Origin of the sequence: Kitasatospora sp. NPDC001261, from assembly GCF_042896795.1 — a bacterium.
In the GTDB taxonomy this organism is placed as follows: Bacteria; Actinomycetota; Actinomycetes; order Streptomycetales; family Streptomycetaceae; genus Kitasatospora.
Genome location: NZ_JBIAXP010000036.1, coordinates 1 through 113,361 on the forward strand (window position 1 = coordinate 1; position 113,361 = coordinate 113,361).

Here is a 113,361-nt window from a genome sequence, read left to right on the forward strand (position 1 = left end):
CTGCCCGTGGTCGGCGGCGACGCGGTCGTCCTCGCCGACGCCCAGGGCAAGGTCCGCGCCCTGCAGTCCGCCGCCACCGGCCCCGTCGGCGGCTCCACCGCCCCGCAGGTCAGCGCCGAGCACGCCGAGAAGACCGCCCGCACCAAGCTGGCCGCCGTCGACTCCGTCGAGTCCCGCCGCCTGGTCGTGCGCGTCAAGGACGGCACCGGCCGCCTGGCCTGGGAGACCGTCCTCACCGGCCACAAGGGCAGCGCCCCCAGCCGCCTGCACGTCTTCGTGGACGCCACCACCGGCGAGGTCGTCGACAGCTACGACGACGTGCGCGCCGGCACCATCAACAGCGAGTGGAACGGCCCCGCGCCCGTCACCATCAGCACCACCAACTCCGGCGGCTCGTACTCGCTGCGCGACCCGAACCGGCCCGGCCTGTCCTGTTCCGACTACAGCACCGGCCAGGTCTTCTCCAAGTCCAGCGACTCCTGGGGCACCGGCAGCGCCTCCAGCAAGGAGACCGGCTGCGGCGACGCGATGTTCGCGGCCCAGAAGGAATGGGACATGCTCCGCGACTGGCTCGGTCGCAACGGGCACAACGGCAACGGCGGCAGCTGGCCGGTCAAGGTCGGCCTCAACGACGTCAACGCCTACTGGGACGGCAGCACGATATCCATCGGCCACAGCCAGGCCAACAAGTGGATCGCCTCCATCGACGTCGTCGGCCACGAGTTCGGCCACGGCATCGACCAGTACACCCCCGGCGGCGCCAACAACGAGTCCGGCCTGGGCGAGGCCACCGGCGACATCATGGGCGCGCTGACCGAGTCGTACGCCAACGAGCCCGCCCCGTACGACTCCCCGGACTACACCGTCGGCGAGATGATCAACCTGGTCGGCAACGGCCCGATCCGCAACATGTACAACCCCTCCCTGGTGAGCAACAACCCCAACTGCTACTCCTCCTCCATCCCGCAGACCGAGGAGCACGCGGCGGCCGGCCCGCTCAACCACTGGTTCTACCTGCTCGCCGAGGGCTCCAACCCCGGCGGCGGCAAGCCCACCAGCCCCACCTGCAACAACTCCTCCGTCACCGGCATCGGCATCAAGGACGCCGGCCGGGTCTTCTACGGCGGCATGCTGCTCAAGACCAGCGGCATGACCTACAAGCGCTACCGCACCGCCACCCTGACCGCCGCCAAGAGCCTCGACCCGACCTGCACCTTCTTCAACCGGGCCAAGGCCGCCTGGGACGCCGTCAGCGTCCCCGCCCAGAGCGGCGACCCCACCTGCTCCAACAACGGCAGCAACGACTTCTCGCTCTCCCTCGGCCCGGCCTCCGGCTCCGCCCAGCCCGGCGCCTCCACCACCTCCACGGTGAGCACCGCCGTCACCTCCGGCACCGCCCAGACCGTGAGCCTCACCGCCTCCGGCCTCCCGGCGGGCGTCACCGCGAGCTTCAACCCCTCGTCGGTGCAGGCCGGTTCCTCCTCCACCCTGACCCTGTCCGCCGCCTCCAGCGCCGCGACCGGGACCTACCAGATCACCGTCACCGGCACCGCCGGCGCCACCACCCACACCGCCCAGTACAGCCTCACCGTCGGCGGCGGGGGCACCCCCAACCCCGGCGGCACCTGGACCGCCGGCACCACCTACCAGGCGGGCGACGTCGTGACCTACAACGGCGCCTCCTACCGCTGCCTCCAGGGCCACACCGCCATGGTCGGCTGGGAGCCGCCGAACGTCCCGGCGCTGTGGCAGGCCGTGTGACCCGCACGCGCTGACACCCCGTGAAGCCGCTGCGCCGCGGCCCGTCGAGGGGGACGGGCCGCGGCGCGGCCGTACGCGCGAAACGCCCCGGGGGCGGCCCGTTGTCCGGGCCGCCCCCGGGGCGTCGGTGCCGTGCGCGCGGCACGGCGGGCCGGTCAGGCGCCGCGGTCGAAGAGCTTGACGCGCAGCGGCTCCCGGGCCGGCACGTCGACCGGGTCCTGCGGGGAGAGGGTGAGGACGAACCCGCCGATCGCGATGACGGCCATGATGGCGACGGCGAGCGGGACGACGAACTGGGAGGCGGGCAGGCCGGCGGGCAGGAGCCGGTCGTCCAGCCGGACGGAGACGGAGGCCATCCCGGTGTAGTGCATGGCGGTGACCGCGACCCCGGCGATGAGGGAGGCGACCAGCGAGGCGGCGAAGCCGGTGATGTTGAGGGTCATCCACAGCGCCGCGGTGGCGGCGGCCACGGCGATGGCGATGGAGACGGCCACCAGGACGGGGTCGTAGGAGACCACGCCCTGGACCTGCATGGCGGCCATGCCGAGGTAGTGCATGGCCGCGACGCCGCAGCCGGTGACGGTGCCGCCGATCAGCAGGGAGGCGAGCGTCCTGCGGCGGTAGCCGACGTACAGGACGCCGGCGCCGACGACGACGATGGCCAGCAGGAGGCTGCCGAGGGTCTCGGGGACGCGGTAGACGACGGACGAGCCGGTGACGGCGAAGCCCATCATCGCCATGAAGTGCATGGTCCAGATGCCGCAGCCGAGTTCGACCGCGGACAGCAGCAGCCACCCCAGGCGGCGGGCCGGCGGCAGGGTCAGGGCCCGTACGGTGCAGCGCAGTCCGAGCGCCGCGCCGGTGCAGGCGATGAGGTAGGACAGGACCGGGTTGATCCAGCCGTAGTGGAACCCGTCGATGTGGGCGGTGTGGGGATGCATGGTCACCTGGAGTGCGTTCGTGCGGGGGGACGGGCGGAACGCGCTTCTGCCCGGGCCGGTGCGGCGACTGCGGGGTCTGCCGGTCCGGCCGGGGATCAGGATCCGATTCCTGAAGGATCGTATAGCGACGAACAGTTTCAGCGAAATCGACAACCGGGTGAACCGATGAGGATCGGTCAGGTGAATCCGCCGGCGTCCGGCATTTCCCGGCCCCTACGCCGGTCGCTAGGAAATCGGCGAAGTCCCTTATGGTTCACCGGAATTGACGCGAACCCTGGGCCCGGGCGGGGCTGCGCGAGGTGTCGGAATCCATGATCGACATTACGTCGAGTAATGCGGTTTTCGCAGCGGGTGCATCCTTTTCCCTTTCGGAAAACCCCTTGGATAATCCCGCCCGTCCGGCGGGGGAGCCCCCCCGCCGAACGGCAGGGAATACCGCGGAATGCCGCGGAATTCAGCGGCGGCCCGGGATGCCGCCCGGCCGACCGCGGCGGGCGGCGAAGACCCAGCGGTTGGCCGCCAGGGCGTCGTCCGGCTCCGGCGCCGGACCGCGGCCGTGCAGGGCGGTGAAGTCGTACGGGCTGCGCACGGCCACCGTCCAGCCCAGGCGGGTGAGTTCCGCGGCGGAGTCGGGGCGGGGGCCGGCGTCGAAGAGGGCGCGCAGGTCGATGCCGAGCCGCTCCCGGGCCGCGACGTACGCGGGGGCCGTGCGCACCGCCGGTGGTTCGGCGGCCACGTCCTTGAGCTCGTACGCCAGGGTGCTGCCGGGCGCGCTGAGCCGGTGCACGGTGGCCATCAGCCGTCGTTCGGCCTCGGCGGGGAGGTAGAGCAGCAGCCCCTCGGCGAGCCACGCGGTCGGCTCCGCCGGGTCGAAGCCGCCCTCCAGCAGCGGCCCGGCCCAGTCGCCGCGGAGGTCGGCGGCCAGCGGGCGGCGCTCGGTGGCGGGGGCCGCGCCCGCCGCGTCGAGGACCGCCCGTTTGAAGGCCAGCACCTGCTCGGTGTCGATCTCGTGGAGGACGCGGCCGGGCGGCCAGTCGAGCCGGTACGCCCGGGAGTCCAGGCCCGCGCCCAGGATGACGACCTGGCGCGTGCCGGCCCGCGCCGCGGCCAGCAGGTGGTCGTCCAGGACGCGGGTGCGCAGCCCGAAGTAGCGCCCGAGGCGCCCCCACAGCGGGTCGGCCTCCGCGTCGGGGACCTGGTCGGGGTGGAGGGGCCAGTGCGCCGAGGCGGGGGAGGCGCGCACGAAGTGCTCGGCGAGCGGGTCGCGGGCCAGGGCGTCGGGGCGGTGGGTCTCGATGGCGCGGGCGGCCGCCACCAGCAGGGCGGTACGGCCCACTCCGGAGGCGACGCCGTGCGCCGCGGCCGCGGCCGTCCCGTCCTCCGGTCCGGTCAGGGCGTGCACGGGTCCTCCTCGTGCACGGGCGCCGTCCACGCCGCGGGGTCGTCGCCGGTGGTGGTGCGGGCGCCGTACAGGACGCGCATGAACCGCAGGACCTCGTCGTGGGGCAGGTGCAGGGAGGTGGTGCAGTCCGTCAGGACGGTGATGTGGAAGCCCTTCTGGAAGGCGGTGCGGGCGGTGGAGTCCACGCAGACGTCGGCGTAGAGGCCGGCGAAGACGAGGTGCCCGGTGCCGCCGGCGCGCAGGTGCTCCTCCAGGCCGTCGCCGAGGAAGGCGTCGAAGCAGGCCCGTTTGGTGAAGACCCGCTCGCCCGGGGCCGGGGTCACCCCGTGGAACCGGGCTCCCCAGGTGCCCTCCAGGCACTTCGGCCGCTTGCCCAGCCGCCGGTCCCGCGCGCGCCAGGCCGCGCCCTGGTGGGCGGTGTCGCCGAGGAAGCGGACGAACACCACCTCCACGCCCGCGCGCCGGGCCAGGTCCACCGCCCGGACGCTGTTGGCGACCACGGCGTCCAGGACGGCGCCGTCGCCGCCGAACCGGGCCCTGGCCACCGGCCCGGTGCAGAAGTCGTTCTGCAGGTCCACCACCACCAGGGCCGTTCCCGTCCGGGCGCTCACGGCCCGCCCACCGGGGCGGTGGATCCGGTGGGCGCGTCGGGCAGGTCGAGGACGTCGACCAGCGCGTCGACCACCGCGGTGGTGGAGTGCCGGCCGCCGAGGTCCGGGGTGTGCACGCCCTTGTCGTCCAGGACGGCCAGGGCGGTCTCGACCGCCCCGACGGCGCCGGGCACCGCGGCGTGCCGCTCGGCGACGAGGGCCGCGGCGCGCAGGGTGGCCACCGGGTTGACCAGGTCGCGCCCGGCCAGGTCGTCGGCGGACCCGTGCACGGTCTGGTACTCCACCAGTCCGGCCGCGCCGGGGCCGAGGTACACGTTCTCCGTGCAGCGGCTCTCCTGCCGCTGGGCGCCGAAGCGGTCCAGCAGGACCACGTGCATGATGTCGGCCCACTCGTTCCCGGCGATCAGCAGGGTGCGGTCCGGCAGGCCGTGGGTGATGAGGTTGCGGTTCACGGTGTCGGGCTGGAACACCTCGATCCGTATGCCCAGCCGCTCGGCGATGTCGGCGACCCAGGCGTCGAACGCGCCGTCCAGGAGATGGAACTTGTAGGCCATGACGATGCGGTCGATCCGCCCGTCGGGCCATTCGCGCCGGGCCCGCTCCAGGGCGTGGCGGACGACGGCCTCGGTGGTCTCCCGGCTGAAGGCCATGGTGCGGACGACCTCTCCCGGGGTGTGCCGGTTCTCCCCGGTGTAGAAGCCCTGGGCCTGGTCGCGGACCAGGAGCAGTGACGTTTCTCCTTCCCGTAACAGGTCGACCTTGACGGCGCGCAGGCGGTGGCGCACCAGGTACAGGGACTGGGCGTTGATCGCGGTGCGGAAGACGGCCGTGGTGCCGGCGTCGGCGAGGTCTCGGCAGAACCGCTCGTAGTGCTCCGCGTCCTGCCCGGTCAGGTCCTGGATCCCGGCGGGGCCGGCCAGCGAGCGCAGCGAGACGTAGGAGTGGTAGAGGCGCGGGGAGCGGACGATCCGCACGCCCGTGGGGCGGGCGGCGGTGAGCACCCGCAGGACGCGTTCGAAGACGGCGGCGAGCTCGGGGCCGGTGCCCCGGCCCACCGCCAGCCCGATCGCGGGCTGCCCGGCGACGGGCACCGGCGCCGGGCCGGTGCCCTGGTGGGCGGCCGGGGTCACCGGGCCGTCCCGGGGACCAGGCGGTCGCCGGGGATGCCGGCCTTCTCGGGGCGGTAGTAGTCGCGGATGCCCTCCGCCCAGACGGCGACCGGGACGCGGTCGCCGTCCACCGGGCCGAACGCGTCGAACAGGGCCGTGGTGTTCCGGTGGTCGAACCCGATCGCGGTCATCAGGGCGAGGAAGTCGGGGCGGGTGACCAGGCCGTCGCCGTCCGGGTCGCCGAGCTCGGAGAGCGCCCGGGCGAACTCGTCGATGGTGGCGTCGAAGCGCTCCGGGTCGAGCACGACGGCGGTGAACTCCTCGGGGCTGATCCGTCCGTCGCCGTCGGCGTCCAGCTCGGTCACCAGCGTGCGCCAGTAGCGCTGCAGGGCGTCGAGCAGCCGGTCCCTGGCCTCCTCGTCGGCCTGGGGGAGCGCCGCGACGACACGGCTGCCCATCAGGTCGAAGTCGGCCGGTTCGATGGCGCCGTTCCCGTCGGCGTCGAACAGTGAGAACACGAGCCCGACACGGTCGGTGGCTGCGGTGGTGGGCATGGCGGTACACCTCGGTCTTCCGGACGAAGGGCGCCGGGCCCGTGCCTCGGCGACCGCTCCACTATCCGGTCCCGGCCCGGCCGTCGGCGCGCGAAGTACGGCCGGACCACCCGATCGTGGGCAATGCGCCCGCGCGCGCATGACGGGCCGGTCGGTTGGACAGATAGTCAGGCTGGCTCGTGCGACGGCCCGCAGCCGCCGCCGGGGTGCCGTCCGACCCCTCGCGCGTGGCGAGGGGCCGGACGGCGGGGCCTACGGCGTTGCCGCCCGGCCCGTGGGGCCCGGCGAGCGGCCGCCCGGCGGGGCGGAGCGGACGGAGTCGAAGGCCTGCCGCGCCTGGCGCACCGTCGGGTCGGAGGCCTGTCGCAGGCAGGCCGTCACCTCGACCACCGCGGCGGGGCCGTCGCGGTCGATGGCGCGCAGGCCGGTCAGTTCGCGGTCGCCGCCGAGCGCCGCGCACTCCTTGTCGAGGGCCGTGTCGCCCAGCCCGGACGGGTCCGGGCCGAGCTTCTCGGCCAGCCCCTGGCCGTCCACCAGCCGGAACGCGAGTACGGCGCCGTCCACGGCCAGCCGCCCGGCGAGCGGGCAGCGGGCCGCGACCGTCGCGCACGACGGGGACGCCCCCAGCGGCTGGGTGCCGAGGTAGCCGAACCGCTCCCGGGGGTCGGCGCTCGACGCGGCCAGGGCGTGCCAGTTCACCGGCGGGTCGAGGACCATCTCGGGCAGCCGGGGGAAGAAGACCGTCGCCCCGCTCCCGGCGGACGGTTCCCCCGGCACTGTCGGGGCGGGCGAGACCGACGGGGCCGGCGCCGCCGCCGGGGGCGACAGGACCGGGGCGGACACGGAGCCCGCGGGCCCCGTCGCGGCCCCCCGCACCGGTGCCGGCGCGAGAGCGGGCGCGGCGGCCAGCACGGCGGCGGTGAGTCCGGCGGTGAGGCCCGCGGCGAGCCCGGCCGCCCGCCGCCGGCGCCTGGACCGCTCGACCCGGGCGAGGACGCGCTCCATCCGGTCCTCCGGCGAACCGAGGGCCGGGACGGCCCGGTGGAGCAGGATCCGCAGCTCCTCCTCGTCGTCGGGCCCGCCGTCGCCCGGACCGTACGGGTCGAGCAGGTCAGCGCCGTTCACGGGGTCCCCCGTCCAGCAGGAGTTCCCGGGCCGGCAGCCGGCCGCGCAGGCCGGCCAGCGCCCGGTGCGTCTGGCTCTTGACGGTGCCCGTGCTGCAGCGCAGCACCTCGGCGGTCTCCTCGACGCTGAGGTCCTCGAAGAAGCGCAGCACCACCACGGCCCGCTGACGCGGCGGCAGCGACCGCACCGCCTCGGCGACCACCCGGCCGAGCACCACCCCGTCGTACGGGTCCGGGCCCGGCGGCGGCTCCGGCAGTTCGCCGTGCGGCAGCTCCCCGGTCCAGCGGCGCCGCCACCAGGAGACGTGGCAGTTCACCAGGACCTTCCGCAGGTACGCCTCGGGCCGGTCGGGGGCGATGCGCGTCCATCTGGGCCAGACCTTGGCGAGCGCCGTCTGCAGCAGGTCCTCGGCCTGGTGCGGGTCGCCGGTCAGCAGCCAGGCGGTGCGCAGGAGCTTGGGCCCGCAGGCGGCGACGAACTCCTCGAAGTCCGGCGGTGTCGCGTTCGTCATCCTGCCGTCGTCCCCGCCATGGTGTCCGTGCCGTACCCGTCTGCCGTGGCGGCCGCCCGGGCCGCGTGTTCGTTCTTGCTCTCACGGCAGCTCGACGCGTCGGGGGGCGGTTCGGGTTGCCTGCGGGCGCGGACCCGCGAGCCGGTCCGGGAGTCGGCCCGGTGCCCCGGGCGGTGCCGGGACCTGGACAGCGGCGCGGCACTCGTCCACGCTTCACCTCCATGACTCTCCCCCCGCACTCTCCCGGTGCCGCGCGCACCGCGCTCTTCGAAGAGGTCACCGCGGTCGGCGACGAGGCCGTCGCCCTGCTCGCCGGCTGCCGCGGCGACACCCGGATCCCCGGCGCCGAGTGGACGGTCGCCGAGGCGGCCGCCCACCTGGCGATGGCCAACGAGCTGATGGCCGCGCTGGCCGCCGGCGAGGAACGGCCGTACGGGGACGGCACCCCGGGCTCGCTGGCCGCGGCGAACGCGGCCTCGCTGGCCGAGCGGCCCGAACGGGACCCGGACGTGCTCGCCGGGGAGATCGCCCGGCGGGCACGGGAGTTCACCGTGGCGGCCGCGCCGCGCGCGGGCACCGAGCCGGTGTCGACCCCGCTCGGCCGGATGGACCTGGACACCCTCGGCGCCTACCTGCTGACCCACATGCTGGGCCACCTCTACGACATCGCCGTCGCCCTCGGCCGCCCGCACCCGATCGACCGGCGCCGGGTCGGGCTGGCGATGCCGTTCGTGCGCACGGTCATGCCGCGGGTGACGGACGCCCGCGCCGCGGCCGGCCACAGCGCCTGCTACCGGCTGCGCGGCCGGGGCCTGGACGGGTTCGCGGTGACCTTCACGGACGGCGCCGCCGCGGTGAGCCAGGACCCGCCCCGCCGCCCGGACTGCACGATCCTCGTCGAACCGGTGGCGTTCCTGCTCATCGCGCTGGGCCGGCGCAGCGCCCCCGGCGCCCTGCTGCGCGGCGAGGTGCTCGCCTGGGGCCGCCGCCCCTGGCTGGCCCCGTCCTTCCCCGGGCTGTTCGCCGCCCCCTGACCCCTGACCCCTGACCCCGCCGGGCGGCCCGCCCGGGCCGGGGCCGGGCCGGGCCCGGGTTACGCCGGACCGGGGGCGCGGGCCGCCGCGCCCCCCTCGGCGTCGCGGCACGCCCCGCAGGTGTTCCAGCGCGGCCGGCCGGGCCCGGGGGAGCGGTGCGGGGCGAGGGTCATCTCGGAGGTGCGCAGGCCGCACAGGGTGAGCGGCCCGCAGACGCCCGAGGCCTCCGCGGGGGCGGCGTGCGCCATCCGTACCGGGTTCTCGGGGTCCGCCGGCACGCGGCCGGGGCCGAGGATCCGCACGTTGGTCGGCGTATCGGGTTCGAGCACGATGACGGTGTCCACCTCCACAACCTCGCCGCAACGCCGCCCCCCTGCACCCGCACAGCGGCATCCGGCCCAGCCCCGGCGCCCCCGGACGTCAGGGGCGCCCCCGCTCCGGCTGGTTCACGGCGTCACAGCCGGTCGTAGACGGCGGACAGCCGCTGCAGCACCTCGGTGGCCCGGTCGAGGGCGTCGTCGTCGTAGTCGCCCAGGTCGCCGTGCAGGGCGTCGGCCAGCGCCCGCTGGCGCTGGTCGTGCAGGGCCCGGCCGGTGTCGGTGAGGGCGACCAGGACGGAGCGCTTGTCCTCGGGCTGGCGGGTGCGGGTGACGTAGCCGGCCGCGACCAGGCCGTTGACCAGCTGGGTGGTGGCGGCGCCGGTGGTCTCGGTGCCGGCGGCGAGCCCGCCGATGCTGAGGGGGCCCTGCTCGGCCAGGGTGCGCAGGGCCCGGGCGTGGGTGAGGGAGAGCGCGCCGGGGGTGCGGGTGGCGCGTCCGCGCAGCCGGGCGTCGGCGGCGCTGAGGCGGTAGGCGGCGCGGGCCAGGCGGTCGAGCGCCCGGGCGCGGTCGTCGGTGGGTGGCGGCTCGGCCATTGGTCGGTCCTCTTCGTCGGGTTGACAGCAGCCTAGCCTCGGGACTTAATAGCTAAGTACTTATTCATTAAGTGCTTAGCCAATCGGATCCCGCCGGGGGACCCGCAACCGGATCCCCCCGTCGGACCCCGTAGAGGAGACCGTCATGACCGTCCGTTCCACCGGCCAGAGCTGGGCCCTGGACATCGCCCTCGCCCAGGGCGGCTTCGACGCGCTGCACCCCGAGGCCGTCGGAACCATGGAGCAGCTGGGCCACGACCACACCGACTTCGCCAAGGTCTTCGCCCTCGTCAGGAGCGGCGCGATGCTGCCCAAGGCGTGGGCGACGGTGGCCGGCCAGGCCGAGGAGCGCGCCGCCCACCACGAGCGCGGCGGTTTCGCGCAGACCGCCGCCGACCTCTACCTGAGGGCGGCCGTGATGTGGGGCCGGGCGCAGTACTCGCTCTTCGACGCCGCCGACCCGCGCAAGGCGGCCATGCGCGAGCGCGCCAACCACTGCGTGGAGCGCCTGGGCGCGCTGCGCGAGGGCCGGGTGCGGCGGGTGGAGCTGGACTTCGAGGGCTCGCGGATCTTCGCCCTGCTGCACCTGCCGGCCGGGCCGGTCCGCAACGCGCCGGCCGTCATCCTCGGCCCCGGGATGGACATGATCAAGGAGGACTACATCTGGGCGGCCGAGCGCTACTACACCTCGCGCGGGATGGTCGCGCTGTCCATCGAGGGGCCGGGCCAGGGCGAGAGCCGCGCCGGCGGGCTGACCGTCGACCTCGGCAACTACGAGCGGGCGATCGGCCGCTACCTCGACCACCTGGCCGCGCTCCCGGAGGTCGACGCCGACCGGATCGGCATGTTCGGCATCTCGATGAGCGGCTACTGGGGCTCCCGGGCGGCCGCGGCCGATGGCCGCCTGGCCGCGCTCGCCGCCTTCGAGGCCGTCACCGGGGACTTCGCGACGATCTTCGAGCGCGCCCAGCCGACCTTCAAGAACAACTACATGTACATGGCCGGGTACACCGACGAGGAGGCCTTCGACCGCGACCTCGCCCACCGCATGCCGCTCGGCGACCTGGTGGCCGACATCGCCTGCCCGGTGCTCCACGGCATCGGCGAGTTCGACGAGCTCACCGACCTCGCCCAGGCCCTGGAGAGCTTCGAGCGCATCCGGGCGCCGAAGGAGCTGCGGGTCTACGAGGACGAGTTCCACCCGCTCGGGGGAGTGGCGGCCGAGGTCTTCCGGTTCGGGGCGGAGTGGCTGGAGCGGGCCCTGGCCGGCGAGTTCACCGACCCCGGACGGGACGTGCGCCACTACGTCCACCGCGACGGCCGCACCACCGACGGCAGCGCCGACCCGGCATGGTGGCTCGGCACCGCCCCCGCCCCGCTCACCGCGCTGCGCCGCGGCTGACCCGCGCGGACGGACGGCCGCGCCCCGGGGCACCTCCACGCCCCGGGGCGTTCCCCCGAGCCCTGCGGCGACCCCGTACACCTCGCTATACATGCCATGTATACATGGTGTGTATAGTCCTTGATCATGTCACTCGGACAGATGCTCCTCGGCTTCCTGGAAGCCCAGCCCCGCCACGGCTACGACATCAAACGCCTCTACGACGAGCACTTCGGCCGCGACCGCGCCCTGCACTACGGACAGGTGTACGCCACCCTCTCCCGCCTGCTGAAGAACGGCCACGTCGTCGTCGAGGGCGTGGAAGCCGGCGGCGGCCCGGACCGCAAGCGCTACGCCATCACCGACGCCGGCGTCACCGACCTCGCCGACTGGCTCGCCCACCCCGAGGACCCGCAGCCCTACCTGCAGAGCACCCTCTACCAGAAGGTCGTGCTCGCCATCCTCACCGGCCGCTCCGCCGCCGACGTCCTCGACACCCAACGCGCCGAACACCTGCGGACCATGCGCGAACTGACCCGCCGCAAACTCGCCGGCGACCTCGCCGACGAACTGATCTGCGACCACGCCCTGTTCCACCTCGAAGCCGACCTGCGCTGGCTCGAACTCACCGCCGCCCGCCTCGACGACCTCACCGCCCGCCTGACGGAGACCCAGCGTTGACCACCGCCGAACCCCTCCTCCACGCCCAGGACCTGCACAAGTCCTTCGGCCCCACCCCGGCCCTCGCCGGCGCCTCGCTCACCGTCGCCGCCGGCGAACTCGTCGCCGTCATGGGCCCCTCCGGCTCCGGCAAGTCCACCCTCCTGCACTGCCTCGCCGGCATCACCCGCCCCGACCAGGGCACCATCACCTACCAGGGCCGCTCCCTCACCACCAGCACCGACAGCGAACTCAGCGCCCTGCGCCGCACCCACTTCGGCTTCCTCTTCCAGTTCGGCCAACTCGTCCCCGAACTCTCCTGCCTGGAGAACGTCGCCCTCCCGCTGCGCCTGAACGGCACCCGCCGCAAAGCCGCCGAAGCCCGCGCCGCCGAATGGCTGGAACGCCTGGAAGTCGCCGACACCGCCGCCAAACGCCCCGGCGAGATCTCCGGCGGCCAGGGCCAACGCGTCGGCGCCGCCCGCGCCCTGATCACCGGCCCCCGAGCCGTCTTCGCCGACGAACCCACCGGCGCCCTCGACTCCCTCAACGGCGAACGCGTCATGAAACTGCTCACCCGCGCCGCCCGCGAGAGCGGCGCCGCCGTCGTCCTCGTCACCCACGACGTACGGGTCGCCGCCTACGCCGACCGCGAGATCGTCGTCCGCGACGGCCGCACCCGCGACCTGGCCACCACCCGGTGAGCGCCACCGACCCCCGGGTCCGCCGACCGCACCTGGACCAACTCGCCCTCGGCGCCCGGCTCGCCGTCACCAGCGGACGGGACGGCTGGGGACGCCTGCTGCTCACCGCCTGCGGCGTCGGCCTCGGCGTGGCCCTCCTGCTCTTCACCGCCTCCTTCCCCGGCCTCGTCCACCACCGCGACCAGCGCCTCTACACCCAGAACGACACCTTCCGGGACGAGGACCTGCCCACCCCCGGCGACCGCACCGTCCTCGTCGCCACCGCCGACACCACATTCCACGGCACCCCCGTCCGCGGCCGCGTCGTCCAACCCGAAGGCCCCGACGCCGCACTCCCGCCCGGCCTCGCCGCCTACCCGGCCCCCGGCACGATGGCCGTCTCCCCGGCCCTCGCCGACCTCCTCAAGGACCCCGCCAACCACCTGCTGCGCGAACGCCTGCCCTACCCCGTGACCGGCACCATCGGCCCCGCCGGACTGCTCGGACCCGGCCAGGCCGACTACGTCCTCGGCGGCGACCACCTCTCGGTCGACACCGGCGCCGTCCGGATCACCGAGTTCGGCCACTTCTCACCGCCCAAAGCCATGGACCCCAAACTGGTCCTGCTCAACGCCGTCGGCCTGACCGTGATGCTCGCCCCGGTCGGCGTCTTCCTCGCCGCCGCCGCCCGCTTCGGCGGCGAACGCCGCGACCGCCGGCTCGCCGCACTGCGCCTGGGCGGCGCCGACCGCCGGATGACCGCCCGGATCGCCGCGGGGGAGTCCCTGGTGGGAACGGTGCTGGGCCTGGCCGCGGGAACGGCGCTCTTCCTCCTCGGCCGGCAGCTCATCGGACGCGTCCGCCTCGCCGGATTCAGCTTCTACCCCGAGGACGTCGCACCCCAGCCCGCCATCGCCGCCGCGATCGCCGTCGTCGTCCCGCTCATGGCCGTCGGCGTCACCCTGCTCGCCATGCGCCGGGCCGCCCTCGACCCGCTCGGCACCGTCCGCCGCTCCGACCCCGGCCGGCGCCGCATCGGATGGCGCCTCATGCTGCCACTGGCCGGCCTGTCCCTGACGGTCTTCGCCCTCACCCTCTCCGACCCGGCCCAGGGCACCCGCGGCTCACTCCTCGTCGCGTTCGGCGTGCTGCTCACCCTCACCGGCGTCTGCACCCTCCTGCCCTGGCTCGTCGAAGCCGTCACCCGACGGGCCGGCGGCGGCCCCCTGTCCTGGCAACTCGCCACCCGCCGCCTGCAGACGGGCTCCGGACCGGCCGCCACCGCCGTCAGCGGCGTCGTCGTCGCCATCGCCGGCGCCATCGCCCTGCAGACGCTCTTCCTCGGCATCAGCACCCAGTACGAGCAGTACGCCCGGCCCCAGCCCACCACCGGCCCCTACCGGCAGTCGGTGACCTTCCCCGGCGGCGGCCCCACCGCCGACGCCCTCGCCGACCGCCTCGCCCGCAGCCCCGGGATCCAGGCCACCGCCGCCTACACCGAGTTCGCCCTGGAGAGCGCCACGGCCAAGTCCTGGGAACTGCCCTCGGTCCGCATCGCCTCCTGCGCCGTCCTGCGCGGATTCGCCACCCTGCCCCACTGCGAGGACGGCGACGCCTTCGCCCTCCAGGGTCCGACCGCCCGCCCCGGCACCGACCCCGTCCCGCCCGGAACGACCGTCCACGCCGCCTACTACCGCGGCACCGGCGAACCGGCCCCCTTCCCCCTGCCCGCCCCGACCGCCACCGTCACCCCCGTCCAGGACGCCGACCCCAACGGCCGCATCGGATCAGGTCTGCTCCTGCTCACCCCCGCCGCCGTCCCCGCCGACGCCCTGCGCGGACAGCCGGCCACCGTCCTGGTCTCACTCGCCGACGCCCTCCCGGACCCGAACGAACACCTCACCACCGCCGTCATGGCGATCGACCCCCAGGCCCGCACCGAATTCCCGCTCGACCCCGCCCCCGACGCCACCTACCTCGCCGTCAAACGCCTGCTGACCGCCGGATCGGCGATCACCCTCCTGCTGGTCGCCCTCAGCCTGCTGGTCGGCCAACTGGAACGCCTGCGCGAACAGCGCCGCGTCCTCGGCGTCCTGAACGCCGTCGGCACCCCCCGACGCGTCCTTGCCCTGTCCGTCCTGTGGCAGACCCTCCTCCCGGTGGCCCTCGGCCTGGCCCTGGCCACCGCCGCCGGCCTCCTGACCGGAACGGTCCTCCAGTACTCCTCCGGCGTCCCCCTGAACACCGACTGGGCCTCCCTGCTCGCCATGACCGCCACCGCCGCGGGCGCCGTCCTCCTCACCACCGCCCTCGGCCTGCCCCAACTCCTGCGCCTGATGCGCCCGGACGCCCTGCGCCACGAATAACCCCGCCCCCCGCCCGGACGGCGCCGCCCCCGGCGCCGTCCGGCGGATCCGCGTGGCGGAAGAGCGTGCCGCTGCCGGTGCAGGTCCCGACCATCGTCGCGCCCCGGATGCCATCCGCGGTGACCGGGCTCGGCACAGGCCTTCGCTGTCACAGACCGAGTTCCTCCGCTCCTGGGAGCGTCGTCGTTCCCGCTACGACGACGAATCCGTCGAGGGAGTCGACGATGGTCCGCAGCCCTGCTGCCTGGAGGATGGTGTCCAGAGCCTTGTCCATGGTGGAGGTGACCGCCTGGCACAGGACGTCGGCCGGGCTGCCGGGTTCGGCAGTGTCGATCATGGCGTCGAGGTCGGCGCCTTCCTGCCATGCGACGCGGAGCGAGCCGGCCGGGAAGGCGTCGTCGGCCGGGCCGGGGAAGACCCGGACACCAGGTACACCCGGTCCGGTGCTGATCGGCAGGCCGGCCAGGTCCAGGGCCCGCTTGAGGCGTGGCAGGATCCGCTCGGTGCGCAGGTCTCCGCGCAACTGCTCCGCCTGCTCCTCCAAGCCGAGGAACTCGGCGAACTCCAAGAGACTCCGCAGGCCGAGCCGGGGTCCGTTCCGGTCCTGGTCTTCATCGTCGGTGGGAGCCGACGGGGAGTGTCCGCTGTTCATGTACGCCTTTCTCATGGCAGGAGAGGAAGCCGGTCGTCCGCCGTCACGACGGATCGCCGTCACCACCGGCCAGGTCGAGAATCCGGCCGACCTCTTCGAAGATCTCTTCCCGGGTGTAGGCCTTGAGACTGATCAGCGAGGTCATCATGGTCGCCGTCAGCGCGGCGAGGTCCACGAGCAGGTCGTAGAACCTGTTCTCGCCTTCGGTCCAGACACGCGCCAGGATCACCGGAGCCTCGGTGATGGTGGAGGGGTCGAAGAACGCCCCGAGGAGGGCGGGCACCTGGTCCTGCCACGGGACGTCCCTGCCACGTCCTTCTCTCCGGTCCTCGGCCGCCTTGGCCAGAAGGTTCCGCATGAGCTTGTCCGGTTCGATGCCGTGGTGTTCGGCGAACAGGCCGGTGACGGCGGCGCCGGCGAAGGCGACGCCGGCGGCGAGGAACGAGATGTTCTCCATGCCGCCGGCGGCGACGTCCTTGCGGGCGGTGGCTGCCACGACACGGCACACCGGGTGCTCGGAGCGCACGGCAGCTGTTAGGCAGGCGGGGTCCAACGAGGCGCGCAGGAGCGCGAAGACCGGGTCGTCAGCAGCAGGCATGGCCTCATCCTGCTCCGTCGGCGGACTCCTGTCCGGCGATTCGGTAATCGTCTGCTGACATCCCGTGATGCCGACGAACTCCGAGGACACACGAGACGGGACGTGCCGACCGCGCCGGCGCGCGCGACGGCGGGACGGTCCTTCAGCCCGTGCGGCAGTGCCGTGATCTCCCCGGTCTCCGTACCCGTTCCAGCGCTCCTGGTATCCCGCCGCGGCGTTCCAGGCAGAGACGAACGCGCAGGTCAGGGCACATGTCGCCGTTCCAGCGTCCCGAACCGCCGGGCAGCGCTGGCGGGCGGGACGGAATCCGGGGCAGCCTGTGGTCCGGCGGTGATCGGCACGGCCACCCCGGCGTCGGCGCCGTACCCCGGTGCCGACGCCGACCGTGCCCGGTGCGGTCCGCCGCCAAGCGCGGCCGACCGCACCGAACGAACCCACCACGTACCACCCGACCCCAGAAGGAGCCCTCCCATGCGCACCCCGAACCGACGCCCGCTCGCCGTCCTGCTGGCCGCCGCCGGGCTGGTGGCCGTCGCGGCCACCCCCGCCGTCGCCGTCCACGGCGGATCGGACACCACGACCAGGTCCCACCCGTTCGTCGTGGCCCTGGAGACCGCCGCCGGCGAGCAGTGGTGCACCGGCGCGCTGATCGCGCCGACCAAGGTGCTCACCGCGGGCCACTGCGTCGCCGAGGCGGACGACCCGGGCACGCTGCGGGTGATCGCCGGGAGGACCGACCTGACCGGCACCGGCGGCCAGGTCCGCCGGGTGAAGGGCTACCGGGTGGACCCGCGCTACACCCCCGGCCTGGACCACGACTCCGCCGTCCTCACCCTGGACCGCCCGCTGCCGCAGAAGCCGGTCCGGGTGGCGCGGCAGGGCGACGAGGCGCTGTACCGCAACGGCCGCACGGCCACACTGCTGGGCTTCGGCCGCACCGGCTCGGACGGCCCCGGCACGCACCTCAAGCAGGCGGTGCTGACGCTGGCCCCGCCGGCCTCCTGCGACCCGTACACCGAGCCCGGCGACTCGCCCCTGCTCAAGGTCTGCGGCCTTCCGAAGGCCGGCACGACGGACAGCGTCTGCAAGGGGGACTCGGGCGGGCCGCTGGTGGCCGGCGGCGTGGTGATCGGCGTGGTCTCCACCGGTAACAAGTACTGCGACACCCAGTTCCCGGTCTCGGTGTTCACCCGGGCCACCGACGTCCCCGCGCAGCTGCTGTCCTAGACGTACCCGTGGCCGCGGGGGGCGAAGTGCTCGCGGCGGTCGGCCCCCCCGCGTTCAGGGTTCAGCGCAGGACGGCGAGTTCGGCCACCACGGCCCGGTGGTCGCTGCGCGGCAGGGCGTGCTCGGAGACGTCGACGGCGGTGAGCGCGGGCCCGTGCAGGACGTGGTCGATCTGGATCACGGCCGGGACGCGGTAGTCGGGGTGGTCCTGGGGCCAGGTGGGGAAGAGGCCCGCGCCGAGCTCCTTGTGGGTGTCGGTCAGGCCGGTGCCGATCAGGTCGCGCATCGGCTTGTGGTCGAGGGTGGCGTTGAAGTCGCCCAGCAGGACCGCGTTGTGGTTGCGTCCGGGCGCGGCGGCGCGCAGGCCGTGCAGGTCCTCGGCCCAGCGGCGGGCGTCGCCGAGCGGGTAGTAGGTGTGGACGGCGACGAGCTGCACCGGGCGGCCGCCGACGTCGACGGTCAGGTTGGTGGTCGGCCAGGCCGGGTCGGCGGCGGAGCCGACGGGCAGCCGGGTGTAGAGCGCGGTGTCGGTGCCGGCCGGCCGCTCCCGGTGGGGCAGCAGGGTGCGGATGCCGGCCGCGTCCAGGGCGTCGGCGGCGGAGTCGCTCTGCTCCTCGACCGCGAGCACGTCGATCCGCTGCTCGCGCACCAGGTCGACCAGGGACTTCGGCGAGACCTGCCCCATGAAGTTGTTGCTGGTCGCCACCCGCAGCCGGGGCGCGTCGGCGGGCGCGTGGGCCCCGTCCGGGACGAACCGGGGTACCAGCCACCACAGTTGCAGCACCACCAGCGCGGCCGCGACCCCGGTCAGCCACCGAGCGCGCAGCACCGCCACCACCGCCAGCAGCAGCACGCTGAGCAGCGCCGCGTACGGCAGCCCGGCCATCGGCAGGGCCAGCACCGTGCCGTCGTCCCACCCGAGCAGCCGCACCACCGCGAGCCCGGCCGGGCCCAGCAGCAGCACCCCGCACCCGACCAGCGCGGCGAGCCGCCAACGGCTCCGGCCGGCGGGCGACGCGCTCTTCGACGTACGGTCCGTCACGGTGCTCCTTCCAGGGCGGCGGCCGGCAGCCATGATCACCGGCCGCCGTCGAGAAGGACGGACGCCCGCGCCCGGGGCCCGGTTCCGCACCACCGGCCGAAGCCGGGCCCCGCGCCGATCTGTACGGCATCATCGGATCCGAACTTTCGTAGCAGGCCTCGCGGCACAGCCCTCCAGAAGGAAGACGGTGCAGATCAACGGATGTGAGCATGCTTCCGTCGCCATCTCCGGGGAGGAACGCTCCGACACGTGCCGGCGCCCGCATGGATGCCCCGGCTGTGTCACCGCCCGGACAGGTGTGCAGTGGGATAGCCGATGCTGCACGTGTCTGTGGGAAAGCGTCCGGGTGACGCGGCACCACATCTCTCACCAGCTCAGAATGCAAAGCGGATCGGTGATCATGCCTGTTCAAGTAACTGACTGCTCCTTCGGCTACCGCAAGGGCTCCCGGGTCCTGGACTCCTTCAGCCTCCGCCTGGGAGAAGGGTGCAGCGTGCTGCTCGGCCCGAACGGCGCCGGCAAGTCGACCCTGCTGGGCCTGATCGCCTCCGCTCTCAGGCCCGAGACCGGTCGCATCACCCTTGACGGGTTGGACACGAGCAGTTCCAAGGACCTCAAGGCCTACCGCCGGAAGGTCGGCTGGCTCCCTCAGCACGTGCGGCCGGTGCCCGGCCTGCGAGTGCGGGAACAGGCGGCCTACGCGGGCTGGCTCAAGGGCATGTCGCGGAGCGAGGCCTGGGAGCGGTCCCGGCAGGCCATCGAGAAGGTCGGGCTCACCTCGCTCGCGGACCGGCGCAGCGGGGAACTCTCCGGTGGACAGTTACGACGGTTGGGGATCGCCCAGACCCTGGTACACGACGCCCAGGTCGTGCTCCTGGACGAGCCCACGGCGGGACTCGACCCGGTCCAGCGCGGAGTCTTCCGGGAACTGATCGGCGAGCTGCGCCACCTCACGAGTTTCGTCGTCTCCACTCATCAGACCGAGGACCTGGCCGAGACCTACGACTCGGTCGTCGTCCTCGACCAGGGAAAGGTGCGTCATCAAGGGCCCATCGATTCCTTCCTGACGCTCGCGCCGCACGGTGTCCCCGCGGAACGCCGTGCCGAGACCGCCTATGCCGGCATCGTCACCGGGGAGGTCTGACCGTGCCCTGGCGCACCATCTTCCGGATCTCGTCAGCCGTGCGGGCCATGCCCGTCCTGCTCGTGTGGATCACGATGTACAGCGGCAGAATGACCGGCTGGATCACCGACGGCTACTGGCCTTCCGTCACCGCCCAGAGCAGCTTCCTGCTCAGCTTCACAGCGCCCGCCGTCGCGGCCTGCGGGGCCTGGGAAGGCCTCAAGGTGCGCCGGTCCGCGGTCCTCGGTACGGCACCCGCCCGTTCCGCCACCGCCATCGCCCTCCCCCTCCTGGCCCCCACCCTGGCCCTGGGCACCGTGTCCGTCCTGGCTGCCCTCGCCCTGTTCGTGCCGCAGGCCGGCGGCCTCCCGGGCTGGTCCACCCCCGTCGTCATCCTCCTGGAACTGCTGGTCGTCCTCGCGCACACCGTGGCCGGCTACGTACTCGGACATGTCCTGCCGCGGCTGCTCGCCGTGCCCCTGACCCTCGTCGCCAGCTTCCTCTGGATGGCCTACCCGTCGACCCTCGACGCCTTCTGGGTCCGTCAGCTCAACGGCCGCAACCTCACCGAGTGCTGCGCGCTGGACCAACTGCCGGCCACCCGGGCGGTCCTCGCGCCGACCGTCGTGGCTGTCGGGATGGTGGTCGCCGCCTGGATCTGGACGAGGCTGCGCGGGAACTACCGGCTGACCGCCGTCCTGGCACTGGTGGCCACGGCGACGGCAGGGGCGGGGATCGCGGCACCTCTCGGATACCGCGCAGCGCAAGCACGTCCGGAAAGCGAGCAGACCTGCACCACGGCGGCGCCACGGGTGTGCCTGTGGCCCGAGCAGCGGGCCGACGCCACCAGCATCACCGACTGGGCGGTCGAGGCCCACCAGCGTCTCCAAGCCGTTGGTCTGGCACAGCCCTTGACGGTGGCACCGTTATCCGCCCGGCCCGGTAAGGACGAGGTGCAATCACTCGTCGCGCTGGGGTACATCCCCAACGGGGCTCCCGACTGCGCCAAGGAGTCGTTCGCCCGCTGGCCCGGCGTGGAGGCGGTCGCCCCACTGTCGTCCTGGCTGAAGCTCACGGCCGGAGTCACCCCCAGGACGGTCGAAGGCAGCTACCGGCCACAGGAGGTGCAGATCGCCCGTCAGGTCATGACACTCCCGCAGGGTGAACAGCTCGCGTGGTTCCGGAAGAACGCGGACACATTGGGTCGCTGCGACGTCAAGCCGGTCCTGGACCCCGCGCAGTACCATCAGCCGGGCGCGCCCTCCTTCCAGGCGGCCCGATGATCTGGTGGCTGCGCATCAGGTACGTGCCCGCCGTCGCCGTCGGCCTGCTCTCCTGCATCCTGCTGGGCAGCGGCGCCGACTCCGTGACGGTCCCCATCCCGGTGGTGATCGGCGGGCTGACGTTCGACCTGCCCATGTCCTCGCTCCTTCCGCTGGTTCCCGTCTGCCTGATCCTGGAGGGCCAGGCCCGTGCCGACGCTGTCGCGGAGCGCGTCGCGGTCCGCGCCGTGGGCGGATGGGACGCGGTCTTCATGGCCGCATGTGTCGTGGTCTGCGCGCTGGCCGCCGTCGTGGCATCCACGGCGGGCGCGGGCAGCGCCGCCACCGCCCTGGCCCGCGACTTCGCCGGCTACCTCGGCCTCGCCCTCATCATCCGCTGGCTCGCGGGAGGGCGAGTCGCCACGGCGGCCACTGCGCTGTTCCCCTTCCTGTGCGCCTCCTTCGGTCTGGTGCACAACAGGCCCGGCATCTGGGCCTGGCCACTGCACGACGCCAGATCAGTTACCGCGTCGATACAAGCTCTGGTCCTGCTTGCCATCGGTGCTCTCTCGCTCGTCGTCCCCCCGTTGCGCCGGCGTGCCGGTGTCGATGGCGACTGACGTCTCGATCGCTGTCGGAGCGGGACCGTCGGATGAAGGGGGCCTCGGTCGTGGCCGCACCGATGACGTGCCCGCCCGAGTCGCGGCAGCGAGCGGTTGCCGCATGACGGGCTGCCGATCCGGCTCAGAGGAACAGGGCGACGATTCCGGCGAGCAGGCCGGCGGCGATGCCCAGGAGCATGACGGCCATCAACCCGACGCCGGCGCTGGTGAGCAGGATGCTGCCCTCCGGGGCGTGGCCGCGCCAGGCGGTCGTCAGCAGCCAGCCGGCCGACACGGTGCCCAGGACGAGGATCATGGCGGCGGCGATGCCGTACTTGATGACGGGTGACGCCGACGGTTCGTGGGCCACGCCCTTGGCCAGCCGTACCGGCAGCCGGGTGCCGGCCCGGTGTTTTCCGCTCGTGTCCTGTACCACGATGGGCCGGGCCTGGTCCGCGCCGCCGCCGGCGGGGGTGAAGCGGCCCTTGCAGTTGGTGCCGTCGTTGTAGCCCTCGCTGTCGGACACCTCGTAGCAGTCCTCCACCACGACGACGCCGTCCGGCGGGCCCAACCCCAGGGCCGCGCTCATCCGCTCCGCGGCCAGTGTCCAGGTCAGCGCCGCGGCTCCGGCCAGGAGCGCCACCGCCAGTACCGCCGCCGCGATCCGTGTTGCCGTCCGCACCCTCGCCGCCTCCCTCCCCGTATCCGCGCCCGCTCGGCGGACCGGTCCTGCATCGGCCAACTGATGGTGACAGCAGCGTAGTTGACGTTCAATGCCCGCACCCGCCCGAAAGGTCCCGGGGCCTACCGCCCGACCTGTGGGGCGTGGCGCGCACCCGGCGTGCCGCGAACGCCGACGCCCCCGGCCTGGACAGCCGGGGGCGTCAGCGCGTTCGGGCACGGGACGGGTGCGGCGCCGGCTACTTGACCGCGCGCAGCGCGTTGACGATGCCGAAGCCGTAGAAGCCGTTGACGCGCTTGCCGCCCGCGCAGACGGGGTCCGCGGCGGCGTCGCCGTTCGGGCCGGCCGGGCAGCCCGGGTTGTCCGCCTGGGCCTTGAGCAGTGCCTGCAGCTGGGCCGGGGTCGCCTCCGGGTGGGCGGACTTCAGTAGCGCGGCCACACCGGAGGCGTGGGGAGTGGCCATGGAGGTGCCCTGCTCGTAGCCGTACTGGTTGTCGGGCAGCGTCGACAGGATGCCGCCTTCCTTGGACGGTGTGTCCGAGGCCTGGTACTGGTCGCCGCCCGGCGCGGCGACGTCGATCACGCCGAGGCCGTAGTTGGAGTAGTACGCCTTCGCGCCCTTGGCGCCGGTCGCGCTGACCGTGACGACGCCCGGCAGTTGCGCGGGCAGGTCCCAGCATCGGTGCGGGTCGACCGTCCGGCTCGCCGGGGTGGAGTCGTTGGGGCTGCCGCCGTCGGTGAAGCCGTCGGAGGCCAGGTCGTGGTTGGCGTTGCCGGCCCCGGCGACGTTGAGGGTGCCCTTGCGCTGCGCGTAGAGCTGGGCGCGGTTGACCGCGTCGACGATGGCCTTCTGGTCGGGGTCGTCCAGGCAGTTGTACTGCCACGGGTCCACGTAGTAGCTGTTGTTGGTGATCTGCACACCGTGGTCGGCGGCGAACACGAAGGCGCAGACGACGCTCTCGGCGTAGATCAGCTGGCGCGGGGTGGGCTGGGAGACGGTGATGCCGGAGACCTTCACCCCGGGTGCCACGCCCGCGACGCCGACGCCGTTGCGGGCGGCGGCGATCGTGCCCGCCACGTGCGTGCCGTGGAAGTAGTTCGCGTCCACCGGCCGCCAGGAGCCGTACGTGGTGTCGGCCTTGCCGCTGGCGCAGTTCGCGGACTGCGAGGGGGAGAAGTTCGGGGCGAGGTCCGGGTGGGTGTCGTCGACGCCGGTGTCGATGACGGCGACCGTGACGTCCCTGCTGCCCGGGTTGATCTCCGCGGCCTTGTCCGCGCCGATCGCCCGCAGGGCCCACTGCTCGGCTTCGAGGGGTTCGGTGCCGCTGCCGGACGCCTTCGCGATCGTCGCCACCTCGGCCTCGGACAGGCGCCGCACGGCACCCGCCTCGGTGGTCCCCGCCGCGCTCAGCGGCGCGGTCCGCGTGGCACCCGCCGACTCCACTCCGCGCACCGCGCGCAGCCGCCCGCCGAAGCCGGGGTCCGCCGAGTGGGCGACGATGACGCCGATCCCGTCGTACGTGACGACGACGGTGCCGCCGGCCGCGGTGATGGCCCGCTGCACCTCGGCGATCGTGCGGTGGTCGGTCCTGGTGTTGACGACGTACGACAGGGTGTGCGCGTCCTCGGCCTGCGCGGCGGACGGTATTCGGGGTGCCGCCGAGGCCGAGGCGGGAAGGAAGCCGAGCGAGGCGGTCAGCGCCAGCGCGACCGGGACGGCCAGGCCGAGCCGGGGCAAGGAACGTCGTCGAGCCATGTGGTCTCCGCATCATCAGGGTGGGGGACCCGCCCGACAGCAGAGTGACGGCCGGGCAGGCACATGAGGGTGGTACGGGAGTAAAGCTGTCCACCACCTCGCCCCGATATGCCGACCGTGCCCAAGACGGCCCGCGCGACCGGGAGTTCCCGCACCGGGCACGCCCCCCCGGACGCCCGCCAAGGTGCGCGGCCCCGCGTCGAACCGGAGAGCAGGGATCGACAACTGCCCCCGGAACGCCACGGCTTGGTCGCCAGGGCGTACACCGTGACCGGGCCCGGGGCCCCGCCCCCAGCCGCACCGCCCGCGAACCCCCCCCGGCCCGGGGCCGCGTCCTCCATGGGGTGGAGGGGCGGCCCCGGGCCGGGCGCGGAGGTGGGGATCAGGCGCCGGGCGGGGTCACGTAGCCGGAGATCTTCCACTTCTTGACGCCGCCCTTGGCGGTGCGCGGGTCGATGTGGCGGTGGGCCACCTTGTTGCTGACGTTGCCCTCGACGGTGTCCAGGGTGCCGTCACGGTTCACCGAGACCACCACGCCCACGTGGCCGCCCTGCTCGTAGGCCGGCGGGCCGTAGACGACGAGGTCGCCGGGCTTCGGCGAGCCGGTGTGGAACAGGTGGTGCTCCTGCCCCCACTTGCCGACCCCGCGCCCGAGCAGGGTGGTCGGGACGCTCTTCACCCCGGCGTGCCGCCAGGTCCACTCGGCGAACGCCGCGCACCAGGAGGTGTTGCGGCAGGTCTGGCCCTTTCCGGTGAGGTACTTCTGGCAGGCCGAGCTGCTCTCGGTGACCCCGATCTGACCGCGCGCCGCCGCCGCGATCCGGTCCCGCAGGGTGGCTGCCGCCGGCGCCGCGGCACCCTCGCGCAGGGCGTCGGCGTCGGCAGTGGTCCCGCCGGTGACGGTGGCACCGCTGTCGGCGGTGGCGGTGGAGCCGGCGGCGGGCGGGGTCGCCGGGAGGGCGAGCGCGTCCGTCGCGCCGGTCCCGGTGAGCGCGGCCGCCGTCAGCACGGCGAGGGCGACGGCGCGGCCCGTGCGCTGCTTGAGGGTGGGGAGCGTGAGGTGACGGGTCGGGTGCATCGGTGACTCCTTCGAGTGCATCCCGTGCCCCGGGGCGGCATACGAATGCCCGGGTACGGGAGAGGGTGGGATTCGCCGGGGGTTTCACCGGCTGGTCGTCAGCGTTGCACGGCCGGGCCGCCGACTCCTACGCTGCGCGATCAGATGGTTACTCATTCGTATGCAGTCGGGTATGCGTGCGCTCCGAGCTGCGGATATGCACGGGCCGAAGGAGAGGGGAGCGGACGGATGCCGGACAGGGGAGTCACCGGGCCGGAGGCGGAGGGCGTCGGGGCCGGGCCGTCGGCGCGGGTGGAGCTGGCGCGGACGCTGCGCGAGTGGCGGGCCCGTGCGGGGGAACTGCCGCAGAAGACGGTGGCCCGGCGGCTCAACATCGCCCAGACCACCGTCTCCCGCTACGAGAGCCCGGACGGCCGGCACCCGGCGCCGGAGGCGGCAGTCCGCGCGCTCTGGTCCTGTTACCGGCTGGCGGAGGGGGACCTCGACCAGGCGCTCGCCCTGCGCGCGCGGGTGGACGAGGAACTGCGGGCGGGGGCGGCATCCGCCAAAGTGGCGGCCCCGGTGCCGGTGGCGGCGGTCGCGGTGGCGGCAGGAGCGGCCGTGGGTGAGGCGGTGGTGGTCACCGGGGCCGGGGAGCCGTCGGCGGCCCCGGCGGCGGGCCGGAGCCGGCACCGGGTCGCCTGGGTGGCGGTGGCGACGGCGGCCCTGGCCGGGGTGGTCGCGGGCGGGCTGCTGGTCCACCGCCTGCTCGCCCCGACGGCGACGACCGGCGGGGCGGACGAGGCCCGCCGGTCGTCGCCCGCCGCCGCGCCTCCTGCCGCCTTCCCGACCACCGACTTCGACATCATCTACGGAAACACCTCCACGAAGGGCACCCTGACCTGGTACAACCGCTCGGTCGGCCTGAGCGGGCAAGGCAAGTCCGAGGACTCGGCCGACTGCCGGGACACCATGGCGACGAGCTACTCCGCCTCCGGCAGCGAACTGGGCAGCATTCACACCGGCGTCGTCTGCGGCGCAAGCGAGAACTACAACGCCGCAATCCCCGCGGATGTTGCCGGCGGTGCCTCCACCGTCAGGATCTGCCTCGACGACGGCGCCACCCCGCCCGCCGTGCTCAAGTGCCAGGATTCCAGGCGCCCCTGAGACCGACGTCTTCGACATCTGCCGGCTCAACGGCGAGACCGTCCCGGGCCCCGCTTCCCGCGCTTCCACGACCTCGCCGGGCCGGCCCGGCTCACCGGCGGCCACCTGCCCGGTCGCCCGCTGCCGGAACGCGCCGCGACGCTACCCTATGTGGAGTTAGCCGACACCATGGGACTATGAGGGGGTTCACATGAGACTCGTCCTGGAGGACGTGTCCGAGGACCTGGCGCGTGAGCTCTTCGCGCTGCTGGGCAGGCACGGGGCGGCGCCGGTGCTCCAGGACGCGCAGTGGACCGTCACCAGGGCCGCGCAACTCCTGCGGGACCTGCCGGCCACCGCCGTGCAGATCATCCGCCTCGCCGCCGAAGGCGAGGGCTGGGTCGCCTCCGGCCACCTGCGCGGCCCCGACGGGTCGGAGTCCCTGCGCGGTCGGTCCGGTGCGATCACCAAGGCCGTCAACCGGGGTGCCGCCAAGAAGCGCTGGCCCGTCGGGATGCCGCAGCCCGTCGAGGCGCAGTACGACCCCGAGAACCCCTCCTACCAGCGCACGACGGGCTACGTCATGAACGAGGACCTGGTCCCCGTCTTCAAGGCCGCCCTGGCCCGCATCGACCGGGAGACGGCGGCGCTCGCCACCGCGACCGTCACCGCGGAAGGCGGCGCCTGATGGACCGCAAGACGTACACCGCCGAACTCGCCGGTCTGCGCGAGCTGCGCGCCGGGATCACGGCCGCCGAGAAGCAGGTCGCGGCCGCGCGGAAGGAGTTGGACAGGCTCGCCGCCCAGCGTTCGCGACGGGTGGCCGGGCTGGCGGGGTACGAGGGCGCGAAGGCCGACGCCATCGCGAAGGCCGCGGGCTTGTCGGTCGGCGACGTCGTGCGGATCGCCCCGCTGCTGGATCCGACCCCGGTCGCCGTCCGCGCGGCCGCGCCCGTCCCGGTGCCCGTCGCGGAAGTGGCGGAAGCGGAGGAAGCGGCAGAACCGGCGCCGGTTGCCGAGCCACCCGCCGCCGTCGCCCCGGCGCTGACCCGCCCCGTCGCCGTACTCGAGCAGCCGGCCCCGGTCGAGCAGCCGACCCCGGCCGTCGCCGCGCCGGTCGTCCCAGCGGCCTCGGTACGTCCGGCGGTCGAGGCCGGCCCGCGCGAGCTGCCCACCCTCCCCGAAGGCCCGGCAGGCGCCCGGTTCGAGGCCGTGACGACCGGCCTGCTCTCCAAGCGCCCGAACTTCACGCAGCAGGCCCGCTCCACGGTGTTCCTGGACGCGGCCGCCGGGATGCTCGCGGTCCGCGACCAGACCGTGCGCCTCGACCTCGGCGCCCGCACCCCCGGGGAGATCCTGGACGCCGTCCTGGCCACCGCGCCCGGCACCGAGCGCGTCTACATCACCGCCGGCGCCCCCTGGCACGACGGCGCTGAGCGCTACTCCACCCTCAAGGACGCCGTCGCCGCCTGGCTGAACACCCCGTCCGAGCGGTGGACCACCGCCGTCGGCTCCGGCCGCGACAAGCTCGCCGGCCACTTCGTCCACCAGCGCCAGCCCGTCGGCCGCTACGCCCCCACCGCGGCCCCGGACAGCGGCACCACCGAGATCCGCAGCATGGGGGAGTGGTTCGACCCGGACGGCGCCGACGTCGTCACCTGCCGTCAGGCGTTCACCCTGCTGTGGCAGGCGCTGCGCCGCCACTGGGACGACGCGGTCCTCATGGGCTCGCCGTCGCAGACCGGCCGGGACCTGTGGTCGCGCACCGTCCCGACCACCGGCAAGTGGGCCGGCGGCTACCCGGTCCTGTCCGAGGAGCTGCGCGGCCTGCTGCACGCGACCGGCGGCCAGGGCCGCACCGAGCTGGTCCTGCCCCCGCGCGTGCCGCAGCAGCTGCCCGCCCTGGTGGAGTACGACCGCACCTTCGCCTACGCCAAGCACCTGTGGAAGTCCCCGGTCGGCACCCCGCGCCGGATCACCGCCGCCGCGTTCGCCGCGATGACGGAGGCCGAGCAGACCAAGGCCCTGATGTCCTGCTCGCACTGGAACGTCAAGGTGACCGTCCCGCAGGGCTGGAACCACGTCGGCCTGCTGCCCGCCCCGGTCACCGGCGACCGCGCCTGGACCTACCCCTCGGCGCCCGGCGAGACCTTCACCACCTGGGCGGGCGGCGCCGAGGTCCACCTCGCCCTGGCCAACCACCTCGCACCGTGGCGGATCGAGGTCCTCGGCGGCCTGCTCTGGGAGGACGGCAAGCCGCTCGACGAGTGGGGCAAGCGCCTCAAGTCGGCGTGGGCGGACCTGACCAACCTCTCCCGCATGCACGGCGACGACCGCCAGCGCACCGCCGCCTACCTCGCCTCCCGCGCCGTCCGCGCGGTGCTGCTGTTCGGCCTCGGCGGCTTCGCCCAGCGCCCGCGCCTGGTCTCCGGCACCACCCCGGTCGGCGAGACCCTGCCCGCCGGGGTCGAGATCCTCGGCCGGGACGACCAGGTGGTGACCTGGCAGCGGCAGGCCGGCTTCTCCCGCGACCCGTACGCCCACCCCGAGTGGGCCGCCTACGTGTGGTCCGGGGCGCGGGCGGCGCTGCTGGACATGAGGTACCGCCAGGGCAAGGAGGTCATCGGCCACGCCGGCGCCCTGCACGCGAAGCCCGGCACCGTCGTCTACTTCGGCACCGACGGCATCGCCCTGACCGAGCGCCAGCCCTGGCCCTACCGCGGCGAGCCCGGCGACTACCTCCTCAAGGGCCACCTCACCGGCCCCGTCGAGCACCCCACCAGCCAGGAGCAGTACCTGAAGCTGCGCGGCCTGGGCCGCGCCGAACTCGCCGCAGAGGAGACCCGGTGAGCCCGGCCGACCCGAACCAGCCCAACGAGGCCGCGCGGCTGACCCAGCAGCTCATCGACCACGGCTACACCAAGCGCCAGGTCGCCGGGATGCTCGGCCGCGACGCCTCGCTCGTCTCCCAGTTCTTCACCAAGGGCAAGGGTGCCAGCATGGTCGGCGCGCTGCGCCAGCTGGTCCGGGCGGTCCGCGGCGGCGAGCGCGACGAGGAGACCCTGTCCGGGATCGCGGAGGCGAACACCAGCCGCCGCCGCACCAGGACCGGACAGAAGGCCCGGGTCCGGGGCAAGGACACCGTCGGCGAGGCCGGCGGGTCGATGGCCGGCCGCGCCGGGAAGCAGGCCATCAGGTCCGGCGCCGGCCACCTCGCGCCCGTGGTGCACGAGACCGGCCGGGCCGGCGGCCGCCTTGCCTTCACCGTCCGGATGAAGGCTGACCAGTACGTGTACTCGGCGGGCTCGGAGCAGGACTCCGGCGGCATCCGGCGCGGGTTCGTCCCCCGCGCGGACGGCACCGAGGAGCGCACCTACGGCTCCGCCTCCACCGGAGGCTTCGACGCCGCCGAGTGGTCCCGGCGCGTCGCCGACCACCACGGCGACGTCACCGAGGCCATGAAGACGTGGCTGGTGGAGACCGGCCGCGCCATCGCCGACGCCGACATCCAGTACCTCGAAGTCCGCGGCTGGATCCCCGGGGAGAACCGGTGAGCGCAGGACATCCGGACCGGCACACCGCACCGGACCCCGACCGCCCCGCATGGTTCGCCGGCTCCGACGAGAAGCTCACCGTGCTGCGCCGCGCCGCCGAGGCCCGCGGCGTGGCCCTCGACCCGGCCACCCCGCCGAGCGAGGAGGACGCCCAGGAGCTGACCGACCGACTCGCCGACATCCTCCTGGCCGAGGGCGGCTTCGACGGCGACTGGCGGACCACGCCGTTCGGCGACCTGGTCGAAGGCCTGATCGACGCCCTCCACCGCTACGCCTACCCCGACGAGCACTGACCCCCCGGCACCCAGTACGCGAAGGAGACACCCGCGTCGTGGAGAGCACCACCGCCACCGCCGAGCAGGACGCGCCGGCCCGGCCGCCGCTCCCGGCGCAGCCGCTCGGTATCGCCGTGGCGAACCCGCTGCCGCTGCACCGGTTCCAGAAGGACGCGGTGGCCGCAGCGGTGCGCGAGGTGAAGGACGGCGGCCGCGCGACGGTCGTCGCGGCGACCGGCTCCGGGAAGACCCTGATCGCCGCCGGCTGCGCCCGGCGCCTGGCGGCGAGGGGCCGGGTCCTGGTGCTGGTGCCGACGATCGAGCTGCTGGAGCAGACCGCCGAGGCCTGGTCCCTGAGAGGCGGACGCCGCGGCCTGGCGGTGGCGGCCTGTTCACGGGAGGAGGCGCTGGAGAGCGCGGAGGCCGGCGGCCGCGTCCACGCCCGGGTGACCACCCAGGCCCCGCGGATCGCCGACCTCGTCGCCGGCGCCCCCGACGACCAGCCGGTCACCGTGTACGCGACCTACGCCTCGCTGGAGCGGATCGTCCAGGCCCACCGCGAGTTCGGCCTGCCCGCCTGGGACCTGGTCGTCATCGACGAGGCGCACCGGACCGCCGGCGCCGGGAGCAAGGCGTGGGCGGCCGTCCACGACGACGCCCAGGTCCCCGCCGCCCGGCGGCTCTACTTCACCGCGACCCCGCGCATCGCCGACGACCGGCGCACGAAGGACGGCCTGGCCGACCTCGCCGACGCCGACGCGGACGGCGAGGGCGCGGAGAAACTGCCCGCGCTCTGCTCCATGGACGACGAGAGCATCTACGGCACAACCGTCTTCACCTGGACCCTCGGCCAGGGCATCGAGCACGGCTACCTCGCCGACTACCGCGTCCTGGTCCCCGTCGTCACCGACGAGGACCTGCGCGAACTGCTCCGCCTCCCCGCCGTCGCCGACCTGCGCACCCAGCGCTCCAACGAGGAACTGCTGCGCCTGGCCCTGCAGATCGCCGTGCTGCGCGCCGTCGCCGACCTCGACCTGCGGCGGGTCATCACCTTCCACTCCCGGGTCAGCGCGGCACGGGAGTTCGCGGACACCCTGCCGGACGCCTCCCGGCTGCTGGAGGACGCGGAGCGCCCGGAGCGGATCTGGGCGAAGGCGGTGGCCGGCACCGACCGCCTCCGCGACCGCCGGGCCGCGTTCGCCGACTTCAAGGCCCACACCGGCGAGGACGGCGAGGAGTGCGGCATCCTCTGCAACAGCCGGCTGCTGACCGAGGGCATCGACGTCGCCGCGGTGGACGCCGTCTGCTTCGCCGACCCCAAGAGCTCGGTCATCGACATCGTCCAGGCCGTGGGCCGCGCCCTGCGCCAGTCCTACCGGCAGGGCAAGGTCTCGTGGATCGTCATCCCGGTCTACCTGCCGACGCCTCAGGCCGACGACGACACCGCCGCCGCGCACCCGTCCGAGGTCCACGACGCCGACGAGGCCGTGAAGGCCGAGGCCGATACCGAGATCGAGGCGTCCAGCTTCCGTACGATCTGGCGGGTCCTGCGCGCCCTCGCGGCGCACGACGCCCGGGTGGTCGGCCGGATCACCGAGCTGCGCGCCCACCGCTCGCAGCCCGCCGCGCACACCACCGCGGCCAAGACCCCAGAGGGCGATCAGCAGCCGGCGGCCCCGGTCGAGTGGCTGAAGATCGACGCCCGCCGGCACGCCGCGCGCATCCTCCAGACCGTCAAGCTGCGCGCGTTCAACCCGCGCGCGGTCGAGTGGCAGCGGATGCACGCCGTCGCGGCGCTCTTCCATCTCCAGCACGGCCACCTCGACCCCACCGACAAGGCGAAGCACGCCGAGCTGATCTCCTGGCTCGCCCGCCAGCGCCACCTCCACGGCCAGGGCCTGCTCGATGCCGCCCGGGTCAGCGAGCTGGACGCGCTCGGCATGATCTGGTCGAAGAACGCCAACGCCTGGGAACGCGGCGCCGCGTACGCCGCCGCGTTCCACCGCCGGCACGGCCACCTCGCCATCCCCGCCACCGCGAAGCTGGACGACTACGCGGTGGGCGCGTGGATGCGCCGCCAGCGCAAGGCCGACAGCCTCGACCCCGGCCAGGTGGCGAGGCTGGACGCGCTGGACGAGCTGTGGCGCCTGGAGCCGGACTGGAACCGCTCCTACCGCCGCCTGCTCGCCTACCTCGCCGCCGGCGGAGCCCTCGACGGCCCGGTGAACCGCACCGGCGGCGAGGCCGACCCGGCCTTCCGCCCCGGCACCTGGCTGCGCAAACAGGACAAGGCCCGCACCGACGGGAAGCTGACCGACCATCAGATCACGCTCCTGGACGCCCTCACCCGGCACGCCGAGACCCCCACCGGCGGCCGGACCGGGTGATGCTCCACCGAAGGGCGGCCCGCGGAGCCGCCCTTCGGCGAGCGCACGTCCGACGTGCGCCGTGAGTCCCCCGACGGTCCGGGGAGCCGACCGCCCCCGGGCGCCGGCGGTACTGCTACTTCTGCCAGCCGACGGTCTCGGGCAGCGGGCTGTAGAAGATGGCGGCGCCGACGTTGGCGAGGCCCTTGCGGATGCCGTAGGTGGAGGGGCCGCTGTAGAGCGGCAGCAGGGAGTACTGCTGGAGGGCCTTCTGCTCGACCTCGTTGACGGCCGCGATCTGCTGGCCGAGGTCGGCGATCTCTCCGGTGGCGCGGATCTCCTTGTCCAGTTCGGGGGTGCCGGCTCCGGTGATGTTGGAGTCGCGGTCGGAGCAGTAGAAGTCGCACAGGTACCGGGCGCCGAAGGGGTCCGTCGAGCGGTTGCCGGAGATGAACAGGTCGAAGCGGCGGTCGCTGAGGACCTTGGAGAAGTCGTTCTCGGAGACCTTGTTGACGTCCACCTTCACGCCGACGGTCTTGAGCATCGCGGTGAACGCACTGGCGGTGGCCTTCTCGATGGGGCCGTCGCCGAGCAGGGTGTAGCCGATCGCGAGCTGCTTGCCGTCCTTGGCGCGGATGCCGTCGGCCCCGGGCTGCCAGCCGGCCGCGTCCAGGGTCCTGCGCGCCTGCTCCGGGTCGTACTTCAGCACGGAGGCGACGTTGTCGCGGTAGCCCTGCTGGAAGCTGTAGAGCACCGACGAGCCGGGCAGCGGCTCGGTGTAGTCGAGGCCCTGGAACCGGATCTTCGCTATCTGGGCGCGGTCGATGCTCTCCTGCACGGCCTTGCGGACCTGGACGTCGCCGAGCAGCGGGGACTTGGTGTTGAGGTACAGCGAGTACTCGAAGGGGCTGCCGCCGCTGCGGATCTCGGCGTCCTTGACCGTCTTCACCTGCTTGAGGTTCTCCGCGGTCCCGACGGGTGCGTAGTCGAGTTCGCCGTTCTTGAAGGCGTTGATGGAGGCGGCGCTCTCCAGGTTGACGTAGACGCGCTTGTCGAGCTTGCCCGGCCGGCCCCACCAGGTGGGGTTGCGTACGAAGGTGATGTTGCCGGAGTGGTCGTCCCAGGTGCCCACGGTGTACGGCCCGGTGCCCCACTCGGGGTGGGCGGTCTTGACGTACGCCTTGTTGAAGTTGTCGACGGTGGCGGCCTGGGGGTGCAGGAAGGTGGTGAACAGCGCGGACCAGGAGGCGTTGACGCCCTTGAAGGCGATGACCGCCTGCTTGTCGTCCGCGCCCCGGGTGACGGAGGTGATGCGGTCGTAGCCGTCGGTGGAGGAGGCCGCGTACTCCTTGTCGGAGCCGTTGTTGGCCTTCCAGGTGGCCTCGATGGCCCGCCAGTCGATCGGGGTGCCGTCGTTGAACACGGCCTTGGGGTTGAGGGTGATGACGACCTTCTGGTCGCCGCCCTCGACGGAGACCTTCACGTCGCTGTAGTAGTCCGGGTTGTACTGGACCTCGCCGGTGGGCGAGTAGGTGATGGCGTCGGCGTTGTACCAGGACCAGACCCGCAGCGCGTTCAGGGTGCCGTTGACGTTGAACGGGTTGCCCTGCTCGTCGAAGGTCCCCGCGGTGGTGTAGGTGCCGCCGTCCTTGATGTTCTCGTACGGCTGGGGGTTGTAGTCGGTGACGGAGGACGCGACCTTGGCGGCGTTCTTGGCGTCCTGCCCGGGGGAGGCGCCGGTGGAGCCGCCGGAGGGGGACGAGGAGGAGCAGGCGGTGGCGGCGACCGAGACGGCCGCGGCGAGCGCGAGGGGCAGGGCGAGCTTCCGACGCATGGGGTGTCCTTGGTGGGATTCGGTGAGACGGGGAAGAGCGGGGGCGGTGTCAGACCGCGTGGCAGGCGTAGCGGTGGTCGGAGCCGTCCGGGGCGCCGACGGTCGCCGGCCGTTCGGTGCGGCAGCGCGTGCGTACGGCCTCGTCGGCCTCCCGGTAGAGCGGGCAGCGGTCGACGAACACGCAGCCCTGCGGCAGCCGGGCGGCGCTGGGCTGCTCGCCCGCGAGGACGATGCGCTCGCGGTGGCGCTCGCGCTCCGGGTCGGGGACCGGGACGGCCGACAGCAGGGCCCGGGTGTACGGGTGCCGGGGCCGGGCGAAGATCTCCTCGGTGGCGCCGGACTCGACGACGTGTCCGAGGTACATCACCGCGACGCGGTCGGAGAAGTAGCGCACCACGGCCAGGTCGTGCGCCACCACGAGGTAGGCCAGGCCCAGTTCGCGCTTCAGCCGGGCGAGCAGGTTGATGATCTCGGCCTGCACGGAGACGTCCAGGGCGGACAGCGGCTCGTCCAGGACCAGCAGCCTCGGCTCGCGGGCCAGGGCGCGGGCGATGCCGACGCGCTGGCGCTGGCCGCCGGACAGGGCGGCGGGGAAGCGGTCGCCCATGGCGCGGTCCAGGCCCACCAGGTCCAGGAGTTCGGTGACCCGGGAGCGGACGGCGGTGCGGTCGGCGCCGGCGGCCTGGAGCGGTTCGGCCAGCAGGTCGAAGACGGTCAGCCGGGGGTCCAGGGCGTCCGTCGGGTCCTGGAGGACGATCTGCACGTGGCGCCGCAGCTCGCGCACCTCGGCGGCCGAGCGCAGCGTGGCGACGTCGGTGCCGGCCACCTCGATGCGGCCGCCCTCGGGGGCGCGCAGCCGCAGCACCTCGCGCAGCGTGGTGGTCTTGCCGCTGCCGGACTCCCCGACCAGGGCCAGGGTTTCGCCCGCGCGCAGTTCGAAGCCGACGTGGCTGACCGCGTGCAGGGTGCCCACCCGGCGCTTGAGCAGGGCGCCCTTGGTGACGGGGAACGTCTTGACCAGGTCCTCGACGCGCAGGACCACCTCGCCGGCGGTCCGCTCGGCGGGGCCGGCCGTCGGCACGGGAGGGGCCGCCCCGACCGGGTCGAGGCTGCCGTCGGCGATCTCCCGGGCGCGGTGGCAGGCGGCGCGGCCGGGCCGCCCGGCCGGCGCCGGTGCGCTCAGGTCCGCTGAGGTCAAGTCCGGTGCGGCCAGGCCTGGTTCGGTGGTCCGGCACACGTCCACGGCCACCGCGCAGCGGGGCGCGAAGGGGCAGCCGCCGGGCAGGGCGACCAGGGACGGCGGCTCCCCGCCGACCGGGACCAGGGGCCGCGGGACACCGCTGTCCACGGTCGGGACGCTGGCCAGCAGGCGGGCGGTGTAGGGCATCGTGGGACGGCGGAAGAGCTCGTCGACGCCCGCGTGCTCGACGATCCGCCCGGCGTACATGACGGCGACGTCGTCGGCGTGGCCGGCCACCACGCCCAGGTCGTGGGTGATCAGGACGAGGCCGGCGCCGGTCTCGCGCTGGGCCAGGCGCAGCACGTCGAGGATCTGCGCCTGGACGGTGACGTCCAGCGCCGTGGTGGGCTCGTCGGCGACGAGCACCGAGGGCTTGTTGGCGATGGCCAGGGCGATGACGACGCGTTGGCGCATGCCGCCGGAGAACTCGTGCGGGAACGACTTGGCGCGTTCGCGCGGGTCGGGGATGCCGACCAGGTCGAGCAGTTCCACCGCCTGCTCCCAGGCGTCCTTCCTGGACAGCTCCCGGTGCGCGCGCAGGGCCTCGGAGAGCAGCCGGCCGACGCTGAAGATGGGCGTGAGCGCGGACATCGGGTCCTGGAAGACCATGCCGATGTCCTTGCCGCGGACCCGGGAGAGCTCCTTGTCGTCCATCGCCGCCAGGTCGCGGCCGCCCAGCAGGATCCGGCCGCCGAGGCGCGCGGTGGGCGGCAGCAGGCCCATGACGGCGAGGGCGGTGGCGGACTTGCCGGAGCCGGACTCGCCGACGATGCCCAGGGTGCGCCCGGGCAGCAGGTCGAAGTCGACGCCGCGCACGGCCTCCACCGGCCCGGCCTCGGAGGGGAAGGAGACGCTCAGGCCGCGTACGGACAGGACGGGTGCGGGCCCGGCGGGGCCGGCGGGGTCGGTGGACCCGGTGGGGTCGGTCGCGGGCCCGGTGCGGGGGGCGGGTGCGAGGGTCATCGTCGGGCTCCTGCCGCGCCGGTGGTGGACGTGGGGTCGAGGGCGTCGCGCAGGCCGTCGCCGACGAAGGTCATCGAGACGGTGAGCAGGACGGTCAGCCCGGCGGGGAAGGCGAAGAGCCAGGGGGCGCTGGTGATGGTGCCCGCGCCGTCGGCGAGCATCGTGCCCAGCGACACGTCGGGGGTCTGGACGCCGAAGCCGAGGAAGGACAGGGCGGTCTCGCTGAGCACGGTGGAGACCACGCCCAGGGTGAGGTTGACGATGAGCAGGGAGCCCAGGTTGGGGATGATGTGGCGCAGCACGATGCGCAGGGGGCGCACGCCCATGTACTCTGCGGCGCGCACGTAGTCGCGCTCGCGCAGGGACGTCGACACCGACCAGACCACGCGGGCGGTGGACATCCAGCCGAACACCGTCAGGACGAGGATGAGGACTCGCCAGTCGCCCGCCAGCCGGTGCGAGACCAGGGCGAGGACGAGGAAGGACGGCACGACCAGCAGGAAGTGGATGAGGGCGAGGGTCGCCTTCTCCACCCGGCCCCCGACGTAGGCGGCGCCCGCGCCCACGACCGCGGCGAGGGCGACGGTCAGCAGGGAGACGGTCACCGCGATCACCAGCGAGCGCTGGAGGCCGTGCACGGCGGCGGCGTAGACGTCGTTGCCGCCCTGGTTGGTGCCGAACCAGTGCTCGGCGCTCGGGGCCTGGGTGAGGGCGGAGAAGTCGGTGTCCGCGTAGCCGTACGGGGTGAACAGGCCGCCGAGCGCGCTGAACAGCACGAGCAGCAGGAAGATCACCACGCCGGCGACGGCGGTCCGGTTGCGCAGGAAGCGGCGCAGGTAGAGGCGGCGCCGGCCCAGGTAGCGGCCGTCGTGCCCGTCGTGCCCGTCGTGCCCGTCATGCTCGGCGGCCGCGTCGGGACCCACAGGGGCCGCATCGGGACTCACGGGGGTCACAGGGGTGCTCATCTCAGCTCACCCGCACCCTCGGGTCGAGGAGGACGGTGGCGATGTCCGCGAGGATCGCGCCGACCGCCGTCAGGGCGGCGGCGAACGCGGCGGTCGCCACGGTGCCGTGCACGTCGTTCTTGCTGATGGTCTGGATGAAGTACTGGCCCATGCCGTTCCAACCGAAGATCGTCTCCGTGAGCACCGCACCGGTGAACACCGCCGGGATGCCGAAGGCCACGGACTGGGCGGTGGGGATCAGCGCGGTGCGCAGGGCGTGCCGGCGGATCGCCTGGGCGCGGGTCAGCCCGGTGGCTCGGGCGGTGCGCACGAAATCGGAGCCGATGACGTCCAGCAGCAGCGAGCGCTGGGTGAGGTGGTAGCCCACGTACCCCGTCAGGGTGAGGGTGATCGTCGGCAGCACCAGGTGCAGCAGCCGGTCGCCGACCGTCGCCCAGAACCCCTCCACGCCGGGCGAGTTCTCGCCCGCGACGTACAGGAAGTGCCAACCCGCCTGCTCGTTCAGCCGGATGGCCAGCAGCACCAGCGCGAGGGCGGCGATCGACACCGGGACGTTGAACAGCGCCATGGACAGGGCCTGGGCGGCCCGGTCCCGCCAGCCGTACTGGCGCGAGGCGGTGTGCACCGCGAGCGCGACACCGACGACGACCGACAGGACCGTCGCACCGGTCACCAGCTCGGCGCTGACCAGGGAGCGGTAGCCGATCTCCCCGTTCACCCGCACCCCGACCGGGGAACGGCCCCAGTCGAAGCGCAGGACCACCCCGGTCAGCCAGTCCCACCAGCGGTGCAGCAGCGGCTCGTGCGGGTCCAGGTTGTAGGGGGCCAGGGCCCGGGAGATCTGCTCCTCGGTGCGGACCGGGCGCAGCTCCTTGAAGTTCGAACGCGGGTCGAGGAACCAACTGGCCAGGAAGTAGGTGGCGTTGGTGGCCACGGCGATCACCAGGAACCAGCCCGCCGCCCTGCGGGTCACGTACCGGAGCACGGACGCCACCTCCCCACCGGATGCGACGGGTACGGCCGGGGAGCGCCGGGTCTGGGGGAGTTGGGCATGCGGGTGGAACTTCCTCGATCCAAGGGGTGGTTGCACGACCGTGCAGAGGCCAGTCTGTGTGCGAGCGACACCCGGCACCATGGACCAGGGCAAGTGGACACGAACACGAAACGCGCCCGCAGCACATGGACGCGTTCGCGTCACAATTCGTCGAATCCGCAGGTCGCAGGGGCCGCGGCGGCCACCGGTCCGCGCCGACGCCGAGCGTCGGCGGGCGCGCCGCCGGCGGCGGACCACCCGCCGCCGGGAAACAATCACGCCATGGACAAGGACATCACCCGCACGGTGGACGCCCTCTGCGAGGCCGACGACGCGGACGTCTCCGTACTGCGCGCCGAGGTCGAATCGCGGGTCGCCACCGGCGAGTTCGACTGGGCCGGCGGCCTCGCGGCGGAACTCGCCGCCCGCACCGCCGCCGGACGGGACCTTCAGGGGCACTGCGCCGCGGCCCTGTACTGGACACTGAACGCCCTGGCCGCCCGCCCGGGGCCGCAGAGCCTGCGCGCCCTGGTGCGCGTGCTGGACTCGCCGCACCCCGGCGTCTCCCCGCGCTACCTGGCCGCGGTCGTCGCCCACGGGCACCGCATCGAGGACATCGCCGACGAGGTCTTCGACCGGGTGCCCGAGACCGCGGACGCGCGCGAGTTCGCGGCCTGCCTGCTCCACGAGACGGTGCTCGTCTCGGACGCGGTCAACGGCCACCCCGTGCTGCGCGCCTTCGCCGACACCCTCCTGGCCGAGGGCCACCCGCTCGCCGTACTGCCGCTGGCCCTGCTGCCCGAGGAGCACGGGCTGCGGCGCCCCGCGGGGGCCGCCGACGACTGGACCTGGACGGTCCCGGCCGTGTGGCCGGAGCCGGGCGACGCGCTGGAGACCACGCCGGCGACGCGGCAGCGGGCGGCCGCGGCCGAACCGACCGAGACCAGCCTGCCCGCCACGACGGAGGCCATGGGCGCGGCCGTCGCCCACTGGCTCGCCCAGTCCAACGGCAAGCTCGCCGCCCAGGAGTTCTGGCTACCCGACCCGGTCACCCCCGAAGACCTCCCGGCACTCCTCGCGCTCCTGCCGCTCACCCCCTGGCCGCCCGGCCAGACCCCGGCCCGGCTCCACCCCTCCGACCCCGGCCTCGCCCTACGGACCCTGCTCACCGCCGCCCTGCGCGCACCGGCCTACGGCCACGGCAACTACGGCGCCTACGGCAGACTCGCCGCCTGGCGCTCCCTGGCCGCCCTGACCGGCACCCCCGCCGACGCGCCGATCACCCGGACCGCCGACCGCGTGCGGCAGACGACCTGGCTCCGCCTCGGCACCGCGTCCGCCCCCTGGTTCCACAACGTCGCCTGGGACCTCGCCCTCGCCGCCCTACACCCCGACGGCCGACACCTCGCAGTCCTGGCCGCCACCGACACCGACTGACCACACGCCACCCCGGCCGCCAGCCCCGCGGCCGGAACCCGTCCTCCGGGCAGCCCCCCTCCGGCCTGCCCCGCTCGCCCTTCCCGTCACCGGCAGCAGCGCTACCGCCCTCGGCTGGGCCTGCGCCCCGATACCGGTGAGCGGGGTGCCGGCGACGCCCGTCGAACTGTCCATCGGCCGACGTTATGATGTTCGATGCTCTACAGAGCGTGTCGAACAGCATGGGGGGAACATGGGCATCGATGGTGCCGGAACGGGGTTCGGCGCTCATCCGGAGAAGCTCGGGGACGCGGGCGACAAGCTCGTCGCGGCCGGCGGGGACGTGGGTGGTGTCAAAGCGGCCCTGGACAAGCTGAACATGTCCGACCCCGCCGTCCTCGGCGAGTACGGCGCGGGCGACGCGGCGAAGGCCTTCTGGCAGGCCTGGCAGGACGAGCTCCAGGTGAACGTCGACGCGCTGAAGGATCTCGGCGGCAAGGTGCACACCACCGCGGCCAACTACGCGACCACGGACCACGGTGTCCAGCAGCAGTACCAGCAGGGGGCCTGACCGTGGCCGACCACAGCGCGCACCCGCTCGGCGGGCCGTCGGGCAGCCAGCGCCAGCAGGCCGAGAAGCTGAAGAAGACCATCGACGAGTCCCACGGCATGTGGGGCGCCGGCGACCTCAAGTACGCCGTCCACGACGCCCTGCAACTGCCCGCGCCCAAGGGCGACTCCGGCAAACTAGGCGAACTCGCCGCCGCCTACAACACGGCGAGCGGCCGGCTGGACCAGATCCAGATGACGGTGACGCAGGTCGGCTCGCAGCAGCTGCCCGACGCCTGGACCGGGCAGGTCGGGGAGAAAGCCGCGGAGGTGGTCAAGGCCTCCGCCGACGACCTCGGGCGCTGCCGCGACGCCCTGGGCAAGGGCCGGGACCAGCTCAAGACGTTGGCCGGCGCGCTGAGCGAGGCTCAGGTCCTGCACGGGCAGGGCCACGCGCCGCTGGCCGAGGCGCTGAAACTGCTGCACGACATCACCGTCGGCGATATGCCGGACCCGGTCCACTGGGACGACGACACGATGCACACCGCCCAGGCGAAGGCGAGGGAGGGCATCAGGTCGGTCCACGACGCCGCGGTGAAGGCCGAGAACGCGGGCCGCGCCGCCGCCCGCGAGCTGAACGCGCTGGCGGGCAAGGCGCTGGCGGGCAAGTTCAAGAACAAGGGCCTCAGCGCGGAGGACAAGCTGGTCATCGTCGATGCCGCTCTCGCCGGCAGCCAGGAGTACGGCAGCATCCTCACGGCCAACGACGTGACGCGTGCCGGCCAGGTCATGGACAAGATGAGCGAAGCCGACAGGGCACGCTTCGACCAGCTGCTGGCCGGCTGCAAGTCCCCCGAGGAGCGCGCCTACCTGATGAAGGCGCTCGCCGCCGGGCACAGCTACGACGAGGTCAAGAAGTTCGACGACCTGATCCACGAACACGCCGACGATCCCGACTGGCTCGCCGATCGGATATCCCCGGTGCAGCTCGACGCGACCTCCACCCAGAAGACGGACACGGCCTACCAGGGCGTCAAATGGGGTCAGGGACCGTATCCGACCTGCGTGGCGGCCTCGACCGTGACCGCCCGGGCGATGGTCGACCCGCTCTTCGCCTTCCAGCTCACCACCGGCGGTCACCCCGGCGACCCGGCCTACGACAACGGTCAGGCGTCGAAAGAGCGATGGGACAAGGAGACCAACCGGGTCTACGACACCCGCTCCTGGTGGCACTTCGACAAGGGCGGGATGTGGGACTGGGAGTCCGACGACGTCGCCGACGACGAGATCGGCAAGCACACCGGCGCGGAGTACCACAACGTCGACCTCGACAGCCGCGACAAGCGCCAGAGTGCGCTGACCGAGATCGAGCAGAAGATCGACGAGGGCAAGCCCGTCCCCGTGTCGGTCCGCGGAGACGGCGGCCACCAAATGATGATCATCGGACACCGGGGTGACCAACTGGAGCTCTACAACCCCTGGGGCTACACCGTCTGGGTCAGCGAGAGCGACTTCATCAACAACCACATGGGCGGCGCCTCCGACGACAGCCTCCCCAACGTCACAAGCGTCCGAATGCCCAAGTGAGGCACCAGATGAACACCCCACAACCCCAGAGCGACAGCCGGCTCGCCGAGCTGGACGTCGAGATCCTGCTGCGCTTCGGCCTGCCGCACCCGGGACCGCACCGCTCCACCCTGTTCGGCGACGGCGCGGTGGCCGCCGCGATCACCGTCGACCGGCTCGGCGCGCTGCCACGGGCCCTGGCCTTCCTCGGCGAGACCGTCCGCGCCGGCGGCACCCGCTTCGCGGCCGCCCTGCCCGAACCGCTGCCCGGACCGGCCGCCACGGTGGCCCGCGGCTGGCTGGAGGCAGCCGCCATGGTCGTACAGGACCCCACAGGGGACCAACTGGTCGCCCGCTGGCTCGACGCCGTCGCCGCCGTCCTGGCGCTGCGTGTCACCCACCGGGAAGCGACCCCGTGAAGCGCAGGTGGCGCCTCGTCCTGCTGGTAGTCGTCGTGGCGCTGGCCGTCCCGGCCACCATGCGCGCGGTGACCGTCCACCGGAAGACCACCGGCAAACTCGACCACGGCACCGTATTCACCCAGACCTCGGGACAGATCACCGTCAAGCCCGGCGAGCTGTTCTCCGTGGAGGTGCCCGCCTACCGGTTGGCAGGCGACGTCTGGAGCATGGCCGCTCCAGCCCCCGACCCGGCCGTCGCGAAGGCCGCCGGTGACGAGTACGTCCACAACTTCGACGTCAGGGACCTGTTCGACTTCGGCGAGATCGGAAACACCGGCTCGGGCGGCCGCTACTACTTCACCTTCCGCGCCCAGAACCCCGGCCGTACCACCGTGACCGTGCACATCGCCTACCGCGACGAGCTCGGTGGGGACTGGCCCGGAGGGCCGGACCAGATCAAGCGCCAGTTCACCGTCGACGTCCGCTCCGACGCCCCCCGCTGAACCCCCGTTCCGAGGAGGCCGGTTCGCGTACGGCGGGTCCGTTCCCGGGGGGGGGCGAACGGGGGGCGGACCACCGCGCGGGCCCCTGGGCCATGCCCCGGCGGATCGGCTCCACCGGCCGCAGCGCCAGGCCCGGTGACCAGCCAGGCGACCAGGGCGGTGAACAGGGTGGCGCTGGGCAGCACGTAGCGGGTGAGGAGGCCGGTGACCCGGGCCTCGGCCTGGTCGGCGGCGGTGGGGTCGACCAGCAGGTAGCCGGTGACGCGCTGGTCCGGCAGGCCCTCGATGCCGGTCGGTGTACTGCCGCAGGGCCTCGGAGGTGGCCGGGGCGGTGGCCCGCTTGATCAGGGTGACGTCCCGGTCGGCGGAGCGGCATCGGAGCGCCTCGCGGGCTCGGGCGCCGACGGTCACTCAGCCTTCGGCCGCCTCAGGTCCATCGACCACCCCGACAACTGCTCGACCGCACTCCAGGTCAGGCCCACGCACGGATCGGTGTCGACCAGCAAGGTCGCGGCCGCGCGGCCGTCGGCCCAGGCCCGCGCCTGCGGCGTCAGCGCATCGTCCACCCAGGCCGCTGCCCGTTCTCCGACGAAGGCCGCCACCGCCGGCACCTTCTCACACGGTTCGAACGGCTTGGGCGGGAAGAAGACGACCGGCAACCGTTCCAGCCCCAGGAACGGCGCGAGGATCTCGTTCGCCTCCTCTTCCCAACCCGTCGCCCAGACGATCTCGAAGTGCTCGGCAAGTCCGTTCAGCCACCGCCCGTGGACCCGGTTCAGACGCACCGGCTCCTCATCGGGGAAGAACCCGTACTCCTGGTAATCCGCCGGGCACACCGCCGCGGCGAACGGGTTCAGCACCCCGTCGACGTCCAGAAGCAACAACGGCAGGTCGGCAGTCACGACGACTCATCCTGCCGCCGTAGGACCCCCGCCACAACGGGAAGCGACCGCCGCGAACGCGGGAAACGATCCACCACCTGTGCATGTGCGGGGTGGTGCGGCCTTGTCCACCTGACCTGGAGGAGCGGCGCCTTCCTCGGACACCACGCAGACGACAAGCTCCGGCTTCATGCCCGAATCCCGCGTCAGGCGTGCGGAGCCGCCACGGTCCGGGCTCCACGTGCCCCGGTTCCCGCCTCCGCCCCCGCCTCCTCCGCGGCCTCCGCGTCGGCGATGCGGCCGCGCACCATCGCGTCCATGACCGCCATGTACCGCTGCGTGCGGGGGCCGCCGAGGAGGAAGGGGTTCGCGGCGCCGGGCGGTTGGTGCCGCAGCTGTTCGGCTCGTTCGAGGCCGTGGTCGTTCGGGTGGTTGGAGAGCTCGACCTCCACGTTCGTCCGGCGCATGACGGCCCGGAAGGAGTGGACGGAGGCGAGGAGGGTGCGCAGTTCCGCCACCGTCGAGGGCGGGTTGAGGCCGCCCCACAGCATCGCGCTGTGGTACCGGCCGCCCGCCCGGACCGGGATGACCGGGGACACGGTGCCGGGGGTGTGGCCCGGGGTGTGGTGCAGCTCGATCGTCGTGCCGCCGAGGGTGAGCTGCGCGCCGTCCGCGATGTCGAGGTCGCGGACGGGGGCGTCGGCGGGGCGGGTGCGGGCGAGGAGGTCCCAGTCGGCCGGGGACATGTGCACGCGGGCGCCGTAGCGGTCGGCGAGGGTCTGGGCGCCGCCGAAGTGGTCCGGGTGGCCGTGGGTCACGACGACGTGCCGGATCGCCGCCGGGTCGGCGCCGACCGCCCGCAGCCCGGGGACGACGACGCCCTCGGCATCGGCGGGTGAGGTGAGCGCGTCGATCAGCACGATGCCGTCGTCCGTCAGCACCGCCATCGCCGAGACCCAGCCCGCGCTCAGCAGCACCAGGTTGTCGAACAGCTTGACGGGCGCGGGCGCGGGCGCGGGCAGTGGGGGAAGGACGGAGCCGGGCGTCAGCGCCGTCACCAGGGCCCGCAGCACGGGGTCATCGGTGGCGAGGCGGCGGGCGCGGTCGTAGTGCGGACGGCCGGCGGACGGCGCCTTCACCGAGGAGGGGACGGCGGCCGAGGCCGTGCCCGGAAGGGCGGCCGGCGAGGCCCCGGCGGCGAGGCCGAGGACGGCGAGCTGGGCGAGACGGCGCCGGGTGAAGTCGGCGTCCGTGTCGGCCCGGCGGGTGGGTCGGATCATCGCGGTCGGGGCTCCTGGTCGGTCGGGAAGGGGCGCTCCTTCGGGAGGGGATGCTCCTTCGGGACGGATGCGGATACGGACGTCAGCCGAGGGCGCTGACGACCGTCTTCGTCGCCTGGGCGATCAGGGCGTCGTCGGAGGTGGCGTCCGCCTTGCCGCGGTCGGTCAGGACGACGATCACGATCGGGGCGCGCCCGCCCGACGGCCACGCCACGGCGACGTCGTTGCGGGTGCCGTAGCCCGCGTTGCCGGTCTTGTCGCCGATCCGCCAGTCGGCGGGCACCCCCGCGCGGATGTACGGGCCGCCGGTCGTGTTGCCGACCAGCCAGTCCGTCAGCAGCCCGCGCCGGCCTTCCGGGAGGACGTCGCCGAGCACGTAGCGGCGCAGGTCGGCGGCGAGGACGCGCGGCGTGCTGGTGTCGCGGGTGTCGCCCGGGGTCGCCTCGTTGAGGGTGGGTTCGGTGCGGTCGACGCTGGTGGTCGAGTCGCCCAGGTCGCGCAGGGACTGCTGGACGGCCGCCGGGCCGCCGAGTTCGGCGAAGACGAGGTTGGCCGCGGTGTTGTCGCTGTACTGGATGGCGGCGGAGGCCAGGTCGCGCAGCTTCATGCCGGTCGCCACGTGCTGCGAGGTGATCGGTGCCCACGCCAGCACGTCCTCCTGGCGGTAGGGGACGACCTTGTCCAGGTCCGCGTCGGAGGCCTTGCGCAGCAGGGCCCCGGCGGCGAGCGACTTGATCGTGGACGCGAACGCGAACCGCTCGTCGGTCCGGTGGACGACCTCCCGGCCGCTGCCGGTGTCCACCGCGTACACGCCGAGCCGGGCGCCGAACCGCTGCTCGAGTTCCGCGAAGGCCGCGTCCGCCGCGGCGGCGGAGGCCGCCCCCGCCGCCGTCGTCGTTGTAGTGGCGCTGGTGGCCGCCGCCGTCGAGGCGCCGTCCGCCCGGCCGCACCCGCCGACCAGCGCGGCCACGAGCAGGGCCACCGCGGGCAGCGCGACGCGGGTACGGGTACGGGTACGGCGGAGGTCGGGCGTCATCAGTGGTCTCCCCAGGTGGTTCGTGTCATCACGGTCGCGCCCCGCGGCGGTGGTCCACACCGCCGCGATCCGCGCGATCACGCTCAGCTAAACAGGCCACGGACCTCCCAGTCCAAGACCGCAATCGTGAAGTGAGCGATAAGAAAACACCTATGATTGCTGGCCATGGACCTGCTGGGGCACCTCCGCCACTTCCGCGCCGTCGCCGAGGAACGGCACTTCGGCCGCGCCGCCGAGCGCCTGCGGATCGCCCAGCCCTCGCTCTCCCAGCGGATCCAGCGCCTCGAACGCGAACTCGGCGTGACCCTGTTCGACCGCGGCCCGCGCGGCGTCGACCTCACCCCGGCGGGCCGGCTGCTGCTCGCCGAGGCCGAGGAGACCCTGGACAGCGCCGCCCGCCTCCTCGCCACCGCCGCCGACCTGCGCAGCGGACGGGCCGGCACCCTGCGCGCGGCCGTCCCGCCCGAACTCGGGCCGGCCACCCTCGCCGCGCTGCTCACCGGCTTCGAGACCGCCTCCCCGGGCACCCGGCTCGAACTGCGGGAACTGCCCGTCGCGGCCGTGGTGCGCGAACTCGCCCAGCACACCGTCGACGTCGCCGTCGTCCGCCACCCCTGCCCGGCCGACGGACTGGCCTTCGGCCCCGTCCTGCACCAGCCGCTCGGCGCCCTGCTCGCCGCCGGCGGCCCGCACGCCGACCGCCCGGAACTCGCGGTGGCCGACCTGACCGGCCTGCGCCTGGTCCTCTTCCCGCGCGCCACCGCCCCGGCCCTGTACGACGAGGTCCTCACCACGCTGACCAGGCACGGCTGCACCCCCGAGGCCGTCGTCGACCCGCCGGGACCGGACGTCGCGGGCGCGCTCGTGCTCACCGGCAGCGCCATCGCCCTGGTGCCGCGCACCACACCCCCACCGGGTACAGTCTGGCGTCCGCTCACCGGCACCCCGCTGGCCTGGCGGACCTCCACGGCCTGGCCGACCGGGCGGGGCGGGCCCGCCGTCCGGCTGTTCGCTCAGGCCGCCCACGAGGCGCTGACCGGACCCGGCGGCCTGCTGCCCCAGCCGCCCCACCGCCCCCCGCTCTACCCCCGGCCCGCAATGGAGTTCCCGCTGTGACCAGCGACCGCACCACAGCCGACCGCCCGGCCGCCGACCGCACCAAGGCCGAGCACCCGGCCGCCGACCGGACCCCGCACAGCCGCGCCGCACGCACCCGCATCGCCGCGGCCTTCGCCGACGCCGGCGTCACCGGCCGACTCCACGCACGCGACCTCGACACCGGCGCCGAGATCGGCCTCGGCGCCGACACCGCCGTCTCCACCGCCAGCGTCCACAAGCTCTGCCTGCTCGTGACGCTCTACCGCGAGGCCGCCGCCGGACGCGTCGACCTCACCCGGCAGGTCGACGTCCCCGCCGCCGGCCGCACCCCCGGGTCCACCGGCCTCGGCGCCATGCTCGACGACGCCCGCCTCTCCCTGCGCGACCTCGCCTACCTCACCGCCGCCGTCAGCGACAACACCGCCGCCGACACCCTGTGGGACCGGATCGGCCTCGACACCGTCAACCGCACCATGGCCGACCTCGGCCTCACCCGCACCGTCGCCGTCCACAAACTCCGCGACCTCATCGCCGCCCTCGCCGAGGACACCGGCCCCGACTCCCCGGTCGACCCCGCCGTCGTCGCCCGCCTCAGAGTCCTCGACCCCGCCTTCACCAACCACAGCACCCCCCGCGACATGACCACCCTGCTCGCCGCCCTCTGGCACGGCGACGCCTGCCCCGGCGACCACGGCGCCGCCCTGCGACGCCTCCTCGGCCTCCAGGTCTGGCCCCACCGCCTGGCCTCCGGCTTCCCCTACGACGACGTCCGCGTCCACGGCAAGACCGGCACCCTCCCCACGCTGCGCCACGAGGTCGGCGTCGTCGAATACCCTGACGGCGGCCGCTACGCCCTCGCCGTCTTCACCCGCGCCGCCGCCACCACCATCACCCTGCCCGCCGCCGACGCCGCCATCGGCACCGCCGCCCGCCTCGCCGTCGACGCCCTCCGGGCCCAGGCGGCAGCCGGCCGGGCGCGCTGACCGGGCCCACCGCGTCCCGGCCTCCGCCATCGCGCACCCGTCGGCGGTCGCCTGACGGCCCGTGCGCCGAAGGGCGTCCCGACCCGGGCCTGAGGGCCGCGCCGCCAACGGCACGACGGGCAGGACGAAGGCGACGGCCCACAGCCACGGGTGCCGCCACCGCGTGCGCCTGGTGCCGGTCACCGTCCCCCCCGGGGGGACTCGTGACCACCAGGGTCGGGAATCACGCCGCCACGAAACCGCGGCCCACGGGGAATCGCGTGACCGCCGACAGCCGACAGCCGACAGCCGTCAATCCGGTCGACCCCCTCCTCACGCGTACCGGGGAAAATCCGCCCCTTCACCGGCCACGCACCGCGCCGGAGCGCTACGTTGACGGCCGCCGACCATGGGGAGAACCGCTGACATGACCATCGACAGGGCCGCCCTCGACAGCGCGATGAAGGCGGTCGTCGCCGCCGCGCACGCCGACGACCCGGCCGCGCTGTACCAGGCCGTGATGCCGCCGGCGGGCACGGACACGCCCCCGGCCGAGGTCACCGCCTGGTTCGGGACGCTCCTCATCCACCTGGCGCTCTCCGCCGCGACCACCTCGAAGCTGGAGCGCGGCTGCCCCCGGGAGGCCGTCTCGGGGTGGATCGGGGAGACGCTGGGCCCGCCGCCCACCCCGGCGCTGCTGCGCGCCGCGGATCCCGGCCGCATCGACCATGCCGAAGCGGTGAGCGCCGCCGCGGACTACTCCCGGTGCCACGAGTACACCGTCGACCTGATCCGGCTGGGCCTGGCCGAGCCGAACGAGGCACCGGACGAGCGGGGCGTCGACGCCCACTGCGCGGCGACGAACGACAGCAGGACGCGGATCACCGTGATCGCGATGCTCGGCCGCCTCGTCCCCGTCCCCGGCGGGCGGGCCTGACGCCGCCGCTCCGGCAGCGCCGGGCCGCCGGGCCGGTCGAGTCCTCCGCGCCCGGGCGCCCGCCGGTGCCGGGGGAGGGCCGGAGCGGGACGACGAGGGGTCAGGGAGCGCGCTGATGCCCTGCCCCCGGCGGCGCGGCCACACGTTCGTATGCTTGCGCACGGGCGGTGGCGGCACCCCCGAACCCCGGACGGCGCCGCGCGCCGCGGACAGCGGAAAGGGGCGCGGGCATGCGGAAGCGGACGAGGCGTACGGCCTGGTCGCTCACCTACTTCCTGCTGGGCGGCGCGTGCCTGCTGATCGCCGTGGTGATGGCGACGGGCCTGGTGACGACGGGGGCCGCGCGCGGGCTGGGACCCCTGGTCCCGGTCCTGCTCCTCGGCATCCCGGGTGCGGTGCTGACGTTCCGCGCGCCGGTGTTCGGCGTCTCCTACGGGCCGGCCGGGGTGAAGTACTCCGGGCTGCTCGGAGCGCGCTCCTATGCGTGGGCGGACATCCGGGAGGTACGGGTGGCCGTCCTGGAGGGCAGGGTCTACACGTCCGACGTCCCGGAGCTGGTGCTGGCCTCCGGCGGGACGGACCCGCTGTACATGCTGGCGGGCCACAGCTCGGGCCGGACCAACAAGCGGGTCAAACGGCTGGTGGCCGAACTCGAGGCGGCGCGCGCGGCCGCGTCCTGACGCCGGTCGCCTCCACCGGCGGCACGCGGCACCGACATCTCCCGGCAAGGCCTCCCGACAGGTCCCGACGCCGGTCACGGCCGCGCGGGGTCGGTGGTGCCGTCGCCGCCCGGGCCGGCTGCCGGGACCGGGACCGGGGCCGGGCGGCGAGCGGCGTGCTCGTGCCCCGGAGACGGCGGTGTCGGCGGGGTGAAGCCGAGGGAGGTCAGCAGGCCGACCGCCGCGTCGCGGTAGTGGGCGGGCAGTTCGCGGTAGATGGCGAGGGCCTCCTCCCAGGAGCGCAGGGCGTCGGCGCCGCGGCCGAGCGCCTGCTGGGCGGCGGCCAGGGCGGTCAGGGAGTTGGCGCGCTGGTCGACGTATCCGGTGATGGTCCGGCCGACGGCCAGCGAGCGCTCCAGGTGGACCAGCGCCTCCTCGGGGCGGCCGGCGGCATAGCGGGCCATGCCGACGACGTTCAGGAGGCTGCACTCCGGGACGCCGCCCAGCTGGCGGATCTCCGGTGCGAGCAGCCGCTCGGCCAGGGCCTGTGCCTCCTCGGACCGGCCGAGCATCAGGAGGCTGCTGGCGAGGTTGGTCTCGCACAGCAGGACCGTCCACCGGGCGGCGCCCGGACCGTCCGCGGCCAGCAGGCGCAGGGCGCGTTCGAAGTGGTCGGCCGCCCCGGCGTAGTCCGCGCAGTTGAAGTGCGAGACGCCCAGGCTGGTCAGCACCAGTGCCTCGACGGCCCGGTCGCCGGCCGCGCGGACGAGTTCCAGGGCCTGCTCGTAGTGCCGGCGGGCCTGCGGCAGGTCGCCCGCGGAGCCCCAGGCGTGCCCCTGGTCGTTCAGGCTGAGGCCCAGGGCGAGCGGGTCGTCGAGCCGGCGGGCGGCGGTCACCGCGGTCCGGCTCACGGCCAGGCGTTCCGCGTGCGGCCCGGTCCGGTGCAGGTAGGGCCACAGCAGTGAGGGGAGCTTCCAGGCGACGTCGTCGTCCTCGTGCTCGAAGGCGTGGGCGGCGGTGGCCAGGAGGTTGGCCCGCTGCTCGTCGCACCACCGCAGCGCCTGGGCGGGGTCGGCGAAGGTGACGGTGCCCAGGCCCTGGGGCGGCGGTGGCAGCGCCACGTGGGGCCGCCCCGGCACCAGCGTCCGGGTGGCGGCGCAGGCGTGGTGGAGGCACCAGGCGTACCAGCGCTCCAGGCAGAGGCGGCGGGAGCGTCGGCTCTCCTGCCGCGTGCCCTGCTCGGCGGCGAACAGGCGCAGCAGGTCGTGGAAGCGGTAGCTGTCGGCGCGGTGCTCGGTGAGGAGGTGGACGTCGGCCAGCCGGCGCAGGATCCGCGCGCCGCTCCCGCGCTCCAGGCCGCCGAGCACCTCGGCGACCGGCGCCGACAGGTCGACGGCGGGGCTCGTCGCGAGCAGCCCCAGCAGGCGCCGGGCGGGCCCGTCGAGCGCGCGGTAGGAGAAGGAGAAGGCCGTGCGCAGGCAGGCGGACCGGTCGTCGCCGTCCGCGCTGAGGACGTCGAGCCGGTTGCCGGCGAGTTCGGCGGCGAAGTCCGTGAGGTCGTGGTGCGGGCGGTCGCGCAGCCGGGCGGCGGCGAGCGCGACGGCCAGCGGGAGGTGGCCGCAGGCGTCGAGCAGCCGGGCGACGGCCTGCTCCCGGGCCTCGACGCGTTCGGCCCCGAGCACCCGGCGCACCAGGGTGCGGCCCTCGTCCGGGCTGAACTCCGCCAGCTCGATCCGCTGGGCGCCCTCCCGTACGACGAGGCCGGTGAGCCGCTCACGGCTGGTCACGAGGACCGCGCAGCCCCCGGCGCCGGGCAGCAGCGGACGGACCTGCGCGGCGTCCAGGGCGTTGTCCAGGACGATCAGGACCCGCCGGCCGGCCAGCGTGGACCGGTAGAGCGCCGCCGTCTCGTCGAGCCGGGCGGGGACGTCCTCGGCCGGCACGCCCAGGGCGCGCAGGAAGGAGCCCAGGACGGCGTGGGGGTGCTGCGGGCCGGTGGACGACCAGCCGTGCAGGTCGGTGAAGAGCTGGCCGTCGGGGAAGCGGTCCCGGGTGCGGTGGGCCCAGCGCAGCGCCAGGGCCGACTTGCCGGCCCCGGGGGCACCGGTGACGAGCGCGATGGCCCCGGGGGCCGGGGCACGGCCGCCCGGCCCCCCGGGGCCGACCAGGTGGCGTCCGATGGCGCGAAGCTGAGCCTCGCGGCCGACGAAGGCGGGTGACTCCCAGGGGAGTTGGGCGGGACGCGGCAGGGGCCGCTGTACCGCGGCGGCCGGCCGCCTCGATGCGGCGGGCTCGCGGGGCGGGGCCGGGTTCGGCGCGCCGGAGCCCAGCAACTCCTGCTGGAGGCAGCGGAGTTCGGGCGACGGGTCGAGGCCCAGCTCCCGCGCGAGGTCGGCCGCGTACCGCCGGTACGCGGCCAGGCCCTCCGCCCGGCGCCCGCTGCGGAGCAGGGCGGTCAGCAGGTGCCGCACCAGGCCGTCGCGCAGGGGAGTGGCCCCGACCAGGCCGATGAGCTCCGGGACGATCCGCTCGTGCCGGCCGGCCGCCAGTTCCAGCTCGAAGAGCCGCTCCAGGGTGGCCATCCGCTGCTCCTCCAGGCCCGCGGCGATGGTGGCGAGGGCGCGGCCCGGCAGGCCGTCCAGGGCCGGGCCGCGCCACAGGTCCAGGGCCTCGCGCAGCAGGGGCGCGCCGTCGGCGCCCGCACGGGCGGCGGCGTCGACCCGGGCGGTGAACTCCCGCGCGTCGACGCGGACCCCGTCCGCGGCGAGGAGGTAGCCCGGCCCGTCGGTACGGATCGGTGAAGGGCGCCGCGGGCCGGGCGAGAGCGCGCGGCGCAGCAGCCCGACCATGTTCCGGACCTGGCGGTCGGCGGTGGCGGGCGGGCACTCGTCCCACACCGCGTCGACGATCCGGGGCACGGACACTGTCCGGCCGACGTGGGCCACCAGCACGGCCAGGAGCGCCTGTTGGAGCCGGCCGCCGACGGCGAGCGGGCCGGAGTCCCGGGCCCGCACCTCCAGCGCCCCCAGGATCCTGAACTCCACCCCATGGCCTCCGGCGATCGAACGGTGCCGTGCGTCGTCCTACGCCCCGAGCCCCCGTGACGGGTGCGGCAGGGCCATCCTCGCCCGGGCGCGGCGGCGTGTCCATGGCGCCCTGGACGCGGCGCTGCGCTCCGGGGCGCCCTCCCGCAGCGTGATGGGGTCGTGAGGAATTCATGACGGCCTTGCGCAGGATCGTCACCGGGCCGGACGGCATCCCCCACGACGGACCGCCCCACCGCCCGCACCCGCACCGGCACGGTTCCGGCCGCAGGGGTGCGGCCCATCCACCAGAGCACGGAGGAGAACAGATGACCCTCGTCCACCGGCCTCGCCGACGGACGGCGACGGCCGCGGCCGCCGCCACGATCATCATGACCCTGCTGGAGATCGGGGGCATCGGGGCCGGCACCGCCCACGCCGGCGCCCGCCCGCCGACGACGAGCTGCAACCCCGCCGTGGACCAGACCTGGCTGGAGGTGACGTCCCTCCAGGTCGACCCCGTCGTCACCGACTTCCTCGCCGTCCACGTCGCCCCGGGAACCACCGGCCAGCGCACCGAGACCCTGAGCCGGGTGGACTCCGTCACCACCGTCGTCAACCGCAGTACCGAGATCAGCGCCTCGGCGAGCGTGCTCTTCGTCAAGATCGAGGCCAAGGTCGGCTTCTCCGTCCAGAAGACCACCTCGACCACCACCAGCACCACCGTCTCGACCACCTGGAACCTCAACCAGCCCGGCTACTACGGCCTCTACCGCGGCACCCGCCGGGTCCAGGGCGAGTACGCCAAGTTCGTCTGCGCCCAGACCGGCCCGACCACCGGCGTGTGGATCAACGCCTTCCCGGACGGCGGCGGAGGGAGCTTCACCACCTACGAGCTGCCGGAGATCGGCAGCGTCAACTGCGCCCAGACCGAACCGGCCGGCACCCTGCGCCGCACCGCCCAGATCCGGCTCTCCTGCTGACCCGCCCACCCCACACCACGACGGAGGAACCCATGACGAACCCGCTACGGCGCCGGACGACGGGCGCCCTGCGCACGCTCGGCGCCGGCATCCTGGCCGCGCTGGCCGGCGGCACGCTGCTCGCCGCTCCCGCGTCCGCCGACACCCCGCCGAAGTTCGGTTGGTCCGACTGGAACGGCTGGAGCTGCTCGGGGTACTACCGGATCAACACCCCGGCCGGGCAGGTCCTCGACATGAGCCAGGGCGGCACCTTCTTCGACGGAGCGCTCATCCAGTACCCCTGGAACGGCCAGCGCAACCAGCAGTGGGGCCTGTGCCGGTGGCCGGGCGCCCCCGAGGACACCAGCAGCTACGTGCTGCGCAACCGGCAGAACGGCGACTGCATCGGCAGCTACGACGGCGGGAGCGTGGACGCCTCCTGGATCAGCGTGTTCGACTGCTCGGGCTACATCGGCCCCAACCAGAAGTTCTGGAAGACCGTGGACCCGGCCTCCGGCGCCTTCGTCCTCAAGCTGCAGCACTCCGGCAACTGGCTCGCGGTCGCGGAGGCCGCCAACGCCAACTCCATCGTGGCCCAGTACTCCTACCGGGCGACGGCCTTCACCCTGCAGCAGCTCTGAACCCGTGACCCCCCGCCGGCCCGCCGGCCGGTCCGGGCCCGGCGGGCGGCCACGGGGGCGGGGGAGTCAGGGGACGTAGACGCTCCGGGCGCCGGTGGCGCTCTCGTCGTCACCGGCGCTGATACGGCCGAGCTCCTCTCCGTCGCAGTCCGGCCCCGAGTAGAGGGTCACGGCCGTGTCGGTGTTGTTGTCGACGATGCTGGAGTCCTCCAGGGGGTAGCAGCCGGAGGGGTCCGTGTAGACCTCCGCGTTGTTGAGGTAGAGGTTTCCGGTGGCCGCGGCGGCCGGGCCGACGGGCAGGACCAGGGCGGCAGCGGCCATCAACGGGACGCCGAGGGCGGCGCGGCAGGTGATTCTCATACCATGTGCATATCCAGTTCGGGCCGGTGCCGTGGCCGGGACGGGCAGGCGTCGCCCCTGGAGGGCGGGCCCGATGGGCCGAATGCCGGACACCCCGCGCCGCCGGCGGCCTCGTACCCGGCGATACCGAGGCCGGTCGGCCGGACGTCCACGGCGGTCACGACGCGGCACGCAACTCAACCCGTAGGGGTGGCTCCGGCACGATCGGGGCCCGGAGCGGGAGACTGCCGATCATGGGGGTCCTTGCACAGCCGCGATTCCACATGCCGTTCCGGTCCAGGCTCAACCCGCACGTTGATCAGGCCCGCGCACACGCCAGGGAGTGGGCCGGGCGGATGGGCATGTTCGACGAGGAGTACCTGGAGTGGCCGGAGCGATGGAGCGAGGACGCGTTCGGCCGGGCGGACTTCCCGCTGTTCGTCGCCCTGACCCACCCGGACGCCGGCGCCCACGAGTTGGAGCTCGTCACGGACTGGCACGTCGCCTTGTGGTTCGTCGACGATCTGTTCCTGCCGCTCGTCCGGCGCGACCACGACCGGGCGTCGGCCGAGGCCCGGGCGGAACGGCTGATGCGGTTCCTGCCGCTGGACGGCCTCCCACGGCCGCTCGTCCCGGACAATCCGGTGGAGCGGGCCTTCGCCGACCTGTGGTCCGGCACGGCCGCGACCATGACCCTGCCCTGGCGCGACCGGTTCGTCGGCAGCGTGCGGCGCTTCCTGGACGGAGTGCTGTGGGAACTCGACCACGTCGACCACGCCGTGACCGACCTGATCGAGTACCTCGGGGCCCGCCGCGACTTCGGCGGCCTGCAGTTCACCGCCGTGCTGATGGAACACGCGGTCGGCGAGCTCCCGCGGCACGTCCACGGCCGCCGCGAGTTCCGCACCGCCCTGGACGCGTTCGTGGACGGCGTCAGCCTGCACAACGACATCGTGTCCTACGACCGGGAGGCCGCCGAGGGCACGGTCGGCAACAACGGTGTGGAGGTGACCCGCAAGGTCCTCGGAACCGACCGGCGCGGCGCCGAAGACATCGTCAACGCCCTGCTGACCGCCAGGGTGCACACCCTCGCCGGGGCCCCCGGGACCGTACCCCCCGACGCGGTGGAATTCGTCGGAGCCCTGCAGGAGGCACTGGCCGGTTCCTACCGGTGGCACGAGCTGACCGGCCGCTTCGGCCGAACGGCCTTCGGAGCCCTCGCGAAGCCCCGCGGGCTGGGCACCTCGGCGGCCTACGCCTTCCGGCCCGCGTCCTCGGCCGGGCCCCGGTCGACGTCGCCGTCGTCGCCGGCCGCGATCCCGTAGTCCTCGCCTACCGGTGGTCCTGCTGTCCCGCCGGCACCGTCGCCGTCTTGCCGGGCGCCCGCGGGCCCAGGAGCTCGCGAGCGCCCGGCAAGAGGGCGGGAAGACCACACGACCCTTCGGACGCGCGTCGGGTCGAGGCCGTGACCCGTGATCGACAAGGTCGTTGGTGATCCTCAGGGCAGGACGGGGGCCACATCCGTGAAGGCCGTCGCAAAGGCGTGCCCCCTTCGCCGGCTGTCCGGTCGAACGCGCACCGGGCCACTTCCAGGGAGGTACAAGCATGTTTCCACCACGCGCTGCCACCGGCCCGGTTCGGACCCCTGTGGGGCTGCGAGGCCGAGGCCGCCGTCCTGGCCCTCTGCGACGACCTCGCCGCGGCACTGACCGGCCCGGTCGCCCCCGCCGCGGCCGCGCGTATCGGCGCCCTGTGCGACCAGGTCGGCCTCCGGGCGGCCGAACCGCAGTCCCACTCCGTCCCCTCCCCGCTCGACGCGCCCACCCCCTGCTGAACCGCCGGTCGTCCCCGTACGCCCACGACGTACGCCCGTGACCCGGGTATCCGAACACCCACCCGCGCCCGCCCCGTCCCCGCGAGCAGCCGTCGGCCACGAGCAGGCAGCAGCACCTCCGCAGGAACCCGGACGAACGACCGCACCGTCCCCCGACACCGCACGCCGGCCCCGACCCCGCCCACGTTCCCGCCCCTGCTCGCCCGTCCCGGAGAACTCGACGTCACCGCACCCGAGTCGGCGCGCACGCTGGAGCACGCCGGGCGGTTGGTGTGCGACTTCCACGACGGGATCGACGAGGGCCCGGCCCGCCACGACGGGCCCGATCCCGCGCTCCTCGCCGAGCTGTCCGCCCCGTCCACGGAAGGGCCGAACGATGCGCGGCAGTTGATGTCACTGCACCCCCGGCAGCGACCGGCGGGTCCGGCGCGGGCATCGTCCCGTAGGGCGGGCAGGGACTCCTCGAGGCGGCGCCGGCGGCGTTCGGGCCTGGCGGCAGGCGGGGCAGCCGACGGCTGTCCTCGGCCGGGGGCCGCAGACTCACGGTCCGCGGCCGGGCGAGCACCGTCGCACGGTCGGGCGCGGCCCGGAACAGCGTCAGCGGAACGGCGAGCAGGGCGAACCCGCGTCGGCGACTGCCGCGTTCGCTGCTGGAGCTCACCGACGCCGCCACGCAACCCGTCCACGAAGCGGACGAGATGTTCGCGGCCATCGGCGCGCTCCAGGGCGCCCGCCCGGGGCCTCGAGCCCCGGCGGCGATCATGCGCGAAATAATCTTGGAAGGACACCGTCAAGCCGGGTACGATCCGCCGAGTACGAATCCGGGGGACTACACGGAGCTATCGGCTCGAGGTTCTTCTGCCGGGACAGGTGGCAGTGTGCCCGAAGCACGGGTGCCACATCCTGACCGGCGGCGACCAGAGGTCCGGTTGGCACGCCGTGCGTAATGGGGGATGAGTCATGGCTGAAACCTGGACCGCGATGAGCCATGGGCTTCTCCGGCAGGCCGGCTTCGCACTGGACACACTGGATCCGTTGGCGCACGACCTCAGCGCCGAGCTGTCGGCGGCGCGAGCCGCGACGGACCACGCGGCCGAACTGGCCGACCAACTGGCGAAGATGATCCGCCAGGGTGACGTCGACGGCCGGCAGCGAGCGTTGTCCCGGCTCGGGCTGTTACGCGACCTCGCCGAAGAGGACGCCGCCGGGCTGCCGGCCGAGTTCGCCGAGCCACTGACGGGATATCAGGATGCGCTGCGGGGCCTGAAGAACAGTGTTTCCGCACTAGAGCAGCGGTACGCGGCAGCGCTGGAGGGGTCCCGGCGGTACGTCGCCCGGCTGTTCCGCGAGGACACCGCGCTTCGGCAGGTGCTTCTGCTCTCCAACGAGGCCCACTACCCGCGTTTCGCGTCCTGGCTGGACCGGGACGGCGCGCTGTCCGACCGGACCGGCCGCCGGATGACCGACCTGCTCACGATGTACCTGCAGCGGGTCGCTTCGAAGAACGAGACCACCTCCCACTTCGGGCCGGTGAGTGTGGGCTCCCTCACGCTCGAAGCGGGCGATCGGGACACGGCGGACGGTCTCACCTGGACGGATGGCCCGATCGAGCGCGTCGCCTTCTTCAGCCACTGGGCGGCGGAGCGCCTCGCGGAGACCTTCAGCGCCGACCCGCGGCTGCGCGGCCGGGTCCGGCCCCGCCTGCGACCGCTGGCCTTCCGGGACGGCGACCGGATCGACCTGTTCGCCTTCCGCACCCGGACCGGCATGCCCGGCGACTGGCGATTCGTGGTGGTGGGCAGCTCCGCCGTGGACGAGGCGGCCGACTGGCTGTGGTGCCACTGCGACGCCCGGCGCACCGTCGACGAACTCCACCGGGAATGGGCGGCGGGCACCGGACGCCCGGGCGCCGAACTGGACGAGGCGCTGAGCCGGGCCGAGGCGGACGGTTGGCTGGTGACGGCGGCGGAGATCCCGATCGGCGCCGTCAGGCCGCTCGACACGCTCAGTGAGCTGGTGGCAGAGGCGGACGGCGACGCCGGTGACCTCCACGCGGCCCTGGAACGCTTCGACCGCTTCCTCGCGGAGTTCCCGCTCGCCGCGGCGGCTGATCGGGCCGCGCTCCTCGCCTCGCTCAAGTCCGACTTCGAGGCGCTGACCGGTGGGGCCGCCGAGCGCCCCGGCGGCACCCACTACGCGGACCGGTCCCTCTTCTACGAGGAGGCGCACGGACCCCAGCGTGACCTGGTCGTCGGCCCGGGCCTCACCGACTTCGTCACCGGCGAGCTGACGCCCGTGTACGGGCTCGTCCTGCTCGCCCCGCGTCTGCGGATGCGGCGGGAGCGCGCGATCCTGACGCGGTGGGCACAGGACCGCTTCGGTATCGGTGTGGACGTCCCGTTGCACCACTTCTACCAGGCGTTCTTCGCCGACCGTCCGGAGCTGGAAGCCGCCTGCGCCGAGGTGGACGACGAGATCGCCGCCGTGGAGCGCGAGCTCAGGAAGGTCCTGCTCCCGGACACGGGCGAGGGCGCGGACCGGCGCGAGGTGCAGGTCGACCGAACGCGCCTCGAGGAGCTGATCGCCCGGCACTCGGGCGATGTGCCGGCCCTGTGCAGCCCCGACGTGATGCTCGCCGCCCGGGACGTCCGGGCCCTGGCCGATGGGGACTTCACGGCTGTGGTCGGGGACTGCCACGCCCTGCGTGACCCGCTCACCCACTCCAGTCTCGCCCCGTTGCTGGCCGCCCGCGCCGACGGCATCGTGGCCGAGGCCCAGCAGCGGTACGAGGAACTGCTGGATCCCGACGAGATCATCGTCGACCTGGCGCGTGCCCACCTCGACAAGACCGGTGCCCAACTGACCTACCCCTGCCCGGACGTCGAGGTGCACGGGCGGTCCGGCAAACCGCGCGACCAGGTCGTCCAGCCCGCACAACTGTCGGTGACGGTGGCGCCCGAGCACCTCGAGCTGCGAGCCCGGGGGGTGTCCGGCCGGCTGCGGCTCAAGTCCCCCTTCGCCGGTGGTCCGGGCATCCGCCACGATCCGCTTTCGGTGTTCGCCTTCCCCCGCCACTTCGGTGGAATCGGCATCCGCACCGACGACCTGGCGCACGTTCCCCGCATTCGCTGCGGCCGGGTGGTCCTGAGGCGTGAGAGCTGGCGGGTGCCCGTCTCCGACCTGCGCCCGTGGTCGCCCGGCGGCCACGCGGTGGCCGCGGACACGGCGGCGCACCTGGGGGCCGTACGGCTGCGCGAGCGGCTCGGGCTGCCCCGGTACTGCTTCGTGAAGATCCCCGGCGAGCCCAAGCCGGTCTTCCTGGACTGGGAGGCGCCCCTGCTGGTGCGCCAGCTCGTCCGGCTCGTCAAGGGCGCCGAGGGGGCGCTGGAATTCAGCGAGATGCTGCCCGGGCCCGACGGGCTCTGGCTGGAGGTGGACGGCCGCCGCCACACCAGCGAGCTGCGCTGCACGGTCTTCTCCCGGACGGACGCGCCCGCGTAGCCCGGCCGTTCCCCGAGCGCGGGCTGACGCACCCGCCGGCCCGCCCCTCCACCCCCTCCACGCGCGCCCGCGCCTGCCCTCGCCCGCCTGTCGGCAGGGCCCTCGGCAGGCCGCGGTGCCCAGCCCGTACGGGCTCCCACCCTCCCACGAGCCGAGAGGTTCTCTTGATGGCGACCACGGACAGCCCGAGCCCGCCGGCCCGGTACTCCCGTTCCCCCCTCGCGTCGGGCCGACCCCGGTGGTCACTGGCGCCCACCGCGCTCGTCCGCCAGGCCGGCTTCCCGCTCGAACTGCTCTCCGGTCTGGTCGACGAGGGCGCCGACGCCGAGGCACGCGCCCTGTTCGACCGGTACGCCGCACTGCTGGAGGCCGCGGCCGCGGCGAAGGAGGAGCTGAAGCGGCCCCCGGTGGCCGCCGACGAGGCCCTCAGCAGGGCCGTCGGCGACGCGATCGGCAACGCGATCGGCATGCTGCGGCCGCTGACCGAGCCGGACCTGGCCGCGGCCACGCGCGAACTGGGCCCACGGAGCGGTCCGTTGGCCGGTTTCCAGAACCAGGTCACGGAACTGCGGCGGGCCTGCCGGGAGTTCGCCGAGAGTCACGCGCAGCGGATGTGGGAGGGGCGACTGGCCGTCGCCGAGGTCTTCGCCGACGAACGGCTCCGGGACGTCCTGCTGCTGTCGAACGACGCCGCCGCACCCCAGTTCCTGGCCTGGCTGGACGCCTTCGACCCGACGGTGACCGGTCGTCGGCGCGCCCACGCACAGAAGATGACCGACCTGCTCACGATGTACCTCCAGCGAGTCACCACGAAGAACGAGACCCACTCGCACTTCGGACCTCTGAACGTCGCCCGGGTCGCAGGCGGGGGGACACTCGACTGGACCGACGGATCCGCCGTCCTGCGCCGCGCCTACGTCAGCCACTGGGCGGCGGCCCGGCTGGCCAGGAAGCTCGGCGAGGACCCCGCCCTGCGCACGCTCGTCCGGCCCCGCCGGCTGCCGTTCGCCTTCCTCGACCAGGGCGACGGCGCTCACACAGGCGTCGACCTCTACTCGTGCGGCGTGGAGTCGGCCCCGGGTGTCGACTGGCGCTTCGACCGGATCGGACGCGTCGCCGTCGGTCCGGCCCAGGACTGGCTGCTGCGCCGACTCGACGGCGTCCGGACGCTGGAGGAACTGGCCGCTGAGTGGCACAACAGGTTCGGGGCCACCACCGACGGGGACGGCGACGACGGCCCCGGGTTCGACGAGGCGCTCGCCGACCTCGCCGACCGCGGCCTGGCCACCGCCTGGCCGGAGGTACCCGTCGGGGACCCCCGGCCGCTCGCCGCACTGCGCGCGCAGCTCGTCGCCGCCGACGCCGGCGACCACCCCGCGATGGCGTGGACGGCCGAGCTGGAAGCCGCCGTCGCCGCCTTCGCCCAGGCCCCGTACCCCGAACGGCCGACCGCGCTCGCCGCTCTGAAAGCCCGCTTCGAGGAGCTCACGGCCGGCCCGGCGAACCGCTTCGGAGGCCACCACTACGCCGACCGCAGCGTGGTGTGGGAGGAGGCCCACGGCGAGCTCGACGACCTGAGGATCGGCTCGGAACTCGCCGAGGTCCTCAGCGAGGAGCTGGCGTTCGTCTACGAGATCGCGCTCGCGGCCCCCCGCCTGCGGCTGCGCCTGGAGACCGACATCCTCACCCGCTGGTTCCGCGACCGTTTCGGCCCGGACCGCCCCGTCCCGCTGGCCGACTTCTACCGCGCGTTCGTCGAGGACCGCGAGCAACTCGCCCTGCGCTGCTCCGACGTGACGACGGAGGTGGACCGGCTGCGGGCCACCGTGGCCCGGCAACTGCTCGGCACGGCCGACCCGGCGGCCCGCGAGATCGTCGTGCCCGACGAGCGGATCGATGAACTCAGGGCCGTTCTCCCCCAGGGGCCCGCCGCCTTCTGCAACCCGGACGTGCTGCTCGCCGCGAGCGGGCCGCAGGCCCTGGCCGCAGGAGAGTTCCAGGTCGTCGTCGGAGAACTGCACGCGGGCCGGGACCTGCTGACCCACAGCAGCCTCTCGGTCCAAGCCGTCGAGCGCGCGCCCCGACTGACCGAGGAGATCGAAGCGCGGTACCGGACCCTCCTGGCCGAGGACGAGATCCTCGTGGACGTGCTGCGCGGCCACCAGGACAAGACCGCCTGCCAGCAATCCTTCCCGGGCCCGGACCTGGAGATCCTGGGCCGCTCGCCGAAGGACCGCGCCGATGTCCTGCACCCCTCGGACCTCCACCTGCTCCTGAACGGCCCCCGGCTGGAGCTACGCACCCAAGGACGACCGGAAAGGATCCGGCTGCTCGCACCCCCCGCCGGCGGCTACACCCTCATGGACGACCCGCTGGCGCCCTTCGCGTTCCCGCGCCTGCACGGCGGCAACGGCCTCGACCTCGGCGAGCTCCCGCACGTTCCGCGCATCCGCCACCGGCGCACCGTCCTGCAGCGCGAACTCTGGCGGATCCCCGCCTCGGAGCTGCGCGGGTGGTCGCCCACCGGCAGTCCGGTGAAGGCCGACGACGCGGCCGAGTACCTCACCGCCTGCCGGCTGCGCGCCCGGTACGGGTGGCCACGCCGAGTGTTCGCGAAGCTGCCCGGCCAGCCCAAGCCCGTCTACGTGGACTGGGACGCCCCTCTGATCGTCCGGCAGTTCTTCCGGCTGGTGCGCGGGGTCGAGGGAACGGTCGTGATCTCCGAGCTGCTGCCGTCCACCGAGCAGCGCTGGCTGCGGGTGAACGGAGCGTCGTACACGAGCGAGCTGCGCTACGCCGTGTTCGCCCCGAACGACGGCGGAGCAGCCGACGGACAGCCGGCATGACCCGGACCGCGGGTTCCGAGACCGCCTACCGCAGGCTGCTCACGGCCTCGACCATATCCGCGCTGGGCGACGGCGTCCGGTTCTCGGCCCTGCCGCTGTTGGCCGCGGCCCTGCTCGACTCCCCTTTCGCGGTCAGCCTGGTCACCGCCTCCTCCACCCTGCCCTGGCTGTTGCTCAGCCTCCCGATCGGCGCCCTGGCGGACCGGTGCGACCGGCGTGCGCTGATGGTCGCCGCCGACCTCCTGCGGGCCGGCGCGCTCGCCATCGCCGTGGTCCTGCTGCTGAACGACGCACTGCACCTGTGGTCCCTGGTGGCCGTCGCGTCGGTGCTCGGCATCGGTGAGGTCCTCTTCGACTGCGCCTCGTTCGCCGTGCTGCCCGCACTGGTGACGGCCGAGCGCCTGCCCTCCGCGAACGGGCGGTTGTTCACCTCCCAGACGCTGAGCCGCGACATGGTCGGGCACGTCCTCGGCGGCTGGCTCTTCGGGATCGGCCAGTTCGTGCCGCTGTTGGTGAACACCGTCTCGTTCCTGCTGTCGGCCGGCTTCCTCAGCGCTCTGCCGGCCAGCCGGTCGAGCCGTCCCGACACCCCCCGCAAGCTGCTCCAGGAGATCGCCGAAGGCATCGCCTTCGTCGCCCGCGACCGCCTGATGCGGGCGCTCACGCTCGCGGCGGGACTCGTCAACGCCGTCTACCTCGGGCAGATCGCGATCTTCGTCCTGCTGATCCGGGAGACCTTGCACGTCCCCGCGTCCAGCTACGGCCTGTTCGTCGCCGCCTCCGCGCTCGGAGGGGTGCTGGGCGGCGCGGTCGCGGACCGGGTCACCCGTCGGCTGGGACGCGCCCGCGCGCTCGCCGCCGCCCTCGCGGTGGTCGCCGCCTGCGGCCCCGTCATCGCCGCCACCACCAGCCCATGGGTCGTCGGCGCCGCCAACCTCGCCTCCGGCGCCGCCATCATGGTCTGGAACGTCGTGGCCGTCTCCGTACGCCAATCCCTGGTGCCCGAGCAGATGTTGGGGCGCTCCATCGGCGTCTACCGGCTCTTCGCCTGGGGCACGATGCCGCTCGGCGCCGCCCTCTACGGTCTGCTCGCCGACCTCTGGGGCACGCGCGCCGCGTTCCTCGCCGGCAGCCTCCTGGCGGTGGCGGCCCTGCTGCTGGTCGTCCCCGCCCTGCTGTCCGAGGCCCGGCTCGCCAGGGCCGATCCGGCCGTGCCCGCCGTCGACCAACCGAAGTCATAGCCCTGCGATGAAGGGACAGTCGTGATTGCTGTAGAGAATGAGGCCGCCCTGGTCGGCATGGCGGTGTTCCGTGCCGCCGCCGAGGTGCGCAACCGGACCGTCGTCACCGCGGGCGGGGAGCGCCACCCGGTCTCGCCGGTGTCGGGCGGGTTCGTCGCACTGCGTCCGCGCGGATTCGAGCAGGACCTGACCGCGTCGCTCGGTGCCCTCGGCTGGGGGCGCCCGGTGGCCTTCGTCGGGGACCAGTGGGGGCTGGCAGGGTTCGCCGCCGCGGCCACCGAGTCCGCCCTGCTGGAGGCGCCGTCCGGGGCCGCCCGGACGGGAGTGTCCTTCGTGATGCCCGACGCGTTCCTCGCCCGCAGGAAGTCGGCCATCGAGCGTCGGCTGGAACGATGTCGCACGAAGCCGCGGGGTGCCGTCCAGACCGTCCACGCGGTCGGGGTAGGCCCCTGGACCGTCGCCGACCCCGCAGAGGCCGTCCGGGCGCTCGAAGGCGTCGAGGACATCGTCATGTCGGACTGGACGCACGCCAACACCTTCCCGCTGCTGCCCGACCACGACCGGCTGACCGCACACGTCCTGCCGTACGAGTTCGGCGACTTCGACGCCAACATCCACCACGTCGACGACGCGTTGCGCGGCCTCCACGAGAAGGGGGTCGACCGGGTCGGCCTGCTCATCGAGGGGAATCCGGACACCTACGACGTCCTGGACGGCCTTCCCGTCACCAACCGGGAGATCAGGGTCACCCCCGGTGTGCCGATCGGCCTGCTCGCCGCCTCCCACAACGCGGATCGCTTCCGCACCGACCCGTTCGCGCGCTCCTTCGCCTACTTCTCGGGCCTGCACAGTCGGCACAAGCTCCCCGCCGAGCAGTTCCTCGGCGAGCTCACCTGCTACCTCGCCGCCGGAATCACCTGCGTGCTGGTCGAGATGTACAAGGGCGACGTCGAACTCGCCCTGCGCGCCGCCCGGCTGAGCGGACGTCCGGCCACCGCCGTGCTGATGAGCGACTACTTCTCCGGCTCGGAGAACACCCTCGTCCTGAACCGGCCCGACGCCGAGGCCGCCCATCACGCCGCCGAGGCCACCCGAGGCGGCCTGTGCACCATGCTCATCACCGACGAGGAACTGCGATGACCTCCGCGCCGACCCCCGGCCCCGCCCTGCCCGCCGTCCTCTTCGACGCCGCCGACACCCTCGTCGAGCTCGTGCCCGCGATACCCGAGCTGCTCTCCACCGCCTGGCTCGGCCGGGACGGGGCCCCCGACACCACCGCCGTCCGCCAGGCGCTGTGGGCCATCGGCTCCGAAGGCGACTGGCCCGACGACGAACCCGACCCCGAGCGACGACTCGCCATGTGGAGCCGGTTCTGCCGCGAGGCGCTGCGCAGGGCCGGGGGCAACGCCTCGGCCGAGGCGGCCGAGCACGCGGCCCGGCACATCCTCGACCCGGCCCGGTACCGTGCCTACCCCGACGCCGTACCGTGCCTGCGGGCCCTGCGCGCGGCCGGCCACCCGCTCGCCCTGGTCTCCAACTTCGACCGGTGGCTGCGCGACATCCTCGACGGCACCGGCCTCACGGGGCTCTTCGACACCGTCGTCATCAGCAGCGAGGTCGGGTTGGAGAAGCCCGGACCGGAGATCTTCGTCCTCGCCTGCGAACGGCTCGGCCGTCCACCGGGGGAGTGCGTCTTCGTCGGCGACTCGGTCGTCATCGACGTCGAGGGAGCCCAGAGGGCGGGTCTGCATCCAGTCCTGCTCGACCGCTACGCTCGCTTCCCCGGCTTCACGGGCCCCCGCGTCACCACCCTGGACGGCTTCGCGGCCCTGGCCACCCATCTCCCGATCCCCGCCGGAAGGACCGCCCAGTGACGACAGACCCCCGACACGGCGAGCCGGACACCCACGAGCTGGACACCCACGAGGTGGCCGTCCGGGTGGCCCGGGAACGCGGGATCGAACTGCGCGGCCTCGCCGGGGAGGGCGTGGACTTCGCCGTCTACCGCGCCCACTGCGCCACCCACGGCGAGGTCGCCCTGCGCGTTCCCCGGCACCGGGTCTACTCCGCGCCCTACGGGCGGGTGGAGGCCGGTGACCTCGTCCGCCAGGAGCACGAGATCGCCGGGCTCCTCGCCCGCCAGGGCCTGCCCACCGCCCCCGCGCTCGAACTGATCACCATGGCGGACGGCCTCGTCGTCTCCCTCGCGGGCTACGTGCGGCACGACGGGCTGACGGTTTCCCCGAAGGAGGTCGGTGCGTTCCTGGCGGCCCTCCACCGGGTGGAGCCACCGTCGATCGAACTCGCCTACCAGGAGCCCGGGGACTTCCCGTCCTTCCTCACCACGCGGCTGGTGACCCGTCACGCGACCCTGCGCGGGTTCGCCCCCGACCTGCCCGAGCTGCCCCATCCCGACGGGATGCGCGCGGTGCTCGAAGCCGAGGAGGGCGAGCCGCGCCTGCTGCACCTGGACGTCCGTCGGCAGAACCTGCTCGGCAGCGGGGGGCGGCTCACCGCCGTCGTCGACTGGTCCAACGCCCTGGTCGGCCCGGTCCTGATGGAGCTGGCCAGGGTCGCCGAGTACGCCAGGCTGGCGGACAACGGCATCGACGCGGACGGCATCCTGGCCGGCTACGCGGACTCGGCCGAGCTGCCCGACCTGTACTCCAGGGCCGCCCTCCTGCACCGGCTCGACACCGTCGTGATGCTGGCGCTGGTCTTCCACTCGGTGGCCCCCGACCCGGCCCGCGCGGCCGATCTGACCGCCCGCGCCCGCCACCTGCTGGAGCGCCTCCGAGGCTGAACCGCCACACGGCCGGCGTCCGACACCGGACACCTTGATCATCCTGTGGGACTGCACCGGCGACCCGAACGAGAAGTTCCAGCTCATCGCCGTACAGGCCTGACCGTAACTCCGGATCAAGAGTGGTGGGGTGACCGTGGCCGGATGCCACGGTCACCCTTCCGGTTTCAGCCGGTTCGGCCGATTCGGCCGTGAGCGGCCCGTGGAACGCGCCGTCGCCCCACCGTCGGCGGCGAGGTACCGCGCGGACGTGAGGTCCCGGGGGATGCCGGATTCGTTGGCGCTGGTGCCAATGGTGATGGCCAAGCCCTTCTGGTTCGTGGCACGGCTGTACATGGCGGTCAGCGGGCTGAGGACCAGCACGACCGGTGCGTTGCGGTCGAGGACGGCCTTCCCGCCACGGATCGTGGGCGGTGCCGGTGACCGCGATCGTCCAAGTCCGGGTGCCCCCGTCGGATCGTCGCGCGCAGCCGAGGCAGACGCGCGTGTCGGGCGATGCGACTGCTGCGGGCAGGTGTCACTGCGGCGGCCTGCGAGTCTTGCCGTCACCATGCACTGCGGTGGTGCTGCTCGTACGCCGTCGGGCGTCGCCAACAGCGGCGTTGGCGCTGTCCGCCGGTTCACGGCATCCGGTCGGAGCCGCAGCCGCCGGTACGGCGGGCTCCGCCTGGTGGCCTGGCCTCCGCTTAAGTACGGCGGCGGTGCGTACGACCGCCGCCGTACCCGACGTACCCGCCGCGGGTTCAGCCGAACAGCTGCCGCCGGCTCAGCACCTCGTCGGCGATCCCGTAGGCGACGGCCTCCTCGGCGGTGAGCACCTTGTCCCGGTCCATGTCCGCGCGCAGCGTCGCCACCTCGTGGCGGGTGTGCCGGGCCAGGACCTCCTCCACCTGCGAGCGGATCCGGACCATCTCCTTGGCCGCGAGGCTGAGGTCGGACACCGTCCCCTGCCGGCCGCCGCTGGCCGGCTGACCGAGCAGTACCCGCGCGTGCTGGAGCACGAAGCGCCGTCCCGGGTCCCCGCCGGCCAGCAGCACCGCCGCCGTCGAGGCCGCCTGGCCGACGCAGAACGTGGAGACCGGAGTCTGCACGAACGTCATGGTGTCGTAGATTGCCATCAGTGAAGTGAACGATCCACCGGGCGAGTTGAGGTAGATCGAGATCTCGCGTTCCGGGTTCTCCGACTCCAGGTGCAGGAGCTGCGCGATGACCACGTTGGCGACGCCGTCGTCGATCTCGGTGCCGAGGAAGACGATCCGCTCGTTCAGCAGCCGACTGAAGACGTCGTAGGACCGCTCGCCCTGCGCGGTGCGCTGGACGACGTAGGGAACCGCGTACGAGCCCATGTCACAGCCCCATCCGTCGGCGGGAGGAGGCCGGACGGATGTCGGCGACCGACTCCACCACCCGGTCCACGATCCCGTACTCCCTGGCCTGTTCGGCGGTGAACCAGCGGTCCCGGTCGCCGTCGCGCGCGATCGTCTCCTCGCTCTGCCCGGTGTGCTCGGCGGTGATCCGCTCGATGGCCCGCTTGGTGAACTGGAGGTTCTCCGCCTGGATCTCGATATCCGCGGCGGTGCCGCCGATGCCGGCCGAGGGCTGGTGCATCATGATCCGCGCGTTCGGCAGCGCGAACCGCTTGCCGGGCGAGCCCACGGCGAGCAGGAACTGGCCCATGCTGGCGGCGAACCCCATCGCCAGCGTGGAGACGTCGTTCGGGATGAGCCGCATGGTGTCGTAGACGGCGAGCCCCGCGCTGACCGACCCGCCGGGGCTGTTGATGTACAGGCCGATGTCGGAGCGCGGGTCCTCCGCCGATAGCAGCAACAGCTGTGCGCACACCCGGTTCGCCGACACGTCGTCGACCTGGGTGCCGAGGAGGACGATCCGCTGGGCGAGCAGCTGCGCCGCGAGGTGGTCGTCGAAAGGGCTGGGCGGGGTGTCGCCCTCCCCCGCGCGGGGCGGGGGCGTGGTGAGTGGAGCCATCTGCTCTCCCTGGTCGGGGCGGAGTTGCCGTCCACTCCACTGTCGACCCGCGAGCGCTCCCCGATGCCGTCCTTCTGCCCGCCGCAGATTCGCCACGGGCAGAGCCGGGAGCCGGGCCCCGGCCCGCGTCAGCGCGGGTAGGTGCGGAACCTCGCCTTGCGCAGGCGGTACCACCGGGCGACCGGATCGCCCGGCCAGTCGTCCGATCCGTCCTCAGCTCCGTCCTCGTCGAAGCCCTCGGGCACCGCGCGGGCCATCGCGTCGCGCGCCTTGAGCAGGAGGTCCCGGCCTTCCCACCAGGGCTCGGCGTCCCCGCCTCCCGGCAGTCCGTCCGGTCCCGCCACCAGTTCCGCACCGGCTTCCAGCGCCTCGGCCAGCCTGGCCAGGCTGTCGCGCAGCACGGCCGCGATCTCCCGCGGATCCGGATCGTCCAGCCCGCGGTAGGAACAGTGGTGATCCATCGCGTAGGAGAACACCTGGACGGCGTCGGCCAGTTCGCGGACGGCGTGGTCGCCGACGGGGCGGTCCAGCTCGGAGGTGTCGTTCATGGCGCCCTTCGCTCCCGGCCTGCGCTCAGCCCGAAGGCTACCGACGCACTACCCCGAAGGCACCGGGGTTTCCGGCCGGTGCACCGGCACCGGCAACCCGGCGCGCGCCGCCCCTCGGCCCGGCAGGCCCGGGAGTCGCTCCAGGGCGATCCCGACGTCGCCGCGGTACGCGGCGAGGCTCCGCTCGGTGCGCCCGCCGTCCGCGGTGAGCAGTGTGCAGGACATCGAGCGGGTGAAGGGGGAGTCCGGTACGGCGGCCTGCCACCAGCAGGTCGGGCCGAAGTCGGCTGGGCCGATCAGGAAACCAACGGCCGCTGGCACGACGGACCCCCGTTCTGAACCGCCAGGTCGGCCTGCCTGGTGGCCAGGCGAGTGGGCCGACCCCGTCGGCTACGCGCAGGTGTCACGTATATCGGCACACTGAGTCCTGCCGCGGACCGGACGGTTCCGTGGCTCTATCAGCGCTCTGGACTGCAGCCCGGGCAGATGTTGTCGTCGTTGAACTCAAAGTGCACGTCGCTCGGCTGTAGATGGTTGGACCTGCAGACAGTGCACAGGTCCCCGCCGCAGTTTCCGCAGCCCACGTAGCGGCCGCCGGCGTACTCGTAACGCCGCTTCTCAATCCATGGGGCATCACATGTCATACCGGGTCTCCCTTCAGCGAGATCATCTCCGTTCGCCTCGGGTCAACGAGTGCACCCACACGATGGTTGCAGGAGGCAGGACGTACAGCCGCCGAGGGTTCTCCGCGCCTGCGGCAGGCCTTGAGGGTGGCCGGGACGGCCGGCGGCAGGCCACTCAGCGGCTCCCACTCGCCGCCGACAGCTCCGTCCACCCGCACACCCGCCCGCGGCTGCCGAGCGGATGCCAGATGGGTGCGGACGGTCCGCGCTGGACCAGGTCCTCGATCCGGGCGGCGACGGCCGGGACAGCGGCCGGCATCTCGGCGACGGCCGGGTTCTCCTCGGCGGCCAGCCGCAGGTCCGCCACCGCCGAGCGCACCCCGGGGGCCGCCATGCCGACCAGGACCACCAGCAGCCACGGGAAGGAGCGCCGGCGCCGCTCCCACGCCCGGCCCCGGCCGTCCGGACCCGATCGCTCCCACAGTCGGGCCCCGGCCGCCGGCTGCGCCGCGGTTTCCTCGGTGCCGACCCCGGGGCGGTGCCGTTCGACGCCGGCGCCTGGCGGATCCACTGGACCTGAACCTGGGCCTGGGGCCCGGGCACCGGCGCTGGCCGCCCCGAGCACGACGGCCAGGGGACGATGCGGTGCTCACCGTGCTGCTCATCGGCCCTCGCTGTTGCCGCCGCCACGCTCGCGCGGCGCCGCTCCGGCGCCCGTGCCGCGGCACAGGCCTCTGCTGACGGACCCTTTCAAGCACCAGGTCAGCGCGAGCGGCTGAGCAGCTCGGCCGTCTCGACGCGTCGGTTCCAGGCGATGACGGCCAGCGGCACCATGAAGATGAACGGGGTCCCCGCGTTCTCGCCGTGCATCGCGGTGAGCTGGGTGACGAACGCGAACGCCAGGAAGACGATCAGTGCCGTCGCGGCCGGCCCGGCCAGCCGACGGACCAGCAGGCCGACCGCTCCGGCCAGTTCCACCAGTCCGGTCAGGTACATGAACCAGTGCCCTGCCCCGATGGCGTCGAAAACGGTCGTGGCGGCGGGGAGCGCGAGCAGCTTGGGCAGCGCGCTGGCCAGGACGAAGAAGAGCGCGAGCAGGATTCGCAGCGTCCAGACCACCCGGACCACGGCCGTGCTGGACTTCGTGGAGGTGGCGGTGGCGGTGGCGGTGGCGGTGGCGGTGGTCGTGGTGGCGGTGCTGGACATTTCAGGTCTCCCTGGTCGGCTGTCGTTGCTTTCTCAGGTTTGACCGCCGCTACCGCCTGAACTCATCGCTCTCGGGAGGAAAAGTCTTCCGGCAGCCCCACCTCCAGTGCCGGCGGCTCGCCGCCGACCCGCGCCACCACGCCACCGCGTCTTCGGCTCCTACGTCGAGAACGGCGCCGACGCCTGGCGGATCTACCGGACCTGGGGCCCGGGCGCCGAGGCCGACCGCCAAGTGCACCACGGCCGGGACGACGCGGTGCTCACCGTGCTGCTGATCGGGCCGCACCGCTGACGGCCGCTTCCGCCGCTGGGCCCACGTGTGTAGAGGGCGGGCAGCGGGTCGTCCGCGTTCGGGGTGTGGAAGGCGTCGTGGACGGCCCGTTCGACGTGGTGCAGCAGCGCCTCCCCCCCCGGTGGCGGGCGCCCGCCACCGGGGGCGCTGCTTGTCCGCTGGAGGAGCTGAGAACCCTCATCCCCAGGTCGCGGGGTCAGTACGGAAGAAGCCCGCCGATCCGGGCGCGGTTGAGGGTGGAGACGCGGTCGCGGGTGCCGAGCTTCCGGTAGATCCGCTCGATGTGCTTGTTGGCGGTGCGGGTGGTGATGCCGAGGCGTCGGCCGATCGCGGCGGCGGTGAGCGCGTCCGCGAGGAGAAGGAGGACGGCCGCCTCACGCGGTGTGAGCCCCGCGTCGGCGGACGGGGCCTGTTCCTTGGTCACCTCGCCGCTGGAAGACGGGGCCTGCCGCATGGCATGCCACTGGGACAGCAGTTCCCACTGCCGGTCGACAGCGTGGAGCAGCGGCTGGATCCGGGTTCCGTAGGCGCAGTCCGAGGCGGTGAACGCACCGTCCGGGCGGAGCAGCACGTACCCGCGCACGGGGGAGTGGGTGCCCGGCAGGGGAATGCCGAAGGCGAAGCGGCGGCCGGGGGCGAACCTGCGGACATCCCGTAGATCCAGTGCTCGGCCGATCTCCTGTGCGGTGAGCGGGACGGTGCCGGGCGTCGTCGCGTAGTAGTCGGAGAAGGGGCGTCCGGTCCTGATCTGACGGCACGCCCTCTCATCGGTGAGCGCGGTGGCCGCGCCGCCGCCGGTGGCGATGGTCATGGGCCCCGCGTCCATGCGCCAGTCCCCCTCTTTGAACACGACGACCTCGGCATCGCACGCGCGCAGCAGTTCGGCCAGGACGAGCCCGTGGAGCGCGGAAGGGTCCCGCTCGTGCAAGACCGTCACGGCCAGGTCGTGCATCCGCCGGTAGAGGCGCGCGGTATGCCGGGCGTTGTCGGGCACTGTCCCTCCTGGCGTCGGCGTGCACGGCGCAGGCAGGTGGCGGTGTCAATACGCAGAACTGCCACTGGGGGGAGCCTGCCCCGGCCTGGCAGGCTTACACGAGGACGAAAAGTACGTACACAACATTCACTGAATCCGCGTGGAACACCCGTTCTTCAAAGAGGAGTCCGAGAATGAAGTCGAACACCCGTCGTCTGGGCCGATCCACCGCGCTGGCCGCCGCCGTCGGAACCGCCGTCGTCTTCGCCGCCGGGCCGGCCTCCGCCGCCGGCGGGTACTGGAGCGGTCAGTGCGACAACGGCAGGGCGTGCATCGCCCTCGCCAAGGGCGGGGCGACCCCGGTCTGGAACCTGGACGGCTGCGGCGTACACCCGATCCACGACTACTACCGGTTGGGCCAGGCCCACGGCAACACGTTCGTCGTTCACTACGAGAACCTCCGGACGGACACCGTCTTCGCGTGGCAGACCCGGGGGCTGGACCGGGACGTCCTGGTCACGTCCGTGGACGTGCAGTGCTGAGGTAGGGGGCCGGGCGGGGTCAGCGCCAGTGGAGTCCGAGCGCAGCGAGCCGCTCCGACCGCTCACCGGTCGGCTTCGCACGCCTGCTCTCGGCGTTCGACAGGAGCGCCCCGGGCTTCACCTCCGCCGTGCCGCCGCCCTCGGGGACCGGCTCGACGTGGCCGCGGGGCACGGTCGCCGATCCGGTCCGCGCCTTGTGCCGGGCGAGCGCGGCCGGGCCGCAGTCGAAGGCGCCCGGCTTCCCCGCGCCGGCTTCCCCGCCGCCGCCCCCGTCGCCTCGGCTGCCCCCTCCTCCGGGAACCACGGCACCGTCCTCCAGTGCTTCTGGAGCAACGAGTCGAACTCGTGGCCGTCTGACCATCGGCCGGTGGGCTCCTCTATCGCCAATGGCCATTGTTCCTAGAATGGCCGCATGGAGCACATCGAAGCGATCGCCGCCCTGCACGACCCCGTGCGCCGCCGCCTCTACGCGTACGTGGCGGCCCAGGGCCGCGAGGTGGGCCGGAACGAGGCGGCGGAGGCCGTCGGGGTGGCGCGGACACTGGCGGCGCACCACCTGGAGAAGCTGGTCGAGGCCGGGCTGCTGGAGAGCGGCAGCCGCAGGCTCACCGGGCGGTCGGGGCCGGGGGCGGGGCGGCCGGCGAAGGTGTACACGCGGACGCGCGCCGAGCGGGTGGTCTCGCTGCCCGCGCGCGACTACCGGACGGCCGCCGAACTGCTCGCCGAGGCCGCCGAGCGGGCCGGGCTGGACGACGGGCTGCGCGCGGCCGCGCGGCGGCGGGGGGAGGCCGAGCGCGGAGCGGCCGCGCCCTGCGGGGGGCTCGACGAGGCCGTCGCGCTGCTGGCCGCCCGCGGGTACGAACCCCACCTGGAGGAGGGGGCCATTCGCATGCGCAACTGCCCCTTCCACTCCGTCGCCGAGCGCTTCCCGCCCCTCGTCTGCGGCATGAACCTCGCCCTCCTGGAGGGACTTCTCGGCGCGGACGGCGCCCTCCATGCCCGGATGGACGCCCGGCCCGGGGAGTGCTGCGTGGTGGTCGAGCCTTCTAAAAACAATATTGATTGACATAGAAAGAAGGCCCGTGCTGGGATGGCGCCATGACCTCCCACCACCTCGCCCAGTTCAACGTCGCTACGCTCCGCCACCCCGTCGACGACCCGCGCATCGCGCCGTTCGTCGATCTGGTCTCCCCGGTCAATGCCGCCGCCGACACCGCCCCCGGTTTCGTCTGGCGGCTCGCCGCGGACGGGAAGGACGACGCGACCGCCCTGCGCCCGGCGGGCGAGGACGTCATCGTCAACATGTCGGTGTGGGAGAGCCGGGAGGCGCTGTGGGAGTTCACCTACCGCAGCGGGCACCTGGAGGCGATGCGGCGGCGGCGTGAGTGGTTCGAGCGGAACGTCGAGGCGCACCTGGTCCTGTGGTGGGTCCCGGCCGGGCACCTGCCGGACGTCGACGAGGCCCTGGAGCGACTGGCCGACCTGCGCGCGAACGGCCCCTCCCCGCGCGCCTTCACCTTCAACTCCCCCCGTACTCCGGACGGAGCCGCACCACACCCGGGCGCGTGATCGGGCCGCTCCTCCGCCACCGCCGAGCGGACCCGGCGTCCGCTGTGCCGGCCAGGACCACCAGCAGCCGCGGGAACGAACGCCAGCGCTGCTCCTCGCCGAGCCCGCGGCGTACGCGGGCTCGGCGGCGGGCCGGTACACCCCAGCCTGGCCGGCGGGCAGCTCCGGGCGGGGACGAGGCCGAGCGGGCCGCAGGCCTCGCCGCGGGCGCGGGCGCGGGCGCCGGCGACGAAGGCGGCGTGGATCCGGCCGACGTCGAGCAGCGTCGAGCAGGTGCTCGCGCCCGGGCCGCCCGGCGCCACAAGGGGTGCCGGGCGGGCCGGTTCAGCGCAGCACCTCCAGCTCCGGCCAGTCGTCGCCGGGCCGATCGAGGAAGCCGGTGGGCCGCCCCGTCAGGTACCGCGCGAAGAAGGCGGCGACGGCGGTGCGCTGGGCGGCCAGGGAGCGCCGGGGGTCGACGGTGCCGATGAGTCCGGCCGCGTCGGGGACCGGGAGGCGGTGGACGAGCTGGGGCAGGAGGACCTGGAGGTCGGTGTACGAGCCGTGGGCGGTGTTCCGCAGCCGCAGGGCATGCCGCAGGCCGGTGGACGCCGCCCAGCACGAGGCCCAGCTCGGCTCGGTGCGCAGGGTCTTCGTACCGGAGGCCATCAGCAGGAAGGGCTTGGCGAGGCCGCTGTCGGCGACGGGTCCGAGGAGGGCACCGTCGAGGTCGGCCGCCGCGCGGACGCGGGGCTCGTCGTGGGCGAGCTGGGCGGCGACGGAGCCGCCGAGGGACTGCCCGAGCACGCCGGTCCTGGCCGGGTCGGCGGCTTCGGCGAGCCCGTCCGGGAGCGGGCCGGTGCCGGTGTCGGGGCGGTCCCCGCGGGCGAGGCGGTCGAGTGCGCCGAGGACGAAGCGGGCGTCGGCGAGGCGGGCCCGGGAGTGCCCGGCGAGGAGGGCGGCGACGACCTCCGGGGTGAGGTCGTCGGGGAGCGGGAGGGCTCGTTCGACACGGCCGCCGGGGAACTCGACCTGTTCGGCCTCGTACGTGGAGTCGAGGGTGACGACGAGGTGGCCGCGGCTCGCCAACTCCTCGACCAGGGTGGTGCCGAGGGCGCGCGAGCCGCCGTCGCCGGGGGAGAACAGCACCACGGGCAGCCGGCCGGCGCGGCGGGCGACGGGCGCCCCGGTACGGGCGTGGGTCCTGAGCCCCCGCCAGTCGGCGGCGCCGGCGGGGACACCGAGGGCCGGTGCGGAGTGCGCGTCCCAGTCGGCCGCCGCGGCCGGGGGCAGCCAGGGGGCCGTCGGGTGCCCGGCGCCGGGTTCCGCCGGGTACCAGAGGCCGGCCATGAGCTCCCGGTAGGGCTTGGCGGGGAGGAGGGGGTCGGGGCGGCTGTCGTCGACCAGGTGCAGCGCGACGGTGCCGACGGGCCAGGGCCCGGTGGGCGCGGGCAGGCACAGCGGGACGGGGGCGGCGGAGCGGCTTCCCGGGGCGGGGGCGGCGGCCACGGTGGCGAGCGCGGCGACGCCGAGCGTGCCGAGCAGGGCGCGGCGGGTCGGGGGCATGGTCGGGGGCATGGCGCGTACTCCTCGGGCGGTGCGGCTGCGGGGTCGTCACCAGGGTTCCGCCGCCGGGGGTGCGGGGCGCCCTGCCGGGGGACGATCCCGCCGGTGGGCACGGGTCGCCCCGGCGCGCGTTCGCTCCTCCGCGCGGAGGAGCCCCCGGTGTCCCGGGGTCTCCCTCGATGTCCGCCGGCGGGCGGACGCCTTCGCGGGTGCGAGGGCCCTACCGTGGGGCTCCGGCGAGGACGCCGGACGACGCGGACGCGAGGACGGACACGATGACCGAGACCGGCGCGGTACGGACGGGCCCGCCGGGAGCCCTCGCCCGGCTGCCGGGGCGGGTGCCGCCCCTGGTGGCGGACGCCGCGCTCGCGGCGGCCCTGTTCCTGGTGACACTCGGGCCGGGGCGGGTGGCGAACGGTACGGGCTTCGCGCTGCAGACCGCCCTGGTGCTGCCGTTGGTGTGGCGGCGGCGGGCACCCCGGGCCGCGTTCGGGGCGATCGCCGCCGCGGCGCTCGCGCAGTGGCTGCTGGGCGTTCAGCTGCCCGCCGACGCGGCGTTGCTGGTCGCCCTCGGGACGGTGACCGCGCGGGCGCCGTACCGGTCGGCGTGGGCGGCCGCTCTGGTGGCGGTGGCCGGGGCGGTGCTGGCGGCGGCGCGCTGGGCGCCCGAGGGCCGGTTCCCCGCCTCGGCCGCCGCGATGACGGCGGCGGTCGCCGCGAGCGCGCTGCTCGGGGCGAACGCCCGGATCCGGCGGGCCGCGCGGGCGGAGCGGCTGGCGCGGCTGGAACTGGACCGCGACGAGCGGGAGCGCCGGGCGGTGGAGGAGGAACGCGCCCGGATCGCACGGGAGTTGCACGACAGCGTGACGCACGGCCTGTCAGTGGTGGTGGCGCTGGCGGACGCGCTCGGGCACGCGAGGCCGGCCGACGCCTCCGCCGTGACGGCCCGGATCGCGGAGACCGGGCGGCAGGCGCTGACCGACATGCGGCGGGCCCTGGGCCTGCTCCAGGACGCCGGTCCCGACGCCGGTCCCGACGCCGGTCCCCACACGGGGCCCGGGGACGACCGGCGGTCGCCGCCGGGGATCGGGCAGCTCAGGGCGTTGTGCGAGCAGATGGAGGCGGCGGGCCTCGTGACCCGGCTGCGGGTGGACGGCGAGGCCGCCCGGGTGCCGGCCGCGGCGCAGCTGACGGTGCACCGGCTCGTCCAGGAGTCGCTGACCAACGCGCTGCGCCACGCGCCGCAGGGGTCGCGCGCCGAGGTGCGGGTGTCCTGCGCGCCGGGGGCGGTCACGGTCGAGGTGACCGACGACGGGCGGGCCGCAGGGACCGGGCGGCCGGGATCCGCCGGGTCCGGGCGGGGTCTCACGGGGATGCGGGAGCGCGCCGCGGCCTTCGGCGGGGTGCTGGAGGCGGGCCCGCGGCCGGGCGGCGGCTGGCGGGTCTTCGTACGGCTGGATCCCGGGGGCGCGCCGTGAGCGTCCGGGTGCTGCTGGTGGACGACGAGGAGCTGCTGAGGCTGGCGTTCGGCATGATCCTGCGCGCCGAGCCGGACATGGAGCCGGTCGGGGAGGCGGCCGACGGGGCGGCGGCGGTGGAGCTGGCGCGGCGGCTGCGGCCGGACGTGGTGCTGATGGACGTGCGGATGCCGGGCACCGACGGCATCGGGGCGACCCGGCGGCTGCTGCGCGAGGTGCCCGGGACGCGGGTGCTGGTGCTCACGACCTTCGACCTGGAGGCGTACGCCGTCGAGGCGCTGCGCGCCGGGGCCTCCGGCTTCCTGCTGAAGAACAGCCGGCCGGAGGAACTGCTGGGGGCGATCCGCGACGTGGCCCGGGGGGACGCCGTGGTCTCCCCTCGGGTGACCCGGCTGCTGCTGGACCGCTTCGCCCACCGGCTCCCCGCCGCCGGAGACGGCGGCGGGGGAGACGCGGAGCGGCTGCGCGTGCTGACCGCGCGCGAGCGGGAGGTCCTGCTGGGGGCCGCCCGCGGCCTGACCAACACGGAACTCGCCGCCGCCCTCGGTCTCGCGGAGCCCACGGTGAAGAAGCATCTCGGCCGGGTCATGGCCAAGCTGGGCCTGCGGGACCGGGTGCAGGCGGTGATCTTCGCGTACGAGTGCGGGCTGGTCGGGCCGAGGTAGGCGCGTCCGGCCGCCGGGCGGGGGCCGTCCCCTCCGCCGCCGCCGGTCCGCCCGCCGGGTCCCCGCGCGCCGCCGCTCGGCCCGACGGGAGCCGCTGGCGCGCCCGTGGCGAAGCAGCCCGTCCGGGCGCACGGTGTCTTCCCTGCCTTCGGCGAAGTGGTGGGTGGTCAGCGGGAGCACGGCTTGCCGACCCCTTGGATCCCGCCGACCTCTCGGGTCCTGTCGGACCCGGCTACGGCCGGTACCGGTCGGCGAGGTCGCCGTAGCCGCCCGCTGTCCAGACCGTCTTGCGGAACTCCGCGAGGCCGAGCGGCCCTGTTCCCTGGCCGGCGGTGGGCGGGAAGTGCGTGGTGCCGCAACGGGCGCAGTACCAGGCCTGGTTCCAGAGCCGTTCGGCCCGGGGCCGGCCTGCCAGGTGCCGCCGCCTGGCGAGGAACAGCGCGGTCGCGCCCGCCAGCAGGGCGATCGCGACGGCCAGGATCAGACACGACCCCCAGAGCGGGACCAGCGCGTCGTTCGCGTCGGCGAGCGCGGCCGCCGTGTGCGTGGCGGGGGAAGCCGGAGCGGCCTTCGGATGGTCGCCCGGGAGGAGGTCGGTGGGGAAGTCGTTCGGGAACCCCGGGTGCGCTGTCACCCAGTCCGGCGGCGAGAGGTCGGGCATCCGGGCGACGGGCGCGGCGCGGGCCATGGTCCCCTGGACGAAGGTGAAGACCGCCCCGACCAGCGTCACGAAGCCCAGGGATGCCAGCGTCTGGACCGCCGTGCCGACCGCGGGCGGCGCGGGCGCCAGGGCCCGGCCGAGGGCGGAGACCTCCTCGCGGGTCTCAACGCGGCCGTCGCGGCCGGAGGAGCGCACGGTGACGTTCCGCCGCTCGCCCAGGTGGACGGCCGGCACACTGCGGACCTGGTCGGTCAGCGCGCAGCTCGGGCAGGGCGTCAGGGCACCGGGCGGCGGTGGCGCAAAGACGGCGTCGTTGATCGGCATGTACGGAAATCCCCCCAGGAGCAACGATGGTCGGGCGACCGTTCGTATCCGGGTGGACGCAGCCGCACGGCCTCCGGTTGCCACTGCCCCGACCGCCCCCGTGCCCGCCGCTGCGCACCACCTGCTCCGGAAGGCGGCCACGCCGCCCGACCGCCGCCCTTCCTTCAACACGATGGGCACGGGCGGGCAGAGACGCCTTGGAGAGTCTCCGGCGGGCGACGGGCCATCGTCGCCTACCGCGGCCGCGTCCACCCGGCCGTCGACCGGGACTCCGCCGACGCGATCGACGAGGCCGTCGCCGACCCCGGTCGGGCGCGTAGTAGGCCACCCGTACGACCCGGACGGTCTCGCCGGCGGTGTCGTCCGACAGGCGGTCATGACCGTTTGACGGGCGATATTGACCGGTGCAGTCGAACTGTCGGTACGGTCAGCTCATGGAAGAGCTGCCCGAGGGCGTGGACCGCGACATCCTGGACCGCCGGATAGGCCGTGCGATCAGGGCGATCCGGGACGCGTCCGGCTGCACGCTCCATGAAGCACTCGACGTATTCACACAGCGGTACGAGGAGCTCCGCCGTGATCGGCCTGGTGACTTCCAGCTGAGCCGCGAGGAGTACAGCCGGGACGTCTACACCTGATCCGATCGAACTCGCCGGGCAGTCGGTCAAGGTCGCCTGTCAGCGGACACGGGTGACCGAGCAGACCGGCCAGGAGGCCACCCGCGGGAGCCGGCACGTCGTCGACGCGGTGACGGCACCGCCGGCGTGCGAGCGGCTCGCTGATGAGGCGCTCGCCCTGCCGGCCGTCGAGGAAGAGGCCGCGGCCGAAGGCCGGCTCGGTGCCGCCCGGCGGATGCGTACCGGCCCGCACGACGCCGTCGGCCTGCTGATGGAGACCGTCCAGGTGCCACCGTCCACGGGAGCACCGCCCTTGGCATCGACGGTGCGGTCAGCCGCGGCGCCGACGGCGCATCCGTGACCCTGCTGCCCGGCCTGCGCTCACAGCAGGAGCTGCTCCTGGACGCCTGGGAGCCCGCGCGGGACGCGGTCGATCGCCTCGCCCTTCAACCCACCGAGCGCTGCACCACGGGCCCACCCGGCCGCAGTCCAGCCAGGCCGTGACAGTGTCCGCGCGGGCCACGGACCATGCACTCACTTCTGTCCGTCCGGTCCTGTACGTCGGCCCGGCCGCTCATGAGAGTGGGCCCGAGACGCATCAACTCACGGGAGGATGCCTTGCGCGCCCAGCGGACCGCTCAGCTGCTCCGTTCCGGGCGTTTTGAAAGATCCTGTCGACTGATCATGCGTTGAGCAGGGGACTTGCAGGATCTGGGACTTGAGATCCTGGTTGTCTGGCCTGTGGTTCTGCTGCCGTGATTGATCGTTCATGGGCTGTGGCCTGAGGGTTTGCAGAATCTGGGACCGATGTTCGGGTCGGTCGGGAGAACCTGTGGGTGGTCAGGGGAGCAGGGGCTGGCCGTTCTGCCCGCGGACGGCTCGGTAGCCTCGCCCGATGCGCATCCTGTTCACGTTCATCGGTGGCAGTGGCCACTTCCGCCCCCTCATCCCGGTGGCCCGCGCGGCGCAGGCCGCCGGGCACACCGTCGCGGTCGCGGGCAGCGGCGGCAGAACGGCCGAGATCACGGCGGCCGGGTTCACCGCCTTCGCCACCAGCGAGCCGCGGGTGAGTACGGCGGGTTCCGCGGGCGCGGCGGCCGTGCCCGTCGACGTACCCGATCCGGCGGCTGACCTGCGGCAGCTCGCCGAGGGCTTCGCCCGGCGCGGCGGGAGACGGCAGGCTGCTGCGGTGCTGGACATCGCCCGCGATTGGAAGCCCGATGTCCTGGTGCGCGACGAGGTCGACTTCGGCAGCTCGATCGCGGCCGAGGTGCTCGGGATACCCTGTGCGACCGTCATCGTGCTGGCCGCCGGGGGCTTCCTTCGCAAGGCGGTCGTCGCGGGGCCGCTGCACGAGCTGCGCTCCGAGTACGGCCTGCCGGCCGACCCTGGGCTCGCGATGCTGGACCGGGACGTGGTCCTGTCGCCGTCCCCGCACGCCTTCCGGGACCCGCGCTTCCCGTTGCCCGCCCACGCGTTCGCGTTCCGGCCGGGCCCGGCCGTCCCCGCAGCCCCCGTGCGGGACACCCCCACCGTGTACTTCACGCTCGGCACCGTCTACACCAGCACCGAGCTGTTCGCCCGGGTCCTGACCGGGCTCCAGGGACTCGCGGCGAACGTGGTCACGACGGTCGGCTCCCAGGTCGACCCCGCGCTGTTCGGGCCAATGCCGCCGAACGTCCGGATCGAGCGCTTCGTCCCGCAGGATCAACTGCTGCCGCAATGCAGCCTGGTGGTCTCGCACGGCGGCTCCGGGAGCCTGCTCGGCACGCTCGCCCACGGTCTGCCCTCGGTGCTGTTGCCGCTCGGCGCGGACCAGCCGTACAACGCGCGGCGGTGCGTCGAACTCGGTACCGCCCGGGTGCTGGACCCGGTCGCCGTGACCCCGGACGAGGTGCGCGAGACGGTGTCGGCGGTACTGGCCGACGAAGGCTACCGCCATGCCGCCGAGCGGCTTCAGCGCGAGACCAACGCCCTGCCCGGACCGGAGCAGACCGTTCCCCTGCTCGAAGCACTCCGCTGAGCATCCCGCGTCCCCGTATCGGCCCCGCCCGCTGGCTGCACCGTCGAAGTGGGAGCTGGTGGCCGCGCTGGTCCGCGTTCCGGCGGATCCGTGGCGGGAGGACCAGGTGCCGCATGCGAAGTCCTGACCGGCGAAGGGGTGCCGGGGGTGAGGCTCCCCGGTCCCCGCAGTGGACCGGGGTGCCGGGGGCAGCCCGGGATCAGGCCGTCGTCGCCGAGCACTCGCGGACCTCGTCCATGGACGCATCGGGTGCGGGCAGGATCAGCTCCGAGGGCTCCAAGGCGTCGTCCGGCAGCGGCGTTCCCAGGCGGCGTACGGCGTCCAGGAGGGCCCCAGAGTCCTCCGGAAGCCTTCTTCGTCGCCGTCCTCCATCTCTGCGAGCAGTTCGTCGTCGAGCTTGTTCAGCTCGGCGACGTGGGCGTCGGCCAGCTCTGCTTGGCCCTCGCCCATGATGCGCACGATCACGCTGATCTCCCGTCTGTGGGTGATGATCCCGGTCGCAGTGGTTGGATCGTTGCTCATCCCCGGACCACCTCGGCGGCGGCCGCGCGTTTCCCCTGGACAGAAGGATCCGTACCGCACTGCCGCACTGCGGTCCCGACCCGCGATCAGACCTGGCGGCCCGGGACGCCCCGGCGGCTGCGCGCGGTCGGCCGGCGCTCTGTGGGGTGGCCGTTCTGGTTCTGTTTCGGAGCGGAGCGGCTCCTGGTGGCCGAGGCCGATCTCGGCGGTGCTCCCGTCGGTGAGTCGCAGGGTCTCCTTGTGTCTGCGCGGCACGTTGAGGTGCCCTTCCCGCTCGCGGTACTGGGTGGCTGCGGCGAGGTTTCGGGCCTCTTTCTCCGCGTGTGTCACCTTCGCGGCCGGCTTCTTCGGGCGGCCGGTCAGTTCCGGTCGGCGACGCCGGCCTCCAGGACGGAGACCACGGCGAACAGCGAGAAGCAGACGGCGCCGAGGCCGACCAGGACCCGGGCCGCGACCGTCACGTCCGGGTCGGCCGACTCGAACAGGAACGCCGACATGAACAGGCACAGCAGTGTGGCGCCGACCGGGACCAGCGGGACGCGGCCGGCCGGCGGCGCGGCACGGCGCCAGCCGAGGGCGAGCAGCAGCACCGCGCTCAGCACCGTCCAGCACAGCAGACCCAGCCCGATCTGCACGTACCCGGTGGCCAGTTGACCGGGCCGGGGGTCCAGGGCGACGACGACCAGGCCCCCGGTGATGTCCATGGCGCCGAGCACGGCTGCCGGGACGAGCCACCAGACCCGCTCCCGCCGGGTGTAGGTGTTCCGGATCTGCCGCAGCAGGGTGATCACCAGCCCGATCAGGGCGGTGCAGATGATCGCCTGGTCGACCACCACGTGCCCGGCCGTGAAGCGCCCGTCCGAGTCCCCGCCGCCCCCGTTGGCCAGCATGACGGTCGCCCACGCCCAGGCGGCGGCGGCCGCAAGGACCGGGACCGCCACCAGCGCCCGGGCCGCGGACCGGCCGAACGGCGCGGGCGAGCGCGGCGGGGAACCCTCCGGCAGGACGGCGTTCTGCCCGATCAGCGTGAAGCGGGTGGCGACCGCGGCCACCGACGAGACGCACACGCAGACCAGGCCGATGCCGAGGACCACGCCGCCGGCCACGAAGTCGGCCACCGGCCGGTGGCTCTCCGCCAGCAGGCCCAGCCCGTAGCCGACGGCGGCCCCGGACACCGCGAAGCCGAACGCCGGGTAGCCGATCCGGTCCAACGCGCCGAAACGGCCGATCAGTTGCCGCACGACGGTCGCCGCGACGGCGAACAGGCAGAGACAGACGGCGGCCAGGAAGACCAGCGTCAGGCCCGCGACCCGGGCGCTCGGCCCGGTGGAGTGCGCGAGGACGTAGCCGCCGAGCGCGGCCGACACCGCGCCCATGAGCAGCGGAATCGCCCGGAGCAGCACGCTCATTCCGTGGTTCACCAGGTCTCCTCGTTCCCTCGCGCTCGCCGGTTCCGAGCGGCAGTCAGTGTTCAGCCCACCGGCTCTCCGGCCGGGACCCCGGCGGCGGGTGTCCACGGATTTCGTCCGATCGGCTCACGGCTGCTCCGTCCCGGCTGTTTTGAAAGATCTTGTTAATTGATCATGTGTTGGCCATTGGACTTGCAGAATCCGGGCCCGCTGTTCAGCCCAGTTGGGAAAACCAAAAGGCGGAGGAAGGGATCGCCCCTCGATGCTGTTGATCTTGATTCAGTAGGGAGGTAACCTGGACCCCTACCGGTTCCGCGTGGCCGCCGTGCCTCCCGGGAGCAAAGGCGAGGAAACTGCCGCTGCATCCTGCGTCGGCGGCTTCGGCGAGCGGTTGCCCTTACGGCGCTCAGTCGTGAATTGACCAGGTGTCCCTCGGTAGCCAGTGGGAGAGGTCGTCGAGAGCCTCGGCCGGGTAGAAGATCGGCCGGGTGAGGAGTCGGTCGCCTTCCCGTTGCACGTTGACCGTCACGCCCAGGGACCGCGAGGCGGGCACGCCGGCGCTCATGTAGGCGAGCTCGGTGTCCGGCGGCCGCTGCTCGGCACGCTCGGTCATCCACCGCTCCACCGCAGAGGGCACCTGCCCGACCAGCGGCACGCCGTCCGCGAGGACCTGGGGCCCGCACAGGGCGTCGACCACGACACCCGTGAGCCGCTGGCCGTCGTAGTACAAGTGGAGGCCGAACTCGCGGTAGGTGGCCTCGACGAGCTCCCAGGCGTTGCCACGGCCCGTGAACCTGCGGTGCCCGGTGTCCGCCGTCATTCCGCTGACCGTGTCCTCGACCTCCGCCGCGCGCATCCCGAAGCGCAGCGGTCCCACGCTCACGTAGGGGTCCAGCGTCCACTGCGGCCGCTCGTCGTCCGGCACCACGTGCCACCATCCCTTGAACATGATCACGGACCCTACGCGCGACCACCGACACCGGGCACAGGCCAGGGGCACAGCTGGTCGCCCGCCCCGGCTCCGCAGGCGTTCTGGAAGGCGGTCAGCGGGGCCTCGGGGAGGCTCTGCTGACCGTGGACCTGCACGCGTTTGCCGCGGCCCGCGGGGGCTGGCCCGTCCTGGTGCCCGCCAGCCGCCTGGTCGGGGGATGGCGCGGGGAGTTCGAGGACGGTGAAGGCGTTGTCGAGCGCGGTCCGGGCGGTGCGGGCGTGGCGGACGAACACCAGGACCTGGCCGCTGTCGAGTTCCTGCAGGCCTGCTGGGCGTGTTCGTCGCCGCCGAGGCCGCGTCGCAGGGCGCGGGCCTCGTCCCGTAGGGCGGGGAGTTCTTCTTCGAGGCGGCGTCGGCGGTGTTCGGCCTGGCGGCAGGCCGGGCTGCAGTGGAGGGCGGGGCGGCCGGTGGCCGCCTTCGGCAGGTCGCGGCCACACCCGGGCCGTGCCCAGGCCGGCCTGCTGGCCGAGTGTTACGTCACACAACAGATTCTGACGAAACATCGGCCGCGGTGGCAACGGCCCCCAACGCGCGCCGGGGGCCCTCGCCCCGCCCCGCCCCCGGCGTTGAACGCCTGGTCGCCCTCCGGCCCGCTGCGCCCCCGCCCCCGGCTCGGCAGCCTGCGGTCGCGGCCGAAGCCTTCGCCGCGGCTGCCGTCCGGGACCGGGACGTTCGTCGACACCTTCCGGGTGGATCACCGCAGCATGGGCTCCCGGCGCTGCCTCGGCACCCAGCGCGCTGCCCAGGGGGAGGGCATGGTCACCACATGCGGTCCCGCCACTCCGCGGTGGGGAGATAGGTCTCGGAGTGGTCGCCGATCCGCTCCGCCCAACGGGAGTCGACCAGCATCGCCCTCGTGAGGAGTACGTCACCGGCCCGTTGGGTGGAGCCGAAGAACCCCAACTCCTCCGAGGCCAGGTCCCCCAGCTGGGTGTGCTGCAGATAGACGTCGTGGGTGTCGGCGTGCGCGGTGAGGTCGGCCACCAGCTCGGACGGCACACGCCCCACCAACGGCAGACCGTTCAGGAAGACCTGGGGACCGCGCCGCGCGTCGAACGCCACGCCCACCAGGCGCCCGGCGTCGAAGTACGCGGTGACGGCCGCCAAGGCCGGCACGCGAGGGAGATTGAACTCGCTGCTCACCACGGACCCGTAGTGCGGTCGGACCCTTCTCCACGGGCTGGGCACGAGCTCGCCGACGAGTGCCTGCTCGGCCTCCTCGGCCGTCATCCCGAACCGCAGCGGGCCTACCCGGCGGAGCGGCTCCGATGTCCACCGGATCCGCTCGTCCGCCGCGACAACATCCCAGCTCACGTGTCCCGCACCCTTCTCGCTGCCGGCCCCGGGAATCCCGGACCGGCTGGCTCTTCCAGCTCGGGGGAGCGTACGGCGGGACAGTGACAGCCCGTACCGGTGAGCACTTCACCGCGCTGGTCAGGATCACTTGGCAATCGGTCAGGACCGCGTGTCAGAGGACATCGGGCTCAGCCCCGCGCTCGACCCGAGGCCCTGACCGGGTACCCGCCGGTGGCCCTGATCGTCACCGGCGCCGGAGCGATGTCCCGGTCAGTCTTCCAGGTCCGACGAGATGTTGAGACTGCCGTCCTCGACGACCCACTCGTGGTGGCCGAGCCTGCGGCCGATCTCCTCGAACCGGCTCAGCCGCGCCGGGCCAATGGGGATGAAGTACACCTTCATCGCCCCCTCAGGCCCCGGAGGACTCGCGCACCGTCAGGTCCGGCAGGAGGTCCAGGTGGTGCACCGGCAGGGCGGGGCCGGTGGCGGCCAGCCGGCGGACCAGGAGGTCCACCGCAGCGGCGCCGACGGCGCGCTTGGGCGGGGCCACGGCGGTCAGCGGCGGGGCGCCGAGGGCGGCGAACACGTCGTCGTAGGCGACCAGGGCGAGGTCCTCGGGGATCCGTACGCCGCGGGTGCGCAGCAGGGGCAGCAGCTGCAGGGCGTCCTGGTCGTTGTGCACGAGGGCGGCGCGGACCCCGTCGGCGACCGCCTCGGCGAGCCGGGCGGCGACGGAGTCGACGCCGGCGGCCGGGGTGCGGACGTCGATGACGGGTTCGGCCGGCAGGTCGAGGGTGCGGCAGGCGTCGGTGTAGCCCAGGCGGACCTGGTAGGCCGTCCAGGTGTCGGTGCGGGCCGCCAGGGCCACCCGGCGGTGGCCGAGGGAGGTGAGGTGGCGCAAGGCGAGCAGGACGCCGTGGCGGTGGTCGGAGCCGACCGCGTCGAGGGCCGCGGCGGGGCTGCCGGGGGCCGGGCGTCGTTCCAGCAGGACGGCGGGGACGGGGAGTTCGGCCGTCCAGGCGTGGTCCTCGGGGCGGTCGGCGGCGGTCCAGTTCGGGGCGAGTAGAAGGCCCTGGGCGCCGGAGGCGAGGAGCTGGTCGACCTGGACGCGGTCGGCGCTGGCCTCGTAGGAGGAGATGCCGAGGACCAGGTGCGCGCCGGCCTCGGCAGCGGCGGTGCGCGCGCCGGCGATGACCTCGTCGAAGTACTGCACCACGGCGGGGACGAGCAGGCCCAGGGTGGGGGCCTCGGCGGGCCGGGGCGGCACGGGGGCGGGGGCGTCCGCGGGGCCGCCGAAGGAGACGGAGCCGTGGGTGCGGCGGAGCAGGCCCGCGTCGGCGAGGCCCGCGACGTCCCGGCGGACGGTGACGGCGGGCAGGCCGAGCCGCTCGGCGAGGTCCACCACCCGGACGGTGCCCAGGCCGCGCACCGTGTCGAGGATGCGGGCGCGGCGATCGTCCGCCGGGATCGGCATGGCACTCCCTGTCGGTGGGCCGGTCTGTCGAGGTGGACAGGAACCTACCATTCGGTCACCGGGCGGACGGCCGGTGCGGGCTCCCCGCGGGCCCGGGCCGGGGGCCGGCGCGCGCCCGCGGGGCGGGAGGGGTCAGGAGCCGTAGCGCTCCTCGGGGACGGCGGGGCCGAGGTCGGGGCCCTCGACCAGTTCGACGCGGTCGCCCGGGCGGTGGAGTTCGAGGACCAGCAGCTCGTTGGCGCCGGCCCGCCAGAGCGGCGCGGGGGCGTAGAGGGTGCGCTGCGGGCCGCGGTCCCAGTAGCGGCCGAGCGCGAAGCCGTTCAGCCAGACCATGCCCTTGGTGAAGCCGGGCAGGGCGAGGAAGCCGTCGGCGGGGGTGTCGACGGTCAGTTCGGCGCGGTGGAAGCCGGGGCCGTCGGCGGTGGAGGGCGCGCCGAGGGCGAGGGCCGTCAGGTCGTCGAGGGGCAGCGGGCGTATCTCCCAGCCGAACTGGTACTGCCGGTCGACCCGGACACCGCCGGTGATGCCCTTGGGGTCGTGCAGCAGCGGGCCGTAGTTGATCCGGCCGAGGTTCTCGACGAGCAGTTCCAGGACGGCGCCGCCCTCGGGCACCTGCAGCGGCAGGGCCTGTTCGGGGTGGTTGCGGTCGAGGACGCCGAGGGGTTCGCCGTCGAGGAAGACCTGGGCGCGGTCGGCGAGGCCGTCCACCCGCAGTTCACCGTGGGCGAGCGGGCCGCGCAGACGGGTGCGGTAGTGGATGAGGCCGAGGTTCTGGCCGAGCCGCTCCATCGGGAGGGGCTCGGGGAGGTGGTGCGCGGTGGAGAGTTCGCCGAGGGCGCCGCCGGCGCCGAGCAGCGGGCGGCCGGCGGTGACGGGGGCGCTGCGGGGGGCGAGGCGGGCGGGCAGCGGCGGCAGCGGGTGGGGGTTGGGGCCGAGGTGGCGTTCGATCACCGCGCGGAAGAGGTGGAACTTCTCGGTGAGTTCGCCGGCTTCGCCGACCGGGGCGTCGTAGTCGTAGCTGGTGACGTCCGGCTGGTAGCTCGTGCCGTCGTGGTTGGCGCCGTTCCACCAGCCGAAGTTGGTGCCGCCGTGGCCCATGTACATGTTGACGGAGGCGCCGGCGGCGAGCTGGGCGTCGAGGACCTCGGCGGCGTCCTCGGCGTCGCGCACGTGGTGCGGTGCGCCCCAGTGGTCGAACCAGCCGCACCAGTACTCCATGGTGACCAGCGGGCCGACCGGCTGGTGGCGGCGCAGGCAGGCGAGGGACTCCTCGGGGCGGGAGCCGAAGGTGCCGGTGGTGAGGAGTCCGGGCACCCGGCCGCCGAGCTGGAAGCCGTCCTCGGCACCGTCGGCGGTGAACAGCAGGACGTCGACGCCGCGGGCGACCAGGGCGTCCCTCAGATGTTCGAGGTAGGCGGTGTCGTTGCCGTAGCTGCCGTACTCGTTCTCCACGGCGACGGCGACCACCGGGCCGCCGTGGGAGGAGAGCAGCGGGAGCAGTACGGGTACCAGGTGGTCGAACCAGGCGTCCACGGCGGCGAGGAAGGGCGGGTCGAGGCGGCGCAGCCGCATCGCGGGGTCGGCGAGCAGCCAGCCGGGCAGGCCGCCGAACTCCCATTCGGCGCAGATGTAGGGGCCCGGGCGGACGATGACGTCGAGGCCGAGGTCGCCGGCGGCGCGGACGAAGGCGGCGAGGTCGCGGTCGCCGGTGAAGTCGGCGCGGCCGGGGGTGGGCTGGTGGAAGTTCCAGGCGACGTAGGTCTCGACGGTGTTGACGCCCATGGCGCGCAGCCGGGTGAGGCGATCGGTCCACTGCTGGGGGCGGATGCGGAAGTAGTGGACGGCGGCGGAGACGATCCGGTGCGGACGTCCGCCGCGCAGGAAGGTGTCGCCGTCGGTGGTGAGGGCGGGGTGGGGGGCCTGGTCGGCCATCGGGTCCTCCGCGGGAGGGGAGCGGGAGTGAGGGGGGTGTGGGGACCTCGGTGGGTCCGGGCGCACGGCTGCGCGGGTGGCCGCGGGCGGATCGGCGGCGGCCACCGTGGTCACCCTAGGAGTTCGGTGATCGCACGGTCAATCGATCGGCGATCATCGGCTTTATTGATCAATTTCCGATCGAACGATACTCTTCGATCGGAATATCATCGGCTGACCGCTTCCGGACGACGCGTCGGCCGGCACGACGGATGGAGGCCGGAATGGCCATCTCGGGGGAAGAGCGCCGCAGGCTGATCGTGTCGGCCGTCGGCGAGCTCGGCGGGCGGGTCCGCCTCACGGAGCTGGCCGACCGGCTGGGCATCCCGGCCGTGACGGTCCGCCGGGACGTCGCCGCGCTCGCCGACGCCGGCCGGCTCTCCCGCTCGCACGGCTTCGTCTCCCTGGAACGCCCGGACGACGGCGCCGGGCCGCCGCTCGCCCCCAGCCCCGGGCAGGGCCGCGCCCTCGGCCTGCTGGTGCCCTCGGTCGGCTCCTACTTCGACGAGGTGATCGCCGGGGCCCGGGCCGCCGCCGCGGCCGCCGGGGCCCGGCTGGTCCTGGGCATCGCCCCGTACGGGGCGGGCGGCGACCGGCTACAGGCCGAACGCCTGCTGGAGTCCGGAGCCGAGGGCCTGCTGCTGGCCCCGGGGCTGGTCCCGGGCCGGACGGCCGAGGACTACGCCTGGCTGGACGCCCTGCCGGTGCCCGCCGTGCTGGTGGAGCGCCGTTCCCCCACCCCGGACGGCCCCGGGGCCGGACTGGACACCGTGGCCTCCGACCACCGGCACGGGGTCCTGAGCGCCCTGCGCCACCTGGCCGGGCTCGGCCACGGGAGCGTGCTGCTGGCCGCCCGCGGCGACTCCTGGACGGCCGCCGAGGTGCGGGCCGGATACCGGGAGGGCACCCGGCTGCTCGGACTGCCCGACCTGCCGGCGCTGGACATGCTCGGGCCGGGCAACCTGCCGGCCGATCCCGAGCCGCTGGTGGCACGGATCGCCGAGGCCGCGCGGTCCGGGACCCGGGCGCTGCTCGTCCACAACGACCAGGACGCGCTGCGGCTGGCGCCGCTGCTGCGCGCGCACGGCCTGGCGGTGCCCGCGGACATGGCACTGGTCGCCTACGACGACGTCTTCGCCGCGCTCGCCGCGCCCCCGCTGACCGCCGTCGCCCCGCCCAAGCACGCGGTGGGCGCGGCGGCCGTCGACCTGCTGCTGCGCCGCCTGGCGGCGGGCGCCGAGCTGCCGGTGCACCGCACGGCGCTGCTCCCGGTCCTGCGCGTGCGCGCTTCCTGCGGGGCCGAGCGGACGGCCCCGCGGACGGGCGCCGCGACCCTGGGGTGAGGGGCGCGGCGCCGCCTCGGCCGGACAGGGCCTGAGGAACCCGTGTGCGCCCTCAGCCCGGCAGCAGTGCGGACAGGTGGCGCGCCCCGCCGCCCAGCCGCGGTGCCAGGGGCGCGGCGCGCGGGTGCCAGGGGGCCTCGTACTCCCAGGCCGCCCAGGTGCCGGGCGGCAGCAGGTGCAGGCAGTCGGCGATCGGCAGCACTCCGGTGCCGAGCGGCAGCGGGGTGAGGTCGTCCGCCGAGGCGACGTCCTTGACCTGCGCGTAGCCGAGGTGGGGGCCGAGCGCGCGGTGGGTCTGTGCCGGGGTCTCGCCGGCCAGCCAGGTGTGCAGCAGGTCCCAGAGCGCTCCGACCGCGGGGTGGTCCACCCGGTTCAGCAGGGGTGCCAGGGCTGCCCCGGCGCGGTGGGAGTCGTGGGTCTCGACGAGGATCCGCACGCCGAGGGCCGCCGCCCGCGGGGCCGCCGCGCGCAGGCGGCGGACCGCGCGCTCGTCGGCCTCGGCCGCCGGGCCGGGGCCGCCGTGCGGGAAGACCCGCAGGTGGCGGCAGCCGAGGTCGGCGGCCAGCCGCAGGTGGGCGGTCAGCGCGGCGAGCACCGGCGCGTCCGGCCCGGGCGCGGCGACGCCGACGTAGGAGGCGAGGGTCAGCGGGAGGACCCCGGCGGTGGACAGCAGGCGGGCGGCGCGGCGGCGTTCGTCCGGGTCCAGCCCGAGGCGGACCGGCTGGTCGTCGGCGCAGCGCAGTTCGAGGCCGTGCCAGCCGTGTTCGGCGGCGAGGGCGGCGGCCCGGTCGAGCGGCGTCCCGGGCAGGCCGAGGGTGGCGAGGGCGAGGGGCACGGCGGTTCAGTCCCCTTCGGCGGGGTGGACGGTGACGGCGGCGGGTGCCAGGCGGATCCGCAGGCCCGGTGCGCCGGCGAGGCGGACGGTCAGCAGGACGGCCTCCGGGTCCTGCCCGTCCGGCCGGGCCGTCAGCTCGACGGTGTCCGCGAGCGCCGGCGGCCGCGCGACGGCGGTGAGCCGGGCGGCGCAGGCGAACAGGGCCGGGCCGTCGGCGGGAAGCTCGCCGGTGAGCACCGGCAGGGCGGCCTCGGGGCCGAACGCGGTACCGCCGGGGACGTGCTCGGCGCCGGCGGTGGTGAAGCCGCGCAGGGCGTGCAGCTCCGAGGCGAGCCCGCCGTCGGCCCGCACTCCGGCACCGGCGCGCTGCCCGCCGTCGGCCCGCACTCCGGCACCGGCACGCTGCCCGGCGCCCCGGCCCGCGACGGCCCAGCCGGTCTGGGTGACCGGGGTGCCGGCCGGCCCGCCGGTGACCAGGTGGGCCCGGAACTCCTCGGCGCCGTGGGCCAGGGTGAGCGAGGTGACGGTGACGCCGGGCAGTTCACGGCCGCCGACGCGCGGGTGCCAGCGGGAGGCGGCCCAGCCGGGCCCGGTGCCGAGCGGGTGGACGCGGCCGCGTTCGGTGGGTCCGGCGTCGGTCAGCAGGGCGAGGTGGTTGTCGGCGGGGCCCTCGAAGGCCGGCCCGGTGGCGGTGGAGTGGGCGAGCCGCGCGTAGTACGGGTCGTCCGGGCCCACGGCGTCGGCGGGCTGGTCGTCGCTGCCGTGGTTGTGCAGCCGGACCAGGCCGTCGGCGGCGGTGGACTGCACCAGCCAGCCGGGCCCGTGCAGGGCGAGGACGGTGTCGCGCTCCTCGACGGGTGCGAGTCCCTCCGGCGCGGTCCACACCGGGTGGCCGGGCGGGAGCAGCAGGCCGAGGAAGGCGCTGCCGGCCCAGTACGGGGAGGCGGGGCCGGAGTAGGCCTGGACGAGCCGGAGGTCGGGTCCGTGCCAGCCGAGGGTGAGCAGGCCCCGGTCGTCGACGGCGCCGCGGTCGAGGAAGTGGCGCAGGGCGCCGGAGGCGAGGCGGCGGGTGGTGCCGGGGGCGAGCGGGGTGTGGCCGGTCAGAGCCCCGGCCCAGAGCGGGGCGGTGGCGGCGAAGCGGTAGGTGAGCGAGCGGCCCTGGTGGACGGGCGCGCCGTCGGCCCCGAAGGTGTGGGCGTAGCCGGCCAGGTGGGCGGCGAGGCGCTCGCCGTACACGGCGCCCAGGGCCCGGTCGCCGGCGAGGTGGGCGTGCAGGACGGGGTACAGGTGCAGGGCCCAGCCGTTGTAGTGGTCGAAGGCGCGGGGGCGGCCGTCGGTGTACCAGCCGTCGCCGAGGTACCAGCGGTCGATGTGCTCCAGCCCGCGGCGGACGGCGGCGCGGGCCTCGGGTTCGGCGATGCCGGCCTCGGCGAGGAAGCCGCCGACGGACAGCGGGAAGAGCTGCCAGTTGTTGTCGTTGGGCACGCGGTGCAGGGCGTCGGCGAGCCAGCGGCCGACCCGGTCGCGGACGGGCCCGGACAGCCGGTCCCAGAGCCAGGGGCGGGTCAGGCGCAGGGCGAAGGCGATGGAGGCGGCCTCGACCATGGCCTGGCCCCGGTCGGTGATCAGCGGCCAGGACTCGCGGTCGCCGTCGGCGAGGTCGCGCTCGCCGGTGGGGGTGCGGGTGCCGGCGTCGAGTCCGGCGGCATAGTGCGCCAGCAGGCCGTGCGGATCGGTGCCGCCCGCGCCGGCCACCCGCAGGGCGGCGGGCAGGAAGGTGCGGGCGAAGCCCTCCAGGGCGTCGGAGCGGCGCCCGGAGCGGCTCGGGCGGGGGCCGGGCAGGTCGATCAGCGCCCCGGCGGGACTGGCGTGGGGGAGGACCGCGGTCAGCAGGCCGTCGGCCACCGCCTCCCAGTGCTCCCTGGTCCAGCCGGTGTGCGGGCTGAGGTCGCGGTCCTCCGGGGGCAGGCGCATGAGGTCCTCCGTGATCGGGTGGTGGGCCGGAATCTAGGTAGTGCCTGATCGTTCGTCAAGCTGGAGCGATCAAATGAACGGCTTGATCGGATTGTGATGTTGTCGCCGCGGCAGCGTATTGCCCCGATTTTCCGGCATTCCAGTGATCGCAAGGGCGGCTTCGGAGGCCCGGCAGGTCGATCATGTCAGATCATTTGATCCAAATCTCTTGACTCCGATCGCCTATCTGCTCAGGATGACAGCCAATCGCCCCCACCCTCTGCGGGTCCCGGCCGGAGCCGACCGTTTCCGGGCCCTGTGCACCCTCGTCCTAAGGAGCCCACCGATGCGCTCGACCCCCCTCTCCCGGCGCAGAGCCCTCCGCACCGCCGCCGCGGCCACCTCGGCCGCGCTCTGCGTCACCCTGCTCGCCGCCTGCGGCAGCAGCGGCGACGGGGCGGCGGCCACCGCCGCGGACGACGGCAAGCCGGTCAGCCTGACCTTCTGGGGCTGGGCGAAGGGCACCAAGGACGTGGTCGCCGCGTTCAACGCGAGCCACCCGAACATCCAGGTCGTCTTCGAGGAGATCCCGGCCGGCGCGGCCGGCGGCTACGCCAAGCTCTCCAACGCGGTGAAGGCCGGCAACGCCCCCGACGTCTTCAACGTCGAGTACCCGCAGCTGCCGGACTTCGTCAGCCAGGGCGCCGTCCAGGACATCAGCAAGCTGGTCGACGGCGACCTCAAGGCCAAGTACCTGCCGCAGGCCGTCGAACTCACCTCGCTCGGCGGCCGCACCTGGGCCCTGCCGCTGGACGCCTCCCCCCAGGTCTTCTACTACCGCAAGGACCTCTTCGCCAAGGCCGGCATCACCGTCCCCAAGACCTGGGACGAGTTCCGCACCGCGGCGCAGCAGCTGAAGGCCGCCCAGCCCGACACCCGCATCGCCACCTTCTTCCCCGACGACCCGACCACCTTCGAGGCGATGGCCTGGCAGAACGGCGCCCACTGGTTCGCCGCCGCCGACGAGGCCTGGAAGGCCGACCTGACCGGGCCGGAGACCCGCAAGGTCGCCGACTACTGGCAGAAGCTGGCCGACGAGGACCTCGTGCGCGTCATGCCGTCCTTCAGCCAGCAGTGGACCGCCTCCCTGCAAAAGGGCGAGACGGCCGGCTACCTCGGCGCCACCTGGGGCGGCGGCGTCCTGAAGGCCAACCTCGGCACCGCCCCCGAGGTCAACGGCACCTGGGCGGCCGCGCCGATGCCCAGCTGGGACGGCAGCCCCGCCAGCGGCATGCTCGGCGGCACCACCTTCGCCGTGTCCAAGGACAGCAAGAAGGCCAAGGCCGCCGTCGAGTTCGCCACCTGGGCGACCACCACCGCGGACGGCTTCAAGGCCCGGATCTCCTCCGGCACCTCCTCCGCCTACCCGGCCGCCACCGAGCTCGTGCCGGCCGCCAAGCAGGCCTTCAACACCGACTTCTACGGCGGCCAGGACCTCTACGCCCTCTACGCGGACGCCGCCAAGTCCGTCAAGCCGGGCTGGACCTGGGGCCCGGCGATGGGCGTCACCAACGGCTCGCTGAAGGACTCCTTCGGCAAGGTCGCCGGCCGGACCGGCACCATCGACGAGTCGCTCACCGCCGCGCAGCAGGCCACCCTCGCCGAGTTCAAGAACCGCGGACTGAAGGTCGCCCAGTGACCACCGGCACCCATCCAGGCCGTACCACCCGCGCCACCGCCGGCCGGTGGCGCGGGCGGTACGGGGCACCGGCCGTGCTGCTCGCCCCGTTCCTCCTGCTCTTCACCGCGTGCACGCTGATCCCGATCGGCTACGCGATCCGGCTCAGCCTCTTCACCGAACACCGCTCCGGCCTCGGCTTCGGCGACGCCGAGACGGTCTTCACCGGGCTCGGCAACTACACCCGGGCACTGTCGGACGCGGCCTTCCGCGGCGGCTTCCTGACCGCCGCCCAGTACTGCCTGATCTACATCCCGCTGATGACCGGCCTGGCGCTCGTCCTGGCCCTGCTGCTGGACTCCACGCTGGCCCGCGCCCGGCGCTTCTTCCAACTGGCGCTGTTCATCCCGCACGCCGTACCCGGCATCATCGCCGCGCTGCTGTGGATGTACCTCTACACCCCCGGCATCAGCCCCGTACTGGACGCACTGGAGTCCCTGGGCACCCAGCCCGACCCGCTCGGCCACCCGCTGCCCGCCGTCGTCAACATGGCGCTGTGGCAGTGGACCGGCTACAACCTGGTCATCTTCTACGCCGCGCTGCAGGCCGTCGACCGCTCCGTGCTGGAGGCCGCCGTCGTCGACGGCGCCGGGGAGCTGCGCACCGCCCTGAACATCAAGGTGCCGCTGATCCGGCCCTCGATCGCCATGGTCGGCCTGTTCACCGTCATCGGCTCGCTCCAGCTGTTCACCGAGCCGATGATCCTCTACGGCACCTCACCGGGCGTCACCTCCTCCTGGACCCCGAACATGTACGCCTACACGGCCGCCTTCGAACGCCACGACTACGGGCTCGCCGCTTCCGCCTCGGTGCTGCTGGCCCTCGCCGCGGCGGGGCTCTCCTTCGCCGTCACCCGGCTCACCCGGGGCCGCTCCGACCGCCGGCGGGAGGCCGACGCATGACCACCACCGCCACCCGCCCCAGCGGCGCCCCGCCCCGCCGCCCGGCCCGCGCCGCCCGGCCGCGCCGCCCCTGGACACTCTCCAAGACCGCCGTCAACGGCACCCTGGTCCTGGCCACCGTCTACACCCTGTGGCCGCTCGGCTGGCTGCTCACCGCCTCCGCCAAGAACACCGCCGACCTGCTCGGCGGCAACGCCCTGGGCGCCGACAACTTCCGGCTCGGCCAGAACCTGCACGACCTGGCCACCACCGGCGGCGGCATCTACTTCCGCTGGTACCTGAACTCGCTGCTGTACGCCGGGATCGGCTCGCTGCTGTGCGCGCTGGTGTGCGTCGCGGCCGGCTACGCCTTCCACGTCTACCGCTTCCCCGGCAAGGAGAAGGTGTTCGGCCTCGTGCTGCTGGGCGTGCTGGTGCCCACCACCGCGCTCGCCCTGCCGATGTACCTGCTGGCCTCCGAGCTCGGCATCGTCAACACCTTCTGGGCGGTCTTCCTGCCCTCGCTGGTCAACCCCTTCGGCGTCTACCTGGCCCGGGTGTTCTGCGCCGGCTACGTGCCGAACGAGGTCCTGGAGGCCGCCCGGATGGACGGCGCCGGGGAGCTGCGGACCTTCTGGTCGATCGGGCTGCGGATGGTGATGCCCGGCTTCGTCACCGTCCTGCTGTTCCAGTTCACCGCCATCTGGAACAACTTCTTCCTGCCGCTGGTGATGCTCTCCGACAGCCGGCTCTTCCCGGTCAGCCTCGGCCTGTTCAGCTGGAACGCCCAGACCAAGGCCTTCCCCGAGTACTACCCGCTGGTCATCACCGGCTCGCTGCTCGCCGTCGTGCCGCTCGTCCTCGCGTTGGTGCTGCTCCAGCGGCACTGGAAGGCCGGCCTGACCGCGGGGAGCGTCAAGTGAGCCCGAACCCCGCCACCGCCGCGACCGGCACCGCCACCACGCCCGCCCCTACGCCCGACCGGGAGACCACCGTGCCCGACGGCCGGCCCGCCAGCCGCCCCCGCGCCGTCCTCGCCATGCACCGCGAGCTCGCCGGGCGCCTGATCGACCCGCACACCATGGCCCGGCTCACCGCCCTGGCCGACCTCGACCCGGCACTCGTCCTTGACGACTTCACCACCCCCGAGGCCCGCGCGGCGCTCGCCGACGCCGAGGTGATCGTCTCCAGCTGGGGCTGCCCGCCGATCGACGAGGAGGTGCTGGCCGGCGCCCCGCGGCTGAGCGCCGTCATCCACGCCGCCGGCTCGGTCAAACACCACATCACCGACGCCTGCTGGCGCCACGGCCTCAAGGTCACCTCCGCGGCCTGGGCCAACGCCCTGCCGGTCGCCGAGTACACCGTCGCCGTCGTCCTGCTCGCCAACAAGCGGCTGCTGCCGATCCGTGAGGAGTACCGGCGCCGCCGCGCCCCCCACGACTGGCAGCTGGCGTACGGGGCGGCCGGCAACTACCGGCGCACCGTCGGCATCGTCGGCGCCTCCCGGATCGGCCGGCGGGTGATGGAACTGCTGCGCCCGCACGACCTGGACCTGCTGCTCCACGACCCGTACGTCGACCCCGCCGAGGCCGCCCGGCTCGGCGCCCGCGCCGTGGAGATGGACGAACTCTGCGCGGCCTCCGACGTGGTGAGCGTGCACGCCCCCGAACTGCCGGCCACCCGGCACCTGATCGACGGCCGCCGGCTCGCCCTGATGCGCGACGGCGCCACCCTGGTCAACACCTCGCGCGGCTCCCTGGTCGACCAGGAAGCACTGGTGCGCGAGGCCGCCTCCGGACGCCTCGACGCCGTCATCGACGTCACCGAGCCGGAGGTGCTGCCCGCCGACTCCCCGCTCTACGAGCTGCCGAACGTCTTCCTCACCCCCCACGTGGCCGGCTCGCTCGGCGGCGAGCTGCACCGGATGGCGGCCGCCGCCGCCGACGAGCTCGCCCGCTACACCGCCGGGCATCCGTTCGCCCACCCCGTCCTCGCCGAGGACGGACACCGCACCGCGTGACCCCGCGCCGCGCCCCCGTGCCGCGCGGCCCCGCAGCACGCTCCTCTCAGCACGTCCCTCGCACCACGTGCTCCCCGCACCAGCAACGAATCGGAGAACCCCCATGCCCCGCAGGGTGATCGGCATCGTCATGAACGGCGTCACCGGCCGGATGGGCTACCGCCAGCACCTGGTCCGCTCCATCCTCGCCATCCGCGATCAGGGCGGCCTGCCGCTCGGCGACGGCGACACGCTGTGGCCCGAGCCGATCCTGGTCGGCCGCAGCGCCGACAAGCTCAAGGACCTCGCCGACCGGCACGGCCTCACCCACTGGACCACCTCGCTCGACGAGGCCCTCGCCCACCCGCTCGCCGAGATCTACTTCGACGCCCAGGTCACCCCCGCCAGGGAGACCGCGCTGCGCACGGCGATCGCCGCCGGCAAGCACATCTACACCGAGAAGCCCACCGCCGAGTCGCTGGAGGCCGCGCTCGACCTCGCCCGCCTCGCCCGCGACGCCGGGGTGCGCAACGGCGCCGTCCAGGACAAGCTCTTCCTCCCCGGCCTGCGCAAGCTCAAGCGGCTGGTGGACGGCGGGTTCTTCGGCCGGATCCTCTCCGTGCGCGGCGAGTTCGGCTACTGGGTCTTCGAGGGCGACTGGCAGCAGGCCCAGCGGCCGTCCTGGAACTACCGCGCCGAGGACGGCGGCGGCATGGTCCTCGACATGTTCCCGCACTGGCGCTACGTGCTGGACGGCATCATCGCCCCCGTCCGCTCCGTGTACGCGCACACCGCCATCCACATCCCCGAGCGGACCGACGAGCGCGGGCAGGTCTACCGGGCCACCGCCGACGACGCCGCGTACGGCGTCTTCGAGCTGGAGGGCGGCATCACCGCCCAGATCAACTCCTCCTGGGCGGTCCGGGTGGACCGCGACGAACTGGTGGAGTTCCAGGTCGACGGCACGGAGGGCAGCGCGGTCGCCGGGCTGCGCGAGTGCCGCTTCCAGCACCGCGCGGCGACCCCCAAGCCGGTCTGGAACCCGGACCTGCCGGCGACCGAGCCGTTCCGCGCGCAGTGGCAGCGGGTGCCGGACAACGAGGAGTTCGACAACGGATTCAAGGCGCAGTGGGAGCTCTTCCTGCGCCACGTGACCACCGGCTCCCCGTACCACTGGGACCTGCTGGAGGGTGCCAAGGGCGTGCAGCTCGCCGAACTCGGCCTGCGCTCCGCCCGCGAGGGACGCCGGATGGACGTCCCCGAGCTGTCCCTGTGACGGCCGCCGGCCGCATCCGGGCCGGCCACCGAGCACCCGGCCGCCGGGGAGACCCGAGCGCCCCGCAGCCGCCCGCCGACGAGACGAATGCGCTGACACCATGACCGAGATCCACCTGCCCGGCCACGGCCGGCTCCGGCTGCGCGAGCCCGCCGTCCTGCCCGCCCCGCCCGCCCCCGCCCGCTCGCGGACGGCCTTCGCCGCCGCCCACGTGGTCGCCGACCCGCTGGGCGACAACGCCCCCGGCGCACCCGCCGCCGTCGACTGGGACGCCACCCTCGCCTTCCGCCGACACCTGTGGTCGCTGGGCCTCGGCGTGGCCGACGCGATGGACACCGCCCAGCGCGGCATGGGCCTCGACTGGCCGGCCACCCGCGAGCTGATCACCCGCTCCGGGGCCGAGGCCCGCGCCTGCGGCGGCCTGCTGGCCTGCGGCGTCGGCACCGACCAGCTCGCTCCCGGCCCCCACCCGCTGGACGCCGTCCGCGCCGCCTACGAGGAGCAGCTGACCGTCGTCCAGGAGGCCGGCGCGCAGCCGATCCTGATGGCCAGCCGCGCCCTGGCCGCCGCCGCGCGCGGCCCGGAGGACTACCTGGAGGTCTACGGCAAGCTGATCGCCGCCTGCGAGCGGCCGGTGCTGCTGCACTGGCTCGGCGAGATGTTCGACCCGGCGCTGGCCGGCTACTGGGGCTCCGCCGACCCCGACCCGGCCGCCGCGACCGTGCTGGAGCTGATCGGCGCGCACGCCGACCGGATCGAGGGCATCAAGGTCTCCCTGCTGGACTCCGACCGGGAGATCGCCCTGCGCCGCGCGCTGCCGGCCGGCGTGCGGATGTACACGGGCGACGACTTCCACTACCCCGAGCTGATCCGCGGCGACGAACACGGCCACAGCCACGCCCTGCTGGGCGTCTTCGACCCGATCGCGGCCACCGCCGCGGCGGCGCTGCGGGCGCTCGACGAGGGCGACCTCGACCGCTACGAGGAGCTGTTCGCGCCGACCGTGCCGCTGGCCCGGCACCTGTTCGCCGCGCCGACCTTCCACTACAAGACCGGCGTGGTCTTCCTCGCCTGGCTGGCGGGCCACCAGGACCACTTCACCATGGTGGGCGGCGCGCAGAGCGGACGTTCGGTGCCCCACCTGGTGGAACTGTTCCGGCTCGCGGACGCCGCCGCCGTGCTCCCCGACCCGGATCTCGCGGCCGACCGGATGCGCCGGCTGCTCGCCGTCGCGGGGGTGGCGGCATGAGCGGCGCCGGCGCGGCGAACGGCCTCGCGAGGCTGTCGCTCAACCAGATCACCACCCGGGGCTGGAGCCTTCCGGAGGCCGTGCGGGGCTGCGTGGACGCCGGCATCCCGGCCATCGGGCTCTGGCGCGACAAGGTCGCCGAAACCGGCCTGGCCCGCTCCGCGAAGCTGTGCCGGGACGCCGGACTCGCCGTCAGCAGCCTCTGCCGGGGCGGCTTCCTCACCGCCGACGGCCCCGAGCGGCGCCGGGCCGCGCTCGCCGACAACCTCCAGGCCATCGAGGAGGCCGCCGAACTCGGCACCGACACCCTGGTCCTGGTCGTCGGCGGCCTGCCGGCCGGCAGCCGCGACCTGGTCGGCGCCCGCGCCGCCGTCGCCGACCTGCTCGCCGAACTCGCCACGCACGCGGGCGACTTCGGTGTGCGACTGGCGATCGAGCCACTGCACCCGATGTTCTGCGCCGACCGGGCGGTGGTCTCCACCCTGGCCCAGGCGCTCGACCTCGCCGCCCCGCACCCCGCCCGGCAGGTCGGCGTCGTCGTCGACAGCTACCACGTCTGGTGGGACCCGGCACTGCCCGAGCAGATCGCCCGCGCCGGTCGAGAGGGCCGGATCGCCTCCTACCAGGTGTGCGACTGGACCCTGCCGCTGCCCGCCGACGCCCTGCTCGGCCGGGGCCACGTCGGTGACGGCCACATCGACTTCCGCACCCTCACCGACCTGGTCACCGCCGCCGGGTACGAGGGCTGGATCGAGGTCGAGATCTTCAACCAGGAGATCTGGGACACCCCGGGCGAGCTGACGCTGCGCACCCTGATCGAGCGGCACCTGACGCACCTGGCCTCGCCGTGAGAGTCGTCGTCGCGCCCGACTCCTTCAAGGGCACCGTCACCGCCCGGGACGCCGCCCTGGCGCTGGCCGCCGGCTGGCGCTCGGTGCGGCCGGACGACGAGCTGCTGCTCCGTCCGATGGCCGACGGCGGGGAGGGCACCCTCGACGCGCTCGCGGCCGCCCTCCCCGGCGCCGTCCCGTACCCGGTCCCCGACTGCACCGGCCCCGACGGGGGGCCGGTCACCGGCCGCTACGCGCTGCTGCCGGACGGCACCGCGCTGGTCGAACTCGCCGACACCGGCGGCCTGCCGCTGCTCGGCGGCGCCCTCGCCCCGCTCACCGCCGGCACCCGTGGCACGGGCGAGACCATCGCCGCCGCACTGGACGCCGGCGCGCGGCAGGTGACCGTCGCACTCGGCGGCTCCGCGTCCACCGACGGCGGCGCCGGGCTGCTGGCCGCCCTCGGCCTGCGGCTGCTGGACGACACCGGCGCCGACCTCCCGGACGGCGGCGGCGCCCTCACCCGGGCCGCCCGGCTCGACCGCACCGCCCTGCGCGCCGCCCCGCCCGGCGGCGTCCGGCTGCTGACCGACGTGACCAACCCGCTGCTCGGCCCCACCGGGGCGGCCGCCGTCTACGGGCCGCAGAAGGGTGCCGACCCGGCCCGGATCGCCGTCCTGGAGGCGGGGCTGCGCCGCTTCGCCGACCTGCTCGGGGGCGACCCCGCCCTCCCCGGCTCCGGCGCGGCCGGCGGCACCGCCTACGGCCTGGTGACCGCCTGGGGTGCGCAGGTGGTCCCCGGCGCGGCGGCGGTGGCCGAGCTGACCGGCCTCGACGAAGCCCTCACCGGGGCCGGCCTGGTGATCACCGGCGAGGGCCGATTCGACCGCACCAGCCTGCTCGGCAAGGCGGTCGGCGAGGTCCTCACCCGCGCGGAGCGGGCCGGCGTCCCCGCCCGGGTCGTCGCCGGGGAGGCCTCCGACCCCGGCGCGCTCACCCTCACCGGGCTGTCCGGGGACCCGGCCGACGCCCGCCACCGGGCGGCCCACTGGCTCACCGCCGCCGGCGCCCGACTGGCCCGCGCGGCGCCTCCTTTCACCGTCTGACGACGTGGAAGGCCTCCCGCGATCCGGACCACGCGGCCGAGAAGGCCCGCGCCGAGCACCTCCACCCGAGCACCTCCACCCGAGCGCCTCCACCCGATCGCCGACGGCGAGGTCATACCGAAGACGCTCACCGTCGTCCCGCCCGGCCCCCACCTCCCAGGAGGAGCTCCCCCCATGACCGCCGCGCCGAACCCCGCCCTGCTCTCCCGCCGCCGCCTGCTGCGACTCGCCGCCATCGGCACCACCGCCCTCACCCTCGGCGCCCTCCCCACCCCCGCCACGGCCGCGGCCGACGCCTACGACACCCTGCGCCTGCGCTGGCTCGACCTGCTCACCGGCACCGGCTTCGACCCGGCCACGGCCCCCTACGCCACCACCCTCGCCGCCCTCGGCGACCGGGCCCGCACCCAGCTCCAGGCCATGGCCCCGACCTCCACGTCCCTCTGGCCGGACCTCCCCCTGGGCACCGCCTCGGCGAACGTCACCGCCTCCCACACCCGCCTGCGCACCCTGGCCATGGCCTGGGCGCAGCCCGGCACCGGTCTGACCGGTGACCAGGCCCTGGCCACCGCGATCACCACCGGCCTGAACCACCTCAACACCACCACCGGCGCCTACACCCCCACGGCCACCGCCTACGGCAACTGGTGGGACTGGCAGATCGGCACCCCGCAGGCCCTCCTCGACACCTGCGTCCTGGCCCACGACCTCCTGCCGCCCACCCGGCTCTCCGCCCTGCTCGCCGCCGTGGACCGCCAGGTCCCCGACTCCCTGGTGTCGAGCTACACGGGCACCAGCACCGGCGGCAACCGGGTGGACCTGTGCCGCGTCCTGGCCCTGCGCGGAGTGCTGGGCCGCACCTCCGCCAAGCTCACCACCGCCACCACCGCGCTCTCCCCGGTCTTCCCGTACGTCCTGGCCGGCGACGGCCTGTACGCCGACGGCTCCTTCGTCCAGCACACCTGGGTGCCGTACACCGGCTCCTACGGGGAGGTGCTGCTCGGTGGCCTGAGCAGGCTCTTCGCCCTGCTGGCCGGTTCCGCCTGGCAGATCTCCGACCCGTCCCGGCAGAACGTCTTCGACGCCGTCACCGACGCCTACGCGCCCTTCCTCTACAACGGCCTGGTGATGGACGCCGTGAGCGGGCGGGCCGTCAGCCGGGGCCGCCAGAGCGGCGACCAGCTCCAGCTCCAGCAGGACGACCACGTCCGGGGCCACACCCTGATCGGCCACATCCTGCGCCTCGCCGACTCCGGCGCCGCCCCGGCCGCCCAGTCCGCCGCCTGGCGCTCCGCCGTGAAGGGCTGGCTCACCCGTGACCACTACCTGCCCTACCTCTCCAACGCCTACCTCGACGTCCCCGAGCTCGCCCGTGCCCAGGCCCTCCTGAACTCCGCCACCGCCGCCGCCCCCGAGCCGCTCGGCGCCCGGGTGTTCGCGATGGACCGCGCCGTGGTCCGCCGCTCCGGCTGGGCCGCCTCGCTCAGCCTCTGCTCCGCCCGCACCACCTTCTACGAGACCGGCAACGGCGAGCACCTGCGCGGCTGGCACACCAACAACGGCATGCTCTCCTGGTGGGGTGCCACCTTTGGCAACGGCCAGTACTCGGACGCCTTCTGGCCCACCGTGGACCCGTACCGCCTGCCCGGCACCACCGTCTCCGCCAAGCCGCTCGCCGACGCCGCCGGCGGCACCTGGGGCGCACCCCGCCCGGACTCCACCTGGGCCGGCGGCGCCACCGACGGCACCTACGCCGCCGTCGGCCAGGACCTGCGCGGCCTCTCCTCCACCCTGACCGGACGCAAGTCCTGGTTCCTGCTGGACGATGCGGTGGTCTGCCTCGGCGCGGGCATCAGCTGCACCGACGGCACCCCGGTGGAGACCGTCGTCGACAACCGCAACCTCGGCCCCGCCGGCACCCACGCCCTCACCGTGGACGGTGCCGCCCAGCCCACCACCCTCGGCTGGTCCCAGCGCCTCGACGGCGCCCGCGCCGTCGCCGTCGCGGGTTTCGGCGGCTACGTCCTGCCCGCCGGCACCACCCTGCGGGCGAAGCGCGAGGCCCGCAGCGGCAGTTGGCACGACATCAACACCGGCGGCTCCACCGAGCAGCTCACCCGCCGCTACCTCACCCTCTGGTTCGACCACGGCACCAACCCCACCGACGCCGGGTACGAGTACCAGGTGCTGCCCGGCGCGACCGCCGCGGCCACCGCGGCCCGGGCGGCCGCCCCCACCGTCACGACCCTCGCCAACTCCCGTACGGTCCAGGCGATATCCGACTCCGCCTCGGGTGTCACCGCCGCCAACTTCTTCGCCGCCGGCACGGCCGGGCCGCTCACCGCCTCCGCCCCCTGCTCGGTGCTGGTCCGTGACACCGACAGCACCCGCACCGTCACCGTCGCCGACCCCTCCCGCCGGGCCGCCACCGTCACGCTCACCCTCGCCGGCACGGGCCGCCCCACCGAGGCCGCCGAAGGCGTCAGTGTGCTCTCCACCGAGGGCGCGGTGACCCTCCTGGTGGAGCTCGGCGGCACCCAGGGCGCCGGCCGCACCATCACCCTCACCACCGCCTCCGGCGCCCCGGCGACCGCCACCGCGACCCTGCTCGACCCCACCCAGGACAGCTACGTCCGCGACGGCTCCTACGCCACCACCAACTACGGCACCGCCACCACCCTGACGGTCAAGAACACCAACACCACCGACAGCGGCTTCAGCCGGCGCGCCCTCCTCACCTTCGACACCACCGCCGTCCCCGGCACCGTCCGCCGCGCCGTCCTCTGGGTCCACGGCGCGGTCGCCGACTCCGGGGGCACCCTCGCCACCCTCCAGGCCTTCACCACCGCCCCCACCCCCTGGACCGAACCCGCCGTCACCTGGGCCAACGCCCCCGGCCTGGCCCAACCCCTCGGCACCGGCCGGATCTCCACCACACCCGACTGGATCCCCCTCGACGTCACCCCCGCCGTCACCCCGGGCAACCCCTCCCTCACCCTGGCCCTCTTCCAGCCCCTCGCCACCGTCGGCCTCGCCGTCAACCTCGACGCCCGCAGCCACACCACCTTCCACCCCGTCCTGGAGGTGGTCACCTCCTGACCGGCCACCGCCGCACCATCGGGTCGCGGGACCGGACGCATCCATGGACGACGAGACGCCGCTGCGGGGCCGGGTCTACGGAACCGACCACGACGACCCCGTCCCCGGGCACGTGTACCGCGAGCGTGTCGGTGGTCCGCTCGACGGCCTCTCCTGGACGTCACCGCCTGGGACGCCGATCGGCTTGCCGGCGGCGCCGCGCTCGCACCGAGAACGGTCGGTACGGCGCCGGCGGGCGCGCCCACTACGAACCCCGACCCGGAGATCCGTCGCGCTGGGACTGGGCGGGCGGCACCCCCTGACGGCGCGAGCTGCCATCCGGTGCGGCGACCACGGCGCCGCCGCACCGGTTCCTTCGTTGCCCTCGCCGGGCCTGCGGTCCGCGCACCGCCTACCCACCTCCGGGGCCCTGCCGGCCGTTGACCTCTTCGTCGGCCAGACCTGCGGTCGCCGGTCGACACCGCCCCGGTAGCGGGAACCCCCGACCGCCACCGGGTCAGGCCGCGCGCCAGCGCCGAAGCACCTCCACAGCAGCCAGGGTGTCGGGGTGCTGGTGGCCGAGGATGCGTTCGCGGTCGGCGGCCACCTGTTCCTCGATGGTGATGGCTTCTTCGGTGCGTCCCGCCTGCCGGTAGGAGATGGCGAGGTTGTTGCGGGCGCCCAGTGTGTCGGGGTGGTCTTCACCGAGGATGCGTTCGCGGTCGGCGAGCACCTGTTCCTTGATGGTGATGGCTTCTTCGGTGCGTCCCGCCTGCCGGTAGGAGATGGCGAGGTTGTTGCGGGCGCCCAGTGTGTCGGGGTGCTCGTGGCTGAGGAGGCGCACGGCATCGGCGGCCACCCGCTCCAGCAGGGCGATGGCCTCTTCGGTGCGCCCGGCCTCGCTGTAGGAGTAGGCGAGGTTGTTGCGGGCAGTGAGAGTGTGTCGGGGTGGTCTTCACCGAGGATGCGTTCGCGGTCGGCGGCCACCTGCTCCCCGATGGCGATGGCCTCTTCGATGCGCCCGGCCTGCCAGTGTGCGGCGGCGAGGTTGGCGCGGGTGCTGAGGGTGTCGGGGTGGTCGAGGCCGAGGAGGCGTTCGGCTTCGGCGGCGAGGTGCTGCCAGTGGGTGGTGCCCGCCCGGCCGAGCAGGTCGTGGCTGTCAGGGTGCCAGAGGTGGTCGCCGGCGTGGCTGGTGAGGGCGGTGGTGTTGGTGCGCAGGGCGGCGGCGAGGGCCTGGTCGTGGTGGTCTTCGGCGGGCCAGGCCTCCAGCAGGGCGTCGGCGGCGGCGCGCACGAGGGGACCGCGGTGCGCGCGGGCGGGTGGGGTGTCGCGGACGGCGTGCTGGACGAGGCGGTGGACGCGCACCGTCCCCCACCCACCGCCCCGGTCGCCGGGGCCGTCGCTGCCCTGGTCGCCGCTGGGGTGATCCTCCCAGTCGGCGCCGGTCGGGGCGGGGGTGTGGTCGAGGAGGTTGAGGCGGTGCAGGACGCGCAGGGCGTCCTCGGCGTCCGCGACGTCGGCGGGCTCGGGCCCGGTCTCCTCGGCCGCGTGTTCCCCGCTTGGCGCCGTCGAAGTGCCGCTCGCCGTTGGCCGGGCCTCGCCGCCGGAGGTATCCGGCCGGCCGGCCCGGGCGAGGTGGGTGCGGGCGGTCTTCGTGGTGAGGACGGTGTCGGGGATCTGGTCGGGGTCGAGGACGGCGACGAGTTCGAGCAGGGGCCGGGCGAGGCCTTCGGGCCGGGTGCGGTCGGCTTGCTCGATGGAGATGTCCCACAGGGCGGTGACGGCCAGGTGCTGCTGGTCGGGTAGACCGCTCTGGGCGGGCAGGCTCTGCCGGAGGGTGCGGGCACGGTCGGCGAGCAGCGTGCGATAGCGGTCGATGGTGCGGGCGGTGTCGGTGAGGTACGCGACGGCTTGGGCGAGCGCGATGGGCAGGTGCCCGAGGTCGTCGGCCAGCGCGGCGAGCTCGTCGTCGCTGTCGTGCAGGTGGGCGCGGTCGGGGTGGTCGAGGGCGGAGCGGAGGTAGGCGAGGGACTGGGCCGGGGCGTACATCGAGACGGGGAGGAGGGCGCGGGCGGAGGTGGCCCAGGCGGCATGGCGGCTGCGGGTGGTGACCACCGTCCGCCCCGCGGGCACCTCGGGCGGCCACAGCCCGGTCAGCGCGGCCGGGTCGGGAACGTTGTCCAGGATGATCAGCCACCGCCGCCCGCTGCCGCGCAGCCAGCCGAGGAAACCGAGGGCCGCTTCCTCGGCGTCCTGCCCGTCGTACCGGCCGGGCGCCACCTCGCGGGCGGCCTGGGCGTACGCGTTGGTGACGGCCCCGGCGGTGGTGGCGTTCACCCACACCACCAGGTCCACCGCCACCGGCAGCGCCTCCACCGCACTGCCGGCCCCGACGGCCCCGGCGGGGCTCACGCCGTCCGGGGGCGCAGCGGGGGAAGGGCCGCTCGGAGCCACCGGCCCGGGCCGTGCCGCGGCAGCCTCCGCTGTCGGGCCGCCGCCGGCCGCACCTGCCTCGCTGGCGGTGAGGGATGCCTGCCAGGTCTGGTGGGCGTGGTGGGCGGCGAGCTGGGTCTTGCCGACACCGCCGGTGCCGGTGACGACCTGCCCCAGCACCGCGGTCCTCGCACCGCCCTCGGCGAGTGAGGCCCGCAGTGCTGCGGTCTCGGGGCGATGCTGGAAGTGCCCGGCCAGATTCGGGACCGGACCGAGGAACAGCGGCCATCGCACCTCCGGGGCGGGCGCCGCGTGGTGGTGGACCTGGTGGACGGTCAGGTCGCCGCCGACCCCGCCGACCTGGAACACGCTCCCGCCGACCGTGCTGCCCTCTACCCGGTTCGACACCCCGCCGGCCAAGCCCCCGCCCCCGCTCTGCCCGGCCGTGCCGGTTGCGCGGATGCCGCCGGGTTCGCTGTCCCCTGCCGAGCCGGGCGCGGCCGGTGCGGCGCGGCGGTCGTTCTCGGCGGGCGGCTCGGTCTCGCCACCGGGGGACGGGGTCATGGCCTGCTCCGTCGCGGGCCGACGGCCGGACGCCGGTCTCCACCGGGCCCCGCGGCCGGTTCCGCGTCCCTCGCCGCCGGCGGGACCATCACCGCTCCGGGGCCCGCTTCGGCCGTCGGGTGCGGTCCGGCCGCTGGTGTCCGTGCTTCTCGACGCATCCCGCGCCCCCGCCTCGCTGTCCCCGCCCCGAGCGCGGGACTGCCCCCACGCGTGGAAGGGGATTCTTCCACCCGCCGCCCACCCGCGCAGGGCGAACACCGAACCCGGCGCTCGGAGCGTTTTGCCCGCACCCCGTCCGGCCGCCGTGCAGCACCAGGCCGCTGGCCCTGGCGCCGCCGCCCGCCCCGGCCGCCGCCCGGCACCGGGGCTTCGCCCGCCGAACTGGCCGCGGTCCCGGCCGCCCGCAGCTCCCCGGTCAGCCGCCGGGCCTCGGTCTCCGAGGCCGGGCCGACGGGCTCCAGGGGCGGGCGCCGGAACCCGGCCGCGGGCAGGTCAGGCCGCCGGATCCTGCGCGGAGCCCGGGCGGACGGCGGCCTTGGGCGCCATCCCGGGTCGTACGGCTCGCCGCCGACCCCGGCGAACTCGACCCGCCTTGCCTCGCTCGGGTCGGCGGTCCAGGCGGCCTCGGCCTTGTACCAGCGGCGCTGACAGCCCCTCACACCGTGTGGCCTTGCTGTTTCACAAATTCTCAAACTGTACTCACATACTCACCCCCGTACTCACCTTGATTCCCATGGCGATGTCCGGGCCGACGACGAGGCCTTCAATCGGTCGCCTCCATGTCGTCGCCGTGCGGCTGGTGGAGTTGTTCGGCGGTGCCGGCCACTCCGGCCAGGGGCGGGGTCATCGGGGTCCGTCGTGTCGGCTCCGGGCCAGGAGCGTGCGGGCGGTCGCGGTGCGTGTGGTGAGGAGCTGTCGGCGCGCGGCGTCCCGTCGGGCGGGAACGGCAGGACCATGAGCGCCGGGACGACGGCGAGCTCGGCGGCCGGAACGTCGGGCCGGGACCGGACGTCGGCGACCGAACGCGCGACGATCTCGGCGACGACCGTGGCCTCGGGCGGCCGCCCGCCCGAGGCACCGGCGTCGGCCAGGCGCTCGGCGATCAGGTCGGTGAGCTCCGCCGTCCTGCCCTTGAGCTCGACGACCGCCCGCACCGGCAGTACCAGGCCGGTGTCCCACGCGTGGGACAGCTCCAGGCCGGCTTCCCGCCGGACCGTGGCCTCGATCGCCTCGGCCGTGGCCGCCAGGTCCAGCAGCCGGCAGGCGGTCGAGCGGCTCACCCCGAACTCGGCGCCGACCGCGCCCCGCTTCTCGGCCTTTCCAACCTCGCCGCCACCCGCCACGTCCTGTCCGCACACCCGGAGAAGAAGAACGGCCCCATCGCCCCGTAGAGCTACGACCGTGGGGACCGACAGGGCGGCGAGGCGGCGGCGGACCGTGAGCGTGAGCAGCAGCCACTACGTCGAGTGGCACCTGCCTGGCTATGACCCGATCCTGGAGCTGGGCGTGGCGCCCGCGTGGCTCCAGGTCAGCGAGCAGATTCCGACTACAGCACGGGGAATGATCATGGCCAACGTCACATGCTTTTCGGTCCACCCGGAACCACAGTCCATCCCGCCCGACGGGACGGTCTTTTTCTCGGTAGGCCCGGATGATCGTTTCGGCGGCGCCGCGATCACGGCCACTGTCCAGGCGGGCTCAGGCTCGGGAAAGACCGTGTTTGCCGAGGTGATACAGATGGCCACGCGGAGTCAGATCGACTTTCCTGGACCTGCGACGAGCCACTTCCTCGACATCGTCGTCAGGAACAACGGTCACGTCAGCGACGGCGCCGCGACCATCGACTTCTACGACGTTTTCATCACCTCTATCACTCCGTAGCTCGCTCCGGCGGTGGTTTCAGGTAGTGGCACCACCGGGCCGCCGGCCAGCGCAGCCACAACCGCGAGCCGCGCTGCGGGCCGGCTACGGCTACCCCGGCGACGCCGAGCGCCTGGACGCCGAACCCGCCGAGCAGCTGCTGCGCCGCGTGCCGGTCGACCGGCTCGACCAGGTCGACCAGGTCCCCGCCGTCGTGGACCTGGTCGCGGTCGCCGAGATCGTCGCCGCCTACCGCGGCCGCGTGCTGCTCGCCGCCGACCCGGAGACATCCGACGCCGTCGACCGAACGCGCGACGATCTCGGCGACGACCGCGGCCTCGGGCGGCTGGCCGTCCTCGGTGCCGGCGTCGGCCAGGCGCTCGGCGATCAGGTCGGTGAGCTCCGCGATCCTGCCCTTGAGGTCGACGACCGCCCGCATGGGCAGTACCAGGCCGGTGTCCCACGCGTGGGACAGTTCCGGGCCGGCTTCCCGCCGGACCGTGGCCTCGATCGCCTCGGCCGCGGCCGCCAGGTCCAGCAGCCGGTAGGCGGTCGAGCGGCTCACTCCGAACTCGGCGCCCGCGTACGCGGCCCAGCCGCCGTACCCGGCACCGCCGACCGCCTCCTCCATCTGCTGCGCCGCACGGCCGCCACCGCCCTGTACGACGACCGTGACGGCCAGGAACGGCGCGAGCGCCACTGCCGATCACCGCCCGCCGACTGGACCACCCCGGCGCCTCCGTGATCACCACCTCCGTCGAAGTCGCCGCCCGCAAGACCAGGAAGAAGCACGACGGCCGCCTCGCGTCCGACAGCCGCCCGGCGGCCGGACGCACCGCCGCGCGGCCCCGCAGAGGTGCTGAACGACCACCTACCGGGACGTGGTCCGCCGGACAGGCCTGCGAGTCCCCCGGAACAGTGAATGCGCCCCCGGCTCGGCCGGGGGCGCATTCACTGTCAGATATTAGAAGAAATTATCGGTGAGCCAGTCGACAATGTCCTGCCACTTATCAGTAACCGAGGGAGGCAACGGGATCATTCGGGTCGCGAACCCGAAGGTCCCCATATAAACACCTCGCCTCCGGACTTTTTTGATAGCTATCTCGACCCTGGTGATCCGCCGTTCCAGATCCGCCGAGGTCGGAGACTCGGAACTCTGATCCGCTCGACAACTCAGGCATTTCAACTCCAGGGTATCGCTCTGTAGGACTTGTTTTTGGGAACAAAATTTGCACTGCCATATCACGTGTCCATCCTGGCCTCCATGTGCAGGCTGTCCCGACTGAGAGTGGTCGGGGTTCGATGCGGGCGCTGACTGATCAACCACGAGTGGCTCCTCTTACTTACTGCCCGGGGCCCGGTGCCCCAGGACGTCTGGGGGGTTCGAACGCAGGGAGCAGGTGCTGGACCGTCAGCAGGCCCTGTTCTCAGTGAAGTTGTGGCAAACATTGTGCTTCCACAGCTTGATCCATACAAGCCCCTGGACCAGAGGAGCCGACCCGCGTAGAGGAGGTCCTACCTGGGCGTCTCCACCTCCCGCTGCGCCGCATGGCCGTCGATGCCCAGGACCGGCCAGCCCGCGGCTGACCGCCCCTGGATGCAGCGGGCCCCTGCACCCCGGGAACGTGGGCGCGGGGCCCGCTGCGTGCCGTAACGACGCCCCTGTGTTCCGCGAACCACTGTCGTGCCCGCCGCCCGCCCGGCGGCCCCGCCGCCGGGCGGGGCCGGTTCGGGCGACTTGCTGCGCACCGTCGTGGTGGGTTGGGAGGGTGTGGGGGTGAGGAGCGTGCGTGGTTCCGGTCCTGACCGTGTCTGTGTGCTCCCGGGGCGGCCGGGGTGGGTCCGGGATGTCGTCTACCTCGACGACCAGGTGCTGGACTACCTCGCCGCGGCCGCGGAGGCGAACGCCTCGCCCGGTACCAGGGCCCCGGCTGCCCGCCGCTCTGCCGCTATCGGCCCTCTCGCCGCCCGCCGGCCTTCAGCGGCCGCCACCCGGCCGGCCCGGCCTGGCCTGCTCTGGTGGGGCTGCTGGATCGTCCTGTCGTTCCGTCACGGTGCCGTTTCCGGTGGTGTTCGCGGTGCTGGTTCTGGTGGTGTTCCAGGTGTTCTCGTAGGTGGTGAGGGCAGCCCGTAGGCGTTGGCCTTGGGGGGTGTCGGGTAGGCGGAGTCGGCCGCGGCGGTGGGCGAGGTCGGCGGTTGCCTGGCGGGCGGCGGGGAGGACCGTGGTGTTGTCGGCGGCCAGTGCCGCGGTGTGCCGGTACAGCTGCCGGTCGACGGCTTTCGACAGGCCGGACGTCGGGTCGCCGATGAGCGCCCGGGCGGCGGCGGCGAGTTCGGCTTCGGCGGCCGCGAGCGTGTTGTGGCTGTCGGGTGTCGGCGCGGGTACCACCGTGGTGTCGGCCTGCCCGCTGTCGGTGGCGGGCCCGTCCCCGGTGGCCGCGAGCGCGTCGTCGTCCCGGCCCCGTCCGGGGGCGGGGTCCTTCTGCCGCTGCGCCCCGCCGTCGTAGTCCGGCCCGTTCTCCGGTTCGGCGTCCGGCGCGTCCGGCCGCTCGCGCGGCTCGGCGACGGCGTCGTCGCCGACCTCACCGACCAGGC

At 74.1% G+C, this 113,361-nt stretch carries 101 protein-coding genes and 4 pseudogenes; 54 read left to right on the plus strand and 51 right to left on the minus strand.

What is annotated here, in order from left to right; genetic code table 11:
* A pseudogene (locus ACFY4B_RS36470) lies at window positions 1–1,722 on the plus strand (M4 family metallopeptidase); the annotation flags it as partial.
* 194 nt (window positions 1,723–1,916) lie between these two features.
* On the opposite strand, the gene ACFY4B_RS36475 reads toward ACFY4B_RS36470, so the two are convergent.
* The 7 genes from ACFY4B_RS36475 to ACFY4B_RS36505 form a co-directional block, all read right to left on the minus strand.
* Window positions 1,917–2,702, minus strand: a complete 786-nt coding sequence (locus ACFY4B_RS36475; protein WP_049659004.1) for an MHYT domain-containing protein — start codon at window positions 2,700–2,702, stop codon at window positions 1,917–1,919.
* A gap of 454 nt (window positions 2,703–3,156) precedes the next feature.
* Entirely contained in the window at window positions 3,157–4,095 is a 939-nt protein-coding gene (locus ACFY4B_RS36480) for an SAM-dependent methyltransferase (protein WP_387975408.1), read from the minus strand.
* A complete protein-coding gene (locus ACFY4B_RS36485) occupies window positions 4,092–4,715 on the minus strand; it encodes a cysteine hydrolase family protein (RefSeq protein WP_387975197.1) in 624 nt (207 codons plus the stop codon). Before ACFY4B_RS36485 ends, ACFY4B_RS36480 begins: the two co-directional genes overlap by 4 nt.
* Complete coding sequence (locus ACFY4B_RS36490; protein WP_241853145.1) at window positions 4,712–5,845, minus strand: isocitrate/isopropylmalate family dehydrogenase; 1,134 nt, start codon at window positions 5,843–5,845, stop codon at window positions 4,712–4,714. The genes ACFY4B_RS36485 and ACFY4B_RS36490 overlap by 4 nt, the downstream gene beginning before the upstream one ends.
* Window positions 5,842–6,378: an EF-hand domain-containing protein gene (locus ACFY4B_RS36495; protein ID WP_074005404.1), complete on the minus strand. Its 537-nt coding sequence runs from the start codon at window positions 6,376–6,378 to the stop codon at window positions 5,842–5,844. Before ACFY4B_RS36495 ends, ACFY4B_RS36490 begins: the two co-directional genes overlap by 4 nt.
* Window positions 6,379–6,630: 252 nt before the next feature.
* A complete protein-coding gene (locus tag ACFY4B_RS36500; RefSeq protein ID WP_181970346.1) occupies window positions 6,631–7,503 on the minus strand; it encodes a hypothetical protein in 873 nt (290 codons plus the stop codon).
* Window positions 7,490–8,014, minus strand: a complete 525-nt coding sequence (locus tag ACFY4B_RS36505; RefSeq protein ID WP_049660912.1) for a SigE family RNA polymerase sigma factor — start codon at window positions 8,012–8,014, stop codon at window positions 7,490–7,492. The genes ACFY4B_RS36500 and ACFY4B_RS36505 overlap by 14 nt, the downstream gene beginning before the upstream one ends.
* A gap of 221 nt (window positions 8,015–8,235) precedes the next feature.
* Between ACFY4B_RS36505 and ACFY4B_RS36510 the strand changes: the two genes are divergently transcribed.
* Entirely contained in the window at window positions 8,236–9,048 is an 813-nt protein-coding gene (locus tag ACFY4B_RS36510) for a maleylpyruvate isomerase family mycothiol-dependent enzyme (RefSeq protein ID WP_117484920.1), read from the plus strand.
* Window positions 9,049–9,107: 59 nt separating this feature from the next.
* Here the strand turns inward: ACFY4B_RS36510 and ACFY4B_RS36515 are convergent, their stop codons facing one another.
* Both ACFY4B_RS36515 and ACFY4B_RS36520 read right to left on the minus strand, forming a co-directional pair.
* Window positions 9,108–9,392 (minus strand): hypothetical protein, encoded by a 285-nt coding sequence (locus tag ACFY4B_RS36515; RefSeq protein WP_117484918.1) that lies wholly within the window; start codon window positions 9,390–9,392, stop codon window positions 9,108–9,110.
* A 110-nt stretch (window positions 9,393–9,502) separates the two neighbouring features.
* Complete coding sequence (locus tag ACFY4B_RS36520; RefSeq protein WP_049654428.1) at window positions 9,503–9,961, minus strand: MarR family winged helix-turn-helix transcriptional regulator; 459 nt, start codon at window positions 9,959–9,961, stop codon at window positions 9,503–9,505.
* A 145-nt stretch (window positions 9,962–10,106) separates the two neighbouring features.
* On the opposite strand from ACFY4B_RS36520, the gene ACFY4B_RS36525 reads away from it, so the two are divergent.
* The 4 genes from ACFY4B_RS36525 to ACFY4B_RS36540 all read left to right on the plus strand — a co-directional run bounded on the left by ACFY4B_RS36525 (window position 10,107) and on the right by ACFY4B_RS36540 (window position 15,051).
* The gene (locus ACFY4B_RS36525; protein WP_387975204.1) at window positions 10,107–11,363 is read left to right on the plus strand and encodes an alpha/beta hydrolase; all 1,257 of its coding nucleotides are present in this window, start codon (window positions 10,107–10,109) and stop codon (window positions 11,361–11,363) included.
* A gap of 126 nt (window positions 11,364–11,489) precedes the next feature.
* Window positions 11,490–12,023 (plus strand): PadR family transcriptional regulator, encoded by a 534-nt coding sequence (locus ACFY4B_RS36530; protein WP_380780380.1) that lies wholly within the window; start codon window positions 11,490–11,492, stop codon window positions 12,021–12,023.
* Window positions 12,020–12,706 carry an ABC transporter ATP-binding protein gene (locus ACFY4B_RS36535; protein WP_049654433.1) on the plus strand — a complete coding sequence of 229 codons (687 nt, stop codon included), beginning with the start codon at window positions 12,020–12,022 and terminating at the stop codon, window positions 12,704–12,706. Before ACFY4B_RS36530 ends, ACFY4B_RS36535 begins: the two co-directional genes overlap by 4 nt.
* A complete protein-coding gene (locus ACFY4B_RS36540) occupies window positions 12,703–15,051 on the plus strand; it encodes an FtsX-like permease family protein (RefSeq protein ID WP_387975207.1) in 2,349 nt (782 codons plus the stop codon). Before ACFY4B_RS36535 ends, ACFY4B_RS36540 begins: the two co-directional genes overlap by 4 nt.
* A 148-nt stretch (window positions 15,052–15,199) precedes the next feature.
* Here the strand turns inward: ACFY4B_RS36540 and ACFY4B_RS36545 are convergent, their stop codons facing one another.
* Both ACFY4B_RS36545 and ACFY4B_RS36550 read right to left on the minus strand, forming a co-directional pair.
* The gene (locus ACFY4B_RS36545; protein WP_387975210.1) at window positions 15,200–15,703 is read right to left on the minus strand and encodes a hypothetical protein; all 504 of its coding nucleotides are present in this window, start codon (window positions 15,701–15,703) and stop codon (window positions 15,200–15,202) included.
* Window positions 15,704–15,746: 43 nt separating this feature from the next.
* Window positions 15,747–16,301, minus strand: coding sequence for a hypothetical protein (locus tag ACFY4B_RS36550; protein ID WP_387975213.1), 555 nt, complete (start codon window positions 16,299–16,301; stop codon window positions 15,747–15,749).
* 471 nt (window positions 16,302–16,772) lie between these two features.
* Here ACFY4B_RS36550 and ACFY4B_RS36555 point away from each other — a divergent pair, with 471 nt between their 5' ends.
* On the plus strand, window positions 16,773–17,528 hold the full coding sequence (locus tag ACFY4B_RS36555) for a S1 family peptidase (protein ID WP_387975215.1): 756 nt from the start codon (window positions 16,773–16,775) through the stop codon (window positions 17,526–17,528).
* Window positions 17,529–17,589: 61 nt separating this feature from the next.
* Here ACFY4B_RS36555 and ACFY4B_RS36560 read toward each other — a convergent pair whose 3' ends face one another.
* Window positions 17,590–18,570 (minus strand): endonuclease/exonuclease/phosphatase family protein, encoded by a 981-nt coding sequence (locus ACFY4B_RS36560; RefSeq protein ID WP_387975218.1) that lies wholly within the window; start codon window positions 18,568–18,570, stop codon window positions 17,590–17,592.
* A gap of 400 nt (window positions 18,571–18,970) precedes the next feature.
* Between ACFY4B_RS36560 and ACFY4B_RS36565 the strand changes: the two genes are divergently transcribed.
* The 3 genes from ACFY4B_RS36565 to ACFY4B_RS36575 are packed head-to-tail and all read left to right on the plus strand — an operon-like array spanning window position 18,971 to window position 21,575.
* Window positions 18,971–19,714 (plus strand): ATP-binding cassette domain-containing protein, encoded by a 744-nt coding sequence (locus ACFY4B_RS36565; RefSeq protein WP_387975220.1) that lies wholly within the window; start codon window positions 18,971–18,973, stop codon window positions 19,712–19,714.
* A 2-nt stretch (window positions 19,715–19,716) separates the two neighbouring features.
* Window positions 19,717–20,976 carry a hypothetical protein gene (locus tag ACFY4B_RS36570; protein ID WP_387975223.1) on the plus strand — a complete coding sequence of 420 codons (1,260 nt, stop codon included), beginning with the start codon at window positions 19,717–19,719 and terminating at the stop codon, window positions 20,974–20,976.
* Window positions 20,973–21,575, plus strand: a complete 603-nt coding sequence (locus tag ACFY4B_RS36575; protein ID WP_387975226.1) for a hypothetical protein — start codon at window positions 20,973–20,975, stop codon at window positions 21,573–21,575. The genes ACFY4B_RS36570 and ACFY4B_RS36575 overlap by 4 nt, the downstream gene beginning before the upstream one ends.
* Before the next feature lie 124 nt (window positions 21,576–21,699).
* Here the strand turns inward: ACFY4B_RS36575 and ACFY4B_RS36580 are convergent, their stop codons facing one another.
* The 3 genes from ACFY4B_RS36580 to ACFY4B_RS36590 all read right to left on the minus strand — a co-directional run bounded on the left by ACFY4B_RS36580 (window position 21,700) and on the right by ACFY4B_RS36590 (window position 25,073).
* Window positions 21,700–22,239: a hypothetical protein gene (locus tag ACFY4B_RS36580; protein ID WP_387975229.1), complete on the minus strand. Its 540-nt coding sequence runs from the start codon at window positions 22,237–22,239 to the stop codon at window positions 21,700–21,702.
* A 238-nt stretch (window positions 22,240–22,477) separates the two neighbouring features.
* On the minus strand, window positions 22,478–23,995 hold the full coding sequence (locus ACFY4B_RS36585) for a S8 family serine peptidase (protein ID WP_387975232.1): 1,518 nt from the start codon (window positions 23,993–23,995) through the stop codon (window positions 22,478–22,480).
* Window positions 23,996–24,377: 382 nt separating this feature from the next.
* On the minus strand, window positions 24,378–25,073 hold the full coding sequence (locus tag ACFY4B_RS36590; protein ID WP_387975235.1) for a CHAP domain-containing protein: 696 nt from the start codon (window positions 25,071–25,073) through the stop codon (window positions 24,378–24,380).
* Window positions 25,074–25,301: 228 nt separating this feature from the next.
* Between ACFY4B_RS36590 and ACFY4B_RS36595 the strand changes: the two genes are divergently transcribed.
* The 6 genes from ACFY4B_RS36595 (at window position 25,302) to ACFY4B_RS36620 (ending at window position 32,414) form a co-directional block, all read left to right on the plus strand.
* On the plus strand, window positions 25,302–26,219 hold the full coding sequence (locus ACFY4B_RS36595) for a helix-turn-helix domain-containing protein (RefSeq protein ID WP_387975238.1): 918 nt from the start codon (window positions 25,302–25,304) through the stop codon (window positions 26,217–26,219).
* A gap of 190 nt (window positions 26,220–26,409) precedes the next feature.
* The gene (locus ACFY4B_RS36600) at window positions 26,410–26,886 is read left to right on the plus strand and encodes a hypothetical protein (RefSeq protein WP_387975241.1); all 477 of its coding nucleotides are present in this window, start codon (window positions 26,410–26,412) and stop codon (window positions 26,884–26,886) included.
* Window positions 26,886–29,048 carry a hypothetical protein gene (locus tag ACFY4B_RS36605; protein ID WP_387975243.1) on the plus strand — a complete coding sequence of 721 codons (2,163 nt, stop codon included), beginning with the start codon at window positions 26,886–26,888 and terminating at the stop codon, window positions 29,046–29,048. Before ACFY4B_RS36600 ends, ACFY4B_RS36605 begins: the two co-directional genes overlap by 1 nt.
* Window positions 29,045–29,752, plus strand: a complete 708-nt coding sequence (locus ACFY4B_RS36610; RefSeq protein ID WP_387975246.1) for a helix-turn-helix domain containing protein — start codon at window positions 29,045–29,047, stop codon at window positions 29,750–29,752. Before ACFY4B_RS36605 ends, ACFY4B_RS36610 begins: the two co-directional genes overlap by 4 nt.
* Window positions 29,749–30,045: a hypothetical protein gene (locus ACFY4B_RS36615; RefSeq protein ID WP_049649263.1), complete on the plus strand. Its 297-nt coding sequence runs from the start codon at window positions 29,749–29,751 to the stop codon at window positions 30,043–30,045. The genes ACFY4B_RS36610 and ACFY4B_RS36615 overlap by 4 nt, the downstream gene beginning before the upstream one ends.
* 38 nt (window positions 30,046–30,083) lie before the next feature.
* On the plus strand, window positions 30,084–32,414 hold the full coding sequence (locus tag ACFY4B_RS36620) for a Helicase associated domain protein (RefSeq protein WP_387975249.1): 2,331 nt from the start codon (window positions 30,084–30,086) through the stop codon (window positions 32,412–32,414).
* Between the two features lie 115 nt (window positions 32,415–32,529).
* Here the strand turns inward: ACFY4B_RS36620 and ACFY4B_RS36625 are convergent, their stop codons facing one another.
* From ACFY4B_RS36625 to ACFY4B_RS36640, 4 genes are read right to left on the minus strand one after another with little or no spacing between them, the layout of a single operon-like run.
* Entirely contained in the window at window positions 32,530–34,227 is a 1,698-nt protein-coding gene (locus ACFY4B_RS36625; RefSeq protein WP_387975252.1) for an ABC transporter family substrate-binding protein, read from the minus strand.
* Window positions 34,228–34,276: 49 nt separating this feature from the next.
* A complete protein-coding gene (locus tag ACFY4B_RS36630; protein WP_387975255.1) occupies window positions 34,277–36,430 on the minus strand; it encodes a dipeptide ABC transporter ATP-binding protein in 2,154 nt (717 codons plus the stop codon).
* Complete coding sequence (locus ACFY4B_RS36635; RefSeq protein WP_387975258.1) at window positions 36,427–37,395, minus strand: ABC transporter permease; 969 nt, start codon at window positions 37,393–37,395, stop codon at window positions 36,427–36,429. The genes ACFY4B_RS36630 and ACFY4B_RS36635 overlap by 4 nt, the downstream gene beginning before the upstream one ends.
* Before the next feature lies 1 nt (window position 37,396).
* Window positions 37,397–38,380: an ABC transporter permease gene (locus tag ACFY4B_RS36640; RefSeq protein ID WP_074006116.1), complete on the minus strand. Its 984-nt coding sequence runs from the start codon at window positions 38,378–38,380 to the stop codon at window positions 37,397–37,399.
* 330 nt (window positions 38,381–38,710) lie between these two features.
* Here ACFY4B_RS36640 and ACFY4B_RS36645 point away from each other — a divergent pair, with 330 nt between their 5' ends.
* From ACFY4B_RS36645 to ACFY4B_RS36665, 5 genes are all read left to right on the plus strand, one after another.
* Window positions 38,711–39,865 carry a DUF6183 family protein gene (locus tag ACFY4B_RS36645; protein ID WP_387975263.1) on the plus strand — a complete coding sequence of 385 codons (1,155 nt, stop codon included), beginning with the start codon at window positions 38,711–38,713 and terminating at the stop codon, window positions 39,863–39,865.
* A gap of 232 nt (window positions 39,866–40,097) precedes the next feature.
* Window positions 40,098–40,415, plus strand: coding sequence for a hypothetical protein (locus ACFY4B_RS36650; protein ID WP_380739742.1), 318 nt, complete (start codon window positions 40,098–40,100; stop codon window positions 40,413–40,415).
* 2 nt (window positions 40,416–40,417) lie between these two features.
* Window positions 40,418–41,980, plus strand: coding sequence for a hypothetical protein (locus ACFY4B_RS36655; RefSeq protein ID WP_387975266.1), 1,563 nt, complete (start codon window positions 40,418–40,420; stop codon window positions 41,978–41,980).
* An 8-nt stretch (window positions 41,981–41,988) separates the two neighbouring features.
* Window positions 41,989–42,378 carry a hypothetical protein gene (locus ACFY4B_RS36660; protein ID WP_387975269.1) on the plus strand — a complete coding sequence of 130 codons (390 nt, stop codon included), beginning with the start codon at window positions 41,989–41,991 and terminating at the stop codon, window positions 42,376–42,378.
* Window positions 42,375–42,863 carry a protease inhibitor I42 family protein gene (locus ACFY4B_RS36665; protein WP_387975272.1) on the plus strand — a complete coding sequence of 163 codons (489 nt, stop codon included), beginning with the start codon at window positions 42,375–42,377 and terminating at the stop codon, window positions 42,861–42,863. The genes ACFY4B_RS36660 and ACFY4B_RS36665 overlap by 4 nt, the downstream gene beginning before the upstream one ends.
* A gap of 407 nt (window positions 42,864–43,270) precedes the next feature.
* Here the strand turns inward: ACFY4B_RS36665 and ACFY4B_RS36670 are convergent, their stop codons facing one another.
* The 3 genes from ACFY4B_RS36670 to bla all read right to left on the minus strand — a co-directional run bounded on the left by ACFY4B_RS36670 (window position 43,271) and on the right by bla (window position 46,060).
* Window positions 43,271–43,765, minus strand: a complete 495-nt coding sequence (locus tag ACFY4B_RS36670; RefSeq protein ID WP_387975275.1) for an HAD domain-containing protein — start codon at window positions 43,763–43,765, stop codon at window positions 43,271–43,273.
* 185 nt (window positions 43,766–43,950) lie between these two features.
* Window positions 43,951–45,024: an MBL fold metallo-hydrolase gene (locus tag ACFY4B_RS36675; protein WP_387975278.1), complete on the minus strand. Its 1,074-nt coding sequence runs from the start codon at window positions 45,022–45,024 to the stop codon at window positions 43,951–43,953.
* Between the two features lie 82 nt (window positions 45,025–45,106).
* Window positions 45,107–46,060: a class A beta-lactamase gene (gene bla / locus ACFY4B_RS36680; protein WP_387975281.1), complete on the minus strand. Its 954-nt coding sequence runs from the start codon at window positions 46,058–46,060 to the stop codon at window positions 45,107–45,109.
* Window positions 46,061–46,225: 165 nt separating this feature from the next.
* Here bla and ACFY4B_RS36685 point away from each other — a divergent pair, with 165 nt between their 5' ends.
* The 4 genes from ACFY4B_RS36685 to ACFY4B_RS36700 all read left to right on the plus strand — a co-directional run bounded on the left by ACFY4B_RS36685 (window position 46,226) and on the right by ACFY4B_RS36700 (window position 49,737).
* Window positions 46,226–47,176 carry a LysR family transcriptional regulator gene (locus ACFY4B_RS36685; protein ID WP_375876100.1) on the plus strand — a complete coding sequence of 317 codons (951 nt, stop codon included), beginning with the start codon at window positions 46,226–46,228 and terminating at the stop codon, window positions 47,174–47,176.
* Window positions 47,177–47,277: 101 nt separating this feature from the next.
* Complete coding sequence (locus tag ACFY4B_RS36690; protein WP_375876142.1) at window positions 47,278–48,141, plus strand: serine hydrolase; 864 nt, start codon at window positions 47,278–47,280, stop codon at window positions 48,139–48,141.
* 406 nt (window positions 48,142–48,547) lie between these two features.
* Window positions 48,548–49,057 carry a hypothetical protein gene (locus ACFY4B_RS36695; RefSeq protein WP_387975284.1) on the plus strand — a complete coding sequence of 170 codons (510 nt, stop codon included), beginning with the start codon at window positions 48,548–48,550 and terminating at the stop codon, window positions 49,055–49,057.
* A gap of 230 nt (window positions 49,058–49,287) precedes the next feature.
* On the plus strand, window positions 49,288–49,737 hold the full coding sequence (locus tag ACFY4B_RS36700) for a hypothetical protein (protein ID WP_074006108.1): 450 nt from the start codon (window positions 49,288–49,290) through the stop codon (window positions 49,735–49,737).
* Between the two features lie 74 nt (window positions 49,738–49,811).
* Here the strand turns inward: ACFY4B_RS36700 and ACFY4B_RS36705 are convergent, their stop codons facing one another.
* Window positions 49,812–52,760 carry a BTAD domain-containing putative transcriptional regulator gene (locus ACFY4B_RS36705; RefSeq protein WP_387975287.1) on the minus strand — a complete coding sequence of 983 codons (2,949 nt, stop codon included), beginning with the start codon at window positions 52,758–52,760 and terminating at the stop codon, window positions 49,812–49,814.
* Window positions 52,761–53,068: 308 nt separating this feature from the next.
* On the opposite strand from ACFY4B_RS36705, the gene ACFY4B_RS36710 reads away from it, so the two are divergent.
* Together ACFY4B_RS36710 and ACFY4B_RS36715 are read left to right on the plus strand one after the other, a co-directional pair.
* Window positions 53,069–53,722: a hypothetical protein gene (locus ACFY4B_RS36710; protein WP_387975290.1), complete on the plus strand. Its 654-nt coding sequence runs from the start codon at window positions 53,069–53,071 to the stop codon at window positions 53,720–53,722.
* Window positions 53,723–53,754: 32 nt separating this feature from the next.
* Complete coding sequence (locus tag ACFY4B_RS36715) at window positions 53,755–54,342, plus strand: RICIN domain-containing protein (RefSeq protein WP_387975293.1); 588 nt, start codon at window positions 53,755–53,757, stop codon at window positions 54,340–54,342.
* A 66-nt stretch (window positions 54,343–54,408) separates the two neighbouring features.
* Here ACFY4B_RS36715 and ACFY4B_RS36720 read toward each other — a convergent pair whose 3' ends face one another.
* Entirely contained in the window at window positions 54,409–54,702 is a 294-nt protein-coding gene (locus ACFY4B_RS36720; RefSeq protein ID WP_387821566.1) for a hypothetical protein, read from the minus strand.
* Between the two features lie 335 nt (window positions 54,703–55,037).
* Here ACFY4B_RS36720 and ACFY4B_RS36725 point away from each other — a divergent pair, with 335 nt between their 5' ends.
* From ACFY4B_RS36725 to ACFY4B_RS36755, 7 genes are all read left to right on the plus strand, one after another.
* A complete protein-coding gene (locus ACFY4B_RS36725) occupies window positions 55,038–56,006 on the plus strand; it encodes a terpene synthase (RefSeq protein WP_375876106.1) in 969 nt (322 codons plus the stop codon).
* Between the two features lie 1,469 nt (window positions 56,007–57,475).
* Window positions 57,476–60,016, plus strand: coding sequence for a lantibiotic dehydratase (locus ACFY4B_RS36730; protein ID WP_387975297.1), 2,541 nt, complete (start codon window positions 57,476–57,478; stop codon window positions 60,014–60,016).
* Between the two features lie 167 nt (window positions 60,017–60,183).
* Entirely contained in the window at window positions 60,184–62,862 is a 2,679-nt protein-coding gene (locus ACFY4B_RS36735; RefSeq protein ID WP_387975300.1) for a lantibiotic dehydratase, read from the plus strand.
* The gene (locus ACFY4B_RS36740) at window positions 62,766–64,103 is read left to right on the plus strand and encodes an MFS transporter (RefSeq protein WP_234348177.1); all 1,338 of its coding nucleotides are present in this window, start codon (window positions 62,766–62,768) and stop codon (window positions 64,101–64,103) included. The genes ACFY4B_RS36735 and ACFY4B_RS36740 overlap by 97 nt, the downstream gene beginning before the upstream one ends.
* 21 nt (window positions 64,104–64,124) lie before the next feature.
* Entirely contained in the window at window positions 64,125–65,243 is a 1,119-nt protein-coding gene (locus tag ACFY4B_RS36745) for a hypothetical protein (protein WP_380775450.1), read from the plus strand.
* Window positions 65,240–65,977: an HAD family hydrolase gene (locus tag ACFY4B_RS36750; RefSeq protein ID WP_387975304.1), complete on the plus strand. Its 738-nt coding sequence runs from the start codon at window positions 65,240–65,242 to the stop codon at window positions 65,975–65,977. The genes ACFY4B_RS36745 and ACFY4B_RS36750 overlap by 4 nt, the downstream gene beginning before the upstream one ends.
* The gene (locus ACFY4B_RS36755; RefSeq protein WP_049649242.1) at window positions 65,974–66,906 is read left to right on the plus strand and encodes a phosphotransferase family protein; all 933 of its coding nucleotides are present in this window, start codon (window positions 65,974–65,976) and stop codon (window positions 66,904–66,906) included. The genes ACFY4B_RS36750 and ACFY4B_RS36755 overlap by 4 nt, the downstream gene beginning before the upstream one ends.
* Before the next feature lie 153 nt (window positions 66,907–67,059).
* Here ACFY4B_RS36755 and ACFY4B_RS36760 read toward each other — a convergent pair whose 3' ends face one another.
* The 7 genes from ACFY4B_RS36760 to ACFY4B_RS36790 all read right to left on the minus strand — a co-directional run bounded on the left by ACFY4B_RS36760 (window position 67,060) and on the right by ACFY4B_RS36790 (window position 71,269).
* Entirely contained in the window at window positions 67,060–67,269 is a 210-nt protein-coding gene (locus ACFY4B_RS36760; protein ID WP_159028308.1) for a hypothetical protein, read from the minus strand.
* A gap of 380 nt (window positions 67,270–67,649) precedes the next feature.
* Window positions 67,650–68,252 (minus strand): ClpP family protease, encoded by a 603-nt coding sequence (locus ACFY4B_RS36765; protein WP_387975308.1) that lies wholly within the window; start codon window positions 68,250–68,252, stop codon window positions 67,650–67,652.
* 1 nt (window position 68,253) lies between these two features.
* Window positions 68,254–68,892, minus strand: a complete 639-nt coding sequence (locus tag ACFY4B_RS36770; RefSeq protein ID WP_049649240.1) for an ATP-dependent Clp protease proteolytic subunit — start codon at window positions 68,890–68,892, stop codon at window positions 68,254–68,256.
* Between the two features lie 128 nt (window positions 68,893–69,020).
* The gene (locus ACFY4B_RS36775) at window positions 69,021–69,440 is read right to left on the minus strand and encodes a hypothetical protein (protein WP_387975311.1); all 420 of its coding nucleotides are present in this window, start codon (window positions 69,438–69,440) and stop codon (window positions 69,021–69,023) included.
* Window positions 69,441–69,488: 48 nt separating this feature from the next.
* The gene (locus tag ACFY4B_RS36780; RefSeq protein WP_387975314.1) at window positions 69,489–69,761 is read right to left on the minus strand and encodes a hypothetical protein; all 273 of its coding nucleotides are present in this window, start codon (window positions 69,759–69,761) and stop codon (window positions 69,489–69,491) included.
* A gap of 477 nt (window positions 69,762–70,238) precedes the next feature.
* The gene (locus ACFY4B_RS36785; RefSeq protein ID WP_387975317.1) at window positions 70,239–70,634 is read right to left on the minus strand and encodes a hypothetical protein; all 396 of its coding nucleotides are present in this window, start codon (window positions 70,632–70,634) and stop codon (window positions 70,239–70,241) included.
* A 191-nt stretch (window positions 70,635–70,825) separates the two neighbouring features.
* On the minus strand, window positions 70,826–71,269 hold the full coding sequence (locus tag ACFY4B_RS36790; RefSeq protein WP_387975320.1) for a DoxX family protein: 444 nt from the start codon (window positions 71,267–71,269) through the stop codon (window positions 70,826–70,828).
* A gap of 106 nt (window positions 71,270–71,375) precedes the next feature.
* On the opposite strand from ACFY4B_RS36790, the gene ACFY4B_RS36795 reads away from it, so the two are divergent.
* Window positions 71,376–71,561 carry a hypothetical protein gene (locus tag ACFY4B_RS36795; protein WP_387975323.1) on the plus strand — a complete coding sequence of 62 codons (186 nt, stop codon included), beginning with the start codon at window positions 71,376–71,378 and terminating at the stop codon, window positions 71,559–71,561.
* Window positions 71,562–71,757: 196 nt separating this feature from the next.
* Here ACFY4B_RS36795 and ACFY4B_RS36800 read toward each other — a convergent pair whose 3' ends face one another.
* Window positions 71,758–72,555, minus strand: a complete 798-nt coding sequence (locus ACFY4B_RS36800; RefSeq protein WP_387975326.1) for a LuxR C-terminal-related transcriptional regulator — start codon at window positions 72,553–72,555, stop codon at window positions 71,758–71,760.
* A 173-nt stretch (window positions 72,556–72,728) separates the two neighbouring features.
* Between ACFY4B_RS36800 and ACFY4B_RS36805 the strand changes: the two genes are divergently transcribed.
* On the plus strand, window positions 72,729–73,076 hold the full coding sequence (locus ACFY4B_RS36805) for a hypothetical protein (protein ID WP_387975329.1): 348 nt from the start codon (window positions 72,729–72,731) through the stop codon (window positions 73,074–73,076).
* A 19-nt stretch (window positions 73,077–73,095) separates the two neighbouring features.
* On the opposite strand, the gene ACFY4B_RS36810 is transcribed toward ACFY4B_RS36805, so the two are convergent.
* Complete coding sequence (locus ACFY4B_RS36810) at window positions 73,096–73,380, minus strand: hypothetical protein (protein ID WP_387975332.1); 285 nt, start codon at window positions 73,378–73,380, stop codon at window positions 73,096–73,098.
* A gap of 108 nt (window positions 73,381–73,488) precedes the next feature.
* On the opposite strand from ACFY4B_RS36810, the gene ACFY4B_RS36815 reads away from it, so the two are divergent.
* Together ACFY4B_RS36815 and ACFY4B_RS36820 are read left to right on the plus strand one after the other, a co-directional pair.
* Window positions 73,489–74,142: a helix-turn-helix transcriptional regulator gene (locus ACFY4B_RS36815; RefSeq protein ID WP_387975335.1), complete on the plus strand. Its 654-nt coding sequence runs from the start codon at window positions 73,489–73,491 to the stop codon at window positions 74,140–74,142.
* Window positions 74,143–74,174: 32 nt separating this feature from the next.
* A complete protein-coding gene (locus ACFY4B_RS36820) occupies window positions 74,175–74,645 on the plus strand; it encodes a DUF3291 domain-containing protein (RefSeq protein ID WP_049660689.1) in 471 nt (156 codons plus the stop codon).
* Window positions 74,646–74,969: 324 nt separating this feature from the next.
* Here the strand turns inward: ACFY4B_RS36820 and ACFY4B_RS36825 are convergent, their stop codons facing one another.
* Window positions 74,970–76,202 carry an alpha/beta hydrolase family protein gene (locus ACFY4B_RS36825; protein ID WP_387975338.1) on the minus strand — a complete coding sequence of 411 codons (1,233 nt, stop codon included), beginning with the start codon at window positions 76,200–76,202 and terminating at the stop codon, window positions 74,970–74,972.
* A gap of 263 nt (window positions 76,203–76,465) precedes the next feature.
* Here ACFY4B_RS36825 and ACFY4B_RS36830 point away from each other — a divergent pair, with 263 nt between their 5' ends.
* Window positions 76,466–77,668: a sensor histidine kinase gene (locus ACFY4B_RS36830; RefSeq protein WP_387975341.1), complete on the plus strand. Its 1,203-nt coding sequence runs from the start codon at window positions 76,466–76,468 to the stop codon at window positions 77,666–77,668.
* On the plus strand, window positions 77,665–78,333 hold the full coding sequence (locus ACFY4B_RS36835; protein ID WP_387975344.1) for a response regulator: 669 nt from the start codon (window positions 77,665–77,667) through the stop codon (window positions 78,331–78,333). The genes ACFY4B_RS36830 and ACFY4B_RS36835 overlap by 4 nt, the downstream gene beginning before the upstream one ends.
* Window positions 78,334–78,565: 232 nt before the next feature.
* Here the strand turns inward: ACFY4B_RS36835 and ACFY4B_RS36840 are convergent, their stop codons facing one another.
* Window positions 78,566–79,318: a hypothetical protein gene (locus tag ACFY4B_RS36840; RefSeq protein ID WP_387975347.1), complete on the minus strand. Its 753-nt coding sequence runs from the start codon at window positions 79,316–79,318 to the stop codon at window positions 78,566–78,568.
* Window positions 79,319–79,752: 434 nt separating this feature from the next.
* On the opposite strand from ACFY4B_RS36840, the gene ACFY4B_RS36845 reads away from it, so the two are divergent.
* From ACFY4B_RS36845 to ACFY4B_RS36855, 3 genes are all read left to right on the plus strand, one after another.
* A complete protein-coding gene (locus ACFY4B_RS36845) occupies window positions 79,753–79,956 on the plus strand; it encodes a hypothetical protein (RefSeq protein ID WP_375876120.1) in 204 nt (67 codons plus the stop codon).
* A gap of 52 nt (window positions 79,957–80,008) precedes the next feature.
* Entirely contained in the window at window positions 80,009–80,296 is a 288-nt protein-coding gene (locus tag ACFY4B_RS36850; RefSeq protein WP_387975350.1) for a hypothetical protein, read from the plus strand.
* A 534-nt stretch (window positions 80,297–80,830) separates the two neighbouring features.
* A complete protein-coding gene (locus ACFY4B_RS36855; RefSeq protein ID WP_387975353.1) occupies window positions 80,831–81,958 on the plus strand; it encodes a glycosyltransferase in 1,128 nt (375 codons plus the stop codon).
* A gap of 191 nt (window positions 81,959–82,149) precedes the next feature.
* Here the strand turns inward: ACFY4B_RS36855 and ACFY4B_RS36860 are convergent.
* The 8 genes and pseudogenes from ACFY4B_RS36860 to ACFY4B_RS36895 form a co-directional block, all read right to left on the minus strand.
* A pseudogene (locus ACFY4B_RS36860) lies at window positions 82,150–82,423 on the minus strand (hypothetical protein); the annotation flags it as partial.
* Window positions 82,424–82,839: 416 nt separating this feature from the next.
* Window positions 82,840–83,901, minus strand: coding sequence for a DUF2776 family protein (locus tag ACFY4B_RS36865; RefSeq protein WP_387975355.1), 1,062 nt, complete (start codon window positions 83,899–83,901; stop codon window positions 82,840–82,842).
* Between the two features lie 394 nt (window positions 83,902–84,295).
* Window positions 84,296–84,838, minus strand: a complete 543-nt coding sequence (locus ACFY4B_RS36870; RefSeq protein WP_387975357.1) for a hypothetical protein — start codon at window positions 84,836–84,838, stop codon at window positions 84,296–84,298.
* A gap of 11 nt (window positions 84,839–84,849) precedes the next feature.
* Entirely contained in the window at window positions 84,850–85,113 is a 264-nt protein-coding gene (locus ACFY4B_RS36875; RefSeq protein WP_387975360.1) for a hypothetical protein, read from the minus strand.
* Between the two features lie 526 nt (window positions 85,114–85,639).
* Window positions 85,640–86,194, minus strand: coding sequence for a hypothetical protein (locus ACFY4B_RS36880; RefSeq protein ID WP_387975363.1), 555 nt, complete (start codon window positions 86,192–86,194; stop codon window positions 85,640–85,642).
* A 252-nt stretch (window positions 86,195–86,446) separates the two neighbouring features.
* Window positions 86,447–86,578 carry a hypothetical protein gene (locus ACFY4B_RS36885; protein WP_274538713.1) on the minus strand — a complete coding sequence of 44 codons (132 nt, stop codon included), beginning with the start codon at window positions 86,576–86,578 and terminating at the stop codon, window positions 86,447–86,449.
* A gap of 7 nt (window positions 86,579–86,585) precedes the next feature.
* Entirely contained in the window at window positions 86,586–87,650 is a 1,065-nt protein-coding gene (locus ACFY4B_RS36890) for a substrate-binding domain-containing protein (protein ID WP_387975366.1), read from the minus strand.
* A gap of 132 nt (window positions 87,651–87,782) precedes the next feature.
* Entirely contained in the window at window positions 87,783–89,582 is a 1,800-nt protein-coding gene (locus ACFY4B_RS36895; protein ID WP_387975369.1) for a beta-galactosidase family protein, read from the minus strand.
* Between the two features lie 263 nt (window positions 89,583–89,845).
* Here ACFY4B_RS36895 and ACFY4B_RS36900 point away from each other — a divergent pair, with 263 nt between their 5' ends.
* Entirely contained in the window at window positions 89,846–90,964 is a 1,119-nt protein-coding gene (locus tag ACFY4B_RS36900) for a substrate-binding domain-containing protein (protein WP_387975372.1), read from the plus strand.
* A gap of 52 nt (window positions 90,965–91,016) precedes the next feature.
* Here ACFY4B_RS36900 and ACFY4B_RS36905 read toward each other — a convergent pair whose 3' ends face one another.
* Entirely contained in the window at window positions 91,017–91,799 is a 783-nt protein-coding gene (locus ACFY4B_RS36905) for a sugar phosphate isomerase/epimerase family protein (RefSeq protein WP_387975375.1), read from the minus strand.
* 6 nt (window positions 91,800–91,805) lie between these two features.
* A complete protein-coding gene (locus ACFY4B_RS36910) occupies window positions 91,806–93,773 on the minus strand; it encodes a DUF2264 domain-containing protein (RefSeq protein WP_387975378.1) in 1,968 nt (655 codons plus the stop codon).
* 325 nt (window positions 93,774–94,098) lie between these two features.
* Between ACFY4B_RS36910 and ACFY4B_RS36915 the strand changes: the two genes are divergently transcribed.
* From ACFY4B_RS36915 to ACFY4B_RS36955, 9 genes are all read left to right on the plus strand, one after another.
* Entirely contained in the window at window positions 94,099–95,451 is a 1,353-nt protein-coding gene (locus tag ACFY4B_RS36915) for an ABC transporter substrate-binding protein (protein WP_079272882.1), read from the plus strand.
* The gene (locus ACFY4B_RS36920; protein ID WP_375876133.1) at window positions 95,448–96,392 is read left to right on the plus strand and encodes a carbohydrate ABC transporter permease; all 945 of its coding nucleotides are present in this window, start codon (window positions 95,448–95,450) and stop codon (window positions 96,390–96,392) included. The genes ACFY4B_RS36915 and ACFY4B_RS36920 overlap by 4 nt, the downstream gene beginning before the upstream one ends.
* Window positions 96,389–97,294 (plus strand): carbohydrate ABC transporter permease, encoded by a 906-nt coding sequence (locus ACFY4B_RS36925; protein ID WP_049657190.1) that lies wholly within the window; start codon window positions 96,389–96,391, stop codon window positions 97,292–97,294. The genes ACFY4B_RS36920 and ACFY4B_RS36925 overlap by 4 nt, the downstream gene beginning before the upstream one ends.
* A gap of 116 nt (window positions 97,295–97,410) precedes the next feature.
* Window positions 97,411–98,391: a hydroxyacid dehydrogenase gene (locus ACFY4B_RS36930; RefSeq protein ID WP_387975411.1), complete on the plus strand. Its 981-nt coding sequence runs from the start codon at window positions 97,411–97,413 to the stop codon at window positions 98,389–98,391.
* Between the two features lie 103 nt (window positions 98,392–98,494).
* A complete protein-coding gene (locus ACFY4B_RS36935; RefSeq protein ID WP_387975381.1) occupies window positions 98,495–99,646 on the plus strand; it encodes a Gfo/Idh/MocA family protein in 1,152 nt (383 codons plus the stop codon).
* A gap of 100 nt (window positions 99,647–99,746) precedes the next feature.
* Window positions 99,747–100,895: a dihydrodipicolinate synthase family protein gene (locus tag ACFY4B_RS36940; protein WP_074006085.1), complete on the plus strand. Its 1,149-nt coding sequence runs from the start codon at window positions 99,747–99,749 to the stop codon at window positions 100,893–100,895.
* The gene (locus ACFY4B_RS36945) at window positions 100,892–101,746 is read left to right on the plus strand and encodes a sugar phosphate isomerase/epimerase family protein (protein ID WP_387975384.1); all 855 of its coding nucleotides are present in this window, start codon (window positions 100,892–100,894) and stop codon (window positions 101,744–101,746) included. Before ACFY4B_RS36940 ends, ACFY4B_RS36945 begins: the two co-directional genes overlap by 4 nt.
* Complete coding sequence (locus ACFY4B_RS36950) at window positions 101,743–102,831, plus strand: glycerate kinase (RefSeq protein ID WP_387975387.1); 1,089 nt, start codon at window positions 101,743–101,745, stop codon at window positions 102,829–102,831. Before ACFY4B_RS36945 ends, ACFY4B_RS36950 begins: the two co-directional genes overlap by 4 nt.
* A 174-nt stretch (window positions 102,832–103,005) precedes the next feature.
* The gene (locus tag ACFY4B_RS36955) at window positions 103,006–105,930 is read left to right on the plus strand and encodes a polysaccharide lyase family 8 super-sandwich domain-containing protein (RefSeq protein ID WP_387975390.1); all 2,925 of its coding nucleotides are present in this window, start codon (window positions 103,006–103,008) and stop codon (window positions 105,928–105,930) included.
* A 496-nt stretch (window positions 105,931–106,426) separates the two neighbouring features.
* Here ACFY4B_RS36955 and ACFY4B_RS36960 read toward each other — a convergent pair whose 3' ends face one another.
* From ACFY4B_RS36960 to ACFY4B_RS36975, 4 genes and pseudogenes are all read right to left on the minus strand, one after another.
* Window positions 106,427–106,720, minus strand: a complete 294-nt coding sequence (locus tag ACFY4B_RS36960) for a tetratricopeptide repeat protein (protein ID WP_387975414.1) — start codon at window positions 106,718–106,720, stop codon at window positions 106,427–106,429.
* A pseudogene (locus ACFY4B_RS36965) lies at window positions 106,694–106,807 on the minus strand (hypothetical protein); the annotation flags it as partial. The pseudogene ACFY4B_RS36965 and the gene ACFY4B_RS36960, both read right to left, overlap by 27 nt.
* Before the next feature lie 104 nt (window positions 106,808–106,911).
* A pseudogene (locus tag ACFY4B_RS36970) lies at window positions 106,912–108,906 on the minus strand (hypothetical protein); the annotation flags it as partial.
* Between the two features lie 719 nt (window positions 108,907–109,625).
* A complete protein-coding gene (locus tag ACFY4B_RS36975; protein ID WP_387975393.1) occupies window positions 109,626–110,264 on the minus strand; it encodes a hypothetical protein in 639 nt (212 codons plus the stop codon).
* Window positions 110,265–110,349: 85 nt separating this feature from the next.
* Between ACFY4B_RS36975 and ACFY4B_RS36980 the strand changes: the two genes are divergently transcribed.
* On the plus strand, window positions 110,350–110,787 hold the full coding sequence (locus tag ACFY4B_RS36980) for a hypothetical protein (RefSeq protein WP_380739881.1): 438 nt from the start codon (window positions 110,350–110,352) through the stop codon (window positions 110,785–110,787).
* Here the strand turns inward: ACFY4B_RS36980 and ACFY4B_RS36985 are convergent.
* Window positions 110,777–111,466, minus strand: coding sequence for a hypothetical protein (locus ACFY4B_RS36985; RefSeq protein ID WP_387975396.1), 690 nt, complete (start codon window positions 111,464–111,466; stop codon window positions 110,777–110,779). The genes ACFY4B_RS36980 and ACFY4B_RS36985 overlap by 11 nt on opposite strands.
* 1,278 nt (window positions 111,467–112,744) lie before the next feature.
* Window positions 112,745–113,155: a hypothetical protein gene (locus ACFY4B_RS36990; protein WP_387975399.1), complete on the minus strand. Its 411-nt coding sequence runs from the start codon at window positions 113,153–113,155 to the stop codon at window positions 112,745–112,747.
* Window positions 113,156–113,361 lie beyond the last annotated feature (206 nt).

Excerpts from the sequence above, each read along its gene's own strand:
- ACFY4B_RS36475 (WP_049659004.1), bottom strand. The coding sequence starts at position 2,702 with ATGCATCCCCACACCGCCCACATCGACGGGTTCCACTACGGCTGGATC.
- ACFY4B_RS36495 (WP_074005404.1), bottom strand. The coding sequence starts at position 6,378 with ATGCCCACCACCGCAGCCACCGACCGTGTCGGGCTCGTGTTCTCACTG.
- ACFY4B_RS36505 (WP_049660912.1), bottom strand. The coding sequence starts at position 8,014 with ATGACGAACGCGACACCGCCGGACTTCGAGGAGTTCGTCGCCGCCTGC.
- ACFY4B_RS36510 (WP_117484920.1), top strand. The coding sequence starts at position 8,236 with ATGACTCTCCCCCCGCACTCTCCCGGTGCCGCGCGCACCGCGCTCTTC.
- ACFY4B_RS36520 (WP_049654428.1), bottom strand. The coding sequence starts at position 9,961 with ATGGCCGAGCCGCCACCCACCGACGACCGCGCCCGGGCGCTCGACCGC.
- ACFY4B_RS36525 (WP_387975204.1), top strand. The coding sequence starts at position 10,107 with ATGACCGTCCGTTCCACCGGCCAGAGCTGGGCCCTGGACATCGCCCTC.
- ACFY4B_RS36530 (WP_380780380.1), top strand. The coding sequence starts at position 11,490 with ATGTCACTCGGACAGATGCTCCTCGGCTTCCTGGAAGCCCAGCCCCGC.
- ACFY4B_RS36545 (WP_387975210.1), bottom strand. The coding sequence starts at position 15,703 with ATGAACAGCGGACACTCCCCGTCGGCTCCCACCGACGATGAAGACCAG.
- ACFY4B_RS36550 (WP_387975213.1), bottom strand. The coding sequence starts at position 16,301 with ATGCCTGCTGCTGACGACCCGGTCTTCGCGCTCCTGCGCGCCTCGTTG.
- ACFY4B_RS36555 (WP_387975215.1), top strand. The coding sequence starts at position 16,773 with ATGCGCACCCCGAACCGACGCCCGCTCGCCGTCCTGCTGGCCGCCGCC.
- ACFY4B_RS36565 (WP_387975220.1), top strand. The coding sequence starts at position 18,971 with ATGCCTGTTCAAGTAACTGACTGCTCCTTCGGCTACCGCAAGGGCTCC.
- ACFY4B_RS36575 (WP_387975226.1), top strand. The coding sequence starts at position 20,973 with ATGATCTGGTGGCTGCGCATCAGGTACGTGCCCGCCGTCGCCGTCGGC.
- ACFY4B_RS36585 (WP_387975232.1), bottom strand. The coding sequence starts at position 23,995 with ATGGCTCGACGACGTTCCTTGCCCCGGCTCGGCCTGGCCGTCCCGGTC.
- ACFY4B_RS36590 (WP_387975235.1), bottom strand. The coding sequence starts at position 25,073 with ATGCACCCGACCCGTCACCTCACGCTCCCCACCCTCAAGCAGCGCACG.
- ACFY4B_RS36595 (WP_387975238.1), top strand. The coding sequence starts at position 25,302 with ATGCCGGACAGGGGAGTCACCGGGCCGGAGGCGGAGGGCGTCGGGGCC.
- ACFY4B_RS36600 (WP_387975241.1), top strand. The coding sequence starts at position 26,410 with ATGAGACTCGTCCTGGAGGACGTGTCCGAGGACCTGGCGCGTGAGCTC.
- ACFY4B_RS36605 (WP_387975243.1), top strand. The coding sequence starts at position 26,886 with ATGGACCGCAAGACGTACACCGCCGAACTCGCCGGTCTGCGCGAGCTG.
- ACFY4B_RS36625 (WP_387975252.1), bottom strand. The coding sequence starts at position 34,227 with ATGCGTCGGAAGCTCGCCCTGCCCCTCGCGCTCGCCGCGGCCGTCTCG.
- ACFY4B_RS36630 (WP_387975255.1), bottom strand. The coding sequence starts at position 36,430 with ATGACCCTCGCACCCGCCCCCCGCACCGGGCCCGCGACCGACCCCACC.
- ACFY4B_RS36635 (WP_387975258.1), bottom strand. The coding sequence starts at position 37,395 with ATGAGCACCCCTGTGACCCCCGTGAGTCCCGATGCGGCCCCTGTGGGT.
- ACFY4B_RS36645 (WP_387975263.1), top strand. The coding sequence starts at position 38,711 with ATGGACAAGGACATCACCCGCACGGTGGACGCCCTCTGCGAGGCCGAC.
- ACFY4B_RS36650 (WP_380739742.1), top strand. The coding sequence starts at position 40,098 with ATGGGCATCGATGGTGCCGGAACGGGGTTCGGCGCTCATCCGGAGAAG.
- ACFY4B_RS36660 (WP_387975269.1), top strand. The coding sequence starts at position 41,989 with ATGAACACCCCACAACCCCAGAGCGACAGCCGGCTCGCCGAGCTGGAC.
- ACFY4B_RS36675 (WP_387975278.1), bottom strand. The coding sequence starts at position 45,024 with ATGATCCGACCCACCCGCCGGGCCGACACGGACGCCGACTTCACCCGG.
- bla (WP_387975281.1), bottom strand. The coding sequence starts at position 46,060 with ATGACGCCCGACCTCCGCCGTACCCGTACCCGTACCCGCGTCGCGCTG.
- ACFY4B_RS36685 (WP_375876100.1), top strand. The coding sequence starts at position 46,226 with ATGGACCTGCTGGGGCACCTCCGCCACTTCCGCGCCGTCGCCGAGGAA.
- ACFY4B_RS36695 (WP_387975284.1), top strand. The coding sequence starts at position 48,548 with ATGACCATCGACAGGGCCGCCCTCGACAGCGCGATGAAGGCGGTCGTC.
- ACFY4B_RS36700 (WP_074006108.1), top strand. The coding sequence starts at position 49,288 with ATGCGGAAGCGGACGAGGCGTACGGCCTGGTCGCTCACCTACTTCCTG.
- ACFY4B_RS36710 (WP_387975290.1), top strand. The coding sequence starts at position 53,069 with ATGACCCTCGTCCACCGGCCTCGCCGACGGACGGCGACGGCCGCGGCC.
- ACFY4B_RS36715 (WP_387975293.1), top strand. The coding sequence starts at position 53,755 with ATGACGAACCCGCTACGGCGCCGGACGACGGGCGCCCTGCGCACGCTC.
- ACFY4B_RS36720 (WP_387821566.1), bottom strand. The coding sequence starts at position 54,702 with ATGAGAATCACCTGCCGCGCCGCCCTCGGCGTCCCGTTGATGGCCGCT.
- ACFY4B_RS36725 (WP_375876106.1), top strand. The coding sequence starts at position 55,038 with ATGGGCATGTTCGACGAGGAGTACCTGGAGTGGCCGGAGCGATGGAGC.
- ACFY4B_RS36730 (WP_387975297.1), top strand. The coding sequence starts at position 57,476 with ATGGCTGAAACCTGGACCGCGATGAGCCATGGGCTTCTCCGGCAGGCC.
- ACFY4B_RS36735 (WP_387975300.1), top strand. The coding sequence starts at position 60,184 with ATGGCGACCACGGACAGCCCGAGCCCGCCGGCCCGGTACTCCCGTTCC.
- ACFY4B_RS36750 (WP_387975304.1), top strand. The coding sequence starts at position 65,240 with ATGACCTCCGCGCCGACCCCCGGCCCCGCCCTGCCCGCCGTCCTCTTC.
- ACFY4B_RS36765 (WP_387975308.1), bottom strand. The coding sequence starts at position 68,252 with ATGGGCTCGTACGCGGTTCCCTACGTCGTCCAGCGCACCGCGCAGGGC.
- ACFY4B_RS36770 (WP_049649240.1), bottom strand. The coding sequence starts at position 68,892 with ATGGCTCCACTCACCACGCCCCCGCCCCGCGCGGGGGAGGGCGACACC.
- ACFY4B_RS36775 (WP_387975311.1), bottom strand. The coding sequence starts at position 69,440 with ATGAACGACACCTCCGAGCTGGACCGCCCCGTCGGCGACCACGCCGTC.
- ACFY4B_RS36790 (WP_387975320.1), bottom strand. The coding sequence starts at position 71,269 with ATGTCCAGCACCGCCACCACGACCACCGCCACCGCCACCGCCACCGCC.
- ACFY4B_RS36805 (WP_387975329.1), top strand. The coding sequence starts at position 72,729 with ATGAAGTCGAACACCCGTCGTCTGGGCCGATCCACCGCGCTGGCCGCC.
- ACFY4B_RS36815 (WP_387975335.1), top strand. The coding sequence starts at position 73,489 with ATGGAGCACATCGAAGCGATCGCCGCCCTGCACGACCCCGTGCGCCGC.
- ACFY4B_RS36820 (WP_049660689.1), top strand. The coding sequence starts at position 74,175 with ATGACCTCCCACCACCTCGCCCAGTTCAACGTCGCTACGCTCCGCCAC.
- ACFY4B_RS36825 (WP_387975338.1), bottom strand. The coding sequence starts at position 76,202 with ATGCCCCCGACCATGCCCCCGACCCGCCGCGCCCTGCTCGGCACGCTC.
- ACFY4B_RS36830 (WP_387975341.1), top strand. The coding sequence starts at position 76,466 with ATGACCGAGACCGGCGCGGTACGGACGGGCCCGCCGGGAGCCCTCGCC.
- ACFY4B_RS36840 (WP_387975347.1), bottom strand. The coding sequence starts at position 79,318 with ATGCCGATCAACGACGCCGTCTTTGCGCCACCGCCGCCCGGTGCCCTG.
- ACFY4B_RS36845 (WP_375876120.1), top strand. The coding sequence starts at position 79,753 with ATGGAAGAGCTGCCCGAGGGCGTGGACCGCGACATCCTGGACCGCCGG.
- ACFY4B_RS36855 (WP_387975353.1), top strand. The coding sequence starts at position 80,831 with ATGCGCATCCTGTTCACGTTCATCGGTGGCAGTGGCCACTTCCGCCCC.
- ACFY4B_RS36870 (WP_387975357.1), bottom strand. The coding sequence starts at position 84,838 with ATGTTCAAGGGATGGTGGCACGTGGTGCCGGACGACGAGCGGCCGCAG.
- ACFY4B_RS36885 (WP_274538713.1), bottom strand. The coding sequence starts at position 86,578 with ATGAAGGTGTACTTCATCCCCATTGGCCCGGCGCGGCTGAGCCGGTTC.
- ACFY4B_RS36890 (WP_387975366.1), bottom strand. The coding sequence starts at position 87,650 with ATGCCGATCCCGGCGGACGATCGCCGCGCCCGCATCCTCGACACGGTG.
- ACFY4B_RS36895 (WP_387975369.1), bottom strand. The coding sequence starts at position 89,582 with ATGGCCGACCAGGCCCCCCACCCCGCCCTCACCACCGACGGCGACACC.
- ACFY4B_RS36900 (WP_387975372.1), top strand. The coding sequence starts at position 89,846 with ATGGCCATCTCGGGGGAAGAGCGCCGCAGGCTGATCGTGTCGGCCGTC.
- ACFY4B_RS36910 (WP_387975378.1), bottom strand. The coding sequence starts at position 93,773 with ATGCGCCTGCCCCCGGAGGACCGCGACCTCAGCCCGCACACCGGCTGG.
- ACFY4B_RS36915 (WP_079272882.1), top strand. The coding sequence starts at position 94,099 with ATGCGCTCGACCCCCCTCTCCCGGCGCAGAGCCCTCCGCACCGCCGCC.
- ACFY4B_RS36925 (WP_049657190.1), top strand. The coding sequence starts at position 96,389 with ATGACCACCACCGCCACCCGCCCCAGCGGCGCCCCGCCCCGCCGCCCG.
- ACFY4B_RS36930 (WP_387975411.1), top strand. The coding sequence starts at position 97,411 with ATGCACCGCGAGCTCGCCGGGCGCCTGATCGACCCGCACACCATGGCC.
- ACFY4B_RS36935 (WP_387975381.1), top strand. The coding sequence starts at position 98,495 with ATGCCCCGCAGGGTGATCGGCATCGTCATGAACGGCGTCACCGGCCGG.
- ACFY4B_RS36940 (WP_074006085.1), top strand. The coding sequence starts at position 99,747 with ATGACCGAGATCCACCTGCCCGGCCACGGCCGGCTCCGGCTGCGCGAG.
- ACFY4B_RS36945 (WP_387975384.1), top strand. The coding sequence starts at position 100,892 with ATGAGCGGCGCCGGCGCGGCGAACGGCCTCGCGAGGCTGTCGCTCAAC.
- ACFY4B_RS36955 (WP_387975390.1), top strand. The coding sequence starts at position 103,006 with ATGACCGCCGCGCCGAACCCCGCCCTGCTCTCCCGCCGCCGCCTGCTG.